91 protein-coding genes, 4 tRNA genes and 3 pseudogenes are annotated in these 108,056 nt (G+C 70.7%); 72 read left to right on the top strand and 26 right to left on the bottom strand.

Going from position 1 to position 108,056, the window contains the following annotated elements:
• Nucleotides 1-128 precede the first annotated feature (128 nt).
• Nucleotides 129-1,151: a 2-hydroxyacid dehydrogenase gene (locus ACIRVK_RS15285; protein ID WP_404247002.1), complete on the bottom strand. Its 1,023-nt coding sequence runs from the start codon at nt 1,149-1,151 to the stop codon at nt 129-131.
• The gene (locus ACIRVK_RS15280) at nt 1,151-1,972 is read right to left on the bottom strand and encodes a DeoR/GlpR family DNA-binding transcription regulator (protein ID WP_404247000.1); all 822 of its coding nucleotides are present in this window, start codon (nt 1,970-1,972) and stop codon (nt 1,151-1,153) included. The genes ACIRVK_RS15285 and ACIRVK_RS15280 overlap by 1 nt, the downstream gene beginning before the upstream one ends.
• A gap of 150 nt (nt 1,973-2,122) precedes the next feature.
• Here ACIRVK_RS15280 and ACIRVK_RS15275 point away from each other — a divergent pair, with 150 nt between their 5' ends.
• Both ACIRVK_RS15275 and ACIRVK_RS15270 read left to right on the top strand, forming a co-directional pair.
• Nucleotides 2,123-3,673 carry an FGGY-family carbohydrate kinase gene (locus tag ACIRVK_RS15275; protein WP_404246998.1) on the top strand — a complete coding sequence of 517 codons (1,551 nt, stop codon included), beginning with the start codon at nt 2,123-2,125 and terminating at the stop codon, nt 3,671-3,673.
• Nucleotides 3,670-4,293, top strand: coding sequence for a histidine phosphatase family protein (locus ACIRVK_RS15270; protein ID WP_404246996.1), 624 nt, complete (start codon nt 3,670-3,672; stop codon nt 4,291-4,293). The genes ACIRVK_RS15275 and ACIRVK_RS15270 overlap by 4 nt, the downstream gene beginning before the upstream one ends.
• Before the next feature lie 60 nt (nt 4,294-4,353).
• Here the strand turns inward: ACIRVK_RS15270 and ACIRVK_RS15265 are convergent, their stop codons facing one another.
• From ACIRVK_RS15265 to ACIRVK_RS15240, 6 genes are all read right to left on the bottom strand, one after another.
• Complete coding sequence (locus ACIRVK_RS15265; protein ID WP_404246994.1) at nt 4,354-5,247, bottom strand: TauD/TfdA dioxygenase family protein; 894 nt, start codon at nt 5,245-5,247, stop codon at nt 4,354-4,356.
• A gap of 12 nt (nt 5,248-5,259) precedes the next feature.
• A complete protein-coding gene (locus tag ACIRVK_RS15260; RefSeq protein ID WP_404246992.1) occupies nt 5,260-6,594 on the bottom strand; it encodes an LLM class flavin-dependent oxidoreductase in 1,335 nt (444 codons plus the stop codon).
• 31 nt (nt 6,595-6,625) lie between these two features.
• Complete coding sequence (locus tag ACIRVK_RS15255; RefSeq protein ID WP_404246990.1) at nt 6,626-7,360, bottom strand: ABC transporter ATP-binding protein; 735 nt, start codon at nt 7,358-7,360, stop codon at nt 6,626-6,628.
• Nucleotides 7,336-8,178 (bottom strand): ABC transporter permease, encoded by an 843-nt coding sequence (locus ACIRVK_RS15250; RefSeq protein WP_404246988.1) that lies wholly within the window; start codon nt 8,176-8,178, stop codon nt 7,336-7,338. The genes ACIRVK_RS15255 and ACIRVK_RS15250 overlap by 25 nt, the downstream gene beginning before the upstream one ends.
• 5 nt (nt 8,179-8,183) lie before the next feature.
• Complete coding sequence (locus ACIRVK_RS15245) at nt 8,184-9,254, bottom strand: ABC transporter substrate-binding protein (RefSeq protein WP_404246986.1); 1,071 nt, start codon at nt 9,252-9,254, stop codon at nt 8,184-8,186.
• A 226-nt stretch (nt 9,255-9,480) separates the two neighbouring features.
• Nucleotides 9,481-10,668 (bottom strand): ROK family protein, encoded by a 1,188-nt coding sequence (locus ACIRVK_RS15240; RefSeq protein ID WP_404246984.1) that lies wholly within the window; start codon nt 10,666-10,668, stop codon nt 9,481-9,483.
• Between the two features lie 438 nt (nt 10,669-11,106).
• Between ACIRVK_RS15240 and ACIRVK_RS15235 the strand changes: the two genes are divergently transcribed.
• Nucleotides 11,107-11,682, top strand: coding sequence for a biotin transporter BioY (locus ACIRVK_RS15235; protein WP_404246982.1), 576 nt, complete (start codon nt 11,107-11,109; stop codon nt 11,680-11,682).
• Here ACIRVK_RS15235 and ACIRVK_RS15230 read toward each other — a convergent pair.
• The gene (locus tag ACIRVK_RS15230) at nt 11,672-11,857 is read right to left on the bottom strand and encodes a BBE domain-containing protein (protein ID WP_404246980.1); all 186 of its coding nucleotides are present in this window, start codon (nt 11,855-11,857) and stop codon (nt 11,672-11,674) included. The genes ACIRVK_RS15235 and ACIRVK_RS15230 overlap by 11 nt on opposite strands.
• A 253-nt stretch (nt 11,858-12,110) precedes the next feature.
• Between ACIRVK_RS15230 and ACIRVK_RS15225 the strand changes: the two genes are divergently transcribed.
• Complete coding sequence (locus tag ACIRVK_RS15225) at nt 12,111-12,416, top strand: hypothetical protein (RefSeq protein WP_404246978.1); 306 nt, start codon at nt 12,111-12,113, stop codon at nt 12,414-12,416.
• Nucleotides 12,417-12,431: 15 nt separating this feature from the next.
• Here the strand turns inward: ACIRVK_RS15225 and ACIRVK_RS15220 are convergent, their stop codons facing one another.
• Together ACIRVK_RS15220 and ACIRVK_RS15215 are read right to left on the bottom strand one after the other, a co-directional pair.
• Nucleotides 12,432-12,815 carry an FAD-binding oxidoreductase gene (locus ACIRVK_RS15220; protein ID WP_404246976.1) on the bottom strand — a complete coding sequence of 128 codons (384 nt, stop codon included), beginning with the start codon at nt 12,813-12,815 and terminating at the stop codon, nt 12,432-12,434.
• A gap of 112 nt (nt 12,816-12,927) precedes the next feature.
• The gene (locus ACIRVK_RS15215) at nt 12,928-14,337 is read right to left on the bottom strand and encodes an amino acid permease (protein WP_404246974.1); all 1,410 of its coding nucleotides are present in this window, start codon (nt 14,335-14,337) and stop codon (nt 12,928-12,930) included.
• 215 nt (nt 14,338-14,552) lie between these two features.
• On the opposite strand from ACIRVK_RS15215, the gene ACIRVK_RS15210 reads away from it, so the two are divergent.
• A complete protein-coding gene (locus tag ACIRVK_RS15210; protein ID WP_404246972.1) occupies nt 14,553-15,041 on the top strand; it encodes a ribose-5-phosphate isomerase in 489 nt (162 codons plus the stop codon).
• A 34-nt stretch (nt 15,042-15,075) separates the two neighbouring features.
• Complete coding sequence (locus ACIRVK_RS15205; protein ID WP_404246970.1) at nt 15,076-15,885, top strand: Fpg/Nei family DNA glycosylase; 810 nt, start codon at nt 15,076-15,078, stop codon at nt 15,883-15,885.
• Nucleotides 15,886-15,901: 16 nt separating this feature from the next.
• Here the strand turns inward: ACIRVK_RS15205 and ACIRVK_RS15200 are convergent, their stop codons facing one another.
• The gene (locus ACIRVK_RS15200; protein WP_404246968.1) at nt 15,902-17,131 is read right to left on the bottom strand and encodes a GNAT family N-acetyltransferase; all 1,230 of its coding nucleotides are present in this window, start codon (nt 17,129-17,131) and stop codon (nt 15,902-15,904) included.
• Between the two features lie 188 nt (nt 17,132-17,319).
• Here ACIRVK_RS15200 and ACIRVK_RS15195 point away from each other — a divergent pair, with 188 nt between their 5' ends.
• The gene (locus tag ACIRVK_RS15195; RefSeq protein WP_404246966.1) at nt 17,320-18,501 is read left to right on the top strand and encodes a PP2C family protein-serine/threonine phosphatase; all 1,182 of its coding nucleotides are present in this window, start codon (nt 17,320-17,322) and stop codon (nt 18,499-18,501) included.
• A 20-nt stretch (nt 18,502-18,521) separates the two neighbouring features.
• Nucleotides 18,522-18,983 (top strand): HD domain-containing protein, encoded by a 462-nt coding sequence (locus tag ACIRVK_RS15190; RefSeq protein WP_404246964.1) that lies wholly within the window; start codon nt 18,522-18,524, stop codon nt 18,981-18,983.
• A gap of 10 nt (nt 18,984-18,993) precedes the next feature.
• On the opposite strand, the gene ACIRVK_RS15185 is transcribed toward ACIRVK_RS15190, so the two are convergent.
• On the bottom strand, nt 18,994-20,124 hold the full coding sequence (locus ACIRVK_RS15185) for an acyltransferase family protein (protein WP_404246962.1): 1,131 nt from the start codon (nt 20,122-20,124) through the stop codon (nt 18,994-18,996).
• 476 nt (nt 20,125-20,600) lie between these two features.
• Here ACIRVK_RS15185 and ACIRVK_RS15180 point away from each other — a divergent pair, with 476 nt between their 5' ends.
• Nucleotides 20,601-20,795: a hypothetical protein gene (locus tag ACIRVK_RS15180; protein ID WP_404246960.1), complete on the top strand. Its 195-nt coding sequence runs from the start codon at nt 20,601-20,603 to the stop codon at nt 20,793-20,795.
• 86 nt (nt 20,796-20,881) lie between these two features.
• Here the strand turns inward: ACIRVK_RS15180 and ACIRVK_RS15175 are convergent.
• Nucleotides 20,882-20,952: transfer RNA gene (locus tag ACIRVK_RS15175), tRNA-Gly, on the bottom strand.
• Nucleotides 20,953-21,116: 164 nt separating this feature from the next.
• On the opposite strand from ACIRVK_RS15175, the gene ACIRVK_RS15170 reads away from it, so the two are divergent.
• The 5 genes from ACIRVK_RS15170 (at nt 21,117) to clpX (ending at nt 25,889) form a co-directional block, all read left to right on the top strand.
• Nucleotides 21,117-21,193: transfer RNA gene (locus tag ACIRVK_RS15170), tRNA-Pro, on the top strand.
• A 210-nt stretch (nt 21,194-21,403) separates the two neighbouring features.
• A complete protein-coding gene (tig, locus tag ACIRVK_RS15165; protein WP_404246958.1) occupies nt 21,404-22,825 on the top strand; it encodes a trigger factor in 1,422 nt (473 codons plus the stop codon).
• Between the two features lie 253 nt (nt 22,826-23,078).
• Nucleotides 23,079-23,690: an ATP-dependent Clp protease proteolytic subunit gene (locus tag ACIRVK_RS15160; RefSeq protein ID WP_404247122.1), complete on the top strand. Its 612-nt coding sequence runs from the start codon at nt 23,079-23,081 to the stop codon at nt 23,688-23,690.
• A 50-nt stretch (nt 23,691-23,740) separates the two neighbouring features.
• On the top strand, nt 23,741-24,421 hold the full coding sequence (locus ACIRVK_RS15155; protein WP_133040990.1) for an ATP-dependent Clp protease proteolytic subunit: 681 nt from the start codon (nt 23,741-23,743) through the stop codon (nt 24,419-24,421).
• A 178-nt stretch (nt 24,422-24,599) separates the two neighbouring features.
• On the top strand, nt 24,600-25,889 hold the full coding sequence (clpX, locus tag ACIRVK_RS15150) for an ATP-dependent Clp protease ATP-binding subunit ClpX (protein WP_362989654.1): 1,290 nt from the start codon (nt 24,600-24,602) through the stop codon (nt 25,887-25,889).
• A gap of 541 nt (nt 25,890-26,430) precedes the next feature.
• Here clpX and ACIRVK_RS15145 read toward each other — a convergent pair.
• Nucleotides 26,431-27,399: a hypothetical protein gene (locus ACIRVK_RS15145; protein WP_404246955.1), complete on the bottom strand. Its 969-nt coding sequence runs from the start codon at nt 27,397-27,399 to the stop codon at nt 26,431-26,433.
• A gap of 136 nt (nt 27,400-27,535) precedes the next feature.
• On the opposite strand from ACIRVK_RS15145, the gene ACIRVK_RS15140 reads away from it, so the two are divergent.
• The 11 genes from ACIRVK_RS15140 (at nt 27,536) to ACIRVK_RS15090 (ending at nt 42,926) form a co-directional block, all read left to right on the top strand.
• Nucleotides 27,536-30,193, top strand: a complete 2,658-nt coding sequence (locus ACIRVK_RS15140; protein ID WP_404246953.1) for a valine--tRNA ligase — start codon at nt 27,536-27,538, stop codon at nt 30,191-30,193.
• Nucleotides 30,194-30,282: 89 nt separating this feature from the next.
• Nucleotides 30,283-31,770, top strand: coding sequence for a bifunctional folylpolyglutamate synthase/dihydrofolate synthase (locus ACIRVK_RS15135; RefSeq protein ID WP_404246951.1), 1,488 nt, complete (start codon nt 30,283-30,285; stop codon nt 31,768-31,770).
• A 4-nt stretch (nt 31,771-31,774) separates the two neighbouring features.
• The gene (locus ACIRVK_RS15130; RefSeq protein WP_404246949.1) at nt 31,775-32,131 is read left to right on the top strand and encodes a DUF4233 domain-containing protein; all 357 of its coding nucleotides are present in this window, start codon (nt 31,775-31,777) and stop codon (nt 32,129-32,131) included.
• 67 nt (nt 32,132-32,198) lie between these two features.
• Nucleotides 32,199-32,612 (top strand): nucleoside-diphosphate kinase, encoded by a 414-nt coding sequence (ndk, locus tag ACIRVK_RS15125; RefSeq protein WP_256781108.1) that lies wholly within the window; start codon nt 32,199-32,201, stop codon nt 32,610-32,612.
• Between the two features lie 260 nt (nt 32,613-32,872).
• Nucleotides 32,873-33,892, top strand: a complete 1,020-nt coding sequence (locus ACIRVK_RS15120) for a rod shape-determining protein (RefSeq protein ID WP_004001297.1) — start codon at nt 32,873-32,875, stop codon at nt 33,890-33,892.
• A 154-nt stretch (nt 33,893-34,046) separates the two neighbouring features.
• The gene (gene mreC / locus ACIRVK_RS15115) at nt 34,047-34,985 is read left to right on the top strand and encodes a rod shape-determining protein MreC (protein ID WP_404246947.1); all 939 of its coding nucleotides are present in this window, start codon (nt 34,047-34,049) and stop codon (nt 34,983-34,985) included.
• A gap of 19 nt (nt 34,986-35,004) precedes the next feature.
• Entirely contained in the window at nt 35,005-35,685 is a 681-nt protein-coding gene (gene mreD, locus ACIRVK_RS15110) for a rod shape-determining protein MreD (protein ID WP_404246945.1), read from the top strand.
• A 131-nt stretch (nt 35,686-35,816) separates the two neighbouring features.
• Nucleotides 35,817-38,069, top strand: coding sequence for a penicillin-binding protein 2 (gene mrdA, locus ACIRVK_RS15105; protein ID WP_404246943.1), 2,253 nt, complete (start codon nt 35,817-35,819; stop codon nt 38,067-38,069).
• Complete coding sequence (gene rodA, locus ACIRVK_RS15100; protein WP_404246941.1) at nt 38,066-39,265, top strand: rod shape-determining protein RodA; 1,200 nt, start codon at nt 38,066-38,068, stop codon at nt 39,263-39,265. The genes mrdA and rodA overlap by 4 nt, the downstream gene beginning before the upstream one ends.
• Nucleotides 39,266-39,338: 73 nt before the next feature.
• Nucleotides 39,339-40,865 (top strand): CHAD domain-containing protein, encoded by a 1,527-nt coding sequence (locus tag ACIRVK_RS15095; RefSeq protein WP_404246939.1) that lies wholly within the window; start codon nt 39,339-39,341, stop codon nt 40,863-40,865.
• A gap of 90 nt (nt 40,866-40,955) precedes the next feature.
• Nucleotides 40,956-42,926: a TIGR03960 family B12-binding radical SAM protein gene (locus ACIRVK_RS15090; RefSeq protein ID WP_404246937.1), complete on the top strand. Its 1,971-nt coding sequence runs from the start codon at nt 40,956-40,958 to the stop codon at nt 42,924-42,926.
• A 264-nt stretch (nt 42,927-43,190) separates the two neighbouring features.
• Here the strand turns inward: ACIRVK_RS15090 and arsM are convergent, their stop codons facing one another.
• Entirely contained in the window at nt 43,191-44,087 is an 897-nt protein-coding gene (gene arsM / locus ACIRVK_RS15085; RefSeq protein WP_404246935.1) for an arsenite methyltransferase, read from the bottom strand.
• A gap of 104 nt (nt 44,088-44,191) precedes the next feature.
• On the opposite strand from arsM, the gene ACIRVK_RS15080 reads away from it, so the two are divergent.
• Genes ACIRVK_RS15080 through ACIRVK_RS15070 form a run of 3 tightly spaced genes read left to right on the top strand, consistent with a single transcriptional unit; the run spans nt 44,192 to nt 45,748 of the window.
• Entirely contained in the window at nt 44,192-44,572 is a 381-nt protein-coding gene (locus ACIRVK_RS15080; RefSeq protein WP_404246933.1) for an ArsR/SmtB family transcription factor, read from the top strand.
• The gene (locus ACIRVK_RS15075) at nt 44,569-45,312 is read left to right on the top strand and encodes an aquaporin (protein WP_404246931.1); all 744 of its coding nucleotides are present in this window, start codon (nt 44,569-44,571) and stop codon (nt 45,310-45,312) included. The genes ACIRVK_RS15080 and ACIRVK_RS15075 overlap by 4 nt, the downstream gene beginning before the upstream one ends.
• A 25-nt stretch (nt 45,313-45,337) precedes the next feature.
• Nucleotides 45,338-45,748 (top strand): arsenate reductase ArsC, encoded by a 411-nt coding sequence (locus tag ACIRVK_RS15070; protein WP_404246929.1) that lies wholly within the window; start codon nt 45,338-45,340, stop codon nt 45,746-45,748.
• A gap of 157 nt (nt 45,749-45,905) precedes the next feature.
• Here ACIRVK_RS15070 and ACIRVK_RS15065 read toward each other — a convergent pair whose 3' ends face one another.
• Nucleotides 45,906-47,180: an ArgE/DapE family deacylase gene (locus ACIRVK_RS15065; protein ID WP_404246927.1), complete on the bottom strand. Its 1,275-nt coding sequence runs from the start codon at nt 47,178-47,180 to the stop codon at nt 45,906-45,908.
• Between the two features lie 174 nt (nt 47,181-47,354).
• On the opposite strand from ACIRVK_RS15065, the gene ACIRVK_RS15060 reads away from it, so the two are divergent.
• A complete protein-coding gene (locus ACIRVK_RS15060) occupies nt 47,355-47,792 on the top strand; it encodes an Lrp/AsnC family transcriptional regulator (protein WP_404246925.1) in 438 nt (145 codons plus the stop codon).
• Nucleotides 47,793-47,815: 23 nt separating this feature from the next.
• Here ACIRVK_RS15060 and ACIRVK_RS15055 read toward each other — a convergent pair.
• Nucleotides 47,816-48,611, bottom strand: a pseudogene (locus ACIRVK_RS15055) (class II glutamine amidotransferase).
• 89 nt (nt 48,612-48,700) lie between these two features.
• A pseudogene (locus tag ACIRVK_RS15050) lies at nt 48,701-48,928 on the bottom strand (DUF899 family protein); the annotation flags it as partial.
• A gap of 102 nt (nt 48,929-49,030) precedes the next feature.
• Here ACIRVK_RS15050 and ACIRVK_RS15045 point away from each other — a divergent pair.
• The 21 genes and pseudogenes from ACIRVK_RS15045 to ACIRVK_RS14945 all read left to right on the top strand — a co-directional run bounded on the left by ACIRVK_RS15045 (nt 49,031) and on the right by ACIRVK_RS14945 (nt 75,352).
• Nucleotides 49,031-49,897, top strand: a complete 867-nt coding sequence (locus tag ACIRVK_RS15045; protein WP_404247120.1) for a hypothetical protein — start codon at nt 49,031-49,033, stop codon at nt 49,895-49,897.
• 48 nt (nt 49,898-49,945) lie between these two features.
• Complete coding sequence (locus ACIRVK_RS15040; RefSeq protein ID WP_404246923.1) at nt 49,946-50,722, top strand: TIGR03936 family radical SAM-associated protein; 777 nt, start codon at nt 49,946-49,948, stop codon at nt 50,720-50,722.
• Nucleotides 50,723-50,993: 271 nt separating this feature from the next.
• Nucleotides 50,994-54,815: a ribonuclease E/G gene (locus tag ACIRVK_RS15035; protein ID WP_404246921.1), complete on the top strand. Its 3,822-nt coding sequence runs from the start codon at nt 50,994-50,996 to the stop codon at nt 54,813-54,815.
• 229 nt (nt 54,816-55,044) lie between these two features.
• Nucleotides 55,045-56,112 (top strand): glucose-1-phosphate thymidylyltransferase, encoded by a 1,068-nt coding sequence (locus ACIRVK_RS15030; protein WP_404246919.1) that lies wholly within the window; start codon nt 55,045-55,047, stop codon nt 56,110-56,112.
• Nucleotides 56,109-57,116 carry a dTDP-glucose 4,6-dehydratase gene (gene rfbB / locus ACIRVK_RS15025; protein WP_404246917.1) on the top strand — a complete coding sequence of 336 codons (1,008 nt, stop codon included), beginning with the start codon at nt 56,109-56,111 and terminating at the stop codon, nt 57,114-57,116. The genes ACIRVK_RS15030 and rfbB overlap by 4 nt, the downstream gene beginning before the upstream one ends.
• Complete coding sequence (rfbD, locus tag ACIRVK_RS15020) at nt 57,113-58,009, top strand: dTDP-4-dehydrorhamnose reductase (RefSeq protein ID WP_404246915.1); 897 nt, start codon at nt 57,113-57,115, stop codon at nt 58,007-58,009. The genes rfbB and rfbD overlap by 4 nt, the downstream gene beginning before the upstream one ends.
• Nucleotides 58,006-60,009 (top strand): glycosyltransferase family 2 protein, encoded by a 2,004-nt coding sequence (locus tag ACIRVK_RS15015; RefSeq protein WP_404246913.1) that lies wholly within the window; start codon nt 58,006-58,008, stop codon nt 60,007-60,009. The genes rfbD and ACIRVK_RS15015 overlap by 4 nt, the downstream gene beginning before the upstream one ends.
• A 10-nt stretch (nt 60,010-60,019) precedes the next feature.
• Complete coding sequence (gene rfbC, locus ACIRVK_RS15010) at nt 60,020-60,613, top strand: dTDP-4-dehydrorhamnose 3,5-epimerase (RefSeq protein WP_404246911.1); 594 nt, start codon at nt 60,020-60,022, stop codon at nt 60,611-60,613.
• 194 nt (nt 60,614-60,807) lie between these two features.
• Complete coding sequence (gene rplU / locus ACIRVK_RS15005) at nt 60,808-61,128, top strand: 50S ribosomal protein L21 (RefSeq protein WP_007381993.1); 321 nt, start codon at nt 60,808-60,810, stop codon at nt 61,126-61,128.
• A 14-nt stretch (nt 61,129-61,142) separates the two neighbouring features.
• Entirely contained in the window at nt 61,143-61,397 is a 255-nt protein-coding gene (gene rpmA, locus ACIRVK_RS15000) for a 50S ribosomal protein L27 (RefSeq protein WP_110628143.1), read from the top strand.
• A 122-nt stretch (nt 61,398-61,519) separates the two neighbouring features.
• Nucleotides 61,520-62,941 (top strand): GTPase ObgE, encoded by a 1,422-nt coding sequence (obgE, locus tag ACIRVK_RS14995; RefSeq protein WP_404246909.1) that lies wholly within the window; start codon nt 61,520-61,522, stop codon nt 62,939-62,941.
• 129 nt (nt 62,942-63,070) lie between these two features.
• Nucleotides 63,071-63,268 (top strand): annotated as a pseudogene (locus ACIRVK_RS14990) (FG-GAP repeat protein); the annotation flags it as partial.
• Complete coding sequence (locus tag ACIRVK_RS14985) at nt 63,269-64,597, top strand: FG-GAP and VCBS repeat-containing protein (protein WP_404246907.1); 1,329 nt, start codon at nt 63,269-63,271, stop codon at nt 64,595-64,597. It abuts the pseudogene before it with no gap.
• 502 nt (nt 64,598-65,099) lie between these two features.
• A complete protein-coding gene (locus ACIRVK_RS14980; protein WP_404246905.1) occupies nt 65,100-66,596 on the top strand; it encodes an SDR family NAD(P)-dependent oxidoreductase in 1,497 nt (498 codons plus the stop codon).
• A gap of 134 nt (nt 66,597-66,730) precedes the next feature.
• Complete coding sequence (locus ACIRVK_RS14975) at nt 66,731-68,839, top strand: hypothetical protein (RefSeq protein WP_404246903.1); 2,109 nt, start codon at nt 66,731-66,733, stop codon at nt 68,837-68,839.
• Nucleotides 68,840-68,989: 150 nt separating this feature from the next.
• The gene (locus ACIRVK_RS14970) at nt 68,990-70,237 is read left to right on the top strand and encodes a glycosyltransferase family 2 protein (RefSeq protein ID WP_404246901.1); all 1,248 of its coding nucleotides are present in this window, start codon (nt 68,990-68,992) and stop codon (nt 70,235-70,237) included.
• 107 nt (nt 70,238-70,344) lie between these two features.
• Nucleotides 70,345-71,472 (top strand): glutamate 5-kinase, encoded by a 1,128-nt coding sequence (gene proB / locus ACIRVK_RS14965; protein WP_404246899.1) that lies wholly within the window; start codon nt 70,345-70,347, stop codon nt 71,470-71,472.
• A 150-nt stretch (nt 71,473-71,622) separates the two neighbouring features.
• On the top strand, nt 71,623-72,099 hold the full coding sequence (locus ACIRVK_RS14960; protein WP_404246897.1) for a hypothetical protein: 477 nt from the start codon (nt 71,623-71,625) through the stop codon (nt 72,097-72,099).
• Nucleotides 72,100-72,172: 73 nt separating this feature from the next.
• A complete protein-coding gene (locus ACIRVK_RS14955) occupies nt 72,173-73,459 on the top strand; it encodes a glutamate-5-semialdehyde dehydrogenase (protein WP_404246895.1) in 1,287 nt (428 codons plus the stop codon).
• Between the two features lie 113 nt (nt 73,460-73,572).
• Complete coding sequence (locus ACIRVK_RS14950; RefSeq protein ID WP_404246893.1) at nt 73,573-74,169, top strand: hypothetical protein; 597 nt, start codon at nt 73,573-73,575, stop codon at nt 74,167-74,169.
• Nucleotides 74,170-74,281: 112 nt separating this feature from the next.
• Nucleotides 74,282-75,352: a hypothetical protein gene (locus ACIRVK_RS14945; protein ID WP_404246891.1), complete on the top strand. Its 1,071-nt coding sequence runs from the start codon at nt 74,282-74,284 to the stop codon at nt 75,350-75,352.
• 31 nt (nt 75,353-75,383) lie between these two features.
• On the opposite strand, the gene ACIRVK_RS14940 is transcribed toward ACIRVK_RS14945, so the two are convergent.
• Nucleotides 75,384-76,466: a M48 family metallopeptidase gene (locus tag ACIRVK_RS14940; protein WP_404246889.1), complete on the bottom strand. Its 1,083-nt coding sequence runs from the start codon at nt 76,464-76,466 to the stop codon at nt 75,384-75,386.
• Nucleotides 76,467-76,591: 125 nt separating this feature from the next.
• Between ACIRVK_RS14940 and ACIRVK_RS14935 the strand changes: the two genes are divergently transcribed.
• The 7 genes from ACIRVK_RS14935 to ACIRVK_RS14905 all read left to right on the top strand — a co-directional run bounded on the left by ACIRVK_RS14935 (nt 76,592) and on the right by ACIRVK_RS14905 (nt 80,894).
• Nucleotides 76,592-76,753, top strand: coding sequence for a hypothetical protein (locus ACIRVK_RS14935; protein ID WP_404246888.1), 162 nt, complete (start codon nt 76,592-76,594; stop codon nt 76,751-76,753).
• 108 nt (nt 76,754-76,861) lie between these two features.
• Nucleotides 76,862-77,023 (top strand): hypothetical protein, encoded by a 162-nt coding sequence (locus tag ACIRVK_RS14930; RefSeq protein WP_404246886.1) that lies wholly within the window; start codon nt 76,862-76,864, stop codon nt 77,021-77,023.
• Nucleotides 77,024-77,103: 80 nt separating this feature from the next.
• On the top strand, nt 77,104-77,790 hold the full coding sequence (gene nadD, locus ACIRVK_RS14925) for a nicotinate-nucleotide adenylyltransferase (protein ID WP_404246884.1): 687 nt from the start codon (nt 77,104-77,106) through the stop codon (nt 77,788-77,790).
• Nucleotides 77,791-77,806: 16 nt separating this feature from the next.
• Nucleotides 77,807-79,513, top strand: coding sequence for a LytR C-terminal domain-containing protein (locus ACIRVK_RS14920; protein ID WP_404246882.1), 1,707 nt, complete (start codon nt 77,807-77,809; stop codon nt 79,511-79,513).
• Nucleotides 79,514-79,628: 115 nt separating this feature from the next.
• The gene (gene rsfS / locus ACIRVK_RS14915) at nt 79,629-80,072 is read left to right on the top strand and encodes a ribosome silencing factor (RefSeq protein ID WP_404246881.1); all 444 of its coding nucleotides are present in this window, start codon (nt 79,629-79,631) and stop codon (nt 80,070-80,072) included.
• The gene (locus tag ACIRVK_RS14910; protein ID WP_404246880.1) at nt 80,066-80,743 is read left to right on the top strand and encodes a histidine phosphatase family protein; all 678 of its coding nucleotides are present in this window, start codon (nt 80,066-80,068) and stop codon (nt 80,741-80,743) included. Before rsfS ends, ACIRVK_RS14910 begins: the two co-directional genes overlap by 7 nt.
• Nucleotides 80,744-80,821: 78 nt before the next feature.
• Nucleotides 80,822-80,894, top strand: a tRNA-Ala gene (locus ACIRVK_RS14905).
• Nucleotides 80,895-80,963: 69 nt separating this feature from the next.
• On the opposite strand, the gene ACIRVK_RS14900 is transcribed toward ACIRVK_RS14905, so the two are convergent.
• Nucleotides 80,964-81,830: a helix-turn-helix transcriptional regulator gene (locus tag ACIRVK_RS14900; protein WP_404246878.1), complete on the bottom strand. Its 867-nt coding sequence runs from the start codon at nt 81,828-81,830 to the stop codon at nt 80,964-80,966.
• Nucleotides 81,831-81,961: 131 nt separating this feature from the next.
• On the opposite strand from ACIRVK_RS14900, the gene ACIRVK_RS14895 reads away from it, so the two are divergent.
• From ACIRVK_RS14895 to ACIRVK_RS14880, 4 genes are all read left to right on the top strand, one after another.
• Nucleotides 81,962-83,431 carry an MFS transporter gene (locus ACIRVK_RS14895; RefSeq protein WP_404246876.1) on the top strand — a complete coding sequence of 490 codons (1,470 nt, stop codon included), beginning with the start codon at nt 81,962-81,964 and terminating at the stop codon, nt 83,429-83,431.
• Nucleotides 83,432-83,500: 69 nt separating this feature from the next.
• Complete coding sequence (locus ACIRVK_RS14890; protein WP_133041029.1) at nt 83,501-83,674, top strand: hypothetical protein; 174 nt, start codon at nt 83,501-83,503, stop codon at nt 83,672-83,674.
• A 3-nt stretch (nt 83,675-83,677) separates the two neighbouring features.
• Nucleotides 83,678-83,911, top strand: a complete 234-nt coding sequence (locus ACIRVK_RS14885) for a hypothetical protein (protein WP_003976229.1) — start codon at nt 83,678-83,680, stop codon at nt 83,909-83,911.
• 102 nt (nt 83,912-84,013) lie between these two features.
• A tRNA-Ala gene (locus ACIRVK_RS14880) sits at nt 84,014-84,086 on the top strand.
• Nucleotides 84,087-84,204: 118 nt separating this feature from the next.
• Here ACIRVK_RS14880 and ACIRVK_RS14875 read toward each other — a convergent pair.
• Nucleotides 84,205-85,821, bottom strand: a complete 1,617-nt coding sequence (locus ACIRVK_RS14875) for an NADH-ubiquinone oxidoreductase-F iron-sulfur binding region domain-containing protein (protein WP_404246874.1) — start codon at nt 85,819-85,821, stop codon at nt 84,205-84,207.
• On the bottom strand, nt 85,818-87,143 hold the full coding sequence (locus ACIRVK_RS14870; protein ID WP_404246872.1) for a cytochrome b/b6 domain-containing protein: 1,326 nt from the start codon (nt 87,141-87,143) through the stop codon (nt 85,818-85,820). The genes ACIRVK_RS14875 and ACIRVK_RS14870 overlap by 4 nt, the downstream gene beginning before the upstream one ends.
• Nucleotides 87,144-87,562: 419 nt before the next feature.
• Here ACIRVK_RS14870 and leuS point away from each other — a divergent pair, with 419 nt between their 5' ends.
• The 9 genes from leuS (at nt 87,563) to holA (ending at nt 99,538) form a co-directional block, all read left to right on the top strand.
• Nucleotides 87,563-90,436: a leucine--tRNA ligase gene (leuS, locus tag ACIRVK_RS14865; protein WP_404246870.1), complete on the top strand. Its 2,874-nt coding sequence runs from the start codon at nt 87,563-87,565 to the stop codon at nt 90,434-90,436.
• 191 nt (nt 90,437-90,627) lie between these two features.
• A complete protein-coding gene (locus tag ACIRVK_RS14860; RefSeq protein WP_404246868.1) occupies nt 90,628-91,356 on the top strand; it encodes a hypothetical protein in 729 nt (242 codons plus the stop codon).
• A gap of 72 nt (nt 91,357-91,428) precedes the next feature.
• Nucleotides 91,429-92,274, top strand: coding sequence for a DegV family protein (locus ACIRVK_RS14855; protein ID WP_404246866.1), 846 nt, complete (start codon nt 91,429-91,431; stop codon nt 92,272-92,274).
• 117 nt (nt 92,275-92,391) lie between these two features.
• Nucleotides 92,392-93,534 carry a helix-hairpin-helix domain-containing protein gene (locus ACIRVK_RS14850; protein WP_404246864.1) on the top strand — a complete coding sequence of 381 codons (1,143 nt, stop codon included), beginning with the start codon at nt 92,392-92,394 and terminating at the stop codon, nt 93,532-93,534.
• Complete coding sequence (locus tag ACIRVK_RS14845; RefSeq protein ID WP_404246862.1) at nt 93,531-96,110, top strand: ComEC/Rec2 family competence protein; 2,580 nt, start codon at nt 93,531-93,533, stop codon at nt 96,108-96,110. Before ACIRVK_RS14850 ends, ACIRVK_RS14845 begins: the two co-directional genes overlap by 4 nt.
• 19 nt (nt 96,111-96,129) lie before the next feature.
• Nucleotides 96,130-96,933: an arylamine N-acetyltransferase gene (locus tag ACIRVK_RS14840; protein WP_404247118.1), complete on the top strand. Its 804-nt coding sequence runs from the start codon at nt 96,130-96,132 to the stop codon at nt 96,931-96,933.
• Between the two features lie 124 nt (nt 96,934-97,057).
• Complete coding sequence (locus tag ACIRVK_RS14835; RefSeq protein WP_404246860.1) at nt 97,058-97,939, top strand: YceI family protein; 882 nt, start codon at nt 97,058-97,060, stop codon at nt 97,937-97,939.
• A gap of 74 nt (nt 97,940-98,013) precedes the next feature.
• On the top strand, nt 98,014-98,259 hold the full coding sequence (locus tag ACIRVK_RS14830; RefSeq protein ID WP_404246858.1) for a hypothetical protein: 246 nt from the start codon (nt 98,014-98,016) through the stop codon (nt 98,257-98,259).
• Between the two features lie 289 nt (nt 98,260-98,548).
• Entirely contained in the window at nt 98,549-99,538 is a 990-nt protein-coding gene (holA, locus tag ACIRVK_RS14825; protein WP_404246856.1) for a DNA polymerase III subunit delta, read from the top strand.
• Between the two features lie 224 nt (nt 99,539-99,762).
• On the opposite strand, the gene rpsT is transcribed toward holA, so the two are convergent.
• Nucleotides 99,763-100,029, bottom strand: a complete 267-nt coding sequence (gene rpsT / locus ACIRVK_RS14820; RefSeq protein ID WP_015660447.1) for a 30S ribosomal protein S20 — start codon at nt 100,027-100,029, stop codon at nt 99,763-99,765.
• Between the two features lie 243 nt (nt 100,030-100,272).
• On the opposite strand from rpsT, the gene lepA reads away from it, so the two are divergent.
• Both lepA and ACIRVK_RS14810 read left to right on the top strand, forming a co-directional pair.
• Entirely contained in the window at nt 100,273-102,141 is a 1,869-nt protein-coding gene (lepA, locus tag ACIRVK_RS14815) for a translation elongation factor 4 (protein ID WP_404246854.1), read from the top strand.
• A gap of 250 nt (nt 102,142-102,391) precedes the next feature.
• Entirely contained in the window at nt 102,392-104,266 is a 1,875-nt protein-coding gene (locus ACIRVK_RS14810; protein ID WP_404246852.1) for an AMP-dependent synthetase/ligase, read from the top strand.
• A gap of 89 nt (nt 104,267-104,355) precedes the next feature.
• Here the strand turns inward: ACIRVK_RS14810 and ACIRVK_RS14805 are convergent, their stop codons facing one another.
• The gene (locus tag ACIRVK_RS14805; protein WP_404246851.1) at nt 104,356-104,910 is read right to left on the bottom strand and encodes a two-component system response regulator; all 555 of its coding nucleotides are present in this window, start codon (nt 104,908-104,910) and stop codon (nt 104,356-104,358) included.
• Nucleotides 104,907-108,056 (bottom strand): HAMP domain-containing protein (locus ACIRVK_RS14800; RefSeq protein ID WP_404246849.1); only part of this gene is annotated, 3,150 nt, incomplete at its 5' end. The genes ACIRVK_RS14805 and ACIRVK_RS14800, both read right to left, overlap by 4 nt.

The raw sequence follows: 108,056 nt of genomic DNA, 5'->3' as shown, positions 1-108,056 counted from the left end.
GCTTCGCGCCTCCGCACGATCGGCCTCTCGACACCGGCGCGCCCCCCACGGCTCTCTCCGCGGCCGGTGTCGTGGGGACAGTTGAAATTGGTGGGCTCTTGCCGTTGGTCGCGCCGGCGTACCGGCACTCAGGTAAGCGCGTGTGCCAGTGGCTCCCCGCGTGCCCAGCGCCCCACCTCCGCCGCTGCGATGCGGGCCGCCTTCTCCGCCACCGCGCGGGAGGCGCCGCCCAGGTGCGGGGTCAGCACGACCCGGTCGGCCAGTGCGCGCAGCCGGGAGTGGGGCGGCAGCGGTTCCCGGGCGTAGGTGTCGAGGGCCGCCGCCGAGAGCTGACCGCTCGCCAGCGCGTCGCACAGCGCGTCCTCGTCCAGCAGCGGCCCGCGCGCCACGTTCACCACCACCGCCCCCCTGGGCAGCAGCGCGAGTTCGCGGGCCCCGATCAGGCCCCGGGTCTCCGGTGTCAGACGGGCGTGCAGGGTGATCAGCCGGGAGCGGCGCAGGAGTTCGTCGAGCGAGGGGACGCGCAGGCCGTGGATCTCGCCGCGGACGTAGGGGTCGTACACCGTCACCCGCGCACCGAAGGCGCACAGCACCCGGGCCACCCGGCTGCCCACCGCGCCGTAGCCGACGAGACCGACCGGCAGGTCCTCCAGCTCCAGACCGCTGTGCTCGTAGGTGTAGTACGTCGCCCCCTCCCAACTTCCCTGTGACGCGAGCAGGTTGTGGGCCTGCGGGATGCGGCGCAGGGCAGCCAGGAGCAGGCCCACGGTGAACTCGGCGGTGGCGGCGGCGTTGCGGCCCGGGGCGTAGCAGACGCGGACGTCGTGGCGCCGCGCCGCGTCCAGGTTGACGTTCACCGGTCCGCCCCGGCAGACGACGACCAGCCGGAGGTCGGGGCAGGCGTCCAGGACCCGTTCCGTCACCGGGCCCATCTGGGTGACCAGCACCGGGACGCCGGCCAGCGCCTCGATCAGCTCGTCCTCGGCGTCACTGGCCTCCGTCACCTCGGCCACCGGACCGAAGGGCTCCAGCGGCCAGCCGAGTTTCAACTCGCCGACCTCGCAGGCGACTTGCTTGCCGAGCGCCTCTCTGATCAGCGGCGGCAGGACGAAGTGGTCGCCGGCCGCCAGCACCCGCAGGGGATCGCTCATCACGGGGAGCCCTTCGTCGCGCAGACCTGATAGGTGACCTTGTGCTCGTCCAGGTCCCGCAGCGCCTCGGCCGGCGCCCCGTCGTCCACGAGGAGCAGGTCGAAGCGGGAGAGCGGGGCGACCCGGTGCAGGGCGGTGCGGGCGAGCTTGGTGTGGTCGATCAGCAGGACGTTGCGGGCGGCCGAGTCGAGCATCGCCCGCTTCACCGACACGATGTGCTGCTCCTGGTGGTAGGCGTACCCGCCGTGCACCGCCGACGTCGACGCGAAGCAGACGTCCACGCGCAGCGACTGGACCGCCTCGACGCAGGACACGCCGAGGAACGAGGAGTGCAGGGGGTCGTAGTCGCCGCCCAGGGCCATCAGGTGGATGCCCCGCTGGTCGGAGAGGACGTTGATGGCCTCCAGGAAGTTGGTGACCACGGTCAGCGGGGTGATCCCGCCGAGCCGCAGGACGCGCGCTATCTCCAGGGCGGAGGTGGAGTCGTCCAGCAGGACCGCCATGCCGGGCTCGATCAGCCGCAGCGCGTGCTCGGCGAGGGCCGCCTTCTCGGCGCGCATCGTCTTCAGCCGGTACTGCACGTTGGACTCGAACACCCCGGACGGCTGCGCGGTCACCCCGCCCCTGAACTTCCTGACGACGCCCTGCCGTTCGAGCTCGTCGAGGTCCCGGTGGATGGTCATCAGGCTCACTCCGAAGTGTTCGGCGAGCTGTGCCGCGCTCGCCGAGCCCTCGGCCAGGACCCGCTCGGCCAGGGCGGCCCGGCGGGCGGCGGGCCGCTGCGGGTGGGCGCCGCCCCCGCTGCTGTCGCTGCTGATCATCGTGTCCCGATCACCGTCGAGTCGGCTCGTCAATCGAGGGTGTAACGGTGGAAGTTGCGCGTCAATCCCTCGCGCAGGCGAGAAACCCGGGTCACTATCGAAGACGGGTGTGAAGTTAACAGGCGCGACCGCGATACCAGGGAGGCTCGGATGGCGGACGGGCGTGAGGCCTGGCTGGGGATCGACCTGGGCACGCAGAGCGTCCGGGTGCTGCTGGTCACCGGGGGCGGCACGGCCCTCGGCGGCGGCTCGGCACCGCTCGGCGGACGGCGGACGGGGGAGCGGCACGAGCAGGATCCGGACGACTGGTGGCGGGCGGTGTGCGCCGCGTCCCGGCAGGCGCTCAGCGGCGTGCGGGACGTGCGGATCGGGGGGCTCGCGGTGTGCGGCACCTCCGGCACGGTCCTGCTGACGGACCCCGCGGGACGGCCGGTGAGCCCCGGGCTGATGTACGACGACGGGCGCGCGGCACGCGAGGCGGCGCGGGTCCGCGCGGCCGGGGTGGACGTTCAGGACACCTGGGCACTGCCGAAGGCACTGTGGCTGGCGGCGGAGTACGGCGGGGGCGCGGGTGGCGGCCCAGCGCTCCGTGACGGCTCGCCCCGCCGCCACCGGCCCCACCCCCACCTCCGCCTCGTCCACCCGCCCCGCTTCCGGCTCGCCCACCAGCCGGACGTGATCGTCGGCCACCTCCTCGGAACGCCCCCGCCCACCGACTCCAGCCACGCCCTCAAGACCGGCTACGACCTCGAACGCGACACCTGGCCGCAGCAGGCCTTCGCCGAACTCGGCCTGCCCGACGGGCTGTTCCCCGAGGCGGTGCGCCCCGGCACCCGGCTCGGCGAGGTCCGCGCCGACGCCGCCGAGGCGACCGGCATCCCGGCCGGCACGCCCGTCGTCGCGGGGATGACCGACGGCTGCGCGGCGCAGATCGCGTCGGGGACGCTCAGGCCCGGCTCCTGGAACTCGGTGCTCGGCACGACGCTCGTCCTCAAGGGCGTCTCCGCCACCCCCGTCCACGATCCCGCCGGCGTGGTCTACAACCACCGTGCCCCGGATGGGACCTGGCTGCCCGGCGGGGCCTCCGGCGTCGGCGCCGGCATCCTCACGGCCGCCTTCGCGGGAGCGGATCCGGCCACGATGGACGCGCGGGCGGCGGCCCACGAGCCCTCGGGCGCGGTGGCGTACCCGCTGGTGTCGCCCGGCGAGCGGTTCCCGTTCCGCGCGCCGGGCGCCTCCGCGCTGGTGCTGGGCGAGCCGCGCGGCGACGCCGACCTGTGGGCCGCGCTCCTCCAGGGCGTCGCCTTCACGGAACGGCTCTGCCTGGACTACCTGCACCACCTCGGCGCCCCGCTGGGCGGCCCGCTCACCTTCACCGGCGGCGGCGCCCGCAGCCCGTACTGGAACCAGTTGCGCGTCGACGTCCTGGGCCGTCCGGCCCGTGTGCCGACGCAGACCGAACCGGCCCTCGGCATGGCCGCGCTGGCCGCCTACGGCACGGGCGCGGGCACCGGGCTGGCGGACGTCGCCGAGCGCATGGTCCGGATCGGGACCGTCCTGGAACCCCGCCCGGGACGCACGGCCCTCTTCGCGCCGGTGTACGCCCGCCTGGTCGATGAACTCACGGCCCGCGGCTGGCTGCCACCCCCGGTCGCGGCCCACGCACACGCCCGCCTGACCAGGGATACTGCGCACTCATGAGCACCACCACCCTCCTGCTGGCCCGCCACGGCCAGACCGTCTGGCACACCGAGAACCGGTACGCGGGGATCAGCGACGTGCCCCTCACCGAGACCGGGTACGCGCAGGCCGAGGCGCTCGGGCGGTGGATCGCCGCGCACCCCGTCGACGCCGTGGTGACCTCGCCCCTCTCCCGCGCGGTCGCCACCGCCGAGCCCGCCTGCCGGGCCCTCGGGATCATCCCGGACCGCGAACACGACCTGCGCGAATGCGACTTCGGGGTGGTGGAGGGCCGAACGCTCGCCGAGTTCGCCGCCGAGAACCCTGAGGCGGTGGAGGCGTTCCGCGCCGACCCCGTCGCCCACCCCTTCCCCGGCGCCGAGGACCCGAAGGCCGCCGCCGAGCGCGGTGCCGCCGCCCTGCGCCGCGTCGCCGCCGCGCACGAGGGCGAGCGTGTCCTGGTCGTCGCCCACAACACCCTGCTGCGCCTGGTGCTGTGCCGCCTGCTGTCCATCCCGCTCGGCGACTACCGCCGCGTCTTCCCGCGGCTGCGGAACGCCGCCGTCACCGAACTCCGGTTGACTCTCGATCACGTTGGGCTGATCTCGCTGAACGTCCCCTGCGATCAGGATCGGACGTAGGAGGATGTCCGCTGACGGAGATCGACACCTCGGTGCCGCATTCGGCCCGGTCTGGAACTACTACGCGGCCACGGACGTGTAGTGCGAGGCGTCGCCCTCGATCGAGTAGCTCTCCTTGCCCTCGATGCCGACCGGGATGTCACCGGCGACGGTCACCCGGTGCAGCCGGCGCGGCAGACCGTCGTAGTTGTCGACCGCGTAGTGCTGGGTGATGCGGTTGTCGAACAGGACGAGCTGGTTCTCCGACCAGCGGTGGCGCAGGATGTTCTCCGGCCGGGTCACGTAGGCCTGGAGCAGGTCGAGGATCTTGCGGGACTCGCCCGGGGACAGGCCGACGATCCGCTGGGCGAACCCGCCGATGAACAGGCCGCGTTCACCGGTCAGCGGGTGGACGCGGACCACCGGGTGGACCGTGCGGTACTTGATGGACGTGAACTGGGCGCGCTGGGCCGCCTGCCGCTCGTCGAGCTCCTCCTCCGGTACGGCGTAGTCGTAGTCGTTGGTGTGCTCCGCCCACAGCGTGTCCGCCAACTGCCGCAGCGACTCCGGCAGTTGCCGGTAGGCGGCGGCGGAGCTGGCGATCAGGGTCTCGCCGCCGTACGGCGGGATCGTGATGGAGCGCAGGGTGCTGGCCTGCGGCGGGTTGAGGACGAAGGTGACGTCGGTGTGCCAGTGGTTGGCGGCCCGGCCGCGCTCGCTGTCGACCGGGAGGACGTTGGGGACGCCGTCGACGGACGAGACCGTCGGGTGGGCGGTGGTGACCTCGCCGAGGTGGCGGACGAAGGCCTGCTGGGTCTCGTCGTCGAGGTTCACGTCGTCGAAGACGAGCGCCTTGTGGGCGTTGAGCGCCTCGCGGATCGCGGTGGCGGTCTCCTCGTCGAGCGGCTTGGAGATGTCGACGCCCAAGACACGGGCGCCGATGTGGGCGGTGACCTTCTGGACTTCGATGGACATGGCCGGGTCCTTTCAGACGAGGGCGGGCTCGAGGTACTGGTTGGCGGGGCGGGGGAGGCCGTAGCGCTCCCGCAGGGTCTGGCGGGGGCCGTACTCCGTGCGGAGCAGGCCGCGGGCGCGGAGGATCGGGACGACGTGGTCGACGAAGGCGTCGAGGCCGGAGGGCAGGACGGCCGGCATGATGTTGAAGCCGTCGGCGGCGCCCCGCGCGAACCAGCTCTCGATCTGGTCGGCGACCTGCTCGGGCGTGCCGGCGAAGGTGAGGTGACCGCGTCCGCCGCCGAGCCGACCGATCAGCTGCCGGACGGTGAGCCGGTCGCGCCGGGCCAGTTCCACGACGAGCGTGTAGCGGCTCTTGGCACCCTCGATGTCGTCCTCGGACGGCAGCTCGGCCGGAAGCTGGGCGTCCAACTCCAGGGTCCCGGAGGGCAGTTGCAGCAGGCGTTCCAGGTTGGCCACGCCGTGCCGGTGCACGATGTGGTCCTCCAGCGACTGCTCGTTGGCCCGAGCCTCGGCCTCGGTGGACCCGATGACCGGCACGATCCCGGGCAGCACCTTGATGTGCTCGGGGTCCCGGCCGGCCGCCTTCGTACGGGACTTGAGGTCGGCGTAGAAGGCCTGCGCGTCCTCAAGGGTCTGCTGGGCGGTGAACACGGCCTCCGCGTACCGGGCCGCGAACGTCTTCCCGTCCTCGCTGGACCCCGCCTGCACGAGCAGCGGGTAGCCCTGCGGGGAGCGGGGGACGTTGAGCGCGCCCTCGACACGGAAGTACGTCCCCTTGTGCCGGGGCGGATGGATCTTGCTGTCGTCGCCCCAGATGCCGGCCGCCTTGTCGGCGACGATCGCGTCGTCCTCCCAGCTGTCCCAGAGCTTCAGCGCGACGTCGAGGAACTCGGCGGCGCGGGCGTACCGCTCGGCGTGCGCGGGCTCGTGCTCCAGACCGAAGTTCCGGGCCGCCTCCGCGCCGGCGGTGGTGACGATGTTCCAGCCGGCCCGGCCGCCGCTGATGATGTCCAGCGAGGCGAACTTGCGGGCCAGGTTGTAGGGGGAGTTGTAGGAGGTCGACGCGGTGGCGACGAGCCCGATGTGCTCGGTGGCCGTCGCGAGCGCGGTGAGCAGGGTGAGGGGTTCCAGGGCGCCGGCGGGGCGCTGGGCGAGGTTGCTCCACAGCTGTGGACCGTCGGCGAGGAAGAGCGAGTCGAAGGTGCCGCGCTCGGCGATCCGGGCCAGGCGTACGTAGTGGTCCAGCTCGACGTGCGCGAGCGGATCGCTCTCGGGCAACCGCCACGAGGCCTCGTGGTGCCCGGTGTTCATGAGGAAGGCGTTGAGGTGGAGCTGGCGGGTCATTGGTGGTCCTCCGGGAAACCCAGGGTGATGGTCATGCGTGGTCCTCGGTGACGCCCAGCGCCGCGAGCAGTCGCTCCCGGTACTCGCCCAGCAGGGGGTCGCGGTAGGAGCGCGGGTGGGGGCGGTCGATGGTCAGGTCGAGGCCGATGCGGCCCTTCTCCAGGACCAGGACCCGGTCGGCGAGGACGATCGCCTCGTCGACGTCGTGGGTGACGAGCAGCACGGACGGCCGGTGCCGCTTCCACAGCTCCCGCAGCAGCGCGTGCATCTTGATGCGGGTGAGCGCGTCGAGCGCGCCGAACGGCTCGTCGGCCAGCAGCAGTTCGGGCTCCCGCACCAGCGACCGCGCGAGCGCCGCCCGCTGGGCCTCGCCGCCGGACAGCTCGTTGGGCCACGCCCGCTCACGCCCCGCGAGCCCCACCTCGGCGAGCGCCTCGCGCCCCCGCTGCCCGGCGTCCTTGCCGTCGAGCCCGAGGAGTACGTTGTCCAGCACCCGCCGCCAGGGCAGCAGCCGCGAGTCCTGGAAGACCACGGAGACCCGTTCCGGAGCGGTGAGCCGGCCGCTCCCGACGACGTTGTGGTCCAGCCCGGCGATGGCCCGCAGCAGGGTGCTCTTGCCGGAGCCGCTGTGCCCCAGCAGGGCCGTGAACTGCCCGGCCGGCAGGTCGAGGTCGATGCCGTCGAGGACGGTTCGCCCGTCGAACGACCGGGTCAGGCCGCGGAGTTGGACGGCGGGCCGGGTCAGCTGCTCAGTGTGCGGCGCCATGACAGCACCCTCCGTTCGACGAGACGGACCGCGCTGTCGGAGACCAGGCCGAAGGCGCCGTACACGAGCAGGCCGACGAGGATCACGCCGGACTGGCCGTAGTTCTGGGCCTGGAACATCATGTAGCCGAGCCCGCTGGTGGCGTTGATCTGCTCCAGCACCACCAGACCCAGCCAGGAGCCGGTCACCCCGAGCCGGAGTCCCACGAAGAATCCGGGCAGGGCGCCGGGGATCACGATCTGCCGGATGAACTGGAGCTTCGACAGCCCCTGCACCTCGGCCAGTTCGACGAACCGGCTGTCGATGCCGGAGAGCGCGGCGTGCGTGTTCAGGTAGATCGGGACGTAGACGACGATGGCGATGATGGCGATCTTGAAGGTCTCGCCGATGCCCAGCCAGAGGATGAACAGCGGGATCAGCCCGAGGGTCGGGATCGCCCGGTTGAGGTTCACCGTCCCGTCGATCAGCGCCTCCCCGACCCGGCTCAGCCCGGAGGCCAGCGCGAGGACGACCCCGGCGACGAGACCGATCGCGAAGCCGTACGCGGCCCGCTCCACGGAGGTCGCGATGTCGGAGGGCAGGGTTCCGGCGGTCCAGAGGCGCCCGGCCGTCCGGAACACCGTCCAGGGGGCCGGGATCGCGCCGGGGTCCAGCCGCCCGGCGGCCGAGGCGACGGCCCACAGGGCGAGCAGCAGGGCGGGGCCGATCAGGCGGGTGGCCGGCAGGCGCCTGCCGGGGGAGAGGCCGCGCCTCCGGCGCCGTACCCGGGGGGTCTCCTCCCGGATCGGCACCGGGACGGCGGTGGTCGTGGTGGTCACTGCGGTCACCTCCGGTATTCCGCCGGTACGGCCTTGGCGGCGATGGGCTCGAAGCGGTGGTCGAAGAGCGAGGACACGTCGAACTTCTTCACGAAGCCGCCCTCCGCCAGCAGATCCGCGGTCTCCTGCTCCCACTTGACGGCCTCGTCCCAAGTCGGCGGGAACAGAGGCTTGTTGGCGAGGTCGGAGATGGACTTGGCCTGCGCGGCGGTCAGGTTCTGCGTTTTGACGTAGAACTCCTCGTTCCAGACGGCGGGGTTCTCGTACGTCCACACCTGGCCCTTGGCCCAGTACGGGATGTACGCGGCGACGGCGGCGGCCTTGGCGGGGTCGCTCAGCACGGAGGTCGGCGCCCAGAGCAGGTTGAGCAGGTCGACGACGTCGGTGGTGATGACGCGGGCGCCCTTGGACGCGTACTGCTGCAGATAGGCGGGCGCCTGGCTGTTGGCGAGCGGGGCGATGTCCACCTGGCCGGACTGCAGGGCGGTGAGGAACTGGTTGCTGGTCAGCGGGACCAGCTTCACGTCGCCGTACTCGAGGGCCGCCTGCTTCAACGCCCGCAGCAGGACCACACCTTGGGCCTGCCCCTGCGAGAAGGCGAGCTTCTTGCCCTTGAAGTCGGCGACCGAGTGGATGTCGCTGCCTGGCTTGGTGGCGAAGAGGTAGTTCGGCTTGCGGGTGATGTCGATCGCGACGATCTTCGCGTCGAAGCCCTGGTAATGGGCCTGGATCGGCGGAATGCCGGCGTTGTTGGCGACGTCGAGGGATTTCGCGCGGAAGGCGTTGATGACATCCGGCCCGGCGCCGATGTTCAGCCAGTTCGACACCGTGAACGGCAGCGCGCCGAACTTGGCCAGTTTGAACTGGAGTTGTTCGGTGTTCTGGTACGAGGCGATCTTCAGGCTGGTGCCCGCCGGGACCTTGTCGGCGAGCGGGGCGGACAGGGCGGCCTTGCCGGTGTCGGCGGACGCGCTGCCGTTCGCGCAGCCGCTGAGCCCGGCGACCCCGGCGGCGGCACCGAGCAGGGAGGTGAGGAAGAGCCGTCGGTCGACACCCGGGACAGGCGAGGAAGGCATGGCGAAACTCCGTGAGGTCGGAAAGGAAGGAAGGAAAGAGGACGCGCGGAATTCCGGCCGGAACACGGCCCGGGAAGGGGTTTCACACAGAATTCACGCAGGGGGGAATGAGCGCTTCACACGCGGCGACGTGTCAGCAACAAAGGGTGCGACAGCTCACGAACAGGCTCATGACCAGGATGTTCCCGGCCATGAACGCCCCCTGTCAACATTCGGAGTTTCTGAATTAAATAGGCCGAGGTGAGGCCGCCAGCGGATCCCGGTAGAGCACGTCGAGCGCCACCGAGCCGCCTGCCACCGCGAGCACGGAATCGGGGAAACTCGTCGGCAGCACGGACGCGGCGCGTTCGGCGCCGACCCCTTCCCGCAGCGCGTCGAGGCAGTCCTGCCGGTGGATGATCCCCACCTCGGTCACCACGACCGTCTCCGGGTTCAGCACGTCCAGCAGCAGCCGCGAGGCCCGCCCGACGGCCCGGGCCCGCTCCACCAGCAGTCGCACGGCCTCCCGGTCGCCCGCGGCCGCCGCCGTGACCACGTGCAGGGGGTTCACGCCCTCCACGACACCGGCCGCCCGCGCCCGCCGCACCATCGTCTGCTCGCTCAACTCCGCCTGCAGGCAGCCGATCCGCCCGCACGCGCAGTGCTCCGTGCCGCCCGGCACCGGCAAATGGGCGATCGCGCCCGCCTGCGAACGCGGCCCGTGGTGCACCTCGTCGTGGGTGGCGAACGCCGCGTCGACCACGTTGCCCACGAACAGGTGCAGCACGCTCCCGCTGTCCTTCGCGCGCCCGAACAGCCGCTCACCGTTGACCAGGGCCCGCGCGTGCCCGTCCACGTGGACCGGCAGCCCGGTTCGCTCGCCGAGCACCTCCCGCACCGCGACCTCGCGCCAGCCGAGCAGCGGATGCTCGACGACGGTCCCGGACTCCCGGTCCACCCAGCCGCCGACGGCCACACCCACGCCCAGCGGCCGGCAGCGCGGGGCCCCGGCCAGCAACGCGCCCAGCCCCTCGGCGGCCCGTGCCAGCACCCATCCCGGATCGGTCCGCTCGTGCTTCACCTCGCGCCGGGCCACCACCCGGCCGCGCAGATCGAGCAGCGCCACGGTGGTGTACCGCACGGCCACGTGCACCCCGCCGACCACGAAACGCGAGTCGTCCAGGTCGACGGGAACGTGCGGGCGCCCCACGCCGTTCGAGCGGCGGGGCGCGGACGCCTCGCGGATCAGGCCGAGTTCGGCGAACCGGGCGCAGTAGTCCGTCACTGACGCCGGTGACAGCCCGGTCAGCCGGGCGATGGTGGAGCGCGCCACCGGCCCGTGCTCCAGCACGGACCGCAGGACGACGCTCGCGCTCGTCCGGCGCCGGGAGGAGGGGGTGGGGGAGGCGAGAGGGGGTGAGGCGGTACGGGGCATGGGAAAACGTCCTCGGGAAGGGAGCCGACACGTCTCGGGGACCGAGGCGCGCCGCAACCCGCCTCAGCCGCTGCTGATGACTCGTGCGCGGCTACAGGTCGCGGTGCCCTGGCGTCGCAGGTCGACATAGCGACGCGACGTGAAGTACCGGGACTGGGCGACCATGTCCCGAAGGGTAGGGGAGAAAAGGTGAATCCGACCAGACCACTAGGGTTCGTTTGGCGGAACCGGACAGTCCGCGCTCCCGTCCGTCAGGTGAGCGAAACGTCCCGGCCTCAGTGACCGTTGTCACGTCGAACCGGGTGTAACCAGCACCCTTTGTCCGGAGCCCACCAAGCTCCCGCCGCCCCCTTTGTCGAGCGCTGACGGTGATCGCCGCCACCGGCCTGGGTTAACGTCACCGTGTCCCAGCATGTCCCCGTCACCCGCGGAGTCCCCATGAGCACCGCTGTCGCCACCGCCCGCCCCCGCGAGGTCCTCGCCGACCTCCTGCCCGCGTCCCGCGTGAGGGACGTGGCGCTGGTGCTCGGCGGCGCCGCGCTCACCGGCCTCGCGGCCCAGATCTCGGTCCCCGTCCCGCACTCCCCGGTGCCGGTCACCGGCCAGACCTTCGCCGCGCTGCTGGTCGGCACGACGCTCGGCGCGAGGCGCGGCCTGGCCGCGCTCGCCCTGTACGCGCTGGCCGGACTCGCCGGCGTGCCGTGGTTCGCCGGCGGCTCCTCCGGTGTCTCCGTCTCCTTCGGCTACGTCCTGGGCATGCTGCTCGCCGCCACCGTGGTGGGCGCCCTGGCCCGCCGCGGCGCCGACCGCTCGGTGGTGCGCATGGCGGGCACGATGCTGCTGGGCGAGGCGATCATCTACGCGATCGGCGTCCCGTACCTCGCCTACGCGGCCGACATGTCCCCCACGGCGGCGATCGCGGCCGGCCTCACCCCGTTCCTGATCGGCGACGCCCTGAAGGCGGCCCTGGCGATGGGCGTCATGCCGGCCGCCTGGAAGCTCGTCAGGCGCTGACGCCGTCGTTCCCGCGGAAGAGGTTCGCCGGGTCGTAGTGCGCCTTCAGCCCGGCGAGCCTCTTGCGCGTCCCCTCGTCGTACAACCCCTCCGTCCGGTCGCCGGCCCCGAAGGCGAAGTTGACCGCCCGGCCCAGAGTGTCCGGCGCGAGCAGCGCGAACGCCGGATCCAGCACTGCACGCGCCTCCTCCCGGTCCCCCGACGGCCAGCAGCCGTACCAGGAACCGCCCTTCGCGGAACGACACCGAGTTGGGCGCGGGCCGCGCGAGGGCACCGCCCAGATGGTTGACCTGCACGACACACATGGGCCCACCGGCGTCCGGCCCGGTCCGCGCGAGCACCTCACCGGCCCGATAGGCGTCCAGCTCGCTCAGCACCACGCTGTCCCCGTAGTAGGCGTCTGGGAAGTCGGGATCACTGTGGATGGTGTGGCTCTCGGCGTACGGCATCTGACGCAGCGAGTCGCCGATCACCGGCCCGAACTCCCTGAGCGGCGCGGTGATCCGCTCACCGCCGGCCCCCGTGTGGGCGACCCGCACGCCATCGACCTCGTGGGCGCCATCGGCCGGGCAGTCCTCAACAACCTCATGCCCGCCCGCCGACTGCGCCTCGGTCCCCGCGCCGTGAAGCGACCAATGTCCCGCTGTGCCTACAAGAGCCTGCGCGTCGACCGACACACCTACAAGGCCACCGTCAGCATCGACATCCTGTTGACACCGCCCATCAGCCCATAACTTCATGGCCTTGGCCTAAAGCGTGGGAGGTGCCCCCATCCGCGGCGCGAGCCCGTACGGTTCGGCGGCGGCGACGACCTGGCCCCGGCGGACGCCGGCCTGGACGCGTGCGGTGCGGGCCTCGGCGTCGACGGTCACCCGGTCCATCCGCTTCGTCGTGACCAGGACGCCTCCTTCGGAGGCGCCGGGCAGGCCGTGCCCGGTGGCCTGGACGCCGATCGGCAGGTTCCGCTCCGCCGCGTACCGCACGACGGCGATCACGTCTGCGGCGGACCGCGCGGCGAAGACCACGGCGGGGCGCCGGCCGAACCCGGTCTGGAATCCGGCGAGTTCCTCCTGGTAGCCGGGGTCGCCGGGGCGGCGGACGGTCAGGTCTGCGGTGTCGTGGACGAAGGTCATGGCACGCATCGTGCCCGCACAACCTGACAACCACCGTCAGCTTTTCCGTGGAAGCGAAGGGCCCCGTGGACACACCACGAGGCCCCTCGTCACGCGGACGGCACCGCTGGGATCATCCCGCCTCGACCTTGTCCGGCACCTGTGCCGAGGCGACGGCCGCCCGGCCGCCGCGCACCCGCTCCTTCACCACCGCGACCACCAGGACGACCGCCGCCACCAGCAGCGACAGCAGCACGGTCTCCCGGCCGTCGTGCTCGGTGTCCGTGAGCATGTAGCCGAGCACGAACACGATCAACGCGGCCGTGGCCCAGGTCAGATACGGGTACAGCCACATCTTCACGACGAGCTTCTCCGGCGCCTCCGCCTGGATGATCCGCCGCATCCTGAGCTGCGAGAAGCAGATCACCAGCCAGACGAACAGGGCGACGGCGCCACTGGAGTTGACCAGGAAGAGGAACACCGAGTCCGGGAAGCGGTAGTTGAAGAACACGGCGACGAAACCGAAGACGACCGACGCGACGATCGCGGCCATCGGCACACCACGGGACGTCGTCCGGGCGAAGGCCCTCGGTGCGTCACCCCGCTCGCCCAGCGAGAAGGCCATCCGGGAGGCCGTGTACAGGCCCGAGTTGAGACAGGACAGCACCGACGTCAGCACGATGAAGTTCATGATCTGACCGGCGTGCGCGATACCGAGGGAGTCCAGGGCGGCGACGTAGGAGCCCTTCTCCTTGATCGACGGGTCGTTCCAGGGGAGCAGGGCGACGACGACGAAGATCGAGCCCAGGTAGAAGACCGCGATGCGCCAGATGATGCTGTTCGTCGACTTCGTGACCGCCCGCTGCGGGTTCTCCGACTCGCCGGCCGCCAGCGTGGCGATCTCGCTGCCCATGAAGGAGAAGACGACCAGCAGGACGCCGGTGAGGATCGCGCCGGGTCCGTGCGGGAGGAAACCGCCGTGGCCGGTCAGGTTGCCCAGGCCGGCCTTGTCGCTGTGGACCCCCGGCAGCACGCCGAACACCGCGAGCGCGCCGACCACGATGAACGCGCCGATCGCGACGACCTTGATCCCCGCGAACCAGAACTCGAACTCGCCGTAGGAGCCGACCGAGACGAGGTTGGTGGCGGTCAGCACCACCATCACGATGAGCGCCCAGCCCCACTGCGGGACGGCCGGGATCCAGCCCTGAAGGATCTTCGCGCCGGCGGTGGCCTCCACCGCGAGCACCACGACCCAGAAGAACCAGTACAGCCAGCCGATGGAGAACCCGGCCCAGCGGCCGAGCGCCCGGTCGGCATGGGCCGAGAAGGAGCCGGAGGTCGGGTTGGCGGCGGACATCTCGCCGAGCATCCGCATGACGAGGACGACCAGCGTACCGACGAGGGCGTACGACAGCAGGATGCCGGGTCCGGCCGTCGCGATGCCGGAGCTGGAGCCGACGAACAGGCCCGCTCCGATGACACCGCCGATGGCGATCATCGACAGATGTCGGTTCTTGAGTCCGGCCTGGAGACCAGTCATGGGGGAGTTCCTTTGCGCCGGGTGTGGGGACTTCCGTACCGCGCCGGAGGAGCGACGTACGAATCGGTCCAGTGAATCGGAGGCAAAAGGATTGGTGAACCTCTGAATCCAGATTGTTACTTGAGGTTTCTTTGAGGTTCCATGGTCTGGCTGGTATTTCTCCAGTTCGCCACCCGGAGCTGCTGCCCGGAAACAGCCATGTCACACTCGAAGTCATGCGCGTGTATCTCGGCTCCGACCATGCCGGCTTCGAACTCAAGAACCACCTCGTCGAGTGGCTGGAGTCGGCCGGCCACGACCCCGTCGACTGCGGCCCGCACCTCTACGACGCCCAGGACGACTACCCGCCCTTCTGCCTCCGTGCCGCCGAGAAGGCCGCCGCGGACCCCGACGCCCTCGCCATCGTGATCGGCGGCTCCGGCAACGGCGAGCAGATCGCGGCGAACAAGGTGAAGGGCGTGCGCGCCGCGCTCGCCTGGAGCGAGGAGACCGCCTCGCTGGGCCGTCAGCACAACAACGCCAACGTGATGGCGGTGGGCGCGCGCATGCACACCCAGGAGGAGGCGACGAAGTTCGTCGAGACCTTCCTGAACACCCCGTTCTCCGGTGACGAGCGCCATCAGCGCCGCATCGACATGCTCACCGACTACGAGACCACGGGCGACCTGCCCCCGATCCCCGCGCACCACCCGCAGCAGGACTGAGCCCCGCCCCGGGGGCTGGAAAGGACCACGCACCGTGCCAGAGGGGCACACGATCCACCGGCTGGCGTCGGACTACGCCGCCCGTTTCGCCGGCACGGCACCGCGGGTGACCAGCCCCCAGGGGAAGTTCTCCGACGCCGCCGCGCTGCTCGACGGCGCCGAACTCACCCGGACCGAGGCCCACGGCAAGCACCTCTTCCTCGGCTTCCGCGACACCGACTGGGTCCACATCCACCTGGGCCTGTTCGGCAAGGTCGGCTTCGGGGACGCCCCCGCCCCGCCGCCCACCGACACGGTCCGGCTGCGCCTCGCGAACGACAGCGCCTACGTCGACCTGCGCGGCCCGACCACCTGCGCGCTCGTCACCGACGACGAGAAGCGGGCGGTCCACGCCCGCCTCGGCCCCGACCCGCTCCGGGCCGACGCCGACCCCGAGGCCGCGTACCGGCGGATCTCCCGCAGCCGCACGACGATCGCCGCGCTGCTCATGGACCAGAAGGTGATCGCCGGCGTCGGCAACGTCTACCGCGCCGAGGTCCTCTTCCGGCACGGCATCGACCCCTACCGCGCGGGCCGGGACATAACGGCCGGCGAGTGGGAGCTGATCTGGGCCGACCTGGTCGAGCTGATGCGTGAGGGCGTGCGCGAGAACCGCATCGACACCGTCCGCCCCGAGCACACCCCCGAGGCGATGGGCCGCCCCCCGCGCGTGGACGACCACGGCGGCGAGGTGTACGTCTACCGGCGCGCCCCCCTGCCCTGCCACATCTGCGGCGACGGGATCCGCACCGCCGACCTCGCCGCCCGCAACCTCTTCTGGTGCCCCACCTGCCAGCCGGCCTGACCCGCCGGCCCCGGTACTAGAACCCGTACGGCAGCCACGGGGCCGTCGTGGAGCCGAAGGCCAGGGACGCCTCCGCGAGCGCGCCCCGCCTCAGCTCCCGTACCCGGCCGGCCGCGGCGAGCGCGTCCAGGGTCACACCGCCGAGGTAGGCCGAGCCCAACTCCCGTACCGTCAGCGCGAGATCGGCGGGGTCCTCGGTGCGCGCGCAGGACGCGCCCTTGGGGTCGCCGGACAGCCGCCAACGGCCGCTGTTCCAGGGGCAGAAGGCGTCCTCGACCGCCAACACCACGTCCACCGGCGTCTGGTAGGTCCGCGCCTCCAGCGCCGCCCCCACGTCCACCAGCCGCACGTGCAGCGAGTCCCGCACGAGCAGCGAGCAGCGCCGGACGTCGGACACCAGGTGCTGCCACGGCTCGTCCAGCGGTCGGCCCCGGGCGTGGATCCGCGAGGTCAGGTCGATGTCGAACAGGAACCGCCACAGCGCGGCGTGCGCCGCCGGGTCCAGTGCGTCCACGTCCTGCGTGACCACCGTGCCCCTAGGGCCCGCGGGCTCCCAGTCCGCCCTGACCCGGAACCGCGCGTACCCGACGACCTGCCCGTCCCGCTCCGCGAGCACGCACTGCAACGGCGACGCGCCGTCCCGCCCGCTCTGTGGATCCAGCAACCGCTGCCGCTCCCAGCCCGGGTTCCGCGCCACCATCCCCGGCCGCCGGGCCACCAGTCGGGCGTAGACGTCCTCACAGGCGTCGAGCGCGTCGACGGGCTCGGCGTACCGCAGCCGTACGTCATCCGTGCCGGGCGGCACGGACAGCCGCACCCGGGTCGTGTCGATCTCGGCGTTGACGTGATACGTCCCGATCCCGTAGCCGAACCGCCCGTAGATCGCGGGTTCCGAGGCCGTCAGCACGGCCAGCGGCTCGCCCCAGGACCGTACGTCGTCCAACTGCCGCCGCATCATGGACGTCAGCACCCCGCGCCGCCGGTGCGTTGCGGCCACGCCGACCATGGTCACGCCGGCGGCGGGCACCGCGGCCCCGCCGGGCACGGTCAGCCGGAACCGGAACGCGCTCGCCGTGCCCACGCACACGTCACCGTCCCAGGCGCCGATCGAGCGCTCCACCTCCGTCAGCTCGCGCCACAGCGTCCGCTCCTCGGCCGACTCCGGAACCCCGCCGAAGGCGCGGAGCAGGTTGTCGTACCACTCGTCCCAGGCGTCCGGCACCAGCGCCCGCAAGTCAGTACCCATGCACCATGCCTATCAGGGCACCCCGGGAACGGGCGAGGGAGTTTCCGCGGCACTCAGATCCCGGTAAGGTCCCGTACAAAACGGGGCGTTCGCGGCCTCAACGGTACCTGTGAAGTTGAACCTCGGATGGGGGACAAGTCGTACCTCCTGTGCCAACTGACGGGTCCGACGGATAAGGTCCCGAACTAATGGCAGCAGGACGAGAGCGGCGCGCGGCGGCCGAGACGTTCCCGGCCCGGTGGAAGATGCAGTGGCACCGGGTCCGCACCGGCCTGCGCCGAAGCGCCGTGGACTACTTCCGCGGGGACGGCTCGGACTGGGTCGCGCTGGCCGGACTGCTGCTCACCGTCCCGGTGATCGCGAGCGTCACGCTCATGAACTCCGTGTGGTGCTCGCCCGCCGCCCTGGTCATCCCGATCGTCGCGGGCGGACTGCTGCTGCGCCCCGCCAGCCTGCTCGGCCTGTACGCGGCCGCGGCCACCGCGCTGATCGTGGAGTCGGTGCGGCTCGGCCCCTACACCGAGGGGCCGTCCCGGGTCACCCCGGGCGTGGTGCTCGTGGTCGCCGCCTGCGGGTTCTTCGGACTGCTCGTCGCCCAGTTCCGCAGCCGCGTCGGCGTGCCCTGGCGACGCGGCGGCACCATGCTGTTCGACCTGCGCGAGCGCATCCGCGTGCAGAGCAAGCTGCCGACGCTCCCGGACGGTTGGCACCGGGAGATGGCCCTGCGGCCGGCCGGCGGCCAGTCCTTCTCCGGCGACTTCGTGGTGGCGGCCCGCACCAACGGCGGCCGCACCCTGGAGGTCGTGCTGACGGACGTCTCCGGCAAGGGCATGGACGCCGGCTCGCGCGCCCTGCTGCTGTCGGGCGCGTTCGGCGGCCTGCTCGGCTCACTGCCCCCGCACGCCTTCCTTCCCGCCGCGAACGGCTACCTCCTGCGCCAGGACTGGGACGAGGGCTTCGCGACCTCCATCCACCTGGTCCTCGACCTCGACTCCGGCGACTACGAGCTCTACTCGGCCGGCCATCCGCCGGGCCTCCAGCTCAGCGCGGGCAGCGGCCGCTGGGAGGAGAAGGCCGCCGAGGGCCCGCTGCTCGGTGTGTACGACGGCGCCCAATTCGACCCCGTTAAGGGCTCGCTGCGCCCCGGCGACGTGTTGATGCTGTTCACAGACGGCCTCGTCGAGACCTCCGACCGCGACATAGTCGAGGGCATCGACCGCCTGACCGGGGAGGCCGACCGGTATGTGGCCGGCGGTTTCCACGGCGCCGCCTGGCACCTCATCGAGGCGGTGGCGAAGGACGTCAACGACGACCGCGCCCTGCTGCTGATCTGTCGCGAGGGCCCGACCGCGGCCGCGAGGCTCGTCTGACTCACGGGCACACTGGACGGGTGACCGAGACGACCGGAAGACTCACCCTGGCCGAGGTGGAGGCCGTCGCCCGTGCCGCCCACCAGGGGCAGACCGACAAGGCGGGACGGCCGTACGCCGAGCATCTGCGCGCCGTCGCCGAAGGGGTACGCGCGCGTGGCGGCGACGAGGAGCAGATCGCCGCCGCCTGGCTGCACGACGCCGTGGAGGACGACGCGCTGACCGAACGGTGGCTGGACGGGGCGCCGTTGAGCCGCCGCACGAAGGACATCGTGCTCGCGGTCACCAAGCGCGCGGGGGAGGGCCCCGAGGAGTACGCCGGGCGGATCCTCGCCACCGAGGGCGCGCTGCTGGTCAAGGAGGCGGACCTGGCGCACAACGCCGACCCGGCGCGACTGGCCCGCCTCGACGACGCGGCCACCCGCACCCGCCTGACCGAGAAGTACGCCCGAATGCGCGCCCTTCTGGGCCTCGCCGAGTAGCCGACCGCGCTTACGCGTCGGCCAGTTGGCGCTCCCCGGCCTTCTCGCGGTCCTGCCCCGACTCGGCGGACCCGGACGCCTCGGGCCTGAACGCCCACTTCATCTCCGGCTCCATCGCGAACCGGAAGACCCGCCGCACCGGACTGGTGCACAGCAGCGTGACGACGGCGCCCGCGACCAGCGTCACGAAGACCTCGCCGAGCGGCCCGTGCAGCCACCTGTGGTCGAACCAGCCGTAGAAGTCACCGGCCTTCACCACGAAGCCGTGCAGCAGGTAGCCGTACAGCGTGCCCGCGCCGAGCGCCGTGAACCACGTCCTGCGGCCCGGCACCCAGGAGAAGAAGCAGGCCGTCAGCAGCAGCGAACAACCCATCAGGGCGAGCACCATGAGCGGCCCTGACCACCAGGGCGCCCCCAGTTCCTGCGCGGAGTCGCGGTGGTAGAACCACGCGGTGTCCATGCGCGGCACCGCCCACCAGCCGACCAGCAGCGCGAGAGCGAACACGGGCACCGACAGCACCCGCACCGCGCGGGTGCGCACCCTGCGGAAGTGCTCCGGCCGCAGGCACAGGCCCAGCACGAAGTACGGCAGGAACTGCAGCACGCGCTGCAGGTCCAGGTCGTCGCCGATCTGAGGCGAGACGGTCGCCAGCATGGCGATCACGAGGGCGAGGGGCAGCGGCCAACGGACCGCCTTCCACAGCGGGGTGGTCAGCCGCCACACGAACAGCGCGACCAGGAACCAGGTCAGGTACCAGGGGTCCAGCAGACTGATCGGCATACCCGGGTCGTGGTCGCCGTAGCGCTTGAAGAGCGAGTAGGCCGTCTCGAAGAGGACGTACGGCACCGCCACCCCGGTGACCAGCCGGCGCAGCCGGTCGGGGCGCATGTCGAAGCTCCGGGAGAAGTAGCCGGAGATGATGATGAACGCCGGCATGTGGAAGGCGTACACGACGGTGTAAGCGGCCTCCAGGACGCGGCTGTCGCCCTTCAGTGGCTCCCAGGAGTGCCCCATGGCCACCAGCACGATCGCCAGGTACTTGGCGTTGTCGAAGAACGCGTCACGCCGGACGGATGCCGGCGGCCGGGCCGGGGGCGGCGGAGTTCTGAGGTGACCGGAGGGCGGGGCGGCGTCGAACATCTGCGGAACCCTAGCCGCGCCCGCGGGTATTCGTAAAACCGTCGACGGCATTCCCGCATAACGCCCGACATAGGGCCTTCAAATGCAGGTGAATTACGAAGTCGACATCACCGCCCGCTGCCCACATGCACCGGTTAGTCCCGATTGTTCACGACAAACCGGCCGAATACCTCCCCGCGTTGCCGTGCCGTGCCGCCCATTCCCGTCACCTGCGCACACGTTGTGTGGGCATGGAAACGACCTCGGGGAATCACGTCGGCGGGTGCACCCCCGAAATACCGTGCGGGAGGCCCGAGTCGGGTCCGCCCGGCCGGTCCGGAACCCATGGGCGGGGCAAAGCTCGCGCACAGTGTGACCGACGATGTCCCACCCGCCGCATACGCGGGCCCGGTTGGTGGCACGATGGTTCTGGCGGGGGTGTGCGGGCCGGGCACCCCCGGGCCGGGAGAGCGGACCGACCGAGGGTGTGATCAGTTGTGGCCATTTCACTGTCTGTGGTGCTGCTGTTGGCAATCATCCTGGTGGTGTTGATCCGGGGAGGCTCCATCAAGGCGGGGCCCGCCATCGTCGCGATCCTGTTCGGCTTCTTCCTCGCGTCGACCGGCATGGCCCCGTCGATCAACCGGTTCCTCAACTCGATCGCGGACACCATCAACCAGATCAAGTTCTGACCGCCGGCAGGCGGCCGGCGCGACCGGGCGGCGCAACGCGCCGGGGCCGGACCGGAGGATCTCCGGTCCGGCCCCGAGCCGTACAGAGCGGGCGACGGGAATCGAACCCGCGTAATCAGTTTGGAAGACTGAGGCTCTACCATTGAGCTACGCCCGCACAGCGCGCGCCGCTGGTCGGACGACCGCGGCACTGAAGGCATCGTAGCGGGTCGGCCCGCCTCGCTGCACACCCCGTCGCCACGCGGTGCCTTCCGGGCGCTCCGCTCGGCAAATGCGGCAGCCGCACTGTCTGCGGGCATGTACCCTACGTGTCGCACCAGACGGGGTGTGGCGCAGCTTGGTAGCGCGTCCGCTTTGGGAGCGGAAGGCCGTGGGTTCAAATCCCGCCACCCCGACCACCAGCCGGTCGACACCGGCCACCGGCACGATCACCCCCCGGTGGGCGTGTCCCGTGATCGCCTTTGGGGCGTGTCCTCGCTGCCGTTACTATGCAAGCTGCACGCCCGTGTGTCTCTCCTTAAACGAAGTAGTCCTCCGGGCGGCGAATCCGCCGGAGCCGCTCTGGCCCCGGCAGAATCCAAGAAGTCAGCCATCAAGGAGACCGAACCGTGAAGAGCGCCGTGGAGACCCTGAACCCGACCCGGGTTCGGCTCACTGTCGAGGTGCCCTTCGAGGAGCTCAAGGACAGCCTCGACGCGGCGTACAAGAAGATCAACCAGCAGGTCACGGTGAAGGGCTTCCGCAAGGGCAAGATCCCTGCCCGCGTCATCGACCAGCGGTTCGGCCGCGGTGCGGTCCTGGAGGAGGCGGTCAACGACGCGCTCCCGAAGTTCTACACCGAGGCGGTCAACGAGGCGGAGATCGACGTCCTCGGCCAGCCCGAGGTCGACATCACGGAGCTGAAGGACGGCGAGACGCTGAACTTCACCGCCGAGGTCGACGTCCGCCCGGCCCTGGAGATCCCGGACTACTCCGGCATCGAGGTCGAGGTCGACGCCGTCGAGGTCACCGACGAGGACATCGAGAAGTCGGTCGAGCAGCTCCGCGAGCGCTTCGCCTCCACCTCCCCGGTCGAGCGCGCCGCCGAGGACGGCGACGTGGTCACCATCGACCTGGAGGCCAAGGTCGACGGCGAGGTCCTCGAGGACGGCGTCGCCAGCGGCGTCTCCTACACCATCGGCTCCGGTGAGCTGCTCGACGGCATCGACGACGCCGTGAAGGGCCTTCAGGCCGGTGGTGAGGCCACCTTCACCTCCGAGCTCAAGGGCGGGTCCGCGGCCGGCAAGGAGGCCGAGGTCACCGTCAAGGTCACCCAGGTCGCCGCGCGCGAACTGCCCGAGCTGGACGACGAGTTCGCGCAGCTCGCCTCCGAGTTCGACACCCTCGAGGAGCTGAAGGCGGACAGCCGCAAGCGCCTGGAGAACATGAAGCAGTACGACCAGGCCACGCAGGCCCAGGAGCGCGTCCTGGAGAAGCTGCTCGAGCTCGTCGAGGTGCCCGTCCCCGAGAAGCTGCTCGAGGACGAGATCAACACCCGCAAGCACAACCTCGAGCACCACCAGCTCGGCCAGATGGGCCTCACCCTCGACAAGTACCTGGAGATCCAGGGCAAGACCGCCGAGGAGTTCGAGACCGAGACCCGTGAGGCCGCGGTCAAGGGCATCAAGACCCAGTTCGTCCTCGACGAGCTGGTCAAGCAGGAGAAGCTGAACGTCAACCAGGAGGAGCTCACCGAGCACCTCATGCGCCGCGCCGCCTCCTCCGGCATGTCCCCCGACCAGTTCGCCCAGGCCGTCGTCGAGGGCGGCCAGGTGCCCCTCCTCGTCGGCGAGGTCGCCCGCGGCAAGGCCCTCGCGGTCGTCGTCGAGGCCGCCACGGTCAAGGACACCAACGGTGAGATCGTCGACCTGGACGACGAGGAGGAGGACGAGACGGCCGAGACCGTCGAGGCCGCCGCCGAGGACGCGGACGCCGCCCCGGCCGAGGCCGCGGAGAAGGCCGCCGAGGCCGAGGAGAAGACCGAGGGCTGACCTGCCCACGGCACCTCGAGAACATCGCGCGGAAGGGTCCGGGGACGCGTTCCCCGGGCCCTTCCCCGTGTCCGGCGGGCAGCCGCCCGCCGCTACGCCCCCGGCGAACACCCCCGTTACCGGGATTCCCCGGAGGGACCAGCGCGTTAGGGTCCATGAGTACGAGGGCAGGGGAGTCCCGTTGCCCCCGGCAGTACACGTGAGACGGCCCGGCGCCGTCGTAAGACGAGCAGGTGGATACGTGACGAATCTGATGCCCTCCGCCGCCGGCGAGCCTTCCATCGGTGGTGGCCTCGGCGACCAGGTCTACAACCGGCTGCTCAACGAGCGGATCATCTTCCTCGGCCAGCCGGTCGACGACGACATCGCGAACAAGATCACCGCACAGTTGCTGCTCCTTGCCGCGGCCGACCCCGACAAGGACATCAACCTCTACATCAACAGCCCGGGCGGCTCGATCACGGCCGGCATGGCGATCTACGACACCATGCAGTTCATCAAGAACGACGTGATGACGATCGCCATGGGCCTCGCCGCCTCCATGGGCCAGTTCCTGCTCAGCGCGGGCACCCCGGGCAAGCGGTTCGCCCTCCCGAACGCCGAGATCCTGATCCACCAGCCCTCCGCCGGTCTGGCCGGTTCGGCCTCGGACATCAAGATCCACGCCGAGCGGCTGCTGCACACCAAGAGGCGCATGGCCGAGCTCACGGCCCAGCACACCGGCCAGACCGTCGAGCAGGTCACCCGCGACTCGGACCGCGACCGCTGGTTCGACCCGCAGGAGGCCAAGGAGTACGGCCTCATCGACGACGTCATCACCACGGCTGCCGGTATCCCGGGCGGCGGCGGCACCACCGGGGCCTGAGGCCCCAGGACAGCCCCCAGCCGACCGCCACAGCCCCTAGGAGACAGACAGTGAACGACTTCCCCGGCAGCGGCCTGTACGACCGCACACGCGCCGAGTACACGGGTCCCGCAGCCGAGTCCCGCTACGTCATCCCGCGCTTCGTCGAGCGCACCTCGCAGGGCATCCGCGAGTACGACCCGTACGCGAAGCTCTTCGAGGAGCGGGTGATCTTCCTCGGCGTGCAGATCGACGACGCCTCCGCCAACGACGTCATGGCGCAGCTGCTGTGCCTGGAGTCGATGGACCCCGACCGGGACATCTCGGTCTACATCAACAGCCCCGGCGGCTCCTTCACGGCGCTGACCGCGATCTACGACACGATGCAGTTCGTGAAGCCCGACATCCAGACGGTCTGCATGGGCCAGGCGGCCTCCGCCGCCGCCGTCCTGCTCGCCGCCGGTTCGCCGGGCAAGCGCATGGCACTGCCCAACGCGCGCGTGCTGATCCACCAGCCCTACAGCGAGACCGGCCGCGGTCAGGTCTCCGACCTGGAGATCGCCGCCAACGAGATCCTCCGGATGCGTTCGCAGCTGGAGGAGATGCTGGCCAAGCACTCGACCACGCCGATCGAGAAGATCCGCGAGGACATCGAGCGCGACAAGATCCTCACGGCCGAGGACGCCCTGTCGTACGGCCTGATCGACCAGATCATCTCCACCCGGAAGATGAACAACGCGGCCGTGCGGTAGCGAGAAGGCTGTAATGTCTGCCGCCCCTTGGCACGGTTGGTGTGCTTTGACACGCTGCACGTCACAGTGAACCGCGCCAAGGGGGGCCCGAACGGGGGGCCCGGCAAGGTACCGTCGGAATAGGCAGCACCAGGAGCCGCTGGATCTAGGCGTCTCCCAGGCGAAGGGGAAGCACACCGTGGCACGCATCGGTGACGGCGGCGATCTGCTGAAGTGCTCGTTCTGCGGCAAGAGCCAGAAGCAGGTCAAGAAGCTCATCGCAGGGCCTGGTGTGTACATCTGCGACGAGTGCATCGATCTCTGCAACGAGATCATCGAGGAAGAACTCGCGGAGACCAGCGAGGTGCGCTGGGAGGAGCTCCCGAAGCCCCGCGAGATCTACGAGTTCCTCGAGGGCTACGTGGTGGGCCAGGAGGCGGCCAAGAAGGCCCTGTCCGTCGCGGTCTACAACCACTACAAGCGCGTCCAGGCCGGCGAGAACGGCGGCGGCAACGGCCGTGACGACGCGATCGAGCTGGCGAAGTCCAACATCCTGCTGCTGGGCCCCACGGGCTCCGGCAAGACACTGCTCGCCCAGACCCTGGCCCGCATGCTCAACGTCCCGTTCGCGATCGCGGACGCGACGGCGCTGACGGAGGCCGGGTACGTCGGCGAGGACGTCGAGAACATCCTGCTCAAGCTGATCCAGGCGGCGGACTACGACGTCAAGAAGGCCGAGACCGGGATCATCTACATCGACGAGATCGACAAGGTCGCGAGGAAGAGTGAAAACCCCTCCATCACGCGCGACGTGTCGGGCGAGGGCGTCCAGCAGGCCCTCCTGAAGATCCTCGAGGGCACGACGGCCTCGGTCCCGCCCCAGGGCGGCCGCAAGCACCCGCACCAGGAGTTCATCCAGATCGACACGACGAACGTCCTGTTCATCGTGGGCGGTGCCTTCGCGGGCCTGGAGAAGATCATCGAGTCCCGGGCCGGCGCCAAGGGCATCGGCTTCGGCGCGACGATCCGCTCCAAGCGCGAACTCGAGGCCAAGGACCAGTTCGAGGACGTCATGCCCGAGGACCTGGTCAAGTTCGGCATGATCCCCGAGTTCATCGGCCGCCTCCCCGTCATCACCTCGGTCCACAACCTGGACCGCGAGGCCCTGCTCCAGATCCTGGTCGAGCCGCGCAACGCCCTGGTGAAGCAGTACCAACGGCTGTTCGAACTCGACGGCGTGGAACTGGACTTCGAGCGCGAGGCCCTGGAAGCCATCGCCGACCAGGCCATCCTCCGCCAGACCGGCGCCCGTGGCCTGCGCGCCATCATGGAGGAAGTCCTCATGTCCGTGATGTACGAGGTCCCGTCCCGCAAGGACGTGGCCCGCGTCGTCATCACGGCGGACGTCGTCCACTCCAACGTGAATCCGACGCTGATCCCGCGCGACGCGCGCAACGGGCGGGGGCCGGGAGAGCAGAAGACGGCGTAGAAGCGCAGTTCGGAAGTTGCGGGTGGTGCCCGGCACGTCACACGTGCCGGGCACCACCCGTTCACGCCGTTTGGAGCGACGATCACGCCAGGTTCACGTCATCAATTGAGGCTCGCATGGTTCGCTGATGGGATGAACCCGACCGCATCGGCCACACGTTCGAGTGGCTGTTGGCTGAGTAACGTGAGGGTTCCGAGTGAGGAAAGTGCAGCGGATTCTGGCGACGGTTGCGGTTGTTGTGGCGGCGGGGGGTGTCCCGCTGGTGACGGCTACGTCGGCGAGTGCCTCTCCGCGCGACTGCGAGGGCTACGTGGCCAGTGCGGGCTACATGGTGGGCCCGAAGGTGTGGGCGGCGTGTGGTTACAAACATCTCCTCGTCGGGGCGAACCCGCTGTGCATAACGAGGCTGGTAACCATCCACGTTGATGCCGCCACGGCACAGCGCGCGTGTGAGGTTGCCTGAAGCTGATTCACGAATGCGGCTGGTGCGCCCACGCAGTCAAGTGGGGCGCCCCAGCCGCTCGTTCGGATGCTTGTCCTGTCAGACCTTGACACGGACGTCGTCGCGGAGCTTGGCCGCGAGGGCCGCCGTGTCGTCGGTCGACGGGGCCGCGCCGGTGCTGAGCGAGGCGAGGCTGAAGGTCGTCACGTCGGCGACCGTGCTGTGGTCGCCCCAGATGCAGACCGGCATCTCGAAGGTCTTCGGGGCGCCCGCGCCCGTCGACGTGCTGCCGTTGTTCTCGAACTGGGCCACCTGGCACTTCATGACGCCGTTGGAGAAGCCCGCGGGGTGCACCACCTGCGGGCTGCCGAGCAGCTTGCCCTTGGTGGACTTGTCGGTGGCGGCCTCGGTCTTGATCTTCGCGAACATGGAGTCGACCACCGCCTCCGGATCGGCGATGGTGCCGTAGACGCCCTGGAAGGACAGGTTCGAGGCGGCCAGCCCGGTGCCCTTCGCGTAACCCGCGCTGACGTCCTGCGGGTTCTTCACGCCCCACTTCTCGAAGTCGGCCTTGTCCTTGCTGGTGAACGAGCCCGAACTGTCGGCGTTGCTCGACTTCTTGTACGTGCCGCTGATGACGGTCGCCGGCGCCGTCAGCTTGTGCGCACCGTCGTCCGCGATGCTGCTGCTGCCCTTGCCGCCGCCGATCACGAAGTACACGCCGACACCGATCGCCGCCACGACCGCCACCGCGCCGATGATCAGCCCCGTCTTCTTCTTGCCGCCGGCGGGCGCGGGCGGCTGCGGGACGGTGTTGTAGGGCTGCTGGCCGCCGTAAGGCGCCTGACCGTAGGGCGGCTGTTGCTGGCCGTACGGGTTCTGCTGCGGCGGCCCGCCCTGCGGGGGCTGCTGCGGGTAGCCATAGCCGGGCTGCGGGGCCTGCGGCTGCTGAGGGTAGCCATAGCCGGGCTGCGGGGCCTGCGGCTGCTGACCGTACGGCCCTGGCTGCCCGTACGGCCCGCCCTGCTGAGGCTGCCCGCCGTACGGGCCCGGCTGGTTGTAGCTCATTTCTGGGTTCCCCTCCAGATGCTTATGTGTTCCTGACATCCTGGACCAGGCGCAGCGGGCACATGGCGGCGGGGGCCCCACCGTTACAGAAGAAACGCGTTTCGGGACACCCCCGCGACACCCCTAAACTGACCCCGTGACCGAGAACGCTCAGCAGCAGCCAACAGCGACCGACCCCGAACTGCCGACCCAGTACGCGCCGGCCGATGTAGAGGGGCCGCTGTACGAGCGCTGGGTGGAGCGGGGCTACTTCGAGGCCGACGAGAAGAGCGACAGGCCGCCGTACACGATCGTCATCCCGCCGCCGAACGTCACGGGCAGCCTGCACCTCGGGCACGCCTTCGAGCACACCCTCATCGACGCGCTGACCCGCCGCAAGCGGATGCAGGGCTACGAGACGCTGTGGCAGCCCGGCATGGACCACGCCGGCATCGCCACGCAGAACGTCGTCGAGCGCGAGCTGGGCAAGGAGGGCAAGTCCCGGCACGACCTCGGCCGTGCGGCCTTCGTCGAGCGGGTGTGGCAGTGGAAGGCCGAGTCCGGCGGCCAGATCAGCGGCCAGATGCGACGCCTGGGAGACGGCGTCGCCTGGTCGCGTGAGCGGTTCACCATGGACGAGGGCCTCTCCCAGGCCGTCCAGACCATCTTCAAGCGGCTCTACGACGACGAGCTGATCTACCGCGCCGAGCGCATCATCAACTGGTGTCCCCGGTGTCTGACGGCGATCTCCGACATCGAGGTCGAGTACCAGGACGACGACGGCGAACTGGTCTCGCTGAAGTACGGCGAGGGCGATGAGACGGTCGTCGTCGCCACCACGCGCGCGGAGACGATGCTCGGCGACACCGCTGTCGCCGTCCACCCCGACGACGAGCGCTACAAGCACCTGGTCGGCAAGCAGATCAAGCTGCCGCTCACCGAGCGCACCATCCCCGTCGTCGCGGACGAGCACGTCGACCCGGAGTTCGGCACGGGCGCCGTCAAGGTCACCCCGGCCCACGACCCGAACGACTTCGAGATCGGCCAGCGGCACGACCTGCCGGCCATCACGGTCATGGACGAGCACGCCGTCATCATCGTCCACGGCCCCTTCCAGGGCCTGGACCGATTCGAGGCCCGCTCGGCGATCGTCGCCGCGCTGCGCGCAGAGGGCCGGATCGTCGCCGAGAAGCGGCCCTACGTCCACTCCGTCGGCCACTGCTCGCGCTGCAAGACCACCATCGAGCCGCGTCTGTCCATGCAGTGGTGGGTCAAGGTCGGCCCGCTCGCCAAGGCCGCCGGTGACGCGGTCCGCGAGGGCAAGGTCAAGATCCATCCGCAGGGGATGGAGAAGCGGTACTTCGACTGGGTCGACAACCTCCACGACTGGTGCATCTCACGGCAGTTGTGGTGGGGCCACCGCATCCCGGTCTGGTACGGCCCCGGCGGCGAGGTCGTCTGCGTCGGCCCCGACGAGGAGCCGCCCGGCACCGAGGCGGAGGGCTGGAAGCAGGACACCGACGTCCTCGACACCTGGTTCTCCTCGGGCCTGTGGCCGTTCTCCACGCTCGGCTGGCCCGAACAGACCGAGTCGCTCGCGAAGTTCTACCCGAACTCCGTCCTGGTCACCGGCTACGACATCCTCTTCTTCTGGGTCGCCCGGATGATGATGTTCGGCCTCTACGCGATGGACGGCACCCCGCCGTTCCACACCATCGCCCTGCACGGCATGGTCCGCGACCAGTTCGGCAAGAAGATGTCGAAGTCCTTCGGCAACGCGGTCAACCCGCTGGACTGGATGGACAAGTACGGCAGCGACGCGCTCAGGTTCACCCTGGCCCGTGGCGCGAACCCGGGCGTCGACGTCCCGATCGGCGAGGACTGGGTCCAGGGATCCCGCAACTTCGCCAACAAGATCTGGAACGCCACGCGCTTCGCCCTGATGAACGGCGCGACGGTGGACGGCCCCCTGCCGGACGCCTCCGCGCTGTCCTCGACGGACCGCTGGATCCTCTCCCGCCTCAACTCCGTGGTCGCCGAAGTCGACGCGTTCTACGAGGACTTCCAGTTCGCGAAGCTGTCGGACACGCTCTTCCACTTCGCCTGGGACGAGGTCTTCGACTGGTACGTCGAGCTGTCCAAGACGACGTTCCAGGCGGGCGGCGAAGCGGCCGAGGTCTCCAAGCGGGTCCTCGGCGAGGTCCTCGACGTCACGCTCAAGCTGCTGCACCCGGTCGTCCCGTTCGTCACGGAGACGCTCTGGACCACCCTCACGGGCGGTGAGTCGGTCGTCATCGCCGAGTGGCCGAAGGCTGTGTCCGTTCCTGGTGCTGACGCACCCGGCGGCTTCCGTGACGCGGCGGCGGAGAGGGAGATCGAGACCCTCCAGTCCGTCATCACCGAGGTCCGCCGCTTCCGCGGCGACCAGGGCCTGCAGCCGGGCCAGCGTGTCCCGGCCCGCCTGACCCTGGACGGCACGGCCCTGGCCCCCCACGAGGCCGCCATCCGTCAGCTCCTGCGCCTGCAGCCGGAGGGTGACTCCTTCGTGGCGACGGCCACCCTCCCGGTCGCCGGCGCCACGGTCGCCCTCGACCTGTCCGGCACGATCGACGTCGCCGCCGAGCGCAAGCGCCTCGCGAAGGACCTGGCGGCGGCCGAGAAGGAGAAGGCGCAGGCGAACGCCAAACTCGGCAACGAGGCGTTCCTGTCGAAGGCCCCGGACAACGTGGTGGAGAAGATCCGCACCCGCCTGGCCAAGGCGGAGGAGGACATCACCCGCATCCAGGCCCAGCTGGACAGGCTGCCGTCCGCCTGAGGACCCGGCCGTCGTCGAAGGCCCCCGGAAACGTCCAGTTCCGGGGGCCTTCGCCTACGTCTGTCAGTCCCGCTCCGTAGACTGGCCCCGTGAGTGAGAGCGACGACCCCTTCGACGAGATCATCGCGGCCGCGACCGACCGGGACCCGGATCTAGCGGTCATCGAGGCCGGCAGCCGGACCCTGCGCACCCAGGGCGGCCAGCCGCAGGCCGACGTGCCCGCCCGCCCCGAGGATCCCGAGGTCGACAAGGCCCTGCGCGAGGTCGAGGCGGAGCTGGCGACCCGGTGGGGCGAGACCAAGCTGGAGCCCTCGGTCACCCGTATCTCGGCGTTGATGGACGTCCTGGGCGAGCCCCAGCGCTCGTACCCCTCGATCCACATCACCGGCACCAACGGCAAGACGTCGACGGCCCGCATGATCGAGGCCCTGCTCGGCGCCTTCGAGCTGCGCACCGGCCGTTACACCTCGCCCCACGTCCAGTCGATCACCGAGCGGATCAGCCTGGACGGCGCGCCGATCTCCGCCGAGCGCTTCGTGGAGACGTACCAGGACATCAAGCCGTACATCGAGATGGTCGACGGACAGCAGGAGTACCGGCTGTCCTTCTTCGAGGTGCTCACCGGAATGGCGTACGCGGCCTTCGCGGACGCCCCCGTGGACGTCGCCGTCGTCGAGGTCGGCATGGGCGGCACCTGGGACGCCACGAACGTGATCGACGGTGACGTCGCCGTCGTCACCCCGATCGACCTCGACCACACCGACCGGCTCGGCGAGACGCCCGGCGCGATCGCCGGCGAGAAGTCCGGGATCATCAAGCAGGACGCGACGGTCATCCTCGCCCAGCAGCCGGTCGACGCGGCCCAGGTGCTGCTGAAGAAGGCCGTCGAGGTGGACGCGACCGTGGCCCGGGAGGGCCTCGAGTTCGGGGTCGTCGCCCGTCAGGTGGCGGTGGGCGGCCAGCTGCTCACCCTGCGCGGCCTCGGCGGCGAGTACGGCGAGGTCTACCTGCCCCTGCACGGCCCCTACCAGGCGCACAACGCCGCCGTCGCCCTCGCGGCCGTCGAGGCCTTCTTCGGCGTCGGTTCGCAGCGCCCCGAGCCGCTGGACCTGGAGACGGTCCGCAAGGCCTTCGCGTCCGTGTCCTCACCGGGCCGCCTGGAAGTCGTACGGCGCTCCCCGACCGTCGTCCTGGACGCGGCGCACAACCCGGCCGGCGCCCGCGCCACCGCCGAGGCCGTCGGCGAGGCCTTCGACTTCAGCCGGCTGATCGGCGTGGTCGGCGCGAGCGGCGACAAGAACGTCCGCGGGCTGCTCGAGGCCTTCGAGCCGATCTTCGCCGAGGTCGTCGTCACCCAGAACTCCAGCCATCGCGCGATGGACGCCGACGAGCTGGCCGGGATCGCCGTGGAGGTGTTCGGCGAGGACCGCGTCCAGGTCGAGCCACGGCTGCCGGACGCCCTGGAGGCGGCGATCACGCTGGCGGAGGAGGACGGCGAGTTCGCCGGCGGCGGTGTGCTCGTGACCGGCTCCGTCATCACCGTGGGCGAGGCCCGACTGCTGCTGGGGAGGGGCTGACCCGGTGCGTACGCTCTGTGCTTCCACGCTGATCGGCGAGTTCTTCGTGATCGGCTTCGCGGGTCTCGTCGCCATGAAGGACCCTTCGCTGTCCATGGCGACGGTGTGGACGGTCAGCGGTATCGCGATGTTCCTGTGCGTGGCGCTGTGCGGTGCGGTGACCCGCCCCGGCGGCGTGGCCTTCGGCTGGGCGCTGCAGGTCGCGCTGATCGCCTCCGGCTTCGTCGTGCCGACGATGTTCTTCCTCGGCGCGATCTTCGCGGCCCTGTGGTGGGCCTCGGTGCACTACGGCCGCAAGATCGACGAGGCGAAGGCGAGATTCGCGGCGGAGGCCGGCTCCTCTACACCTGACGCTGTGTGACAAAGGCCCCGACACGCCCTGTAATCTTCGGACACAGCGCATCGCCATTGATCCATAGGAGCCTGTCGTGACCCAGCGCACCCTCGTCCTGCTCAAGCCCGACGCAGTCCGCCGCGGCCTGACCGGCGAGATCATCAGCCGCATCGAGCGCAAGGCCGGCTGGCAGATCACCGCGCTGGAGCTGCGCACCCTCGACCAGGACACGCTCGAGCAGCACTACGGCGAGCACAAGGGCAAGCCCTTCTACGAGCCGCTGGTCGAGTTCATGGCCTCGGGTCCGGTCGTGGCGCTGATCGTCGAGGGCGAGCGGGTCATCGAGGGTGTGCGGGCGCTGGCCGGCCCGACCGACCCGATTGCCGCCGCGCCCGGCTCGATCCGTGGCGACTACGGCGTCATCGTCCGCGAGAACCTGATCCACGCCTCCGACTCCGAGGAGTCCGCCGAGCGCGAGGTGAAGATCTTCTTCCCCGGCCGCGCGTAGGGTTCTTCATCCGTCCGGACCATCCGGACTTCTTCCATACATGTGGCATATGCGCGGCGATCGAGGGAACGAGTGCCCCCGAACGCCCGTCTCCAGAAGCGGAGCCGCGCATCATCTGCTGACAATGGCGAAGACCCTCCCGCAGTGTTCGCGAAGGCGCGTCTACGATGGAAGCCTTCACGTCACAGCACCCACTTCGCCGACCTGACAAGCCCTCAAAAGCTCCCAGGAAGGCCAGACGAATCCTGATGGGGAACTCAATGTCGTTCATCGGCCGTGACATGGCTGTCGACCTCGGGACCGCCAACACGCTGGTGTACGTCAGGGGTCGCGGGATCGTACTCAACGAGCCGTCCGTCGTCGCGATCAACACGAACACCGGTGGAATCCTGGCGGTCGGCGCGGAGGCGAAGAAGATGATCGGGCGCACGCCCGGCAACATCGTCGCCGTGCGCCCGCTGAAGGACGGTGTGATCGCCGACTTCGAGATCACCGAGCGGATGCTGCGCTACTTCATTCTGAAGATCCACAAGCGGCGGTATCTCGCACGGCCGCGTGTCGTCGTGTGTGTTCCCTCGGGCATCACCGGCGTCGAGCGCCGCGCGGTGATCGAGGCGTCCTCCCAGGCGGGTGCGCGTCAGGTGCACATCATCGAGGAGCCCATGGCCGCGGCCATCGGCTCCGGCCTGCCGGTCCACGAGGCCACGGGCAACATGGTGGTGGACATCGGCGGCGGCACCACGGAGGTCGCGGTCATCTCGCTCGGCGGCATCGTCACCGCCCAGTCCATCCGCGTCGCGGGCGACGAACTGGACAACGCGATCATCCAGCACATCAAGAAGGAGTACTCCCTCCTCCTCGGTGAGCGGACGGCCGAGCAGATCAAGATCACGATCGGTTCGGCTTACGACCTGGACTCCGACGAGCACACCGAAATCCGCGGCCGGGACCTCGTCTCCGGCCTGCCCAAGACCGTCGTCATCTCGGCCGCCGAGGTGCGCAAGGCGATCGAGGAGCCGGTCAACGCGATCGTCGACGCCGTGAAGACGACCCTGGACAAGTGCCCGCCGGAGCTGTCCGGCGACATCATGGACCGGGGGATCGTCCTCACCGGTGGCGGTGCGCTGCTGCGCGGCCTCGACGAAAGGCTTCGGCGGGAGACCGGCATGCCGATCCACATCGCCGAGGACCCGCTGGACAGCGTGGCGCTCGGCTCCGGCAAGTGCGTCGAGGAGTTCGAGGCGCTCCAGCAGGTCCTGGACGCCCAGCCGCGCAGATGACGTAACTCTTCGATTCCGCCGTACGAGATGATCTCCTCTCGTGCGGCGGATCGTTGATATGGAGGCATAAGCTCCCCATGAGCCTCCGCAAGTCTCAGCGTCACGCATACCTGAACACCCGCACATTCCTATGAGGAAGGCACGGCCGCCGCACGTGAGGGACACGAGAGAGAGCCGGCTGCTCCTGGTGCTGCTGATCGCCGTCGCGTTCGCGCTGATCACGGTGGACATCCGCGGCGGGGAGAACTCGCCGGTCGACGGTGCCCGCCAGGCCGCGGCCACGGTCTTCGGCCCGATCGAGAACGGCGTGTCGCAGGCGGTCGACCCGGTCGGCAACGCCGTCTCCGCCATCCGCGACTCCGGCAGCAAGCACGACCGGCTCGCCCGACTGGAGCAGGAGAACGCGGCCCTCAAGGCGAAGCTCGGCAGCAACGACCGCAACTCCAGCCGCCTCAAGCAGCTCGACAAGATGATGCGGATCGCCGGCGAGGGCCAGTACGGCATCAAGGGCGCCGAGGTCATCGCCATAGGGGCGGCGCAGGGCTTCTCCTGGACGATCACCATCGACGCCGGCGCCAACGACGGCATCCAGCGGGACATGACCGTCCTCAACGGCGACGGACTCGTCGGGCGCGTGACCACCGTCGGCCCGAACACCTCGACCGTGCTCCTCGCCAACGACCCCGACTTCACCGTCGGCACCCGGATGGAGGGCAGCGACGAGCTCGGCTTCGCCTCCGGACAGGGTGACCGGCCGCTGCGCGTCGAACTCCTCAACGGCAAGGCCGAGGTGAAGAAGGGCGACCGTCTGGTCACCTTCGGCTCCCAGGCCGACAAGCCCTTCGTGCCCGGCGTCCCGGTCGGCGTCGTCTCCCGCGTCGAGCCCTCCGAGGGCGGCCTGACCCGCACCATCTACGTCACGCCCTACGTCGGCTTCACCAAGCTGGACATCGTCGGCGTGGTCGTCGAGGCCCCGAAGAAGGACCCGCGCGACACGGTGCTCCCGCCCAAGCCCCAGCCGACCCCGACGCCGACGGTCACCGTCACGGTCACCCCCTCGGCGACCGCGCCCACCAGTGGCCCGACCCCGTAGCTGTAGGAGCTGAATCCCCATGCGCGTCAACCGGATCCTGCTCTCCTCGGCGCTGGTCGTGGTCGCCCTGGTGATCCAGGTGAGCGTCCTCGCCCGGCTCCATCTGCCGGGCGCAGTACCGGACCTGCTGCTCCTGACCGTCCTGGGCCTGGCCATGGTGTACGGCCATGTCGGCGGCGCTCTCATCGGCTTCGGTGCCGGTCTGCTCGCCGACCTCGCGCCGCCGGCCGACCACGCCGCGGGCCGCTACGCCCTCGTCCTGTGCGTCATCGGCTACTTCGCCGGGCTGATCAAACCGGAGAACGGCAGACTCAAGTCGGCCACCGGCCCCATGGTGGTCGTGGTCGCCGCCGCGATCGGCTCGACCCTGCTGTACGCCGGCGTCGGCGCCCTGGTCGGGGACACCGCCGCCCGTCACGTCGGCATGGTCAGCCTGCTGATCACGGCCGCCCTCTACGACCTGCTGCTCGCCCCCTTCGTGGTCCCCGGGATCATGGCGCTGGCCCGGCGCGCGGACAACGACCCGCTCGCCGAGACCGGTTCCTCCACCAAGAAGGCCACCGACATCTCCTCCGGCTGGATCTCCACGGGCACCGGTCTCAGGATCGGCGGCCAGCGCGGCGGCCTCGGCGCCCTGAAGACCCGGGCCCGGACGCGGACCACGCGCGTGGGCCGCATCAAGGGGGTCAAGCGGCTGTGAGGGCGCGTCAGTTCACCGGAGCCGAGTTCACCCGAACGGCGCACTTTCCGCGGAACGACGCCTCACAGGTCCGTCGTTCATCATGCGTACGCGTTCACACATCCGCGCACTGAGAGGGGGAGGCAGCCGCAGTGACCAACATTCCCGAGACCGGTCGGACCCCACGCGTCCAGATCAGGCTCGTCGTGATCCAGATCCTCGTCCTCTCCCTGCTCGGCACGCTCGGCGGCCGCCTGTGGTACCTGCAGATCCGTGAGGGCGCCACCTACCAGAAAGAGGCGTCCGGCAACCACGTCCAGCAGGTCGTCCAGCCCGCCGTGCGCGGCTCGATCGTGGACGCGCGCGGAGTGCCGATCGCGGACAACGAGACCCGGCTGGTGGTCTCCGCCTCCCGCACCGACCTGCTCAAGATGAAGGACGACGGCAAGGCGGTCCTGACCAAGCTGGCCGGGGTGCTGGGCATGAAACCGGCGGACGTCCTGACGAAGGTCCGCCTGTGCGACGCCAAGACCCCCCAGCCCTGCTGGAACGGCTCGCCGTACCAGCCGATCCCGATCACCGACAAGGCCACCCCGCGCCAGGCCCTGCAGATCCGCGAGCGCTCCGAGGACTTCCCCGGCATCACCGCCGAACCCGAGGCCGTACGCCGCTACCCCTCACCCGGCCAGGCCAACACCGCCCAGGTCCTCGGCTACCTCTCCCCGGTCACCGACAACGAGATCCAGCAGGCCAAGAACACCAACTCGCCCTACCTGCGCTCCGACCAGGTCGGCCGCTCCGGCCTGGAGCGGCAGTACGACAAGGAACTGCGCGGCAAGGCAGGCGTCACCCGCTACGAGGTCGACAACCTCGGCCGGGTCATCGGCAAGGCCAAGTCCGACGCCGCCGAGCCCGGTTCGAACCTCGTCACCAGCATCGACTCCCGCGTCCAGCGCGTCGCCGAGTACGAGCTGGACACCGCGATGAAGGCCGCCCGCCAGCAGTACGACAAGATCACCGGCGAGAACTACAAGGCCGACTCCGGAGCCGTCGTGGTCATGGAGGCCAAGACCGGCCGCATCGTCGCCATGGCCTCCGCACCGACGTACGACCCGAACGTCTGGGTGGGCGGCATCTCCGCAAAGGACTACAAGCAGCTCACCGGCAAGGACTCCGACTACCCCCTGCTCAACCGGGCCATACAGGGTCAGTCCGCGCCCGGTTCGACGTTCAAGGTGGTCTCCACGGCCGCCGCGGTCGAGGCCGGCTACGTCTGGGACGGCGGCTACCCCTGCACCAGCTCCTACTCGGTGGGCGGCCAGGTCTTCAAGAACTTCGAGGGCGAGAACTTCGGCCCCATCTCCCTCGGCCGCGCCCTCGAGGTCTCCTGCGACACCGTCTTCTACGGCCTCGCCGACCAGGAGTGGAAGAAGGACGGCGGCATCAACCCGAAGAAGGGCCAGCCCAAGGACTACTTCTACAAGGCCGCCCACCAGTTCGGCCTCGGCAAGCAGACCGGCATCGACCTGCCCAACGAGGTCACCGGCCGCGTCCCCGACCGCCAGTGGAAGGAGGCCTACTGGAAGGCCAACAAGGACGCCTGGTGCAGGACCGGCAAGAAGGACGGGAGTTACGTCGAGCGGATCGCCTACGAGAACTGCCTCGAGGGCAACAAGATGCGCGAGGGTGACTCGATCAACTACTCCATCGGCCAGGGCGACACCCTCCTCACGCCGATCCAGGAGGCCATGATCTACGGCGCGCTCGCCAACGGCGGCACCGAGTACGTGCCCACCATCGGCAAGGCGATCGTCAGTGCCGACGGCAGGACCGTCCAGGAGATCAAGCCCAAGGTCAAGGCCAAGCTGCCGGTCAGCCAGTCCACCCTGCAGGGCATCGACAAGGCCCTCGCGGGCGTCATCACCAGCGGTACCGCCGCCTGGAAGTTCCAGGGCTGGCCGCAGGACAAGATCGAACTGCACGCCAAGACCGGTACCGCGGAGGTCTACGGCAAGCAGACCACCTCCTGGCTCGCCACCTACTCCAAGGACTACACGATCGTCATGACGATCGCCCAGGCCGGTACGGGCTCCGGCGCATCCGGTGAGGCGGTGCGCAACATCTACAGCGCGCTCTACGGCGTCCAGCCCGACGGCTCGATCGACAAGAGCAAGGCTCTGCTGCCCACGCCGCAGAAGGGCCTGCCCAAGATCAAGACGGACGGCACGATGGACTCGCCCAAGGTCGCGGGCGACCCGGTCCAGGACCTGCAGAAGGCCACCGACCAGAGCACGCCCTCCCCCGGCGGGACCCAGCCGGCAGGCACCACCCCCTCGCCGACGGCCACCAACCGCACCACCCGCAGGCGGCCGCGCAAGCGGGGAAGCCGGAGGATGCTGACATGACCGGAGCAAGCGGCTTCTCCGTCTCCGGGTACGGACCCAGGCCGGCCGGCTGGATGCGGCTGTTCGCCCGCGACTCCCTCACCCGCCGCCTCGACTGGCCGATGATGCTGTCGGCGCTCGCCCTGTCGGCGATCGGCTCGCTCCTCGTCTTCTCCGCGACCCGCAACCGCACCGAGATCAACCAGGGCGACCCGTACTACTTCCTGATCCGGCACGTCATGAACACCGGCATCGGGTTCGCCCTCATGGCCGCCACGATCTGGCTCGGCCACCGCGCCCTGCGCAACATCGTGCCGATCCTCTACGGCATCTCCCTGTTCGGTGTGCTGCTGGTCCTCACCCCGCTCGGCGCCACCATCAACGGCAGCCGCAACTGGATCGTCTTCGGCGGCGGCTTCTCCCTGCAGCCGGCCGAGTTCGTGAAGGTCTCGATCATCCTCGGCATGGCGATGCTCCTCGCCGCCCGGGTCGACGCGGGCGACCGGCCCCACCCCGACCACCGCACCGTCCTGCAGGCACTGGGACTCGCCGCCGTACCGATCATGATCGTGCTGCTCATGCCCGACCTGGGCACGGTCCTGGTTTTGGTGACCATCATCCTGGGTGTGCTGCTCGCCTCCGGCGCCTCCAACCGCTGGATCCTCGGCCTGATCGCCGCCGGCGTCGTCGGCTGCATCGCCATCTGGCAGCTGCACATCCTGGACACCTACCAGATCAACCGCTTCGCCGCCTTCGCCAACCCCAGCCTCGACCCCTCGGGCGTCGGCTACAACACCAACCAGGCCCGCATCGCCATCGGCTCGGGCGGGCTGACCGGCGCAGGCCTCTTCCACGGCTCGCAGACCACCGGCCAGTTCGTCCCCGAACAGCAGACGGACTTCGTCTTCACCGTGGCCGGCGAGGAACTGGGCTTCGCCGGCGCGGGACTGATCATCTTCCTGCTCGGCGTGGTCCTGTGGCGGGCCTGCCGCATAGCGCGCGACGCCACCGAGCTCTACGGCACGATCGTCGCCGCGGGGATCGTCGCCTGGTTCGCCTTCCAGTCCTTCGAGAACATCGGCATGACCCTGGGCATCATGCCGGTCACCGGCCTGCCCCTGCCGTTCGTCTCCTACGGCGGCTCATCCATGTTCGTGGTGTGGATGGCCGTCGGGCTCCTCCAGTCGATCAAGGTCCAGAGACCCATGTCGGCGTAGGAGACGGCGTCCGCCCGGCATTCGGGCCCGATGGCCCCTGCCACCGGAATCGGAATCCCACTAGATTCAGGTCATGGCGGACACAAAGCGTGAGATCGAGCGAAAGTACGAGTCCGACGACAGCGGTCTGCCGGACCTGACCGGCGTCGTCGGTGTCGCGTCCGTGATCGACAAGGGCGTCGTCCACCTGGACGCCACCTACTACGACACCCCGGACGAGCGACTCGCCGCCGCCTCGATCACCCTGCGCCGCCGCACCGGAGGCTCGGACGCCGGCTGGCACCTCAAGTTCCCGGTCGCCCCCGGCGTCCGCGACGAGATCCACGCCGCCCTCTCCGACACCGTCCCCCGCAGCCTCGCCGGCCTGGTCCGCTCCCGGGTCCGGGACGCCGAACTGCGGCCGGTGGTCCGCCTGCGCTCCGACCGCGACCTGCGCGACCTCCTCGACGCCGACGGCCGGCTGCTCGCCGAGGTGAGCGTGGACGCCGTACGGGCCGAACGGCTCACCGACGCCGGCGGCACCGCCCAGTGGACCGAACTGGAGGTCGAACTCGCCGACGACGGCGACCCCGCCTTCCTCGACAAGGTCGACAAACGGCTGCGCAAGGCGGGCGTACGTCCGTCCGGTTCGGCGTCCAAACTGGCCCGGGCACTCGCGGAGACGGCACCCCGCGGCAAGAAGGACAGGAGGGACAGGAAGCAGCGCAAGGCGGCGCCCGCCGGGCCGCTCGTGACCGCCGGCGACCACCTCCTCGCCTACCTGCGCGAGCAGCGGGACACGATCGTCGAACTCGATCCGGCGGTACGGCAGGACGCCTACGACTCCGTGCACCGTATGCGGGTCGCCACCCGGCGGATGCGCAGCGCCTTCCGCTCCTACGGAAAGCTCCTCGACCGCGGGATGACCGACCCGCTCGGCGAGGAACTGAAGTGGCTGGCCGGCGAACTCGGCGTCGACCGGGACCGCGAGGTGCTGACCGAACGCCTCACCGCCGCTCTGGCCGAGGTGGACCGCACCCTCGTCCACGGCCCGGTCCGCACCCGCCTGCGCCGATGGGCGGACGCCCGCCGCGGCGGATCGCGCCGCCGCCTGACCGGCGTGCTCGACTCCCCGCGCTACCTGGCCCTGCTCGACGGACTCGACGCGCTCGTCGACGCCCCGCCTTTCCTCCCCGCGGCCGCCGGGAAACCGGAGAAGGCGATCGCCAGGGTCGTGCGCAAGGACTTCGGGAGGCTGGCGGAGCTCGTGGAGCAGGCGGTGGGGCTGCCCCCCGGCCAGGACCGTGATCTCGCTCTGCACGAGGCACGCAAGAAGGCCAAGCGGACACGGTACTCGGCGGAGACCGCCGTACCGGCGCTCGGCGCACCCGCCACCTCCCTGGTCAAGTCCATGAAGACGCTGCAGACCCTGCTCGGCGATCACCAGGACAGCGTCATGACCCGCCAGACCCTGCGCGAGCTGTCCGCCGTGGCGCACGCGGCGGGGGAGAGCTCGTTCACGTACGGACTGCTCTACGGGCGCGAGGAGCGGCGGGCGGTGACCGCGGAGACGGAGCTGCCGGCAGCGTGGCAGGAGATCAGGGACGGGCCTCAGGTGTGATCGGGATCCGGTCGGTAGGGGAGGCCTCGCGGTCGCGTTAGGCTAGATGGTCATCCCTGTCAGTCCAGTACTCCAACGAAGGTTCGCGAGATGCCTGCCGAAGTCGCTGCGGCCGCCGAGTCTGTGTTTCCGCAGCTCGAAGCTCTGCTCCCGCATGTGCAGAAGCCGATCCAGTACGTCGGCGGAGAGCTCAACTCCACCCTCAAGCCGTGGGAGTCCTGTGACGTCCGCTGGGCGCTGATGTACCCGGACGCCTACGAGGTGGGCCTGCCCAACCAGGGCGTCATGATCCTCTACGAGGTGCTGAACGAGCGGGAGGGCGTCCTCGCCGAGCGCACCTACAGCGTCTGGCCGGACCTGGAGGCGTTGATGCGGGAGCACGGCGTCCCGCAGTTCACGGTGGACAGCCACCGCCCGGTGAAGGCCTTCGACGTGTTCGGCCTGTCCTTCTCCACGGAGCTGGGCTATACCAACATGCTCACCGCCCTGGACCTGGCGGGCATCCCGCTGGAGTCCAAGGACCGCGGGCTCGACGACCCGATCGTCCTGGCCGGCGGCCACGCCGCCTTCAACCCCGAGCCGATCGCGGACTTCATCGACGCGGCGATCATCGGCGACGGCGAGCAGGCCGTGCTGGACATGACGGAGATCATCCGCGGCTGGAAGGCGGAGGGCCGCCCCGGCGGCCGCGAGGAGGTCCTCCTCCGCCTCGCGAAGACCGGCGGCGTCTACATCCCGGCCTTCTACGACGTCGAGTACCTCCCCGACGGCCGTATCGCCCGCGTGGTCCCCAACCGCTCGGGCGTGCCCTGGCGTGTCTCCAAGCACACCGTCATGGACCTCGACGAATGGCCCTACCCCAAGCAGCCGCTCGTCCCCCTGGCCGAGACGGTCCACGAGCGCATGTCGGTCGAGATCTTCCGCGGCTGCACCCGCGGCTGCCGCTTCTGCCAGGCCGGCATGATCACCCGCCCGGTCCGCGAGCGCTCCATCACCGGTATCGGCGAGATGGTCGACAAGGGCCTGAAGGCCACGGGCTTCGAGGAGGTGGGCCTGCTCTCCCTCTCCTCCGCCGACCACTCGGAGATCGGCGACATCGCCAAGGGCCTCGCGGACCGCTACGAGGAGGACAAGATCGGCTTGTCCCTCCCCTCCACCCGCGTCGACGCCTTCAACGTCGACCTGGCGAACGAACTGACCCGCAACGGCCGCCGCTCCGGCCTGACGTTCGCACCGGAGGGCGGCTCGGAGCGCATGCGCAAGGTCATCAACAAGATGGTCTCGGAGGACGACCTCATCCGCACCGTGGCCACCGCCTACGGCAACGGCTGGCGCCAGGTGAAGCTCTACTTCATGTGCGGCCTGCCCACCGAGACCGACGAGGACGTCCTCCAGATCGCCGACATGGCGACCAAGGTGATCGCCAAGGGCCGCGAGGTCTCCGGCTCGAACGACATCCGCTGCACGGTCTCCATCGGCGGCTTCGTCCCCAAGCCCCACACCCCCTTCCAGTGGGCGCCCCAGCTCTCCGCCGAGGAGACGGACACCCGCCTGGAGAAGCTCCGCGACAAGATCCGCGGCGACAAGAGGTACGGCCGCTCGATCGGCTTCCGCTACCACGACGGCAAGCCCGGCATCGTGGAAGGCCTCCTGTCCCGCGGCGACCGCCGCATCGGCGCCGTCATCCGCGCCGTCTACGAGGACGGCGGCCGCTTCGACGGCTGGCGCGAGCACTTCTCCTACGACCGCTGGATGGCCTGCGCCGACAAGGCCCTGACGCCCCTCGGCGTCGACGTCGACTGGTACACCACCCGTGAACGCTCCTACGAGGAGGTCCTCCCCTGGGACCACCTGGACTCGGGCCTCGACAAGGACTGGCTCTGGGAGGACTGGCAGGACGCCCTCGACGAGACGGAGGTCGAGGACTGCCGGTGGACGCCGTGCTTCGATTGCGGCGTGTGTCCGCAGATGGACACTTGGCCGCAAGTAAGTAACAGCGGGAAGAAGCTGCTGCCGCTGACGGTCAAGAAGGACGCTCCGACCAGCGGACACAGCCACTGAGGTGAGCGAGGCTCTGGCACGGATCGCCGAAGCCCGGGCGGAGGCGAGTGAGGACGATGTGGCCGCCGCCCTGGCCGCTGCCGGCGTCTCGGTGCGGCAGCCGCCGGCGGCACGGCGCGCTCCACAGACGCCCTTGCCGGGGTCTGGAGGCGCTTCGGAAATCCACTCGGGGGTGGAGTGGGTCTGAGCCGCTGTCGGGCTTCTGCGGGACAGTGAAGGCTTCCGAGCTCCCTCCGAGATCTGGAGGGGGCTCGCGGCGTCTTGTCAGTTCTGGCATCCGCAGCCGGATGCCGACCTGGCCTCGGTCACGGTGAGGGCCGGGTCGGAAGACTCTTCGCCCGGTGTGCAGCACGCGGTGACGCCGCAGCACTCTTCAGCGCTCTCCGCGGTCGCGGAGGTGTGCGCGGGGGCGGATGCGGGCTTGGTGGCACGCACGATGGCTGAGTGCATGCCGTCGGCGACGGGGTGCGTGGGGGTGATCTCGATGTCGGTGAATCCGGCCGCTTCGAGACCCTCGCGGTACTCGGTGAAGGACAGGGCTCCTGCGATGCAGCCGACGTAGTCGCCGCGTTCCGCGCGCTGGGCCGGTGTCAGTGAGTCGTCGGCGACCACGTCTGAGACGCCGACACGGCCGCCGGGCCTCAGCACCCGGAAGGTCTCGGCGAAGACGCTGGGCTTGTCCGTCGACAGGTTGATCACGCAGTTCGAGATCACCACGTCGATGGTGTTCGCCGGGAGCGGGATCGCCTCGATCGTGCCCTTGAGGAACTCGACGTTGGTCGCCTTGGCCTTCGCCGCGTTGGCCAGGGCGAGTTCGAGCATCTCGTCCGTCATGTCGAGGCCGTACGCCTTGCCGGTGGGGCCGACGCGGCGGGCGGACAGGAGGACGTCGATGCCGCCGCCCGAACCGAGGTCGAGGACGCGTTCGCCCTCGTGGAGGTCGGCTACGGCGGTGGGGTTGCCGCAGCCGAGGGAGGCTGCCAGGGCTTCGGCGGGCAGGGCGTCGCGTTCGTCTGCGGCGTAGAGGGCGGAGCCGAAGTTCTCGTCGACCTCGACGGGCTGGGGTCCGCAACAGGCGGCGCCACCTTCGGTGACCTTCACGGCTGCGGCCGCGTAGCGCTGTCGGACGGTTTCGCGCAGGTCGGTGGACTGGTCGGACATGTCTCACTCCTGGATGACGGGGCATGGCGGTGCCCGGAACGGCTTGTATTGACGTTCATTGATGCAACCTTGCGCCTTGGATTGAAAAACGTCAACATAGAGCCATGCCGAAACAAGAGCTGAAGATCCTCGGCCTGGACGCCGAAGAGGGCTGCTGCCCGGGGCTTGCGTCTGCTCCGCTGGATGAGAACCAGGCCGCAGATCTGGCGAAGATCTTCAAGGCCCTGGGTGATCCGGTCCGCCTGCGGCTGATGTCGATGATCGCCTCCCGTGGGGAGGGTGGTGAGGTGTGCGTGTGCGAGCTGACACCCGCCTTCGAGCTGTCACAGCCGACCATCTCGCACCACCTCAAGCTGCTCCGGCAGGCAGGACTCATCGACTGCGAACGGCGCGGGACCTGGGTGTACTACTGGGTGCTGCCCGGGGTGCTGGAGCGTTTGGCCGCGTTCCTGACCACTGCCGAGCCTGCCGCGGTGACCGCGTGAGCCCCTCACTGACGCGGCGTTCACTGGCCGAAGGGGTCGGAACGGCCGCTCTCGTCACCGTAGTGGTCGGCTCCGGCATCCAGGCGGCTGAACTGTCGCACGACGTGGGCGTGCAGTTGCTCGCCAACTCGCTGGCCACCGTCTTCGGCCTGGGCGTGCTCATCGCGCTCCTCGGGCCGGTCTCCGGCGCTCACTTCAACCCGGTCGTGACTCTCGCGGCCTGGCTCTCCGGGCGCACCAGTGGAGAACCAATAGCCCCACGGGAGCTGGCCGCGTACGTCTCCGCTCAGACTGTGGGTGCGGTCGGCGGGTCTGTCCTCGCTGATGCCATGTTCGCCGAACCGCTCATGAAGTGGTCCACGCACGACCGTTCCGCCGGTCACCTGTGGCTGGGCGAGACAATCGCGACCGCTGGCCTCGTGTTCCTGATCTTCGGCTTGATCCGTACGGGGCGTGTCTACCTAGCCCCGGCGACGGTGGCGCTCTACATCGGGGCGGCGTACTGGTTCACCTCGTCCACCTCCTTTGCCAATCCGGCTGTGACCATCGGGCGGGCCTTCACGGACACGTTTGCCGGGATCGCGCCGGCCTCCGTTCCCGCCTTCGTCGTCGCCCAACTGATCGGAGGTGTACTCGGCCTGGGCCTGGTGGCGGCGTTGTTCGGGCGTCCCGACCCTGCTACGGCGAACACCCCTGTCCCGCATGACGCCACCGAAGCCGTTGCTCCCGTCACCCATTGATCCACGCTCCGCAGAAAGGCACGCCATGAGTGCTCCCAGCCACCGCCCGTCGGTCCTGTTCGTCTGCGTCCACAACGCGGGGCGTTCCCAGATGGCTGCGGCCTTCCTCGCTCACCTCGCGGGGGACCGCGTCGCGGTCCGCTCTGCCGGCTCCACACCTGCCGACACCGTCAACCCGGCCGTGGTGGAGGCGATGAAGGAAGTCGGCATCGACATCTCCGCCGAGACACCGAAGGTGCTCACGGCGGATGCCGTACGGGCGTCGGACGTCGTGATCACGATGGGCTGCGGTGACACCTGCCCGGTCTTCCCGGGCAAGCGGTACCTGGACTGGCAGCTCGATGACCCGGCCGGGCAGGGCGTTGATGCGGTGCGTCCGATCCGGGACGAGATCGAGCGGCGCATTCGCGAGCTGGTGAACGAGTTGGCGGCCTGACCGCACCGCACCCTTGGCAGTAGACCTCTGCCCTCAAATGGACACTTCAATTCAAATCGGACCAACCGGAAAGAAGCTCCTGCCTCTCACGGTCAAGAACGGCGCTCCGGCCGGCGGGCACAGCCACTGAGTGTCCGTGCGGCGGCCCTCGGCGGTACTACTTGGTGCCGACCGCGCGCAGTGTGGCGAGTACGAGTGCCCGGGTGACGGTGACGATTTCGCTGACGTGGACCTGTTCCTGCGGGCCGTGCGCGAGGCGTACGTCGCCGGGACCGTACTGCAGGGTGGGGATGCCCGTCGCTGAGTACAACCGCAGGTCACTGCCGTAGGGGGCGCCTCGCTCGGACGGTCGCGGGCCGCCGGTGACGTCGGCGTGCGCGTCGCCGACCACGGTCGCGATCGGGTGCCCGGCGGACAGCCGTCCGCTGGCGAACTGGCCTCCGGGCCAGGTCACCGTGGCGGGGTGGGAGCGCAGCCACGGGTCGTCCGCGCAGGCTTCGGCCACGCACGCCTCCAGTTCGGTCCGCGCCTGGGCCGGAGCCTCGCCGAGCCGGACACCCAGTCTTCCCTCGGCCACCAGCAGGTCGGGCACGCTGCTGGCCCAGTCGCCGGCCCGGACGGTGCCGACGGACAGCGGATAGGGAATGGGGTATTCGGCCATCAGGGGGTCGACGCCGGTGTTGCGGCGGGCTTCCAGACGGGCGAGCGCGTGGTGGATGGGCAGGTAGGCGTCGATGGCGCTCACGCCCGCGTACCGGGTGCTGCCGTGGGTGGCGCGGCCGGGTACGTCGATGCGGAACGTCAGGGCTCCGGCGTTCGCGGTCATGAGGGTGCCGCTGGTCGGTTCCGTGATGATGCAGGCGTCACCGGTGTAGCCGCGTTCGAGGGTGCCGAAGGCTCCGAGTCCTCCGTCCTCCTCGCTGACGACGAAGTGCGCGGACACCGGGCCGCGCAGTTTCGCGCCCGCTTTCCGTAGGGCGGCCAGGGCGACGAGGATCGCCACGACGCCGGCCTTCATGTCGCACGCTCCCCGTCCGTGCACGACGTCCGTGCCGACTCGAGGGCGGAAGGGATCCCCCTCCCATCGCGCCAGGTCCCCGGGAGGGACGACGTCGACGTGGCCCTGGAGGACCAGGGTCGGCCCGTCACCGAGTCGCGGCGTGCTGCCCACCAGGCCCCACGCCTCCGTGCGCGGGGCCTCGCTGCCCGGGAAGCGGGGGTGCGCACGGAGTTCGGGCAGGTTCATGGACCACAGGTCGACATCGAGATCCATCCGCTCCAGGTGCCGGGCCAGGATGTGCTGAAGCTCGGACTCCGCGGCACTCCCCGTCACGCTGGGAACGGCGAGAAGTTCCTGCAGAAGCCGCGCGCAGGCCGCCTCGTCCACTGCGGCCAGCGCGGACGCCTCCACATCGCTCACGTTCGCTGTCATCGAGACGCTCTCCCGGCATGGCATGTGACATCAGGACAAGCCGGAGGCTACGGTTGCGGCCGCGACGCAAACAATCTCCATTTGCTGCGATGCACCATTGATTTCTTGCAATGTTGACGGCGACATAGTTCTTTGTTGCGTCTTTGCGCACCTGCCGACGTCTGGAGTGAAGTCGTGGACACCATCGACGAAGCGATCATCCGCTGCGTACTGCGCGACGCCCGTTCCACGTACGCCCAGATCGGCAAGGCGGCCGGCCTGTCCGCTCCCGCCGCGAAGCGGCGTCTCGACCGCCTGGTGGCCACGGGCGCGATCCGCGGTTTCACCGCTCTCGTCGACCCCCAGGTGCTGGCCTGGCGCACGGAGGCGTTCGTCGAGGTCTACTGCACCGGCAACCCCACGCCCGCCCAGCTGCGCCAAGCCCTGGAGGACATCCCCGAAGTCGTCGAGGCCTGCACCGTCTCCGGAGCCGCCGACGCCGTCCTCCACATGCTGGCCAGGGACATCTCCCACCTGGAACTGGCCATCCAACGGGTACGCGCGACCGCCCCCGTCGACCGGACCGAGAGCGTCATCGTCCTCTCCCGGCTGCTCAACCGGCCCCAGTTGTGACCCTAGGTCCAGGTGAGGCGACGTCAACCGAGGGGCTGGAAGGGGTGGAGCACGTCCTCGCCCGGCTGGACCACTCCGTAGCTGTTCTCGGGGACTTCGTGCCAGGCGCCGGGGAGGTCGCCCAGGGGCTCGGAGACGATGAGGCGGGTTTCCTCCCCCACCTCCCGTAGGAACGCGGTGTCCGGGTGGAGGGCGCGCAGGGAGTCCACCCGGGTGCTGTAGTAGAGGGATCGTGAGGAGCCCTCGCTGGAGTAGCGGAAGGCCCAGAGGCGCTCGCCGTCGGCCACGGCGAGGGTCATCTGGAGCGGGTGGGGGACGCCGTGTCCGTATCCTGTGTGTTCGATCAGGCCCGCCATGCGCGCCACGGCGCCCGGCGGGTCCTCGGTGAGGCCGGAGGTCAGTGCCAGGTAGAACATCAGCTCAGAGTCGGTGGAGCCCTCGATGTCGGCGTAGAGGGCGGGGTCCACGGCCAGGGCGAGGTCACGTCTGAGCAGGTGGAAGCCGTTGATCAGGCCGTTGTGCCATCCACGGCCAGCGATCCCTGCGGAAGGGATGGCAGTTGGTCTGCTGCACGGCCGTCCCGGTCGTCGCCCTGATGTGGGCGAAGAACAGACCGGAACGGACGTGCTGCGCGACCTCCTGCAGGTTCCGGTTGTTCCAGGCCGGGCCCACGTCCCGCAGCACCGCCGGCGTGGGGAGTTCCTGGGTGTACCAGCCGACGCCGAAGCCGTCGCTGTTGGCGGTCTCCACTCCCAGGCGGGAGTGCAGGACGTGGCTGAGAAGGACCGGCGTGCCCGAGTAGGCGATCCAGCGGCACATGCGCAAACCCACCTTCCCCTGGCGGAGGATGGCGGCATTTCTGCCGTACCGACAAGTATGGGCTGCCCGTGCGGCCGCGTCGACGCGGGTCAGTCCGCGCCGGAGCCCGGGCCGTGGAGCGCCACGATGCTCTGGGAGGTGGCCCAGCGGCTGTACGTCGGCGACTGGGGCCGGCCCTCGGGCGAGTCCTGCCACTCCATCCTGGCGGCCGAACGGCAGGAGGTCGATCAGGGCGAAGTGTGGCTGAGCTGTTCGGTGCCGCGGCCGTCGGTGTGCCAGGTGCGGTAGACGGTGTCGCCGTCGCGCAGGAACACGTTCGGCAGTCGCCGGCGCTCGGCCGCGAGGGCGTCGAGCTCCCTCGTCGCGGTCTGCCGGCCGGTTCCCGCATCCGTGGCGTGTCCGGACGCGTCTACGCAGGTATGGATCTGGAGAAACAGCCGGCGCGGGGGCGGGAGCCCGAGGGGTGTCTGGTGGTGGCGCTTCGGCTTCCGGTGCGGATCGTCGTGTTCGTGCTGGTCGTTCCCGTGCGGATGGTGTGGGACGCGCTCGTCGTCGCGGGAAGGTTCCTTCGGGACGCCGTGCTGCGGCCGCTCGGGCGGGTGCTCGCGTGGCCGGTCGTGGCGCTCGGGAGGTATGTCCTCGTACCGCTCGGCAGGGCGCTCGCGTGGCTCGGGAACGCGCTGGTCGTCGTACCTCTCGTGTGGCTGTACCGGTACGTGCTGACCCCGCTGGGGAAGGCGGTCGCCGTCGCGCTCGCCTGGCTGTACGCGCGCGTGCTGACTCCCTTCGGGCACGCCGTCATGTGGGTGCTGGTGCCTCTCGGGCGGGTCCTGCTCGTGTTGCCGGCGCTCGCGGTGTGGCGGTGGGTGCTCGTTCCCGTCGGGCGGGCGCTCGTGGTCGTGGCGCGGGAGGTGGGGGACGCGCTGGGGCACGCCTGGCGGGTGGCGGGGCGGATCTCGCTCGCCGTGGGGCAGGCCCTCGGGACCCTCTTCCGGTGGATCCTCGTGGAGCCCGTGCGCTGGTTGTGGCGGACCGTGCTCACCCCGGTCGGGCACGTCGTACGGGACGTGGTGCTGCGGCCCGTCGCCGCTGTCGCGCGCGGGGTGGGACGGGCGGCGCGGGAGGCGCTGGCCGGCGCCCGTGAGTCGGTACGGCAGGCCCGCGCCGATTTCCGGCGGATGCTGTTCGGGGAGCCCGAGCGGGTCGAGCCGGCGGCCCGGCGGGAACCTCCGGGCCGCGAGACACGTACTCTAGGTAGCAGTACGACCGCTCTCACGAAGGACTGAACGACACTGGGCAAGCGACAGCCCGAAGGCCCGCCGCCCGCACCCGCGGTGCAGCGCATCCGACTGCGCTACACCAAGCGCGGCCGCCTCCGGTTCACCAGCCACCGTGACTTCCAGCGCGCCTTCGAGCGTGCGTTGCGCCGTGCCGAGGTGCCGATGGCGTACTCGGCGGGGTTCACACCGCACCCGAAGGTGTCGTACGCCAATGCCGCACCCACCGGCACGGGCAGTGAGGCGGAGTTCCTGGAGATCGCCCTCATCGAGGCGCGGGATCCGGAGCAGCTCAGGGTTCTGCTCGACGAGTCGCTGCCCGCCGGGCTCGACGTCGTCGACGCCGTCGAGGCGCGGACCAGCGGGCTCGCCGACCGGCTGACGGCTTCCGTGTGGGAGCTCCGGCTGGACGGTGTGTCGCCCGAGGAGGCCGAGCGGGCCGTCACCGCCTTCAACGCCGCCGGGGCCGTCGAGGTCCAGCGGATGACGAAGAACGGTGTGCGGACCTTCGACGCCCGCCCTGCGGTCGTGAACCTCGAAACGCGCGATCTTGAAAGGCACAGTGATCCGGCTGATAGGCCGACCGACCAGCCCTGTGCGATACTGCGGCTGGTTGTTCGGCACGTGACGCCTGCCGTACGACCCGACGACGTCCTGTCCGGTCTCCGCGCCGTGGCCGACCTGGCGCCGCCGGTCCCCGCAGCGGTGACCAGGCTGGCGCAGGGGCTGCTCGATGAAGAGACCGGCACGGTGACCGACCCGCTCGCGCCCGACCGCGAGGCGGCGACGGCCCTGGTGGCCGGTTCCGCTGCCGCCGCGAAGGCGTCGGCGTAAGGAAGGTCCCGCGAAGGACGGACGTCGTAGCGCCGCCCTCGTACTCGGGAGCCACCTGGGTCGGGCAGCGCACCGACCAGAAGACTTTCGCCAGGCCGTACCCAACAGGGTGTACGGAACCGGCGAGACAGGACACAGAGAGCTCCCGTGCGGCGCCCGCGCCCCGGACGGCGGCACCGCGCACAGCGCGAGCCGCGGACGTCAACGGTGGTCGAGCGATCGACACCGGACCAGGCGCGGCGCCCGGGAGCCTGACGGGAGACAAGCCCGCATGCTCGAACCGACCGAACCCGCCGAGGGTTCCGAAGAACTGAACACCCCGAGCGACACCCTGCCGCCGCGTCGTCGGCGCCGTGCCGCCTCACGCCCCGCGGGACCGCCCGCCGGGGCCGCCTCCGAGACGCCGGAGGAGATCACCGCGCCGGCCATACCGGCCGACGAGGACCTGGTCGCCAAGGCCGACGAGAGCCTCACCGAGGCCGAAGAGGCCCCCGAGGCCGCGCCTGCTCCGCGGACGCGTCGTCGGGCGACCCGCCGCGTGTCCGCGCCGGCCGCGGCTCCGGCGTCCGCCGAGGTGGCCGAGACCGTGGTGCCCGCCGCAGCCCCCGCGGCCGAGACGCCCGCTGCCGCCGAGCCGGCCGAGGCCGTCGCGCCGGACGAGGAGGCCGCCCCGCCGCGCGCCCGTCGTCGTGCCACCCGCCGCGTGTCCGCGCCGACCGTGGCCGCGACGCCCGAGGAGGCCGCCGAGACCGTGGTTCCCGCCGCTTCCGGCGGGGAGGCCCCGGCAGCCGAGGCGCCTGCCGCCGACGAGGCCGAGGACGCCGCTCCGCGCGGTACCCGCCGTCGGGCCACGCGCCGTGTCTCCGCCCCCGCCGCCGCTACCACAGCGACGGCCCCCGACACCGTGGCCGACGAGCCGGAGGCACAGGAGCCCGCCGCCGAGACCGCCCCGCAGGCGGAGGACGACGGCTCGTCGCGGCGTGGTCGCCGCCGGGTCGTCCGCCGGGCCGCTGTCGGGTTCTCCGAGCCCGCTCCCGCCGTCGGCGGGGCCGCCGGTGAGGAAGGCGAGGACGAGGGGCGGCGCCGACCGGCCCGGCCCGCCGTCGCCGTGTTCCAGGCGCCCGTGTTCGCCGAGCCGCAGTTCCAGACGCCGCAGCGGGCCGCCGCCCAGGCGGCCGCCGAGGCGGCCGAGGCCGAAGAGGTCGCGGAAAGCGCGGAGGAGGAGGCGCTCGCTCAGGAGCAGCCCGCCGCGCCGCGGCGCCGGCGTCGTGGCCGGGGCGAGCCCGTCGAGGCCGAGACCACGGCCGCCGTCGTCGAGGAGGACGAGCCGGAGGAGGCCGAGGAGTCGGTCGAGGACGCCGGTGACGGTGACGACGCCGAGGAGACCGGGTCCCGTCGGCGCCGCCGTCGCGGTGGCCGTCGTCGCCGTCGCGGCGAACTGGCCGACTCCGGTGGCGAGGACGAGTCGGACGAGTCCGAGGACTTCGTCGGCGAGCAGGCCGCGCAGGACGCCGAGGACACCGCCGAGCAGGAGGAAGAGGACGCCGAGGAGGGCCACGAGCCCGGCGGGTCCAGCTCCAGCCGCCGCCGTCGCCGCAGGCGTCGTCGGGCAGGTGACACCTCCGTGGACATCGAGCCCGGCGAGGGCGACCCCGAGCGCACCGTCGTCAAGGTGCGCGAGCCCCGCCCGAAGGCCGAGCCCTCCGACGAGGTGCAGTCCATCAAGGGCTCCACGCGCCTCGAGGCGAAGAAGCAGCGGCGCCGGGAAGGCCGTGAGCAGGGCCGCCGGCGCGTTCCGATCATCACCGAGGCCGAGTTCCTCGCCCGCCGCGAGGCCGTCGAGCGGGTGATGGTGGTCCGGCAGAGCGGTGAGCGCACGCAGATCGGCGTGCTCGAGGACGGCGTGCTGGTCGAGCACTACGTCAACAAGGAGCAGGCGACCTCGTACGTCGGCAACGTGTACCTGGGCAAGGTGCAGAACGTGCTGCCGTCGATGGAGGCCGCGTTCATCGACATCGGCAAGGGCCGCAACGCCGTCCTGTACGCCGGTGAGGTCAACTTCGAGGCGCTGGGCATGGCCAACGGGCCGCGGCGCATCGAGAGCGCGCTGAAGTCCGGGCAGTCCGTGCTCGTCCAGGTGACGAAGGACCCCATCGGGCACAAGGGCGCACGGCTGACCAGCCAGGTCTCCCTCCCCGGGCGCTACCTCGTGTACGTCCCCGAGGGTTCGATGACCGGTATCAGCCGCAAGCTGCCCGACACCGAGCGGGCCCGGCTGAAGACCATCCTCAAGAAGATCGTCCCCGAGGACGCGGGCGTGATCGTGCGCACCGCCGCCGAGGGCGCGAGCGAGGACGAGCTGCGCCGGGACGTCGAGCGGCTGCAGGCGCAGTGGGAGGACATCCAGAAGAAGTCGAAGAACGGCAACGCGCCCACGCTGCTGTACGGCGAGCCGGACATGACGGTCCGGGTCGTGCGCGACATCTTCAACGAGGACTTCTCCAAGGTCATCGTCAGCGGCGAGGAGGCCTGGCAGACCGTTCACGGGTACGTGTCCCACGTGGCGCCGGACCTGGCCGAGCGGCTGCAGAAGTGGACCTCCGAGGTCGACGTCTTCGCCACCTACCGGATCGACGAGCAGCTCGCCAAGGCGCTGGACCGCAAGGTCTGGCTGCCCAGCGGCGGTTCGCTGGTGATCGACCGGACCGAGGCGATGGTCGTCATCGACGTCAACACCGGCAAGTTCACCGGTCAGGGCGGCAACCTCGAGGAGACGGTCACCAGGAACAACCTGGAGGCGGCCGAGGAGATCGTGCGCCAGCTGCGGCTGCGCGACCTCGGCGGCATCATCGTCATCGACTTCATCGACATGGTGCTGGAGTCCAACCGGGACCTGGTGCTGCGGCGCCTGCTGGAGTGCCTGGGCCGGGACCGTACCAAGCACCAGGTGGCCGAGGTCACGTCGCTGGGTCTGGTGCAGATGACCCGCAAGCGGGTCGGGCAGGGTCTGCTGGAGTCGTTCTCCGAGACGTGCGTCCACTGCAACGGGCGCGGTGTCATCGTCCACATGGAGCAGCCGAGCTCCGTCGGTGGCGGCGGCAAGCGCAAGAAGCGCGGGCGCGGCGGCGACGTGCAGGAGCACGTGCACGAGAGTGCCGCGGTGGCCGTGGAGAGCGGCGAGGCCGTCGAGCCGGAGATCGAGACCGCGGTCGAGGTCGCGGCCGAACTCGCCGAGCCGGTGGCGCTGGCGGCGCCCGACTTCGGTCTTGACGAGGAGCTCTACAGCAGCGTCGCCGAGGCGGAGGCCGCGGCCACCCGGGGCGGCCGCAGCCGGCGCCGGGCGAGCCGACGGGCCTCGGCTCCTGCGGGCGCCCCGAGGGGCCGAACCCGGCCGGGGGCGGAGCGCACCGACTCCGACGGGGCCGACGCCGACCGGGCCGCGGCCGACAGCGAGGTCGCCGAGGTGCCGACCGCCCAGGTCGTGCCGGCCGCCGTGGCGGCGGAGCGTTCCGTGCAGCCGGAGACGGCCGCCGAGGCGCAGGCCGAGCCGATGGCCGCCGAGGACCCGGTGGTCGCCGCCGAGGCCCCCGAAGCCGCCGCGGAGGCCGCTCCCCAGGGCCGTACGCGCCGTCGTGCCACCCGCAAGGTGTCGGCGCCCGCCGGTTCGCCGGCCGGGGCCGAGGCGGCCGTGGTGACCGTCAGCGAGGCCGCGCCCGCGCCGGTGGCCGAGCCGGCGGCGGAAGCCGCCGAGGCGCCGGCACAGAGCGCCGCCCCGACCCGTCCGCGGCGTCGGGCGGTGCGCAAGGAGACCGCGCCCACCGCGCCCGAGGAGGCGGCCGTCGTGGTCGTCCCGTCGGCGACGGAGGCCCCGGCCGCCGAGGAGGAGGCCGGCGACCCGGCTCCGGCGAAGAAGACGGCCCGTAAGACGGCCAAGAAGGCGACCGCGAAGAAGGCGGCCACCAAGAAGACCGCGGCGAAGAAGACCGTGGCGAAGAAAACCACGGCCAAAAAGGCGGCAAAAACCGTCAAGACCGCGGCGGCCAAGACAGCGGCGAAGAAGACCTCGGTCTCGGCCGCCGCTGACGAGGACTGACACCCCTTCGCAGCCGTGAACATCAGGCGCCCCCGGTACCCGAACCGGGGGCGCCTGGCGTTTACTCGGACTTGCGCACTCTCACGCGCAGATCGATTGTGTGAATGGCAGGTGAACCTGCGATCGGCCCATCAGGTTATGATGTCAGCCAAGATTCACTCTTAAACCAGACAAGCGTAGACAAACGGGGATTTCTCTCCCGCGTGTGCACAGTATTGGGGCGCTATACGTGAAGGCTCTCGTGCTCTCCGGGGGAGCGGGTACCCGCCTCCGCCCGATCACCCACACCTCGGCCAAGCAGCTCGTACCGGTCGCCAACAAGCCCGTTCTCTTCTACGGCCTCGAGGCGATCGCCGAAGCGGGCATCAGCGAGGTCGGGATCATCGTCGGCGACACCGCCGAGGAGATCCGCGAGGCGGTGGGTGACGGCTCCCAGTTCGGGATCAAGGTCACCTACATCCCGCAGGAGGCACCGCTGGGGCTCGCCCACGCCGTCCTCATCGCCAAGGACTTCCTCGCCGACGACGACTTCGTCATGTACCTCGGTGACAACTTCATCGTCGGTGGCATCACCGGCCTGGTGGAGGAGTTCCGCACCGAGCGGCCCGACGCGCAGATCCTGCTGACCCGGGTCCCCAACCCGACCTCCTTCGGTGTCGCCGAACTCGACGGCGACGGCCGGGTGGTGGGTCTGGAGGAGAAGCCGAAGGAGCCGAAGAGCGATCTCGCGCTGGTGGGCGTGTACCTGTTCACCCCGGCGATCCACGAGGCCGTCCGCTCCATCAAGCCCTCCTGGCGCGGCGAGCTGGAGATCACGCACGCCATCCAGTGGCTGATAGACGACAAGCGCGACGTCCGCTCCACCACCATCTCGGGCTACTGGAAGGACACCGGCAACGTCACCGACATGCTGGAGGTCAACCGCTCGGTCCTGGAGACCGTGGAGCCGGTGACCGAGGGCACGGTGTCGGACGACAGCGAGATCATCGGCCGCGTGCGCATCGAGGCCGGTGCCCGCGTGAGCGGCAGCCGGATCGTGGGACCCGTCATCGTCGGCGCCGGTACGGTGGTCGAGAACGCGTACATCGGCCCCTTCACGTCCGTGTCCGAGGACTGCAGGATCGAGGACAGCGAAATCGAGTACTCGATCGTGCTGCGCGGCTCGTCCGTGACCGGCGTGCGCCGGGTGGAGGCCTCGCTCATCGGGCGTGACGTCGAGGTGACGCCCGCTCCCCGTAACCCTTCGGCCCACCGGCTCGTGCTCGGTGATCACAGCAAGGTGCAGATCTCTTCATGACCTCCCCTTCGACAACCCGCCCGACCAGGATCCTGGTGACCGGCGGTGCCGGCTTCATCGGCTCGCACTACGTCCGTACCGTGCTCGGCCCCGAGGGCCCCGGTGACGTCGCGGTCACCGTGCTGGACAAGCTGACGTACGCGGGCAACCCGGCCAACCTCGACGAGGTGCGCGAGCACCCCGGGTTCGCCTTCGTGCAGGGCGACATCTGCGATGTGGAGCTGGTCGGCAAGCTGATGGCGGAGCACGACCAGGTGGTGCACTTCGCCGCCGAGTCGCACGTGGACCGCTCGATCGACGGCGGCGCGGAGTTCGTCCGCACCAACGTGGTGGGCACGCACACGCTGATCGACGCGGCGCACCGGGCGGGCATCAAGACCTTCGTGCACATCTCCACCGACGAGGTCTACGGGTCCATCGACGAGGGTTCCTGGCCCGAGACGCACCCGCTGCAGCCCAACTCGCCCTATTCCTCGGCGAAGGCCTCCAGCGACCTGATCGCGCTGTCGTACCACCGCACCCACGGCCTGGACGTGCGGGTGACCCGCTGCTCCAACAACTACGGGCACCACCACTTCCCGGAGAAGGTCATCCCGCTGTTCGTGACCAACCTGCTGGACGGCAAGAAGGTCCCGCTGTACGGCGACGGCGGCAACGTCCGCGACTGGCTGCACATCGACGACCACGTGCAGGGCATCGAGCTGGTGCGCACCAAGGGACGGGCCGGCGAGGTCTACAACATCGGCGGCGGCACCGAGCTGTCGAACAAGGAACTGACCGGGCTGCTGCTGAAGGCGTGCGGCGCGGACTGGGACACCAGCGTCGAGTACGTCGAGGACCGCAAGGGCCACGACCGCCGCTACTCCGTCGACTGCACCAAGATCCGCGAGGAGCTCGGCTACGAGCCCCGCAAGAGCTTCGAGCAGGGCCTCGCCGAGACCGTGCAGTGGTACCGCGACAACCGCGCGTGGTGGGAGCCCCTGAAGGAGCGGGCCGCGCTGTGAGCGACAACCGCACCTGGCTGGTCACGGGCGCGGGCGGCATGCTGGGCCAGGACGTCCTGGCCCGGCTGGCCGAGGCGGGGGAGCGGTGCGTCGCCCTCGACCGCGCCGCCCTCGACCTCACCGACGCCGAGGCCGTGGACCGGGCGATCGAGGAGCACCGGCCCGCCGTGGTCGTCAACTGCGCGGCCTGGACCGCCGTCGACGACGCCGAGACCCGCGAGGACGAGGCGCTGCGCATCAACGGCGACGGCCCGGCCCACCTGGCCGCCGCCTGCGCCCGCACCGGCGCCGTCCTGCTGCACGTCTCCACCGACTACGTCTTCGCCGGCGACGCGGACACCCCGTACGCCGAGGACGCCCCCACCGCCCCGCGCAGCGCCTATGGACGCACCAAGCTGGCCGGCGAGCAGGCGGTGCTGTCGACGGAACGCGGCTATGTGGTCCGCACCGCCTGGCTGTACGGCACCGGCGGCCCCAACTTCGTCCGCACGATGATCAAGCTGGAGGGCGTCAAGGACACCCTCGACGTCGTCGACGACCAGCGCGGCCAGCCCACCTGGAGCGCCGACCTCGCCGGGCTGCTGTACGAGCTGGGCCTAGGTGCCCTGGCCGGCACCGCACCGGCCGGCGTCTACCACGGCACCAGCTCCGGCGAGACCACCTGGTACGGCTTCACCCGCGAGATCTTCCGGCTGCTCGGCACCGACCCGGACCGGGTCCGCCCCACCACCAGCGACGCGTTCGTCCGTCCCGCCCCCCGCCCCGCCTACAGCGTCCTCGGTCACGACCGGTTCGCCGAGGCCGGCATCCAGCCGCTGCGCGACTGGCGCACGGCCCTCACCGAGGCCTTCCCGGAGATCCACCGGGTCCACCTGAAGGAGACAACGGCGTGACGGTCAAGGTCAGCGTCGTCATCGCGGTCTACAACCCCGGCAAGTACGTCGAGGACTGCGTCACGGGCCTGCTGCGGCAGAGCCTGACCCCCGACGAGTTCGAGGTGTTCTTCGTCGACGACGGCTCCACCGACGAGACCCCGGCCCGGCTGGACCAGCTGGCCGCCGAGCACCCGCACTTCCACGTCATCCACCAGGAGTCCTCCGGCTGGTCCGGCCGCCCCCGCAACACCGGCATCGACGCAGCCCGGGGCGAGTACGTCATGTTCGTCGACCACGACGACTGGCTCGGCGACGAGGCGCTGGAGCGGATGTACGACTACGGCAAGGCCAACGAGGCCGACGTGGTCGTGGGCAAGATGGCCGGCATCGGCCGTCCGGTCCCGCAGGAGCTGTTCCGCGTCAACCGGCCGCGCGCCACGGTCTCCAACGCGCCGCTGATCGACAGCCTCACCCCGCACAAGATGTTCCGGCGGGAGTTCCTCAACGAGCACGGCATGCGCTTCAAGGAGGGCCGCCGCCGCCTCGAGGACCACGTCTTCGTCGTCGAGGCCTACCTGCGGGCCAAGAGCGTCGCCGTGCTCAGCGACTACCTGTGCTACTACCACATCACCCGTGACGACGGCTCCAACGCGGGCTTCCAGCGCTTCGACCCGGTCGGCTACTTCGGCAACCTGCGCGAGGCCCTCGACGTGGTCGAGGAGCTGACCGAGCCCGGCAAGCTGCGCGACAAGCTGTTCAGCCGCTGGCTGCGCAACGAGATGGTCGAGCGGCTGCGCGGCCAGCGCCTGCTCAAGCTCCCCGAGGACTACGCCGAGGAGCTGTACCGCGAGATCCACAAGGTCGTCACCGAGCGTTTCGGACCGGGTGTCGTCGCCAACCTCGCCCTCACCCAGCGGGTGGTCGCCGGCCTGATCTTCGCCGACCGCTACGACGAGATCCGCGACCTCGCCGCCTGGGAGGCCGGGATCAGGCCCACCGGCAGGCTCACCTCGCTGGCCTGGCAGGACGGCCGGCTGCACGTCGGCTTCGACGCCGAGTACCAGATCGACGGCGAGCCGATGGCCTTCCGCCGGGACGGCGAGCGCGAGCTGCTCGGACTGCCGCTGTCCGGGGAGGCGCTGGGCGAGCTGACCCGGCAGGGCATCAAGCTGGACGCCCCGCTCGGCAAGAGCGACGTCGACCTGGTGGTCCGGCACCGCGAGGACGCCCGGCAGTTCTACCTGCCCGTCACCAGCGAGCGGCACCAACTGCCCGCCGGGGACGACGCCTTCCGCCAGCGGATCTCCGCCCGCTCCGAGCTGGACCCGCTGACCGCGGCCGGCGGCGCCCCCCTGGACAAGGGCATCTGGGACCTGCACCTGCGCATCAAGTCCTGCGGCTGGAGCAAGGAGACCAGGCTCGGCGCGGTCCGCGGCGAGGACGTGGAGGCCGCCCGTACGGCCGCGCTCCTCGGCGACCCCGCCCGCCTCGTCCTGCCGTACTGGACCGACGGGCCCGGCAACCTCTCCCTCGACGTCGACCAGCACACGGGCAAGCTGGAGGGCGAGGCGGTGGCCCGCATGGACCCCGCCGCCGCACGCGTCGACGGGGCCACGGTATGGCTGCCGCTGCCCCTGCACCTCGCGGCCCAGGGCGGCGAGAGCCTGCAGCTGCGCTTCGAGCGCAAGAACGTCGGCAAGTACCCCGCCGACGCCGTGTCCGACGGCACTGCCCTCACCGCGACCCTGCCGCTGGAGCAGCTCACCGGCATGCGCTGGGCTGTCCGGATCGGCGTGCCGTCCGTCTCCCGCGGCGAGCGCAAGTGGACCCGCCTCCCCGTCGACGTGGTCGTGGACGCCGACGGCGCCGCCAAGGTGATCGACCGGCACACCACCCCCGCGGCGAAGAAGGCCGCCGCGAAGAAGGCCGCGGCCCAGGCGCCCCGGAAGCGGCCGCTGTGGCGGCGCGCCGCCGGGCGGGTCAAGCGCGCCCTGACCACCAAGCAGAAGAAGAGCTGAGGACCCAGCGATGCGACCCCTTTCCATCTCCGGCGCCTGGGTGCACGAGCCGAAGGTCTTCCCCGACGACCGGGGCAGCTTCCACGAGTGGTTCAAGGCCCCCGTCTTCACCGAGGCGACCGGCCACCCGCTCACCCTGGCCCAGGCCAACATGTCCGTCTCCAGCCGGGGCACCCTGCGCGGCATCCACTTCGCGGACGTGCCGCCGAGCCAGGCCAAGTACGTCAAGTGCGTGCGCGGAGCGGTCCTCGACGTGATCGTGGACATCCGCACCGGCTCGCCCACCTTCGGCCAGTGGGAGGCGGTCCGCCTCGACGACCGGGACCACCACGCCGTCTACCTCTCCGAGGGCCTCGGGCACGCCTTCATGGCGCTCACCGACGACGCCACCGTGGTCTACCTGTGCTCCGAGGGGTACGCCCCCCAGCGCGAGCACGGCATCCACCCGCTCGACCCCGAGCTCGGCATCGAGTGGCCGCAGGGCCTCACCCCGCTGCTGTCCCCGAAGGACGAGCAGGCGCCCACCCTGGCCGAGGCCCGCGAGCAGGGCCTGCTGCCCTCGTACGAGGCCTGCGTGGCCTACCGGGAGAGCCTGCGCGGCTGACACCGGACGGGGCCCGGTTTGACCCGTTCGGCCGTGGCCCCGTACCCTTGACCGTCGGCGTGTCCTTGGATATGGGCGCGCCACATCCCCGTAAACCTCTTCCTCCGGAGCACTGGGTGCTGCGGAGAGGCCGTCCGTGTGCCGGGCGGCTGGACTGCGGGGGTGCCGTTCCCGAGCGAGAGAGTGAGATCCGCGTGTACGCCATCGTGCGCAGCGGTGGTCGCCAGCACAAGGTTGCTGTCGGCGACATCGTTGAGGTTGACAAGATTTCCACCGCCAAGGTTGGCGACACGGTCGAGCTCTCGACCCTGCTCGTTGTCGACGGCGACGCTGTGACCAGCGACCCGTGGGTGCTGGCCGGCATCAAGGTCCAGGCCGAGGTCGTGGACCACCACAAGGGCGTCAAGATCGACATCCTTCGCTACAAGAACAAGACCGGCTACCGCCGTCGTCAGGGCCACCGCCAGCAGTACACGGCGATCAAGGTCACTGAGATCCCCGCGGCTGCGAAGTAAGGGACTGAGGAGAGATGGCACACAAGAAGGGCGCATCGTCCACCCGGAACGGTCGCGACTCGAACGCCCAGCGGCTCGGCGTGAAGCGCTTCGGCGGTCAGGTCGTCAACGCGGGTGAGATCCTGGTCCGCCAGCGCGGCACCCACTTCCACCCCGGCGCGGGCGTCGGCCGTGGCGGCGACGACACGCTGTTCGCGCTGCAGGCCGGTGCGGTGCAGTTCGGCACCCACCGTGGCCGCAAGGTCGTGAACATCGTTCCGGTCGCCTGAGCATCAGGCAGCTGATCGGAAGTTCTTCGCGAGGCGGACCTCACTTCCCTGCTGGGAAGGCGGGTCCGCCTTTCGCGTGTTAGTACCGAAGTCAGTCCCGCATCTTTCTGGAGGCACATCCCATGACCACCTTCGTGGACCGCGTCGAGCTGCACGTCGCCGCGGGTAACGGAGGCCACGGCTGTGCCTCCGTCCACCGGGAGAAGTTCAAGCCGCTCGGCGGCCCGGACGGCGGCAACGGCGGGCGCGGCGGGGACGTGATCCTCACCGTCGACCAGTCGGTCACCACGCTGCTCGAGTACCACCACTCCCCGCACCGCAAGGCCACCAACGGCAAGCCCGGCGAGGGCGGCAACCGCTCCGGCAAGGACGGCCAGGACCTGGTCCTGCCGGTCCCGGACGGCACCGTCGTCCTCGACAAGGCGGGCAACGTGCTCGCCGACCTCGTCGGCCACGGCACCTCCTATGTCGCCGCGCAGGGCGGCCGCGGCGGGCTCGGCAACGCGGCGCTGGCCTCGGCCCGGCGCAAGGCGCCCGGCTTCGCGCTGCTCGGCGAGCCCGGCGACCTGCACGACATCGTCCTGGAGCTGAAGACGGTCGCGGACGTGGCGCTGGTGGGTTACCCCAGCGCCGGCAAGTCCTCGCTGATCTCGGTGCTGAGCGCGGCCAAGCCGAAGATCGCCGACTACCCGTTCACGACACTCGTCCCCAACCTCGGTGTGGTGACGGCCGGTTCGACCGTCTACACCATCGCGGACGTGCCGGGCCTCATCCCCGGCGCAAGCCAGGGCAAGGGTCTGGGCCTGGAGTTCCTGCGGCACGTGGAGCGGTGCAGTGTGCTCGTGCACGTGCTGGACACGGCGACCCTGGAGTCCGACCGCGACCCCGTCTCCGACCTCGACGTGATCGAGGAGGAGCTGAAGCAGTACGGCGGGCTCGACCGCCGGCCGCGGATCGTCGTCCTCAACAAGACCGACGTACCGGACGGCAAGGACCTCGCGGAGATGGTGCGACCGGAACTGGAGGCCCGGGGCTACCGTGTCTTCGAGGTGTCCGCGGTCGCCCACCTCGGGCTGCGGGAGCTGTCCTTCGCGCTGGCCGACCTGGTCGCGAAGGCGCGCGCCGCGAAGCCGAAGGAGGAGGCGACGCGGATCGTCATCCGCCCCAAGGCCGTCGACGACGCGGGCTTCACCGTGACGCGCGAGGACGAGGGACTGTTCCGGGTGCGCGGCGAGAAGCCCGAACGCTGGGTGCGGCAGACCGACTTCGCCAACGACGAGGCCGTGGGATATCTCGCGGACCGGCTCAACCGCCTCGGCGTGGAAGAGGAGTTGATGAAGGCGGGGGCCCGCGCCGGGGACGGTGTGGCCATCGGCCCCGAGGACAACGCGGTCGTCTTCGACTGGGAGCCGTCGATGACGGCCGGCGCGGAGATGCTCGGCCGCCGCGGCGAGGACCACCGCTTCGAGGCCCCCCGCCCCGCGGCCCAGCGCCGCCGGGACAAGGAAGCAGAGCGCGAGTACGACGACTTCGAGCCGTTCTGAGCGGCGGGCGCTGTCGACGGCGGGTGAACGCGCGGTCCACCGCTGGGCAACCAACCGGTGAGCCGGTGAGCCGTACGGGGCGGAACGGATGGGGCTCATGCGGCTCCTGAGCTCTCAACCGCCCTACAGATTCCCGGAGTCGCACGTGCCCAAGTCCGTTGTGATGCCCAGATCCCGGCGTGCCCTGGTGGTCGCCCTCGCGCTGCTCGCCGGGACGGCCGCCGTCTCACCGGCGGCCCACGCCCGGTCGGCCCTCCCAGGACCGTACGGCAGGACTTCAACGGGGACGGGTACGAGGACCTGGCCACCGGGGCCCCCGGCGCGACCGTGGGCGGCAAGAAGGGCGCCGGTTATGTGGCCGTCGTCCACGGGTCGGCCCACGGGTTGAACCTCGCGAGCAGGAAGGTGTTCACGCAGGCCACCGCCTCAGTGCCGGGCACCCTCGCGGCGGGCCACGCCTTCGGCGCCCACCTGGCCGCCGCCGACCTGGACGGCGACGGCTACACCGACCTGGTCGTGCCCGCCGCGGGGGAGGGCAGCGTCACCGTGCTGTGGGGCGGGGCCCGGGGACTGGGCGGGGAAACCGTCCTGCCCGGCAAGGTCGCCGACTCCTTCGCCCGCGTCGCCGTCGCCGTCGGCGACTTCGACGCTGACGGACAAGCCGATCTGGCGGGTCCCTCGGCGCTTCAGTCGGGGCCGTTCACCCGGGCCGGCGTGCCCGCCCGCACCCGGGCCGTCTCCTTCACCGACGCCGACGTGCAGATCCTGGACGTGGCGAGCGGGGACGTCGACGGCGACGGCATCGACGACGTCGTGGTGCTGACCGGCCCGTCCGACTGGGACGACCCGGACGACCAGAACGTCGGCCACAGCCTCCTCTACCTGCACGGCACCCGGAACGGCCTCGCGCCCCTCACCCATCTGAAGGACGGCGAGGGCCGCGACATCGAGGGCGGCGAGAGCATCGCGCTCGGCGACGTGAACGGCGACGGGCGGGACGACATCGTCTTCGGGCGCCCCAGGGGCGCCCACAGCGGTGACGGCGCGGCCGATCCCAGCGAGTACGGCGAGCGGGTCGGAGTCGTCCTCGGCACGGCGCGGGGGCCGCGGGTCGCGGATCCGCGCACCCTCAGCCAGAACACGCCCGGGACGACCGAGACGGGCGACCTGTTCGGTGCCGATGTCGCGGTCGGCGACGTGAACGGGGACGGGTACGCCGACATCGTCGCGGGCGCTCCCGGCGAGGACTTCTCCGGCGTGCAGGACGCCGGGACGGTCACCGTCACCCCCGGCGGCGCGGCGGGACCGACCGGTGCCGGTTCCCGGGTGTTCAGCCAGAACACGCCGGGCGTCCCCGGCACCGCCGAGAAGGGCGACCGCTTCGGCTCCGGCGTCACCCTCCTCGACCTGGACCACGACCGCCGCGCCGATCTCGTCGCCGGGGCCCCGGGCGAGAACGCCAACGCCGGTTCGGTGTGGGCCTTCCGCTCCATCGCGGGTGGGCGTCACCGCCGCGGGATCCGTCTCCTTCGGTTCCCGGACGCTCGGTACGGATCCGCAGTTCGCCCGACCGGGCGTCGAGTCCACCCACTGACCCTCTCGGACCGTCTTCTCCACACGTACGCTGACGTGACATCAGGCCCGATTGCGCCATGATCATGGGTGCCCTGTTGCTCCCGTGGCGAGCACATGCCGGTGCGGGCGAGCGCCGTCCCGAACGGCCCGCACATCTGCAGTTCCGCAGCGACCAGGTCACCGGCCAGGCCGCCGCCGAGGGGGGAGAACGGCGGTCCCGGGGGCGAACTCGGCTGAGCCGGGTACCGCGGAACAATGGCAGGGAATTCCGCGGTAATGGTCTTCGGGGAGAACCGCATTTCGGGCCTCGCCGTAACGGCGCGGTGCCGCATATGAAGAATGCGTGCAGCCCGGTACCGCGAGACGTGAAGATACGCGACGCGGGCCGGATCGCCCGGATGGGCGTACGCGACCTCGGCGATCGGGGAACTCGCGGCGCCGCCGGGCGTCTGTGCCCTTACTCACAGTGCAAGGTGAATGCCAGGTGGCGCGTACATATGCGGTGAAGGACGCTCACCTTGCACAGCGGTAACCGCAAGTGGGACCATTTCACCGTCCCCTGTCGCCCCAAGGTAGGTCCTCTGTGTCCCAGCACATAGCCAAGCCCCGTACCACCGCAGTGATCCTGGCCGGTGGTACCGGCCAGCGCGTGGGTCTTTCGATCCCCAAGCAGCTGCTGAAGATCGCCGGCAAGGCAGTCATCGAGCACACCCTGACCACCTTCGAGCGGGCGGACTCGATCGACGACATCATCGTGCTGATGGCGCCGGGATACGTGCCCGACGTGGAGAAGATCGTCGCCAAGGCCGGGTTCACCAAGGTCGGGAAGATCATCGAGGGCGGCTCCACGCGGAACGAGACCACCGAGCGCGCCATCGAGGCCCTCGGCGAGGGCCTCGCGGACGGCGAGGACCTCAACGTCCTCTTCCACGACGCCGTGCGCCCCCTCCTGTCGCAGCGCGTCATCGACGACTGCGTGGCGGCACTGGGGCGTTACCAGGCCGTCGACGTGGCCATCCCGTCCGCCGACACCATCATCGTGACCCGGACCCACGGCCAGGACGGCGAGTTCATCACCGAGATCCCGGACCGCTCCCGGCTGCGCCGCGGCCAGACCCCGCAGGCCTTCAGGCTGTCCACGATCCGCCGCGCCTACGAGGTCGCCGCCGGCGACCCCAACTTCCAGGCCACGGACGACTGCACGGTCGTCCTCAAGTACCTGCCGGACGTGCCGATCCACGTCGTCGCGGGTGACGAGTACAACATGAAGGTCACCCAGCCCGTCGACGTCTTCATCGCCGACAAGCTGTTCCAGCTCGCCTCGACCGCCGCGCCCGAGCAGGTCGGCGAGGACGCCTACCGCGAGCTGCTGACCGGGAAGACGGCCGTCATCTTCGGCGGCTCGTACGGCATCGGCAAGGACATCGCCGAACTCGCCGAGTCCTACGGCGCCACGGTGTACGCGCTGGGCCGCTCCACCACCGGCACGCACGTCGAGAACCCCGAGGAGGTCGACGACGCGCTGTCCAAGGCGTACGCGGAGACCGGGCGGATCGACTACGTCGTCAACACCGCGGGCGTGCTGCGCATCGGCAAGCTCGCCGAGACCGACAACGCCACCATCGAGGAGGCGCTGAAGGTCAACTACCTGGCGCCGGTCCAGATCGCCCGTTCCGCGTACAAGTACCTCGCGGAGACCAAGGGCCAGCTGTTGCTGTACACCTCCAGCAGCTACACCCGCGGCCGCGCCGAGTACAGCCTCTACTCCTCGACCAAGGCCGCCATGGTCAACCTCACCCAGGCACTGTCCGACGAGTGGGCCGGCGACGGTGTCCGCGTCAACTGCATCAACCCTGAGCGCACCGCCACCCCGATGCGCACCAAGGCCTTCGGCCAGGAGCCCGCGGGCTCCCTGCTGTCCTCCGAGGCGGTGGCCCGTACCTCCCTCGACGTGCTGCTGTCGGAGCTAACCGGGCACGTCATCGACGTCCGCCAGCAGGACCCGACGGCGGGCGCGGCGCAGGCCACCGGGTTCGAGCAGGCACTGGCCTCGGTGCTCGACCGTCAGGACGGCGTGTAATAATCGACCACTATTAGCCTTCCGTTATTCAGGCCTCTGCTTTCCGGTGTCAATGCGCGCATTGACCGGCGTTCGCAGAGGCCTGAATCCGTAGAGAACAAAACCGGCACTTTCCCTCCCAGAGCAGGTTTTACGTGATATCCACCGCTATTCGCGTCGCCCGGGTGGGCAGCGCGGCCGAGCTGGCCGCGGCGGTCCTCATGATGCTGGGCTTCCCGGCCATCATGGTGGCCGCGTTCGTCCCGAGCGTCCCCGCCTTCGCGGCGGCGGCCGCCGTGACGTACCTGGCCGACCACTATCTGCACCGCAAGGGCAGCTACCTGGTCAACCGGCTGAGCAAGGTCAGAGCAGGCCTGTCGATCCGCTTCCTGATCCGGGAGCTGCTGCTGATCCTGCTGCTGGCCCGGCTGGACCTCGCGAACAACCTGATCTACTACGGCGCGATCGGCTGCTTCATCGCGTTCTACGGCCTCCAGGCCCCGCACGGCGCCGTCGTCACGCTGATCCGCAACCGCCGCCGGATGCCGGTCGCCACCCGCAACGTCGACCTGAAGTCGCGCATCAACATCCCGGACGCGCCGCCGTTCGGCCTGCTGGACCGCTCCGCCGAGAAGATGCTCCACCTCGACCTCGCGGCCGTCGTCGGCATCCTGATCTCGGCCGAGGCGGGCTCCTCCGTGGCCGGCTTCGTCGGCATCGGCATCACGCTGGGCCTCGGCAGCCTGTACGTCCTCGCACTCGTGCCGTACGTCCGCGGCCACAAGATGCCGCCGAACGCGGACAAGGTCCTGGCCGCCGTCGACGACTGGCTGCGCGACTACAAGCCGCAGACGCTGCTGTACTTCTCCGGCTCCAAGGACTCCACGTACCAGGTCAACATGTGGCTGGAGACGATGGAGCAGCTGGAGACCCGGCCGCTGATCCTGCTGCGCGAGCGGGTCATCCTGCAGAACCTGGCGCCCACCACGGTCCCCGTCATCTGCGTGCCCGGAGGGGTGCACCTGATGAACATGGACCTGTCCACCGTGCGCGTCGCGCTGTACGCCGCGAACGTCGGCAAGAACATCCACCTGCTGCGCGTGCCCACCATGAAGCACGTCTTCATCGGCCACGGCGACAGCGACAAGCTGGCCAGCGTCAACCCGTTCAGCAAGGGCTACGACGAGGTGTGGGTCGCCGGCCGCGCGGGCCGCGACCGCTACGCCATCGCCGACGTCGGCGTCCGCGACGAGGACATCGTGGAGGTCGGCCGCCCGCAGCTGGCGCCGATCCGGGGCTGGGAAGGTGGGCCGGAGGGCCCCCGCGGCGGAGCCGCTGATGAACGCTGTCCGACGGTGCTGTACGCGCCGACCTGGGAGGGCTGGGACGGCGACCCGGGCAACACCTCGATCATGCTGGCCGGCGAGAACATCGTGAAGACGCTGGTCAAGGCCGACCCGCCGGTACGCGTCCTGTACAAGCCGCACCCCTTCACCGGCACGGTCCTGCCCAAGGCCGCCGCCGCCCACCAGCGCATCGTCGCCCTGGTCGAGAAGGCCGCCGCCGAGCGCGCCGCCGACTCCCGCTTCACCGCCGACACGGCCGCACAGGAGAAGGCGAAGGCCGAGCTCGCCCGGATCGAGGCCCGGATCGCCGAGCTGGTGGGCCTGGGCGGCGAGAAGGCCGACGAGGCCGAGGCCACCCGTGACGGCGTGGTCGACGTCGCCCGGTACGAGGAGGTCGCGCGGCTGCGCGGGGAGTGGAACGAGGCGTACTGGCGCTCCTTCCCGACCTGGGAGCACCGCGTCGTCGAGGGCGCTGAGCCGCGCCTGTTCGACTGCTTCAACGTCTCCGACGCGATGGTCTCCGACATCTCCTCCGTGGTCTCCGACTTCCTCGCGAGCGGCAAGCCGTACGCGGTCACGGACTCCGCCGAGCTGGGCGTGGAGGAGTTCAAGCGGCAGAACACCGCCGTGCGCGCCGCGGTGATCCTCTCCAACAAGGCCTCGGAACTCGGCGAGCTGCTGGCCGCCGTGCGCGACCCGGAGGCCGACCCGCTGGCAGAGGACCGCAAGGAGCTGAAGACGTACCTGCTCGGCCCGGACGAGCCGCCCTCCATCGAGCAGTTCAACACCGCGGTGAGGGAACTGGCGCTCAAGGCCGAGACCCGCAACCTCGGCCAGGAGTCCCGCGCCGCCGCGGCCGGCACCCCCGGGGCGGACGAACTCTCGGACGCGCTCTCCGCGAAGCCGCCCACCGTGTGAAACAGGTGAGAAGGGCCCGGTTCTCGAGCAAAGATCCTCGAAAACCGGGCCCTTCTTACGTATGTCCAGGCAACCGCCCTCCGGGGGCGTCCGTCTTGCAGGTGGCCAGAAGGACGACCGGGGGGAAACTGCCTGTGACGAGGGGTGAACGTGAGCGTGGCGCAACCTGATGTGAGCGTCGTCATCGGAGCCTACGAGGCGATGCCGTACCTGGTGGAATGCCTCGCGTCCGTCGAGGCGCAGAGCCTCGCCCCCGAGCGCATCGAGGTGATCGCGGTCGACGACGGCTCGAGCGACGGCACGGGGGAGTGCCTGGAGGAGTTCGCGGCCCGGGTCGCCCTGCCGGTCACGGTGATCCGGCAGGACAACTCCGGCGGCCCCAGCGGCCCGCGCAACGTCGGCCTCGGCAAGGCCTGCGGGCGCTACGTGTTCTTCCTCGACGCCGACGACCGGCTCGGCCCCGAGGCCCTGGAGCGGATGGTCGCCATGGCCGACCGCAACGGCACGGACGTGGTGCTCGGCCGCGTCGAGGGCATCAACCGCGTCCCGCCGCGGACGATGTGGGGGCAGACGCTGGAACGTACCGACGTCTTCTCCTCCAACATCAAGTTCACGCTCAGTGCCCAGAAGCTGTTCCGCCGCGAGTTCCTGGAGCGGCACGGCATGCGCTTCGACGAGTCCCTGTGGACCGGCGAGGACGCGCTGTTCACGATGGAGGCGTACCTGCGCGCCGACGGCGTCTCCGTGCTCGCCGACTACACCTGCTACTACCTCGTGGGCCGCGAGGACGGCAAACACGTGACGAAGACCGGGAGTTACACCCTGCGCTTCGACTCCGCGCGCGCCCTGATGAACCTGATAGCCGAGCACGTCCCCGCCGGCCCGCGGCGCGACCTGCTCATGGTGCGGCCCTTCCTGGTCACGCTGCTGCCCCAGTTCGGGCCCAAGTACCTCAAGGACAGCGAGGAGGTCCGGCGGCACAAGTTCGAACTGGCCCGGCCGCTGATGGAGGAGTTCTGGACCGCGGGGGTCGGCGAACGCCTCAAGGTCGACGAGCGGCTGCGGCTGCACCTGGTGGCCGAGGAGCGCCCCGAACTCCTCGTCGGCGTCCTGGAGTTCCTCAGGTCGAAGCGGCGCCCCACGCCCGTCCTGGAACACAAGGGCCACCGCGTCTACTTCGCCTACCCCTACTTCCGGGACGCGTCGGTCGGCCTGCCCGACTCCCTCTACCTCGCCGCCCCCCGCGAGGCCCGCGGCATCCCCGGCTACCGCGAGCACACCGCCCGCACGGTCCTGCGCCGCGCGGTCCGCAAGGCCCGCCGGGTGATGAAGACCCGCACGACCGCGGCCGCCAGGCCCGGCACCCGCACCTCCGGGGAGTCGGCCGCAGCGGCCTGACCTCACCTGTCGTGTGTCCGGGGACTGGACCGGCGCGCGGTCGGGGTGCCTCGTCGCGTAGATTGCGTGGCGGGGAGACCCGAGCGCGCGAGGGGACGGACGAGCAGGTGGCAGGGGCAAGGCAGGGCGTTACCGAGGCCCGCAGGATCGTCGTCAAGGTGGGCTCCTCGTCGCTGACCACCGCCTCCGGCGGCCTGGACGCCGACCGGGTGGACGCGCTCGTCGACGTCCTCGCCAAGAGCCGCAGCGGCGGCGAGAAGGAGATCGTCCTGGTCTCCTCCGGTGCCATCGCCGCCGGCCTCGCCCCCCTGGGACTGCGCCGCCGCCCCCGCGACCTCGCCCGCCAGCAGGCCGCCGCCAGCGTCGGCCAGGGACTGCTGGTGGCCCGCTACACCGCCTCCTTCGCCCGCTACGGCGTCCGTGTCGGCCAGGTCCTGCTGACCAGCGACGACATGAGCCGTCGCGCCCACCACCGCAACGCCTCCCGCACCCTCGACAAGCTGCTCGCGATGGGCGCCTTCCCGATCGTCAACGAGAACGACACCGTCGCCACCGACGAGATCCGTTTCGGCGACAACGACCGCCTGGCCGCCCTGGTCGCCCACCTCGTCCACGCCGACCTGCTGGTCCTCCTCTCCGACGTCGACGGCGTCTACGACGGCGACCCCAGCAGGCCGGACACCTCGCGGATCGCGGAGGTACGGGGAGCGCGGGACCTCGCGCACGTGGAGATCGGCAGCGCGGGCAAGGCCGGCGTCGGCACCGGCGGCATGGTCACCAAGATCGAGGCGGCCCGGATCGCCGCCGCGGCCGGCATCCCGGTGGTCCTCACCAGCGCCGTGCACGTGGCGGAGGCCCTGGCCGGCGGCGACACCGGGACCTACTTCCACATCACCGGCAAACGGTCCGCCGATCGCCTGCTGTGGCTGCAGCACGCCTCCACCCCGCAGGGTCACCTGACCCTGGACGACGGGGCGGTACGGGCGGTCGTCGAGCGGCGCACCTCGCTGCTGCCGGCCGGGATCGCCGCCGTGGCGGGCGAGTTCGTCGCCGGGGACCCGGTCGAACTGCGGGACGCCGAGGGGCGCGCGGTGGCCCGCGGGCTCGTCAACTTCGACGCCAGGGAGATCCCCCAGCTGCTCGGCCGCTCCACCCGCGAGCTCGCCCGGGAACTGGGCCCGGCGTACGAGCGTGAGGTCGTACACAGGGACGATCTGGTGATCCTGCACCCGTAAATGGACCGAAACGTCCGCCCCCCGGCGGTGGACGTTCCGCAAAAGCGTCACGTGACGGCCCCCGGCCTGCTCAACTTTGTCCCAGGGACACATTCCGCACGAGCACCGCTCGACCCTGGCGAAGCTCGACCCTGCGAAAAGGAGGCCGTCGTGAGACGAGTGCGCCCTGGGACGGCGTCCTGCGGTGGCGCCGGCGGCGCCGGGGGCCCCTCCTCCCGCGCGGTGGGCGAGGAACGCGCCCTGACCAGCGTGGCGGCCGGCGACCGCTACGAGGAACCGGCGGACCTGCCCCGCCTGTGGCACATCACCCTCAGCGTCTCTGGCGCCGAGGCCCCGCTCGCCGAGGTGCGGCGCGGCCTCGAGCAGCTCGCCCACGACCACCCCTTCCTGCTGACCAGCAGGTACGCGGGCGACCACGCGGAGATCCGCTACTGGGAGGAGGCCCGCGACCTGCATGACGCGGCCGCCGTCGCCCTGCGCCTGTGGGGCGAGCACCGCCAGACCGCCAAACTGCCGCCGTGGGAGATCGTCGGTCTGGAGGTCATCGACCGCGAGACCTACCACCAGCGCGTCGCCGAGGGCTACGGCCCGCCGCCCGCGAGCCCGGTCGGCGTCCACCCCTTCTGAGCCCCTCTCGCCAGGTGTCTCGGGCTTTGGGATGCGCGGTGGACGCGCCCTCCCGGCGCACTACCCTTCACTCATGACCACGCTTTCGCCGTACGACTCCCTCTCCCCGGTCCAGCAGGCCGCCTACCGCGCCAAGGCCGCCGCCGCCGACCTCGCCCCGCTGCCGCGCGCGGAGAAGGACGACGCGCTGGCCGCCGTCGCGGACGCGCTGGAGGTCCGTACGAGCGAGATCGTCGAGGCCAACGCGAAGGACATCGCCAAGGCCCGCGAGGCCGGCACCAGCGAGGCCATCATCGACCGCCTCACGCTCACCCCGGAGCGGGTGCGCGCCATCGCCTCGGACGTGCGCGACGTCGTCGCCCTGCCCGACCCGGTCGGCGAGGTCGTCCGCGGCTCCACCCTCCCCAACGGCATCGACCTGCGCCAGGTCCGCGTCCCGCTTGGTGTCGTCGGCATCATCTACGAGGCCCGTCCGAACGTCACCGTGGACGCCGCCGCCCTGTGCCTGAAGTCCGGCAACGCGGTCCTGCTGCGCGGCTCGGCCTCCGCCTACGAGTCCAACACGGCGCTGGTGCGTGTGCTGCGCGACGCCGTGGGCGGGGCGGGGCTGCCCGCCGACGCCGTCCAGCTCGTGCCCGGCGAGAGCCGCGAGAGCGTCCGCGAGCTGATGCGGGCCCGGGGCCTGGTCGACGTCCTCATCCCGCGCGGCGGCGCCTCCCTCATCCAGACGGTCGTCTCCGAGTCCACCGTCCCCGTCATCGAGACCGGCACCGGCAACTGCCACGTCTACGTCGACGCCCAGGCGGACCTCGACATGGCGGTCGACATCCTGATCAACTCCAAGGCCCAGCGGCCCAGCGTGTGCAACGCCGCCGAGACCCTCCTGGTCCACCAGGACATCGCCCCCGAGTTCCTGCCCCGGGCCCTGGACGCCCTCGCGGAGGCCGGCGTGACCGTCCACGCCGACCCGCGGGTGCAGGCGTACGCGAAGGACACCAAGGCGATCGTCGTCGAGGCCACCCCGGACGACTGGGACACCGAGTACCTCTCCTACGACATCGCCGCCGCCGTCGTGGACTCGCTGGACAAGGCCGTCGAGCACATCCGGCTGTGGTCCTCCGGCCACACCGAGGCGATCGTGACGACCTCGCAGCAGGCCGCCCGCCGCTTCACCCAACTGGTCGACTCCACCACGGTCGCCGTGAACGCCTCCACCCGCTTCACCGACGGCGGCCAGTTCGGCTTCGGCGCGGAGATCGGCATCTCCACGCAGAAGCTGCACGCGCGCGGTCCGATGGGCCTGCCGGAGCTGACCAGCACCAAGTACATCGTCACCGGCGACGGCCACATCCGCCGCTGAGCCGGTCCTGCCCGGCCGGGCGCATATGCGCCCGGCATGCGCTCTCCGCACGCTCCCATGCCGCAGGGGAGCCGTCTCACCCAGCGGATGAATTTCCCTACCGTCTGCCCAAATTGACCCCCCAGGTCTACTCTGGATCCGTGCCGGAGGACGTGGGGGGCACGCCGTTCCCTGACGGCTGGGAGCCCGACGACGACCACGACCGCGGGGTGTCGGACGAAGAGTTCGCCTCCGTGGTCTTCGACGAGGCCTTCGTACGGGCGGCCGTGGTGCACGAGCCCACCGCCGTCGAACGTCTCCTGGCCGCCGCCCAGGCCAGAGCCGAGGCCTCCGAGGCGGAGGCCCGCCGGGCCCACGCCCGGGGCGAGCGCTACGAGGACGGCTACGACCCCACCGGTTTCGGCCACGATCCCGAGTTCGACGACCTGGACGACACCGACGTCCTGGAAGGCCGCTACGGCGCCCCAGGGACGTACGGCAAGAAGGTCAACTGGCACCGCCCCGTCGCCTGGATGCTCGCCCTGGTCATGGGCATCGGCATGGTCGCCCTGGCCTTCACGGCGGTCTACCGGGGCGCCTCCTCCAGCAGCCGGGACCAGGTACCGCCGCCGCCCGCCTCGACGGGCCTGGAACAGGGCAGCGCCGCGCCGCCCTCCGCCTCCGCCGAGTACTCCCACCCGGCGGTCTCGGTGATCCCGCGCAGCCCCTGAGCGGCGCCGCGAGCGGCCCCTTCCTACTCCGGCCGGGTTCTGGTGAGAACCTGTCAGAACTTGTCGTGTACCAGGGCGTTTACCGGGCCTTCCGGAGACCTACCCTGAAGGTATGGGAGGGCCTGGAGACCCACCGGAGGGGACACCCGAGGGCGCCCCCGGAGGTGGAGAGGACGAATACCGATCCGTCGTCTTCGACGAGTCGTTCGTCCGCGCTGCCCGCCTCCAGGAGTTCTCCGCCCAGGAGCGCATGGCCGACCACGCGCCCGCCGTCCGCCGCCGCCCGCCCCTTCACCGGGGCCTGTCACGGCAGGCCCTCATCCTGGTTCTCCTCATCGCCGTCGCCTTCGGGACGGCGATCTACATGGGCGTACGGCACCCCTACCAGGCGCCCGCCGCCCAGCAGCCGGTCGAGCCGCTGCGGATGACCGTCATCCCGCTGTCCCCGCTGGGCACGGTACCCGGGGCGGCCGACCCCGAGTACCTGTATGCGCACAGCCCCGCCGCACAGTTCCGCGTCGGTGCCGAGGGGATACCGCTGCCCGCCACGCGGCGCACCGCGCACTTCTCGGACAGCCAGGTGGTGGCCGCCCTGACCACCGCCAAGGACTACCTCGTCCGCTCCTCGCTCTACCCCGAGGTGATCGGCAGCCAGGACGTCCGTGCCGTGCGGGTCATGCTGGACGGCAACCAGCTCGACCAGTTCGACCAGAGCTTCGCCCGCCCGGCCGCCGACGGGCGCCACCAGCCGACCGGCTGGCTGGTCCGCTTCGACCAGACCCGGGCCGAGCTCGCCGACCCCAGGATCCGTGTCGAGGGCACGCTGCAGGCCGCCGAGACCGACTCCGCGACCCTCGAGGTCACCGCCGACCACACCTTCGTGTACGCGCTGAAGCCGACCGGGTCCGCCGCGACCGCCCAGGCCTCCCTGTTCACCGTCCGGCGCGAGCTGCACTTCCGCTTCGACCGCGACGACCTGCGCCTCCACCAGGCCCAGCTGATCGTCTCCTACGTCCAGGCCGGGCCGCTGTCCTGCGCCGAGGACTCCACGAACCACTTCCACCCCCTCCTGGCCGGCCAGACCGCGAAGGCGGGCGGTCCGGCCGGCACCGACCCGTACGCGACGGGCGGGGCCACGGCCCTGTGCGGGACGTTGGCCACGGGGGCTGAGCCGACGGTGTGAGTGGGGCGGCGTTGAAGCCGCCCGGCGATGGTCAGTGATCGTCGGTCGGTGGCTCGTCCTGACCCGGCGCCGGGCTGGTGAAGCCGTCGAAGCCTCGGCGTACTCGGCCGCCCAGGCTTCCCGCTCCGCCGGTGATGTCGCTGACCAGCTTCATCAGCGGGTCCTTGGAGGTCTTCACGTTGTCGGCGTAGCTCGCCGCCGACTCGCGGAAGGAGCCGGAGACCGAGGCGTCCTTGTCCTCGTCGCGCCGCGGGTAGTGGCCGTCCATGATCCGCTGGTAGTCCCGGGTCTCGGACCACTTCTTCAGCTCGGCCGCGCGGATGGTGGTGAACGGGTGCGAGCGGGGCAGCAGGTTCAGGATCTTCAGCACCGAGTCACGCAGATCACCGCCCGCCTCGTACTCCTCGGCCTGCTTGAGGAACGCGTCCACGTTCATCTCGTGCAGGTGGTTGCCACCCGCGATCTTCATCAGGCCGCGCATCGAGGCCGTCAGGTCCTGCCCGACCAGCAGCCCCGCCCGGTCCGCGGACAGCTCCGACTTGCGGAACCACTCGCGCAGCGCCGTCACGATCGCCATGATCGCGAGGTTGCCCAGCGGGATCCAGGCGACCCGGACCGCCAGGGTGGTCAGGAACAGCAGGATCGTGCGGTACACCGCGTGCCCGGACAGGGCGTGCCCCACCTCGTGGCCGACGACCGCCCGCATCTCCTCCTCGTCGAGCAGTTCGACGAGCCCGGTGGTGACGACGATGATCGGCTCGTCCAGGCCGATGCACATCGCGTTGGGCTGCGGGTCCTGGTGGACGTACATCGGCGGGACCTTCTCCAGGTCCAGGATGTAGCAGGCGTCCCTCAGCATGTCGTTGAGGTGCGCGAACTGCTGGTCGGAGACCCGAACCGAGTCGGACAGGAACAGCAGCCGCAGACTGCGCTCCGGCAGCAGACCGCTCAGCGCCTTGAAGACCGTGTCGAAGCCGCTGAGCTTGCGCAGCGCCACCAGCGCGCTGCGGTCCGCCGGGTGCTCGTACGCACGCGAGGAGATCCCCGGGAAGCGTCGGCGCTGCCTGCTCGGTACGTGCTCGTGTCCGTTGTGCTCGTGGCCGTCGTCGGACATGTCTTCCCCCATGTGCGTGTAGTGGCCCTTTGCGGACCCTTGTGCGGCCCTTTGCGCCCCCGAAGCAAGGCCCAGCGTAGGCGGAGTTACGGTGGACGGGCACTACACCGAAGGAGTCCCGCACCATGGATCACACCCCCGCAGCCGCCTGGCTCGCCGCAGCCACGAGCGCCGCCCAGCACCAGGGGTCGGGATATCTGCTCCGGGTCGTGCTGGTGGTGATGATCCTGGGGTGCGCGTTCACCGGGTGGTTCCTGCTGCGGGGCTACAAGCGGAAGGACGACTGAGGGCCGCGCGGGGTTCCCCGACGGTGGAGTCGGCGTGATCGCCGCCACGGCTCCCGCATACGATGGGCCGACGCCCTTGCCCGCCCTCACCGGATTGGTCTGCCGAAGATGTTCCTGCACAGCACCGCTGCCCAGTTGGCCACCCTCGCCGCCGAGAGCGAGCACGGCGGAAACCACGAAAGCCTGCAGCCCGCCGTCACCGGCGGCGGCGCGCTCGTCGTCCTGCTGCTCCTGCTGTGGATCACCACCCGCTTCAACCGCGACCGCTGAACCCGAAGGCGCCCGGTACCGGGACAACCCGGGCATCCGTCGAACGGAGCGCCCAGGCCGGGCCGGTAGGGTCTGCACGCATGGGAGAGCAGGACATGCCTACCGGTCCGGCGAAAGACACGGCGAGCGACACCGGGACCCGTCGGGTCAGCGGACCGGGCAACGGCCCGTCGAACCCCGGCAAACGCCGTCTCGGCGTCATGGGCGGAACGTTTGACCCGATCCACCACGGGCACCTCGTGGCGGCCAGCGAGGTCGCGGCGCAGTTCCACCTGGACGAGGTGGTGTTCGTCCCGACCGGCCAGCCGTGGCAGAAGACCCACCGCCAGGTCTCCCCGGCCGAGGACCGCTACCTGATGACGGTCATCGCCACCGCCGAGAACCCGCAGTTCTCGGTGAGCCGCATCGACATCGACCGCGGCGGCCCCACCTACACCGTGGACACCCTGCGCGACCTGCGCGCGCTCAACCCGGACACGGACCTCTTCTTCATCACCGGCGCCGACGCCCTCGGCCAGATCCTCACCTGGCGCGACTCGGAGGAACTGTTCTCCCTCGCGCACTTCATCGGCTGCACCCGCCCCGGGCACCCGCTGACCGACCACGGCCTCCCGGAGGGCGGCGTCTCGCTGGTGGAGGTTCCCGCGCTCGCCATCTCCTCCACAGACTGCCGTGCGAGAGTCGCCAAGGGGGACCCCATCTGGTACATGGTGCCGGACGGAGTCGTGCGCTACATCGACAAGCGCGAGCTGTACCGCGGCGAGTGAACCGAGAGGGGCACCGGTGAACGACCGATACGACGCGGGCTACGGCGGCGAGAACGAAAACCAGTACGAGCTGGTCGGCTACGACGAGTACGGCCGCCCCGTGTACCGGCAGGCCGCCCCCCAGCAGGCGCCCCGGCAGCCGTACGACCCGTACGCCCAGCAGCCGGGCTACGGCTACGACCCCTACGCGACCGGCGGGCAGCAGCCCGCCCCGCCCTACGCCCCGTACGGCACCGGCCCGCAGCAGTCAGCGCCCTCCTACGACCCGTACGGCACCGGCACCCACCAGACGGGAGCGCCCGCCGGCCCGTACGACGCCTACGGGCAGGCCGCTCCCGGCGGGCAGCAGCCCCGCGTCGCCGAGCAGACCGCCCACATCCCGCAGCAGGCCGGCCCGGCGGAGCCCGAGCGGAGCGACCCCGAGGCGCCCGCCCGGCCCGAACGCGACTACCGCACCGAGCAGTTCGCCTTCGTGGAGGAGCCCGACGGCGACTCCGAGGACGTCATCGACTGGCTGAACTTCACCGAGAACCGCACCGAGCGCCGTGAGGAGGCCAAGCGCCGCGCCCGCAGCCGGCTCGTCGCCCTCGTCGTGGTCCTGGCCCTGCTCGCGGTCGGTGGCGTCGGCTACCTCTGGTACGCCGGGAAGCTGCCCGGCCTGTCGAAGCCGGGCGGCAAGTCCGGTACGGCGACCACCGCTGCCGCCCAGAACCGCGACGTGATCGTCGTCCACCTGCACAACACCGGCAAGGGCGGTACCTCCACGGTGCTGCTCGTCGACAACACCACCACCAAGCAGGGCACCACCGTGCTGCTGCCCAACTCCCTCTCCCTGACGGACGACAACGGCAACGCGGTCACCCTCGCCAAGTCCGTCGAGGACGACGGCTCCGCCGGCACCCGCGACGCCCTCGGCACGGTCCTCGGCACCAGCATCGAGGGCACCTGGCGGCTGGACACGCCCTACCTGCAGAACCTCGTCGACCTCGTCGGCAACATCGACATCGACACCAACGCGGACGTGCCCGACCCGACTGCGAAGAAGAAGGGCACCGCACCCCTCGTCCACCAGGGCAAGGACCAGACCCTCAGCGGCAAGATGGCCGTCGCCTACGCCACCTACCGGGCCTCCGGAGAGGGCCAGAACGCCCAGCTGGAGCGGTTCGGCCAGGTCATGCAGGGCGTGCTGCGCAAGATGTCCTCCGACCCGGCGGGCGCCACGACGACCGTGCAGACACTCGCGCAGATCCTCGACCCGTCGCTGACCGACAAGGATCTCGGCACCTTCCTCGCCAAGCTCGCCGACCTCGCCAAGTCGGGCGCCTACAAAACCGCGCTGCTGCCCGTCCAGAACGACGGCACCATCAGCGCCCAGGCCGGCGCGAGTGTCGTCAAGGAGGTGCTGGGCGGTACCGCCAAGAGCCCCGACCAGGGCTCCGCGGTCCGGGTCTCCGTGCAGAACGCCAGCGGGGTCAAGGACAACACCGAGAAGACCCGCGTGGCGCTCCTCAACGGCGGCTTCACCTTCCTCGACGGCGGCACCGCCACCGGCACCTCGGCCACCTCCAAGGTCGTCTACGCCGACGCCGCCGACAAGGACAACGCCACCGAGGTCGCCAAGACCCTGGGCCTGCCCACCAGCGCCGTCACCAAGGGCACCACCACCGCCAACGCGAACGTCTCGGTGGTCCTCGGCAAGGACTACAAGCCCTCGTCCGTCTAGCCGGCGCTCACGGTCAGGGCCGGGGGCGCCCCAGGTGATCCCTTAATCACGTGGGGTGCCCCCGGCTGTCCGTGAGACCCTTGGTGTCAAGTGACCGCCGACCGAAAGCCACGTAGTGACCGCCACCGACCGTTCCATCGAGCTCGTCACCACCGCCGCCCAGGCGGCCGCCGACAAGCTCGCGCACGACATCATCGCCTACGACGTCAGTGACGTGCTCTCGATCACGGACGCCTTCCTGCTGGCCTCCGCGCCCAACGACCGCCAGGTCAAGTCGATCGTCGACGAGATCGAGGAGCGGCTGCAGAAGGAGCTCGGCGCCAAGCCGGTGCGCCGCGAGGGCGACCGCGAGGCCCGCTGGGTGCTGCTCGACTACGTCGACATCGTCGTCCACGTCCAGCACAGCGAGGAGCGCGTCTTCTACGCGCTGGAGCGGCTGTGGAAGGACTGCCCCGAGCTGGAGCTGCCCGCCGACGCCAAGGCCACCCGCGGCAAGGCCGAGGAGCACGCCAAGCTCCAGGCCGCCGAGGAGGCGGCCGACCTCGGCGGTGAGTGGTGACGAACGCCACAGGTGAGGTCTCCGCGGGCCGCTCCGGCCGCGGCCGCCGCGTCATCCTGTGGCGGCACGGCCAGACCCCCTGGAACGTGGAGCGCCGCTTCCAGGGCAGCACGGACGTCCCCCTGACGGAGACCGGCGTCGCCCAGGCCCGCCGCGCCGCCCGCCTGCTCGTCTCCCTCAAGCCCGACGCGATCGTCGCCTCGGACCTCCAGCGCGCCGCGAACACGGCGGCAGAGCTCGCCGCGCTCACCGGTCTTGAGGTCACCCACGACGAGGGCCTGCGCGAGACCTACGCGGGCGCCTGGCAGGGGCTGACGCACGAGGAGATCATCGAGCGGTACGGCGAGCAGTACGCGGCGTGGAAGCGCGGGGAAGCCGTCCGCCGTGGCGGCGGCGAACTGGAGACCGAGGTGGCCGAGCGCGCCGCCCCCGTGGTGCTGCGGCACGCCGAGAAGCTCCCCGACGACGGCACGCTCGTCGTCGTCAGCCACGGCGGGACGATCCGCACCACCATCGGGCGCCTCCTGGGGCTGGAGGCCCGCCACTGGGAGAGTCTCGGCGGTCTCTCCAACTGCTGCTGGTCCGTCCTCGGCGAGGGGGCCCGCGGCTGGCGCCTGCTCGAGCACAACGCCGGCACGCTGCCGGAGCCGGTGCTCGGCGACGACGACTGAGCGGATTTCACTTTCCGGCAGGTCGCAGGCTAGAGTTCTTCTTGTTCGCCCCGCCGAGCGGGGAGAACAGAGGAACACGGGGCTATAGCTCAGTTGGTAGAGCGCCTGCATGGCATGCAGGAGGTCAGGAGTTCAATTCTCCTTAGCTCCACAGATCGACACTCTGTTGAGTTGTCAAAGATCGATTGACGAAGATCGATGGATGAGGATCCCGTCTCCTTCAGGAGGCGGGATTTTCTGTCGGCCAGATGTGCTCCCTTCTCTCCCTGAGCAGTGCGAGCTTCGCGCCCACCGTCTCGTCCTCCGGCGTGTAGACCACGATGCGGCACTCCGGCATCCCGTCGATCTGGAGCGACTGCGAGGTCATCCGCAGCTCGCCCACCGCCTCATGACGGAACGTCTTCACCCGCGGCCCCGGCGGTATCACCTCCCCGCTCGCCCACAGCCGGGCGAAGTAGGGGCTGGCCGCGGACAGGTCGCGGATGAACCCCTCCCAGGCCGGCTCGCCCACATGCCTCCCGTACCACGACCGCAGCGTCGCCACCATCAACGGCAACTCGCACTCGCGGTGCACCACCGGGCAGGCCTCGTCGGGGAGCGTGAACAACGTCCACAGCACGTTCGGCACGCCGACCGCGAGGGTCTGCGGCACCAGGAACAGGTCCCGGTAGGCGGCGTTGGTCGCCAGGATGTCGTAGCGCGAGTTGTAGACCACCGCCATGATCGGGTCGAGGGCGTCGATGACGCTCTGCACCTCCGGTCCCACGGACTGCCCGAGCCGCTCCGGGGCCGGCTCGAAGGGCACCTCCGCGAGCCGGTACAGATGCTCCCGCTCCGGTGGATCCAGCCGCAGGGTGCGCGCCACGGCGTCCAGGACCTGCGCGGAGGCGTTGATCGGGCGTCCCTGCTCCAGCCAGGTGTACCAGGTCACCCCCACGCCCGAGAGTTGGGCGACCTCCTCGCGGCGCAGGCCCGGTGTGCGGCGCCGAAAACCCGGCGGCATGCCCACGTCCGCCGGTGTCACCCGGGCCCGCCTGGTGCGCAGGAAAGCGGCCAGCTCGAGCCGCCTGCGGTGTGTCGTCGTCATCGTTGTGTCCCCCCGTCGGTCCCCGTCGTACGACCATGCTCAATGCCCGACTTGTCCTCTGCCAGGTGCTGTCAGTACCAGCATCGGCGGGCTCTCGGCACCCGTATGGAGGCTTCGTCAGGCTCGACGGCATGACGACCACACCCAAGACGGGGCCGGATTCCGCACCGGCCGCAAGTCCTGAGACCAGTAAAGCCCCCACCACTGACAATCGGTCCCGGCCGCTGCTCGCGCTGGTCCTCGCCGCCCAGTTCATGGCACTGCTCGACGTGTTCATCGTGAACGTCGCCGCCCCCACCATCGGCTCCGAACTCCACGCCTCCGACGGGGACTTGCAGCTGGTGGTCGCCGGCTACGCCATCACGTACTCGGTGTTGCTGATCACCGGTGCCCGGCTCGGCGACCGGCTCGGCCACGGCCGGGTCCACCTCGCCGGGCTCGCCCTGTTCACCGTGGCCTCGCTCGCCTGCGGACTGGCCGGCGGCGCCACCGAACTCATCGTGTTCCGGCTGGTGCAGGGCGCCGGCTCGGCCGTGATGATCCCGCAGGTGCTCAGCCTGATCCAGCGCACCTTCACCGGCGAGGCCCGGGCGCGGGCGCTCGGCGCGTACTCGGCGGTCATCGCGGTCGGCGCCGCGGCCGGTCAGGTCGTCGGCGGAGTCCTGGTCAGCGCCGACCTGTTCGGCACCAGCTGGCGGCCGGTGTTCCTCGTGAACGTGCCGGTCGGCCTCGTACTGCTGGCCGTGGGCGCCCGGGTGCTGCCGGCCCGGGACCCGGGGGCGCCGGAGCGGACGCGCGGCCTCGACCTGCCCGGCCTGGTGCTGCTCGGCGCCGCCGTGTCGCTGTTCACGGTGCCGCTCGTGCTCGGGCAGCAGGAGGGCTGGCCGCTGTGGTCCTGGCTCTCGCTGGCCTGCGCCGCGGTCGTGTTCACGCTGTTCTGCCGGTACGAGGCCCGGCTGGCCCGGCGGGGCGGCGCCCCGCTCGTGGCGCCGCGGGTGCTGCGCCACCCGGGCATGGGTCTGGCCGTGTTCCGCATCCTCGCCGTGATGGCCGTCAACGGCGGCTTCCTGTTCGCGCTGACCCTGCACGTGCAGGGCGGTCTCGGCTACAGCGCCCTGCGGGCGGGCCTCAGCTTCGCGCCGACCGCGGTGGTCTTCGGCGCCGTCGGGCTGACCTGGCGACACTGGCCCGCCTCCTGGCAGCGGCTGCTGACCCCCGTCGGCTTCGTGCTGACCGCGCTCTCCATGATCGGCGTGGGCCTGGCGCTGAAGGGCGGCGGCGACGGCGGGGTGCCTCTGTACGTCGCGTACGCCGGCGTCGGCGTGGGCATCGCCCTGGGTTTCAGCCCCACCCTGACCCGGGCACTGGCCACCGTCCGACCCGAGGACGCGGCGGACGCCAGCGGGCTGCTCGCGACCGTCGCGCAGCTCGGGCAGCTTACCGGGGTCGCCGCGTTCGGCACACTGTTCCTGAACCGGCTTGAGTCACTTGGGGCCCCGGAGGCGTATACCTCTGCGGAGGCGCTTTGGGCCTGCGTGTTCGCGCTGGCAGGGACGGCCGCGGTGGGTGCCGTGTCCGGACTGGTACTGAGGCGTCGCTGACCGTATTGGTCCGGCCGTGGCAGAATCAAACGGCCGGAAGGGGGCGCGGCCCGACGGGAGGGAGCAGTGATGCCTGCGAGCATCCTCGAGGAGGACGGCCACCTCCTCGAAGCGGCGTCGACACGGGACACGGTCACCCGCCTGAGCTGCCCTTCCTGTGGTTCCGCCCATGTCGCCCAGGTCCTCGGCGACAACGGTGGGATCTCCTACGTGTGCACGGCCTGCGGCCACAGCTGGAGCTGATCGATGGGTGCACACAGGCGGAAGTGCGACTGGTGCGGCAGCGGTACGCCCATCGTCCGCGACATGGAACCGGTCAATCCCGACTACCAGTACTGGTGCGAGGAATGCGCGCGGGCGCTGATCATAAAAGGCGACCCGATCGAGACGTACCGCGAACTGGAGGGCGAGCCGATCTACGGGCGGCTTCTGGAGGAGCACTGCACCCTCAAGAGGTTCTACTCGTTCGTGACGGCCTGACCTCCGTCCCGCGCGCGGGCACCGGGTAAACGATTTGGTGTTCCACCCGGTCGACCGTGTAATGTTGGCGTCGCCGCCAGGGAAACCAGGGGGCCGCCGCAAGGGGCTATAGCTCAGTTGGTAGAGCGCCTGCATGGCATGCAGGAGGTCAGGAGTTCAATTCTCCTTAGCTCCACAGCAGATCCCGCCGGATCACTTCGATCCGGCGGGATCTTTCTTGTGTTCAGGGTGAGTTGACACCCGCAGAGAAGGGCCGCCCGGCCTCCGGGCGGCCCTGTCCGTGCGCGGTCGGCTCAGCGGCCCAGGGCGCGCCGTCCACGGCCCTGGGAGAGGACCGGCAGGTTGCGGGAGGGGGCGCGGTCCCGGGGCGTCTCCTCCTCGATGCGCAGGGCGAGCGCCGGGCAGCGGCGCACCGCGCGCAGCGCCTTGGCCTCCGCGTAGCGCGGCACCTGGGCCTGGGCGACCGTCGGGAAGCCGTCGGCGCCGAGTTCGAAGACCTCCGGGAGGATGTCCGCGCACAGGCCGTGGCCCCGGCACAGGGTCCAGTCGACGTAGATCTTCTGGCGGCTGGCTCCGTTGTCCTCTGGCGCCTCCGCGCCACCGGGGATGCCCGCAGGCATCTTGCCGCCCTCGAAGAGCGGCAGAACGCCCTCCACGGGCCGTCCGCAGCCGTTTCCGAGGACGTGGGCGGCGAGGTCGTCGGTGAACGCCTTGATGGTCGACTCCAGGAACATCGCGGAGCCGTCCGGGTGCGAGCACGCGCCGCGCCGCTTCACGTTCTTGGCGACCTGCTTGAGCGCCTCCAGGGCGGCCGGGCCGCCCCCGTTGAGGATGTCGGCCATCCCGCGCGCGGCGGCCGGCAGACCGAGGTAGCAGGGGCCGCACTGGCCCGCGCTCTCCTCGGCGAGCCACTGCGCCACCCGCAGCGACTCACCCAGCGGGCACGTCTCCTGAGTGATCGGCAGGATCGCGCCGGCGCCCAGCGCTCCGCCCACCGCGTCCAGGGAGTTGCGGGAGACGATCGCCTCGTTGACCGTCGCCGCGTCGATCCACTTGCCGTGGTAGCCGCCGGTCAGCACGCCCTGCGGCACCGGCGGGGCGCCGGCGAGCTGCAGGACGTAACGCAGCGGCACGCCCGTGGGGACCTCGATCACCATGGGGCGGGCGACCGCGCCGGAGACGGTCAGCATGACGGTGCCCGGCTCGTCGTACAGGCCGGTGTTGCCGTAGCGCTCCGGGCCGATGCGGGCGGCGATCGCCAGCTGGGCGAAGGTCTCGGCGTTCGACAGCAGGGTGGGCGCGCCGCCGACGCCGTTCTGCGAGGCGCTGACCTTGCGGCCGGGCGGGATCGCCGGGCCGCCGTCGATCGAGCGGATCAGCGAGGCGGCCGCCCCGGTGACCATGCGGACCGGGTTGCGCTGGACGAACGCCTTCAGCGCCGAGCGGCGGCTGTTGCTGAGGCCGCGTTCGGCGAGCGCCGCCTCCATGGAGCGCTGCGTGGACTCCCGGGTGACTCCGATCACGAGCGTGCGGGCACCCAGGGCCTCGGCGCACAGCAGGGCGCCGTCCAGGATGAGGTGCGGGGCCCGGTTGATCAGCACCGTGTCCTTGCGGCAGGCGGGCTCGTCCTCGCTGCCGTTGACGACGACGACCGGCCGTATGCCGCGCTTGATCGCCGATTCGGCGACCGAGCGCAGCTTCTTGTGGAAGGGGAAGCCCGCGCCGCCGCGGCCCTTCAGGTTGATGTTCTCGGCGAGCTTGGCGAGGGCCTCGCCGCCGAGCGGGTCGAGCGGCCCGTGCACCTTCAGGTGCATGGGCAGGTCGAGTCGTTCCACAAGGTCGAAGCCCGACGTGAGCTGCGGAAGGCCGACCACGCGGACTTCTGGGACGTCGGGCAGGGCCTCGTTCACCTATAGCCTCCGGAAGGCGTGTTCCAAGGTTCGCCCGAACCCGATGCGTCGAAGGACTCACCGGGCCTTGGTTCGTTGGCGGGACCGCTGTTGTACGTGTCGTTGGCGTTGTACGTCCCATAGAGCGTGTTTGTCTCACCGGTGTCGTACACGTCACTGTTCCGGTAGGCAGCGGTGCCCGAATTGCCATAGGCCGGGATGTTGTATCCGGTGTCCTGCATAGGGTCGTACGCCGACGGGGGCGCCTCGCCGACCGGCGGGGGAGAGGGGACCGGCCAGGTGCCCGAGGTGCTGCCGTCCACGCGCGGGACGCCTTCGGTCGCCTGCATGTCGAAGGGCAGGTCCATGCGGGCCGTCTGGTCGGCCGCGTAGGGCTGCTGGGCGCGCTGCTGGGGCGTGACGGCCCGGTAGGCGGCCGCGAAGCCCCCCGAGGGCTCCGGGGTCATGCTGCGCGAGGCCGGGGCGTCGTAGGAGGCGGGGGCGTCGTAGAAGGCCGCCGCCGGGTTCGTCATGGTGGCCGTGGCGTCGGCGGGGGCCGCCCGCTGCGCCCGCATGCTGCCGTAGCCGGGGAGCGAGGCGGACTCGGCCACGCGCGCGCGGCTCTCCTCGAGCTCGTCGCGGGCCGCTCCGGGATCGTTGCCGAGGAACACGGCGAGCCGGTCGGCGACCTTGCGCTTGAAGGGGCGGGGTGCCGAGCGCAGGGCGAGCATCGCGATGACCGCGAGCAGGGACAGCTCGTACAGGTAGGTGAACAGGGGGCTCTTCACCGGGCGGCCCGAGTAGAGGCCGTGCAGCAGGGCGAAGCACCAGGCCGGGTAGGCCAGCATGTGCATGGCGCGCCAGCGCGCGGCGACGGGTGCCGGGGCGGCGAACTGGTTGCGCAGCGCGCCGGTGACGCCCACGAAGATCATCAGCAGGCCGGCCAGGGTGCCCATGCCGATGAGGCCGCCGCTGCCGCTGAAGCCGAGCCCGAAGGGGACCACCGCGGCGATCCAGCTGGTGTGGCCGATCGCCAGCTTGATCCCGACGTGGACGACGAGGAACGCGATCGAGGCGACGGCGGTCACCCGGTGGACGGCCTGCGCCACGATCCGCTGGCGGATGTTGAGCAGGAGCCGGTCCTGGGCCACCAGGCCCCAGATCACCGAGCAGCTGAGGGCGACGAGCGTGAGGACGCCCGCACCGAAGTTGAGGAAGTCCTGGAGCCAGTTGCCGCCGTACAGCACGACCAGGGGTATCAGCAGCAGGACGACAGCCGACGCCACCCCGGAGGCCGACCGGCCGGGTTTGGGGAGCGAGCTGTTACTACGACGAGGGTTCATGGGGGCAACTCCGAGCAGTTTCGGGAAAGCGGTCCCGCTGCCGAACTCTAAGTGGCGCCATACCGATCGGTACGAGGTTTGAGTTATTGCGTCGTTACCTAAGGGCGACGTGGTCGTTGTGTTGTCCGGTTGTCGGGCGTTACGCGAAGTAACTTTTGACCTTGGTTCAGTTGTGGGCCGGGCGGTGATCCGGTGCCAAGGACCCATACGCAAGCGCGTCGCATCGTGCTCAAGCGCTGCGGTACCCTAACGCCATGCGTGCCGTACGCCTTCTGCTTAGCGGGCCGCGCTGATCAATCCCGACCACCGGGCGAATCGGATGGTCGGAATCGGCGCGGCGTCCCCTCCTGTGCGAGGGGCTTTTTCGTTTCCGGAACGACGCAGCCGCTGGCAGAGACGACCGATGGAGCTTGAGGATCATGAGCGAGACGAACCCCGCTGCCGCCGCCGAGGTGGTCGCGCCGCACCGCTACACGGCCGCCATGGCGGCCGAGATCGAGGCACGCTGGCAGGACTTCTGGGACGCCGAGGGCACGTACGCGGCGCCGAACCCCAAGGGTGACCTGGCCGGCGACCCCGAGGTCGCCGCCCGGCCCAAGAAGTTCATCATGGACATGTTCCCGTACCCCTCCGGTGCTGGCCTGCACGTCGGCCACCCCCTGGGGTACATCGCGACCGACGTCTACGCCCGCTTCCAGCGCATGACGGGCCACAACGTCCTGCACACCCTGGGCTTCGACGCCTTCGGCCTGCCCGCCGAGCAGTACGCGGTGCAGACCGGCACGCACCCGCGCGTGTCCACCGAGGCCAACATCGAGAACATGAAGATCCAGCTGCGCCGGCTGGGCCTGGGCCACGACAAGCGCCGGTCGTTCGCCACGATCGACCCGGACTACTACAAGTGGACCCAGTGGATCTTCCTGCAGATCTTCAACTCCTGGTACGACCAGGAGGCGGACCGGGCCCGCCCGATCTCCGAGCTGATCGCCCAGTTCGAGTCCGGTGAGCGCGCCGTACCGGGCCACACGCGCGCGTGGCACGAGCTGAGCGCCCCGGAGCGCGCCGACGTCCTGGGCGAGTTCCGCCTGGCCTACGCCTCCGACGCGCCGGTCAACTGGTGCCCCGGGCTGGGCACCGTGCTGGCCAACGAGGAGGTCACCGCCGACGGCCGCTCCGAGCGCGGCAACTTCCCCGTATTCAAGGCCAAGCTGCGCCAGTGGAACATGCGGATCACCGCCTACGCCGACCGGCTGCTGGCGGACCTGGAGGCGCTGGACTGGCCCGAGGCGATCAAGCTGCAGCAGCGCAACTGGATCGGCCGCTCCGAGGGCGCCCGCGTCGACTTCCCGATCGACGGCGAGCACATCACCGTCTTCACCACCCGCCCGGACACCCTGTTCGGCGCGTCCTACATGGTGCTGGCCCCGGAGCACCCGCTGGTCGAGAAGTTCACCCCGGCCGCCTGGCCGGAGGGCACCCACGAGGTGTGGACCGGCGGTCACGCCACGCCCGCCGAGGCCGTCGCCGCCTACCGCGCGCAGGCCGCCTCCAAGTCCGACGTGGAGCGGCAGGCCGAGGCCAAGGACAAGACCGGTGTCTTCATCGGCGCCCACGCGACCAACCCGGTCAACGGCGCGCGGGTCCCGGTCTTCATCGCCGACTACGTGCTGATGGGCTACGGCACCGGCGCGATCATGGCCGTCCCGGCGGGCGACCAGCGCGACTTCGAGTTCGCGCGCGCCTTCGAGCTGCCGATCGTCTGCATCGTCGAGCCGACCGACGGGCGCGGCACCGACACCTCCACCTGGGAGGACGCCTTCGCGTCCTACGACGCGAAGATCATCAACTCCGCGAACGACGAGATCTCCCTGGACGGCCTGCCCGTCGCCGAGGCCAAGGCGCGCATCACCGAGTGGCTGGAGCGCAAGGGCATCGGCGAGGGCACCGTCAACTTCCGGCTGCGTGACTGGCTGTTCAGCCGCCAGCGCTACTGGGGCGAGCCCTTCCCGATCGTCTACGACGAGGACGGCACCGCGCACGCGCTGCCGGAGTCGATGCTGCCGCTGGAGCTGCCCGAGGTCGAGGACTACAGCCCGCGCACCTTCGACCCGGACGACGCCGACACCCAGCCCGAGACCCCGCTGTCGCGCAACGAGGACTGGGTCGACGTCACCCTGGACCTGGGCGACGGACCGAAGAAGTACCGCCGCGAGACCAACACCATGCCCAACTGGGCCGGTTCCTGCTGGTACGAGCTGCGCTACCTGGACCCGCACAACGAACACCAGCTGGTCGATCCCGAGATCGAGCGGTACTGGATGGGCCCCCGCGAGGGCATGCCGCACGGCGGCGTCGACCTGTACGTGGGCGGCGCCGAGCACGCCGTGCTGCACCTGCTGTACGCCCGCTTCTGGTCCAAGGTGCTGTACGACCTGGGACACGTCTCCTCAGCGGAGCCGTTCCACAAGCTGTTCAACCAGGGCATGATCCAGGCCTACGTCTACCGCGACAGCCGGGGCATCGCCGTGCCGGCCGCCGAGGTGGAGGAGCGCGACGGCGCCTACTACCACCAGGGCGAGAAGGTCTCCCGGCTGCTGGGCAAGATGGGCAAGTCCCTGAAGAACGCCGTCACTCCGGACGAGATCGCCGCCGAGTACGGCGCCGACACCCTGCGCCTGTACGAGATGGCCATGGGCCCGCTGGACGTGTCCCGGCCGTGGGACACGCGCGCGGTCGTCGGCCAGTTCCGGCTGCTGCAGCGGCTGTGGCGCAACATCGTCGACGAGGCGAGCGGCGAGGTCACCGTCACCGACGCCGAGCCCGACGAGGACACGCTGCGGGCCCTGCACAAGGCGATCGACGGCGTGCGCCAGGACCTGGAGGGCCTGCGCTTCAACACCGCCATCGCCAAGGTCACGGAGCTGAACAACCACCTGACCAAGGCGGGCGGCACCCTGTCGCGCTCGGTCGCCGAGCCGCTGGTGCTGCTGGTGGCGCCGCTGGCCCCGCACATCGCCGAGGAGCTGTGGCGCCGGCTGGGCCACACCGACTCGGTCGTCCATCAGGACTTCCCCGTCGCCGACCCGCGCTACGTGGTCGACGAGGCCGTGACCTGCGTCGTGCAGATCAAGGGCAAGGTCAAGGCGCGCCTGGAGGTGCCGCCGTCCATCTCCGCCGAGGAACTGGAGAAGGTCGCGCTGGCCGACGAGAAGGTCGTCGCCGCGCTGGAGGGCGCCGGGATCCGCAAGGTGATCGTGCGCGCGCCGAAGCTGGTGAACATCGTTCCCGCGTAGGCATAGGCGTAGGCCTAGGCGCACGACGGTCCCGGGCGGGAATCCGGGCGCCGTCTCGGGGTCGTCCCCTACGGGGACACCAGGGTCTTCTACGGGCAGGTTCGGGGTTCTTCCGGAACTCCGGGCCTGCCCGCCTCGTTTACCGTGGAAGAGCGGCGCGACATGTCGCGACAGCCCGGAGGAGGAGCGCAGTGGAAGCAGTGATCGCAGTGTTCGCCCTGCTCTTCGTCCTCTTCGTGGTGCTCGGCGCCTACGCCACGGTGAAGGTGCTCGGCGCCGCCAAGCGCGGTGTGGACCGCACCATCGACCAGGCCCGGCGCACGGTCGAGGACCACACCCTGCGCGCCAAGTCCTACGTCCAGCCGGGCCCGGCGGGCGAGGTCGCCCAGCTGCGACTAAGGCTGCGCACGTCGATGCGCGCCACCCAGGACGCCTTGCACGCGGGCGTACGCGAGGACGCGTCCCTGAAGGAGTCCCTGGACCTCTTCCGGCGACTGAGCGCGCACGGTCACGAACTGGACGCGGAGCTCAAGCGCCTCGAAGGCGAACCCGACCGCGCCACCCTCGCCGAGCGGCTGCCCGAACTGCGCGCCCGCACCGAGCGCATCACACAGTCCGCCGACTCCCTGCGCTGGGCAGCTCGCGACCGCGCCCACCGGTTCGCGGCCGACGACCTGGACACGCTGAGCGCGCAGATAGACGTGGAGGCCGGCGCCCTGCGTCACTGGACGAAGGACGAACCGCCCGCGGCCCCGCCGCCGTGGCCGAACGCCCCGGCCACCGACAACCCGACGGTCCAGCAGACCTGGCCCGAGACACCACGCGCGAGCGAGGAGCCGAAGCGGGCCGCCATCACCCCGCCGGGACAGCGCCCGAGCTACCCCTGGCAGAAGAAACCCCGTCCCGAGAGCACTACTTGATCCGGTCAAGGGCAGACCAGGTCACAGGGGCCGGGCTGCCGTCCGGGCGCTACGCCAGGTAACCTCCAGCTCATGTCCCGCCATGTCGCGATCGTCACCGATTCAACGGCCTACCTGCCGCCGCGGACGATGGAGCGCCACGGCATCACAGCGGTGCCCCTGACCGTGGTCCTCGGCGACCAGGCGCTGGACGAGGGCACCGAGATCTCCACCCGCTCGCTGGCCCAGGCGCTGCAGAAGCGCCGGCCGGTGACCACCTCACGGCCCAGCCCCCGGCTCTTCGCCGAGACCTACCGGAAGGTCGCCGAGACCGGCGCCACCGGCATCGTCTCCCTCCATCTCTCCGCCGAACTGTCGGGCACCCACGACGCGGCGGTGCTCGCGGCGCGCGAGGCGCCGGTGCCGGTGCGGGTGGTGGACACCGGGACCGTCGCCATGGCGCTCGGCTTCTGCGCGCTCGCCGCGGCTCAGGCCGCGGAGGCGGGCGGCACGGTGGACGAGGCGGTGACGGCCGCGGAGAAGCGGGCCGCGGGCACCTCGGCCTACTTCTACGTCGACACCCTCGAATACCTTCGCCGGGGTGGGCGGATCGGTGCGGCGCAGGCGCTGCTGGGGTCGGCGCTCGCGGTCAAGCCGTTGCTCCAGTTGGACGGCGGGCGCATCGAACTCCTCGAGAAGGTCCGCACGGCGTCCAGGGCGATCGCCCGTCTGGAGGAGATCGCGGCCGACCGGGCCGGCAGCGCGCCGGTGGACATCGCTGTCCATCACCTCGCCGCGCCCGAGCGGGCCGCGGCGCTGGCGGACCGGCTGCGGGCGCGTGTGCCCGGCATGGCGGACCTCCACGTGAGCGAGATCGGGGCGGTGATCGGGGCGCACACCGGACCCGGGCTGCTGGGAGTCGTGGTCTCCGCGCGGTGATGGATCGGCCCGGTCGACTCACCCGTGCGGGTGATGACGTTATCCACAACTGGTGGGTATTCCCCGGGAATTGACCAAGATCATCGCGACAGTGGCGGGGTCCGGGATCCTCGCCGCATGGCACTTCGATCACGTTCACGCACAGCGACCGTCTCGAGCGGCCCGGGGCGCGGCCCCGCCTCCGACGGCCGGATCCGCGATGGCCGCCCGCCGGTACGCGGCCGGACGCGGGCCCGGCACCGGCACGAGTCGGCGGAGGAACTCCGTCGCCGCGCCGAGGTGCTGTTCCCCGAGCGACCCGAAAGCCCTGGACGCGCTGCACTCCCCGAACTCCCCGAACGCCTTGACGCTCGGCAGGGATGGGGGACGGGACCGCCGGACCCTCCTGAGGAGGAGGACGAACGGGCTCCTGCTCCGGTAGGACAGGACTCTGCTCCGGTAGGAGGGACGGCCGAGGACGCGGAGCGCCGTCTCGCCGGTGAGAGCTGGCGTATGCGGACCGGGCTGGCCCTGTGGGAGCGGATGCCGGTGTGGTTGCAGACGCGCTGCGGGCTGGAGCGGCGGAGCGTCGTCGCGCTCGGCGTGCTGCTCGTGGTCGCCGCCGTGTTCGCCGTCCAGCACTTCTGGACCGGTCGGACGCAGTCCGTGCAGGCGCCGGAGGCGGTCCGGGCGGTGGCTCCGTTCGGCGAAGGGAAGCCGGGCGAGGGGGAGTTCGGGGCAGGGAAGCTCGGGGGGAGGCACAGCGGACGGACCGGGGTGGCCGGGTCGGCGGCGTCGGCCGGTCCGAGCGGGGCGCCCCGGGCCGCGAACAGCGCCGGGGCCGAGATCGTCGTGGACGTCAGCGGCAAGGTCCGCCAACCCGGGATCCAACGTCTGCCGGCCGGTTCACGGGTCATCGACGCGCTGCGCGCCGCCGGTGGCGTGAAGCCCGGCACGAACACCGACGGGCTCAACCGGGCCCGCTTCCTGGTGGACGGCGAGCAGGTGGTCGTCGGCGGCCCCGCCGTCGCCCAGGCGCCGGGTCCGGCCGGTGCGACGGCAGGAGGCCGGGCGGGCGCGGTTCCGGCGGCACCCGTCGCCCTCAACACGGCCACCGCGGACCAGCTCGAAAGCCTGCCCGGCGTCGGCCCCGTACTCGCCCAGCACATCGTCGACTACCGCACCCAGCACGGCGGTTTCCGCTCGGTGGACGAGCTGCGCCAGGTCAACGGCATCGGCGACCGCCGCTTCGCCGATCTGCGCAAGCTCGTACGGCCATGAGGCGCGACCGCATCCGCCCGGACGCGCGCACCGCCGCCGACGACGCGTGCGCCTCGGTCCACGCCGCCTCCGGGACGCGGCTCGGAGCGGCCCACCCGCGGCAGGAAGGACCGACGGACCTGCGACTCGTACCGCCCGCGCTGGTGACCTGGGCGACGGCGGCGCTGACGCTGGACGCACCGCCCGGGTGGGTCACGGGCATCGTCGTGGTGTGTCTCGGCGCGGCGGGTGTCCTGCTCCTCGCGCGCACAGGTGCCGCAGGCAGCGCAGAGGTCGGCGGGCGAAGGCTCCAGGTGCCGACATGGCCGCGTGTCTCCGTCGCCGCCGTGCTGCTGTGTGTCGCCGCGGCCGCCGTCTCCGCCGGTCTGCATGGAGCCGATGTGCGGCGCGGGCCGGTGCCCGACCTGGCACGGCGGTACGCCGGCGTGACAGCCGAGGTCGAGGTCACCGCCGACCCGCGGCTCACCCGGCCGCGGGTCAAGGGGGACCACGCCGCTCCCTCTTCGGTGGTGATCGAGGGAGTGGTGCGACAGGTCGAGGAGCCGCAGGGGAGAGCCCTGACCACGCGGGCGCCCGTGCTGCTGATCGTGAACGCGGGCCCCCGAGGGGCCGGGGCCGAGCCCTCCGCCGACGGCCCGTCCCGGTCGCCCTGGCTCGAGTTGCTGCCGTCCACGCGGGTGCGTGTCGAGGCGCGGGCGGTGCCCGCCATGGTCGGCGGGGACCGGATCGCAGGGGTGTTGCGGGTACAGGGCCAGCGGGCGCCGGAGGTGGTCGGCGGGCCCTCTGCGGCGCAACGCTTCGCGAGGCGGCTGCGGGCCGGGCTGCGGGAGGCGACCGACGGGCTGCCGGAGGACGCCCGGGCGCTGCTGCCGGGGCTGGTCGTCGGGGACACCTCGCGGATCTCCCCGGAACTGGACGAGGCCTTCGCGGAGACCGACCTCGCGCACACCCTCGCCGTGTCCGGGAGCAACCTCACGATCATCCTCGCCCTGCTGATCGGGCCGCCCGGCATGGCGCAACTGGTGGAGCGGCGAGGCCTCGCGCCCCGGCTCGGCATCCCGCTGCGGACGACCGCCCTGCTCGGCGCGGTCCTCACCCTGGGGTTCGTGATCGTGTGCCGGCCGGACCCGAGCGTGCTGCGGGCCGCGGCCTGCGGCGCCGTCGTCCTGCTGGCCCTGGCCACCGGGCGCCGCAGATCACTGATGCCGGCGCTGGCGACGGCCGTCCTGCTGCTGGTGCTCTACGACCCCTGGCTGTCCCGGAGTTACGGCTTCCTGCTCTCCGTGCTGGCCACCGGCGCCCTGCTCACCCTCGCCCCGCGCTGGACCGAGGCGCTGCGCCGGCACGGCGTTCCGCACCGGTTGGCCGAGGGGCTGGGCGCGGCGGCCGCGGCGCAGGCCCTGTGCGCGCCCGTCGTCGCCGTACTGTCGGCGAGGGTGAGCCTGGTGGCGGTGCCGTGCAACCTGCTCGCCGAGGTCGCCGTGGCGCCGGCCACGGTACTGGGCTTCGCGGCGCTGGTGACGGCCCCGGTGGTGATGCCGGTGGCCAAGGCGCTGGCGTGGTGCGCGAGTTGGCCCACACGATGGATCGCGGGTGTCGCCCGTGCCGGGGCCTCGCTGCCGGGCGCGGGAGTGGACTGGCCCGGCGGCTGGTACGGCGCGCTGCTGCTCGCCCTGGTCACGGTTGCCGTCGTGGTGGCCGGGCGGCGGCTGCTGAGACACCCGTGGCTGTGCGCGGTCTGCGGGCTGCTGCTGGCGCTCGTCGTGGTGCGGCCGCCGCCGTTGACCAGGGTGATCACGGGGTGGCCGCCGCCGGGGTGGCGGTTCGCCATGTGCGACGTGGGGCAGGGGGACGCGACGGTGCTCGCGGCGGGCGACGGCAGCGGTGTGGTGGTGGACGCCGGGCCCGATCCGCGACTGGTCGACAACTGTCTGCGCACACTCGGCATCACCCGCGTTCCCCTCGTCGTGCTCACGCACTTCCACGCGGACCATGTGGCCGGCCTTCCCGGAGTGCTGCAGGGGCGTTCCGTCGGCGCGATCGAGACGACCGGCTTCGAGGAACCCGCTGACCAGGTCGGGTTCGTGCGGCGGGAGGCGGCGGCGCGGCACATCCCGCTCACCCGTGCCGTGGCCGGGGAGGAGCGGCGTACGGGATCGCTGTCCTGGCAGGTGCTGTGGCCGCCGCCGTACCCGGCGCCGGACCCGGACGGACCGAACGACGCCAGCGTGGCGATGCTGGTCCATTCGGCGGGACTGCGGCTCCTGCTGCTCGGGGATCTCGAACCCCCGGCCCAGCAAGCCCTGTTGAACTCGCCGGAGGGCGCGCTGCTGGCCGGGGTGGACGTGCTCAAGGTCGCCCACCACGGCTCCGCCTACCAGGACCCGGAGCTGATACGCAGGGTCGCGCCGCGGATCGCGCTGATCAGTTGCGGCCAGGGCAACCCGTACGGACATCCCGCCCCCAGTACGGTCGCGGCGCTGCGGGCCGAGGGTGCGGTGGTGCTGCGGACGGACCGGGACGGGGCGCTCGCCGTCACGGAGACGGGCGGCCGGCTGGAGGTGGCGCGAGACTGAGGGCATGCACAACGCACAGATCGACGACGCGCAGGTCGATGCCTACCTCAGCCGGCTGGGGGTCGAGTCCGGGCAGCGGCCCACCGCGCCCACCGCCGACGTCCTGCGCGACCTGCATCTGCGCCACCTGGAGCGGGTGCCGTTCGAGAACCTGTCCGTGCATCTCGGAGAGGAGATCGTGCTGGAGGAGGAGCGACTGCTGGAGAAGGTGGTGGGGGCACGGCGGGGCGGGTTCTGCTACGAACTCAACGGTGCCTTCGGGGCGTTGCTCGGCGCGCTGGGGTTCGGGGTCACTCGGCTCGCGGCCCGGGTGCATGGCGGCGAGGGGCGGCTGGGGATCCCCTACGACCATCTCGCGCTGCGGGTGCGGGCCGTGGACGGGAGCGAGTGGCTGGCGGACGTCGGGTTCGGGACGCACAGCCACCATCCGCTGGCGTTCGGGGAGCGGGGCGAGCAGGAGGATCCGGCGGGGGCCTTCCGGATCGTCGAGGTGGGGCCGGATCTGGACGTCCTCATGGACGGCACGCCGCAGTACCGCCTGGAGATGCGGCCTCGGGAACTCGGCGACTTCGTGGCCGGGGCGTGGTGGCACAGCACCTCGCCGGCCTCGCACTTCGTGCGGTCGCTGGTGTGCTCGCGGGTGACCGAGGACGGCGGGAGGATCACGCTCGGCGGACGCACGTTCAAGGTGACGGCGCCCGACGGGACGAGGGAGGAAAGGGAGTTGGGATCGGACGAGGAGGTGCTCGGGGTGTACCGGGACGTGTTCGGGATCGAGCTCGCGTCCGTGCCGGTGGTGCGGAATCCAGCCGGAGGCGACTGACCGGGACGTCTTCGGTCGAGTCGTTGCTACTCGTGCGTATAAAGTCCGTGTTGCCTCGAAAGCCTCATCGGTGATCGAATGTCTCTTCGGCAACATGATGTCGAGGCGCACAGGGGTGGCGTGGATGTTCGGGCGCTGGCGGGGAAACAGTACAAGTCGAGTGCAACGGACGAGTCCCCTCGCGGCGGTGCCGACCCCGCCGAGTGCCGGGGTGCTGAGCTGCAGGGTGCTGGATCCGGTCCACGAGCCGGTGCCCCACGCGGAGTTCGCGGTGAGCGACACCATGGGGCGCAAGGTGGTCGGCGGTGAGACGGACCCCTACGGCTCGTTCGTCACCACGGTGCCGGCGGGTGAGTACCGGCTCGCGGTGCAGGCCGAGGGGTACACGCCGTACCGGGTGAGCGCCACCGTCGGGGAGAACGCGCTCGCCTCGCTGGGCGACGTGACCCTGCAGGTCGCGCAGCCGCCGGAGCTGCCGGCGGCGGGCGACTGGGAGATCGAGGCGACGCACTCCTCGATCGGCTTCACCGCGCGGCACATCGGGCTGGCGCGGATCCACGGCCGGTTCAACTCCTTCGCGGGCGCGGTACGGATCGCGGAGCAGGTGGAGCGGTCGGCGATGCACGTGGTGATCGACGCGGCGTCCATCGACACGAACGTGCGCATGCGCGACGACCATCTGCGCTCGGCGGACTTCCTGGACGTGGCGCGCTTTCCCACGCTGGAGTTCTACAGCGAGCGGTTCGTGCACAAGGGCGGCAACCGGTGGACGGTCACCGGTGCGCTGTCGCTGCACGGCGTGACGCGGACGGTCCAGCTCGACACCGAGTACCTCGGCCTCGGCAACGGCATGGAGGGCGAGGTGCGGGCGGCCTGCCGGGCCCGGACCGAACTGCACCGCGACGACTTCACGGTGAGCTGGCAGACCATGCTGGCGCGGGGCATCGCGGTGGTGGGCCCGAGCATCCGCGTCGATCTCGACGTGCAGATCGTGCGCAAGGCCTGACCCCGCGGCACGCACCAGGACCCCGCGGGCAGGGGAGACACGGCCCCGCTCTCGCGCATCGGAGAATGGGCCCCGTGAGCGATGTGAGACATGTGCTGGTGCTGCCCGACCGTGACGCCGCCGAGGAGGCGGCCGAGGCGCTCGGGGAGCGCTTCGGGGTCGTCGAGGAGCCGCGGCTCCTCCGGGACGCTCTGGCCGGGGAGGACGACGCCGAGGACGCCCAGTGGCTGGTCGTGCTGCGGGACGAGGACGGGCGGCTGGATCCGGCGGAGCTGAACGCGTTCGCGGAGGAGTGGGACGGCTGGCGAGAGGAGCCCTAAGGGCCCTTCTGGCGGATCTCCGCGGCGTCGCGACGCCCGGCACGCACTCCCCCATTCTCGGCTGCGCTCGAGCGGGGGGACCCCCATGCCGCACGGCGCGAAGGGACAGGTGGCTCCGCCACACGACCCTTCACACCGCACGCCGATCGCACGCTCCCCCACTCTCGACTTCGCTCGAGCGGGTGGGGCCCCCACGACGCCGCTCCATCCTCCGCGGAGATCCGTCAGAAGGGCCCTGGCGCCCCCAGACCTGGGCCCGTTGTCAGTGGGCCGTGCCATGCTGTACGCGATGGCCAGGAAGACTGCTGATGACGACCCTCTCGCCCCGGTGACCCTTGCCGTGGGCCAGGAGGACCTCCTGCTCGATCGTGCCGTGCGGGAGGTGGTGGCCGCCGCCCGGGCCGCCGACGCCGACATGGACGTACGCGACCTCACCCCGGACCAGTTGCAGCCCGGCACCCTCGCCGAGCTGACGAGTCCGTCGCTCTTCGCGGAGCGCAAAGTCGTGGTCGTACGCAACGCGCAGGATCTGTCCGCGGACACGGTCAAGGACGTGAAGGCGTATCTCGGGGCCCCCGCCGAGGAGATCACCCTGGTGCTGCTGCACGCCGGGGGAGCGAAGGGGAAGGCGCTGCTCGACGCCGTCCGCAAGGCGGGGGCGCGGGAGGTGGCCTGTCCGAAGATGACCAAGCCGGCGGACCGGCTGGCGTTCGTGCGGGGGGAGTTCCGGGCGGCGGGGAGGTCCGCCACGCCGGAGGCATGCCAGGCGCTCGTCGACGCCATCGGCAGCGAGCTGCGGGAACTGGCGTCCGCGGTCTCGCAGTTGGTCGCCGACGTGGAGGGCACCATCGACGAGGCGGTCGTCGGGCGGTACTACACCGGGCGGGCCGAGGCGACGAGCTTCGAGGTCGCCGACCGGGCCGTGGAGGGCCGGGCGGCGGAGGCGCTGGAGGCCCTGCGCTGGGCGCTGTCGACCGGTGTCGCGCCCGTGCTGATCACCAGCGCGCTGGCACAGGGCGTACGGGCGATCGGCAAGCTGTCGTCGGCCCGGGGCGGGCGGCCGGCGGATCTCGCCCGGGAGCTCGGGATGCCGCCGTGGAAGATCGACCGGGTACGGCAGCAGATGCGGGGGTGGACACCGGACGGGGTCGCGGTGGCGCTGCGGGCGGTGGCCGAGGCGGACGCGGGGGTGAAGGGCGGCGGGGACGATCCGGACTACGCCCTGGAGAAGGCCGTGGTGACCATCGCGCGCGCGGCACGGTCGCGAGGCCGGGGCTAGGGACTTCGGTCGTACCCCCAGGGCCCGGGAACGCCGAAGGCCCCGTCCCGCCCTGGGGAAGGGCGGATGGCGGGGCCGTCGGTTCAGGCTGTCGAGCCCGTACCCGCGTGGCGAACGCAGGCCGCGTACGGGCTCTGGGGGCCGGTCGGGAGCGGATGAGAGAGGGCCCGCTCGGTTCCTTCCGGCTGCTGGGTCCTCGCGGACCCGGTCAGATCAGAAAGGTGTCAGCCCTTGAGGGACGCGACCTTCGAAGCAAGCGCCGACTTCTTGTTGGCGGCCTGGTTCTTGTGGATGACGCCCTTGGAGACGGCCTTGTCGAGCTGACGCGCGGCAGCGCGCTGGTACTCGGTGGCCTTCTCGACGTCACCCGCGGCAGCGGCCTCGCGGGCCTTGCGGATCGCGGTCTTCAGGGAGGACTTGACGGCCTTGTTGCGCAGCCGGGCCTTCTCGTTGGTCTTGATCCGCTTGATCTGGGACTTGATGTTCGCCACGAATGAGCCTCTACAGGTTCAGGCACGGGCCAGGAGCACTCCGGGCAAGGAGGGGGCCGGGTCCGTACCAGGTGATTTCTTGATGAAGTGCCTCGCACCGAGAGGGCATGAGACACAGCCACTCAGACTACCAGTGGGCGGGCCGACGGCCCAAAACGGTCCCCGGTCGCCGCCCGTGGGACCATGGAGCCTACGTATCGATCCGACCCGAGGCATAAGGCGCCTCAAGAGACAGGACCCTGCGTGCCCGCGACCCCTAACAATGTGCCCGAGCCGAGCCGTACCGACCCGGCTCTGATCCGCAACTTCTGCATCATCGCGCACATCGACCACGGCAAGTCCACGCTCGCCGACCGGATGCTCCAGCTGACCGGCGTCGTCGAGCAGCGGCAGATGCGTGCTCAGTACCTCGACCGGATGGACATCGAGCGCGAGCGCGGCATCACGATCAAGTCCCAGGCGGTGCGGCTGCCGTGGGCTCCCACCCACGACAAGAGCAACACGCACATCCTGAACATGATCGACACCCCGGGGCACGTCGACTTCACGTACGAGGTCTCGCGGTCGCTCGCCGCCTGCGAGGGGACCATTCTCCTCGTCGACGCCGCCCAGGGCATCGAGGCCCAGACCCTCGCCAACCTGTACCTGGCGATGGAGAACGACCTCACGATCATCCCGGTGCTCAACAAGATCGACCTGCCGGCCGCCCAGCCGGAGAAGTTCGCCGAGGAGCTCGCCAACCTGGTCGGCTGCGACCCCGACGACGTGCTGCGGGTCTCCGCGAAGACGGGGGTGGGCGTCGACGCGCTGCTGGACAAGGTGGTGGCGGAGATCCCGGCTCCGGTCGGCGTCGCCGACGCGCCCGCCCGCGCGATGATCTTCGACTCCGTCTACGACTCCTACCGCGGTGTCGTGACGTACGTCCGGGTCATCGACGGCCAGCTGAACAAGCGTGAGCGGATCCGGATGATGTCCACCGACGCCACGCACGAGCTGCTGGAGATCGGGACCAACTCGCCCGAGATGCTGGCCGCCGACGGCCTCGGCGTCGGCGAGGTGGGCTACCTGATCACCGGCGTGAAGGACGTCCGCCAGTCCAAGGTCGGCGACACCGTCACCAGCCAGCAGAAGGGCGCCACGGAGGCGCTCGGCGGCTACAAGGACCCGAAGCCCATGGTCTTCTCCGGGCTGTATCCGCTGGACGGCTCCGACTACCCCGAGCTGCGCGAGGCCCTCGACAAGCTCCAGCTCAACGACGCCGCGCTGGTCTACGAGCCGGAGACCTCCGCCGCCCTCGGCTTCGGCTTCCGCGTCGGCTTCCTCGGCCTGCTCCACCTCGACGTGATCCGCGAGCGGCTGGAGCGGGAGTTCGGGCTCGACCTGATCGCCACCGCGCCCAACGTGGTCTACCGCGTGGTCATGGAGGACGGCACCGAGCACACCGTCACCAACCCCAGCGAGTTCCCCGAGGGCAAGATCAACGAGGTGTACGAGCCGGTCGTGCGCGCCACGATCCTCGCGCCGTCGGAGTTCATCGGCTCGATCATGGAGCTGTGCCAGACCCGGCGCGGCACCCTCCTCGGCATGGACTACCTCTCCGAGGACCGGGTCGAGATCCGCTACACGCTCCCGCTCGCGGAGATCGTCTTCGACTTCTTCGACCAGCTGAAGTCCAAGACGCGCGGGTACGCCTCGCTCGACTACGAGCCCACCGGCGAGCAGACGTCCAACCTCGTGAAGGTCGACATCCTGCTGCACGGCGACAAGGTGGACGCCTTCTCCGCGATCACCCACCGTGACCAGGCGTACGCCTACGGGGTGCGGCTGGTCGCCAAGTTGCGCGAGCTCATCCCGCGGCAGGCCTTCGAGGTGCCCATCCAGGCCGCCATCGGCTCCCGGGTGATCGCCCGCGAGACCATCCGCGCCATCCGCAAGGACGTCCTCGCCAAGTGCTACGGCGGTGACATCTCGCGTAAGCGCAAGCTGCTGGAGAAGCAGAAGGAGGGCAAGAAGCGGATGAAGATGGTGGGTTCCGTGGAGGTTCCCCAGGAGGCCTTCATCGCGGTGCTCTCCAGCGATGACAGCGCGGGGTCGGGCAAGGGCAAGAAGTAACCGCGGGTTACAGCCGGTTACCCGCCAAACCGGGCAGAAGGGGGGCTCGTCGTGCGAAAGCGTGGCGGGCCCCTACGCGTGCGTAACGTCGCGCTCTGTAGGAAGTGACAGGCCGCGGGCCCTTACGAACCGGCCGGTCGGGCTCTACTCTGATCTCTGCTCGATAGTTACTCGCGAGTTAAACAAACGCTACTGCGTGAAGTCAGCCGCACTTGAGCCAGCCGCGTTGGCGCGGGCCCCGGAGGATGTCGTGAGCGACACACAGACCCTGATCCAGAACCGTCCGCCGAGCGTGGCGAACCTCTTCCTGGAGCGCGTGGCGGCCACCCCGGACGCCGAGGCGTACCGCTTCCCGGTGCCCCCGGCCTCGGGCCAGGGCCCCGACGACTGGAAGTCACTGAGCTGGGCGCAGGCCGCCGAGCGGGTCTACGCCGTCGCGGCCGGTCTGATCGAGCTCGGGGTGCAGCCGGAGCAGCGGGTCGCGCTCGCCTCCTCCACCCGGGTGGAGTGGCTGCTCGCCGACCTCGGCATCATGTGCGCCGGGGCCGCCACGACCACGATCTACCCGCAGACCAACGCCGAGGAGTCGGCGTACATCCTCTCCGACTCCGGGAGCCGGGTTCTGGTCGCGGAGAACGCGGAGCAACTGGCCAAGGCGGTCGAGAAGCGCGCCGAGCTGCCCGAGCTCACCCATGTCGTCGTCATCGACCCGGCCGGTGTCGAGACCGGTGACTGGGTGCTCACCCTCGCCGAGCTGGAGGCCCGGGGCGCCGCCCGCCTGGAGAAGGACCCCGAGCTGATCAGGGAGCGGGTCGGCGCGATCACGCGGGACCAGCTCGCGACACTGATCTACACCTCGGGGACGACCGGCCGGCCCAAGGGCGTGCGCCTTCCGCACGACAACTGGGCGTACATGGCGAAGGCGATCGCCGCGACCGGCCTGATCAGCGCGTCGGACGTGCAGTACCTGTGGCTGCCGCTCGCGCACGTCTTCGGCAAGGTGCTCACCTCCGGGCAGATCGAGGTCGGGCACGTCACCGCCGTCGACGGCCGCGTGGACAAGATCATCGAGAACCTGCCGGTCGTGCAGCCGACGTACATGGCGGCCGTGCCGCGCATCTTCGAGAAGGTCTACAACGGGGTCGCCGCGAAGGCCCGGGCGGGCGGCGGGGCCAAGTACAAGATCTTCCAGTGGGCCTCGGAGGTCGCCCGCGAGTACGCCAAGGCGTCGCAGGACAACTTCCGGCGCACGGGCACGGCGGCCGTGCCGTTCGCGCTCGGCGCCAAGCACAAGGTGGCGGACGCGCTGGTGTTCGCCAAGATCCGCGAGGCGTTCGGTGGGAACCTGCGCGCGTGCGTGTCCGGTTCCGCCGCGCTCGCCCCCGAGATCGGCTACTTCTTCGCCGGCGCCGGCATCCACATCCTGGAGGGTTACGGCCTCACGGAGTCCTCGGCCGCCTCCTTCGTGAACCCGGGCGAGGCCTACCGCACCGGAACGGTCGGCAAGCCGCTGCCCGGCACGGAGGTGCGGATCGCCGACGACGGGGAGATCCTGCTGCGCGGGCCCGGCATCATGGAGGGCTACCACGGGCTGCCCGAGAAGACGGCCGAGGTGCTGGAGGCCGACGGCTGGTTCCACACCGGGGACATCGGCGAACTGTCGCCCGACGGGTACCTGCGGATCACCGACCGCAAGAAGGACCTCATCAAGACGTCCGGCGGCAAGTACATCGCGCCCGCCGAGGTCGAGGGCCAGTTCAAGGCCGTGTGCCCGTACGTGTCCAACATCCTGGTGCACGGCGCCGACCGGAACTTCTGCACCGCACTGATCGCGCTGGACGAGCCGTCCATCCTCGAGTGGGCCAAGGAGAACGGCCTGGAGGGCAAGTCGTACGCCCAGGTCGTCGCCGAGCCCGCGACGGTCGCACTCATCGAGGGGTACGTCAAGGAACTCAACGGCGGCCTGCAGCGGTGGCAGACCATCAAGAAGTTCCGCCTCCTGCCCCGCGACCTCGACGTCGAGCACGGCGAGATCACCCCGAGCCTGAAACTCAAGCGACCGGTGGTGGAACGGGAGTACAAGCACCTCATCGACGAGATGTACGCCGGGGCACGCGAGGCGTAGGTCTGCGGGCGTGTGGCGTGGGAGTGGGCGGTGCCTGTGCCTCTGCTGGGGGTGCGGGGGTCGCCCCCCCCGTGGTGATGCAGCGCCGATCACGGGGTGTGTCTGCGGGGCACCAGTTGGCGTAGTTGCCGGACCTGGGTGCGCAGGCGGTCCAGGTCCGGGGAGGCGGAGCCGGTGAACTGCGCCTCCAGTTCCGCCAGCCGGGAGCCCAGTTCGCCGTGCAGTCGCTCCAGTTGCTGGTTCTTGCGGTACAGGTCGAGGAAGACGGTGACCTTCGCCCGGAGCACCCAGGGGTCGAAGGGCTTGGTCAGGTAGTCCGCCGCGCCCGTCGCGTAGCCGCGGAAGGCGTAGCCGGAGTCGTCCTCCGCGCCGGTCAGGAAGATGATCGGGACGTCCTTGGTCTGGTCGAGCCGTTTGATGTTGGCGGCCGTCTCGAAGCCGTCCATGCCCGGCATGCGGACGTCGAGCAGGACGAGGGCGAACGGCCGGCGCAGCAGCGCCTTCATCGCCTCCTCGCCCGAACGTGCGCGGACCAGAGGTTCGTTGAGGGACCCCAGGACGGCCTCCAGCGCGATCAGGTTGTCCTCCATGTCGTCCACGAGGAGGATGCTGGCGCGCTCGTCGGTCTTAGCCTCAGCGCTCATGGTGACTGTGCCTCATTCGGTTCCGGCGCCGGCCCGGCCGCCGCCTCCTCGACGTCCGCCGCCTCCTGCCGTCCCGCGTCCTCCGGGTCCAGCAGCGCGCAGACGACCGTCAGCAACCGGTCGACGTCCACCGGCTTGGGTACGTAGTCGTTCGCGCCCCGCGCGATGGACTTCTCCCGGTCGCCGGGCATCGCCTTCGCGGTGAGCGCGACGATCGGCAGGCCCGCCCAGCGGGGGGTGCGGCGGATGGCGGCGATGGTCTCGTAGCCGTCCATCTCCGGCATCATGATGTCCATCAGGACGAGTTCGACGTCCGGGTTGCGCTCCAGCGTCTCGATGCCCTCGCGGCCGTTCTCCGCGTACAGCACCGGCATGCCGACGCGGCCGAGGACATGGGTGAGCGCGAAGACGTTGCGGATGTCGTCGTCGACGATGAGCACCCGCCGCCCCGGCAGCACCTGACCGGCCCGCCCGGCCCGCCACGCCTCCAGCTTGGTCGGCGCGGGCCAGGAGTCGTCCACCTCGTGCGCGGCCGTGAGCGGTTCGGCCGACCGCAGGTCCGCCACCGGGGGCGTACGGTCTTCGGAGGTCGGCCCCGTCGCCGCGTGACCGGGGCTGACGACGGGCACGTACAGCGTGAACGTGGAGCCCACGCCCGGCTCGCTCTCGGCGACGATACGGCCGCCCAGCAGGCCCGCGATCTCGCGGCTGATGGACAGGCCCAGTCCGGTGCCGCCGTACTTGCGGTTGGTCGTGCCGTCCGCCTGCTGGAACGCCTCGAAGATCACCGGGAGTTTCTCGGCCGCGATGCCGATGCCGGTGTCGGTGACGGCGAACGCGATGACGTCCTCGCTGCCCTGGACGAAGCGGTGCTCGGGGTCCTTGACCCGGTCCACCCGCAGTTCGACGCGGCCGCTCGCGGTGAACTTGATCGCGTTGGACAGCAGGTTGCGCAGGATCTGCTGCAGCCGCTGCTCGTCCGAGTACATCTCGCGCGGCACGTCCTCGCCGACCGCGACCTCGAAGGCGAGCCCCCGGTCGAGGGTGAGCGGGCGGAAGGTGGCGTGGACGTAGTCGAGCAGCTTGATCAGTGGCAGCTTCTTGGGGCGTACGTCCATCCGGCCGGCCTCGATCTTCGACAGGTCCAGGATGTCGTTGATCAGTTGGAGGAGGTCCGAGCCGGAGCGGTGGATCGTCGTCGCGAACTGGACCTCCTGGTCGGAGAGGTGGCCGTCCGGGTTGTCGGAGAGCAGCCGCGCCAGGATCAGCAGGGAGTTCAGCGGGGTGCGCAGCTCGTGGGACATGTTGGCCAGGAACTCCGACTTGTACTGGGAGCTGGTCGCCAACAGCGCTGCCTTCTCCTCCAGTTCGGCGTTGGAGCGCTGCAACTCCGCCTGTTGCTTCTGTAGTTCGTCCGAGCGTTCTTGCAGTTGCATCGCCAGCCGCTGGGACTCGCCGAGCAGGGACTCCGTGCGGGAGTTGGCGATGATGGTGTTGATGGCGACGCCGATGGTGTTCACGAACTGGTCGAAGAACGCCAGGTGGACGTCGGAGAAGCGGGAGAAGGAGGCCAGCTCGATCACCCCGAGGAGCTTGTCCTCGAAGAGGATCGGGATGATGACCACGCTGGTGGGGGCCGCCTCCCCGAGCCCGCTGTTGATCTTGATGTAGTCCGGCGGGGCCCCCTCGACCAGGATCCGCTTCTTCTCCCGGGCCGCCTGCCGCACCAGGCCGTGCACCGGGAGGCCGCCGGTCTCGACGGTGGCGCCCTGCGCGGAGCCGTAGCCCGCGATGAACGCCAGCCCCTTCGCCGGCACGGTGGTGCGGATGGACGAGCCGTCCTCGTCCGGGTCGGCCAGGAAGAACGCGCCGTACTGGGCGTTCACCAGCGGTGTCAGCTCGCGCAGGATCAGGTCGGCGACCTCCATCAGGTCCCGGTGGCCCTGCATGAGGGCCGCGAGCCGGGCGAGGTTCGACTCCAGCCAGTCCTTGGCGCGGGTCGTCTCCCGCAGGTTGGCCACCATCAGGTTGATGTTGTCCTTGAGCTCGGCGACCTCGCCCTGCGTCTCCACGGTGATCGAGCGGGACATGTCGCCCTGCGCCACGGCGGAGGCGACCTCGGCGATCGCGCGGACCTGCGTGGTCAGGTTCGACGCCAGTTCGTTCACGTTCGTCGTCAGGCGCTTCCAGGTGCCGTACACGCCCTCGACCCGTGCCTGCCCGCCGAGTTGGCCCTCCGAGCCGACCTCGCGGGCCACGCGGGTGACCTCGGAGGAGAAGGAGGACAGGGTGTCGACCATGGTGTTGATGGCGGTCTTCAACTCCAGGATCTCGCCGCGCGCGTCCACGTCGATCTTCTTGGAGAGGTCGCCGTTGGCGACGGCCGTGGTCACCTGGGCGATGTTCCTGACCTGTGAGGTCAGGTTGTCGGCCATGTAGTTGACGTTGTCGGTCAGATCCCGCCACACTCCGGAGACGCCCAGCACCTGGGCGCGTCCGCCGAGCCGGCCGTCGGTGCCGACCTCACGGGCGACCCTCGTCACCTCGTCGGCGAAGGCCCGCAGCTGCTCCACCATCGTGTTCACGGTGTCCTTGAGCTCCAGGATCTCGCCGCGCGCGTCCACGGTGATCTTCTTGGAGAGGTCGCCATTGGCGACGGCCGTCGTCACCTGCGCGATGTTGCGCACCTGCGACGTCAGGTTCAGCGCCATGAAGTTGACGTTGTCGGTGAGGTCCTTCCACACCCCGGAGACGCCCCGCACCTGCGCCTGACCCCCCAGGTTGCCTTCGGTGCCGACCTCGCGCGCGACCCTCGTCACCTCGTCGGCGAAGGCGGAGAGCTGGTCCACCATCGTGTTGATGGTCGACTTGAGCTCCAGGATCTCGCCCTTCGCCTCGACCGTGATCTTCTTTCCCAGGTCGCCCTGGGCGACGGCGGTCGAGACGAGGGCGATGTTGCGGACCTGCGAGGTCAGGTTGTCCGCCATGAAGTTGACGTTGTCGGTGAGGTCCTTCCACACCCCCGACACGCCCCGCACCTGCGCCCGGCCGCCCAGGTTGCCTTCGGTGCCGACCTCGCGCGCGACCCTCGTCACCTCGTCGGCGAAGGCGGAGAGCTGGTCCACCATCGTGTTGATGGTCGACTT

Origin of the sequence: Streptomyces sp. NPDC101152 (assembly GCF_044768275.1) — a bacterium.
In the GTDB taxonomy this organism is placed as follows: Bacteria; Actinomycetota; Actinomycetes; order Streptomycetales; family Streptomycetaceae; genus Streptomyces.
This window is presented reverse-complemented; position numbering and strand designations above follow the sequence as displayed.

Excerpts from the sequence above, each read along its gene's own strand:
- ACIRVK_RS15200 (WP_404246968.1), bottom strand. The coding sequence starts at position 17,131 with ATGGGTACTGACTTGCGGGCGCTGGTGCCGGACGCCTGGGACGAGTGG.
- ACIRVK_RS15220 (WP_404246976.1), bottom strand. The coding sequence starts at position 12,815 with ATGACCTTCGTCCACGACACCGCAGACCTGACCGTCCGCCGCCCCGGC.
- ACIRVK_RS15160 (WP_404247122.1), top strand. The coding sequence starts at position 23,079 with ATGCCCTCCGCCGCCGGCGAGCCTTCCATCGGTGGTGGCCTCGGCGAC.
- ACIRVK_RS14895 (WP_404246876.1), top strand. The coding sequence starts at position 81,962 with ATGACGACCACACCCAAGACGGGGCCGGATTCCGCACCGGCCGCAAGT.
- nadD (WP_404246884.1), top strand. The coding sequence starts at position 77,104 with ATGGGAGAGCAGGACATGCCTACCGGTCCGGCGAAAGACACGGCGAGC.
- ACIRVK_RS14870 (WP_404246872.1), bottom strand. The coding sequence starts at position 87,143 with ATGAACCCTCGTCGTAGTAACAGCTCGCTCCCCAAACCCGGCCGGTCG.
- leuS (WP_404246870.1), top strand. The coding sequence starts at position 87,563 with ATGAGCGAGACGAACCCCGCTGCCGCCGCCGAGGTGGTCGCGCCGCAC.
- ACIRVK_RS14935 (WP_404246888.1), top strand. The coding sequence starts at position 76,592 with ATGGATCACACCCCCGCAGCCGCCTGGCTCGCCGCAGCCACGAGCGCC.
- ACIRVK_RS14940 (WP_404246889.1), bottom strand. The coding sequence starts at position 76,466 with ATGTCCGACGACGGCCACGAGCACAACGGACACGAGCACGTACCGAGC.
- ACIRVK_RS14805 (WP_404246851.1), bottom strand. The coding sequence starts at position 104,910 with ATGAGCGCTGAGGCTAAGACCGACGAGCGCGCCAGCATCCTCCTCGTG.
- ACIRVK_RS15185 (WP_404246962.1), bottom strand. The coding sequence starts at position 20,124 with ATGTTCGACGCCGCCCCGCCCTCCGGTCACCTCAGAACTCCGCCGCCC.
- mreD (WP_404246945.1), top strand. The coding sequence starts at position 35,005 with ATGCGCGTCAACCGGATCCTGCTCTCCTCGGCGCTGGTCGTGGTCGCC.
- ACIRVK_RS15210 (WP_404246972.1), top strand. The coding sequence starts at position 14,553 with ATGCGCGTGTATCTCGGCTCCGACCATGCCGGCTTCGAACTCAAGAAC.
- rfbB (WP_404246917.1), top strand. The coding sequence starts at position 56,109 with ATGACCTCCCCTTCGACAACCCGCCCGACCAGGATCCTGGTGACCGGC.
- rodA (WP_404246941.1), top strand. The coding sequence starts at position 38,066 with ATGACCGGAGCAAGCGGCTTCTCCGTCTCCGGGTACGGACCCAGGCCG.
- ACIRVK_RS14955 (WP_404246895.1), top strand. The coding sequence starts at position 72,173 with ATGACCACGCTTTCGCCGTACGACTCCCTCTCCCCGGTCCAGCAGGCC.
- ACIRVK_RS15240 (WP_404246984.1), bottom strand. The coding sequence starts at position 10,668 with ATGCCCCGTACCGCCTCACCCCCTCTCGCCTCCCCCACCCCCTCCTCC.
- ACIRVK_RS15120 (WP_004001297.1), top strand. The coding sequence starts at position 32,873 with ATGTCGTTCATCGGCCGTGACATGGCTGTCGACCTCGGGACCGCCAAC.
- rfbC (WP_404246911.1), top strand. The coding sequence starts at position 60,020 with ATGCGACCCCTTTCCATCTCCGGCGCCTGGGTGCACGAGCCGAAGGTC.
- ACIRVK_RS14900 (WP_404246878.1), bottom strand. The coding sequence starts at position 81,830 with ATGACGACGACACACCGCAGGCGGCTCGAGCTGGCCGCTTTCCTGCGC.
- ACIRVK_RS14890 (WP_133041029.1), top strand. The coding sequence starts at position 83,501 with ATGCCTGCGAGCATCCTCGAGGAGGACGGCCACCTCCTCGAAGCGGCG.
- ACIRVK_RS15215 (WP_404246974.1), bottom strand. The coding sequence starts at position 14,337 with ATGACTGGTCTCCAGGCCGGACTCAAGAACCGACATCTGTCGATGATC.
- ACIRVK_RS15090 (WP_404246937.1), top strand. The coding sequence starts at position 40,956 with ATGCCTGCCGAAGTCGCTGCGGCCGCCGAGTCTGTGTTTCCGCAGCTC.
- obgE (WP_404246909.1), top strand. The coding sequence starts at position 61,520 with ATGACCACCTTCGTGGACCGCGTCGAGCTGCACGTCGCCGCGGGTAAC.
- ACIRVK_RS14885 (WP_003976229.1), top strand. The coding sequence starts at position 83,678 with ATGGGTGCACACAGGCGGAAGTGCGACTGGTGCGGCAGCGGTACGCCC.
- ACIRVK_RS15265 (WP_404246994.1), bottom strand. The coding sequence starts at position 5,247 with ATGTCCATCGAAGTCCAGAAGGTCACCGCCCACATCGGCGCCCGTGTC.
- ACIRVK_RS15280 (WP_404247000.1), bottom strand. The coding sequence starts at position 1,972 with ATGATCAGCAGCGACAGCAGCGGGGGCGGCGCCCACCCGCAGCGGCCC.
- ACIRVK_RS15260 (WP_404246992.1), bottom strand. The coding sequence starts at position 6,594 with ATGACCCGCCAGCTCCACCTCAACGCCTTCCTCATGAACACCGGGCAC.
- ACIRVK_RS15245 (WP_404246986.1), bottom strand. The coding sequence starts at position 9,254 with ATGCCTTCCTCGCCTGTCCCGGGTGTCGACCGACGGCTCTTCCTCACC.
- ACIRVK_RS15270 (WP_404246996.1), top strand. The coding sequence starts at position 3,670 with ATGAGCACCACCACCCTCCTGCTGGCCCGCCACGGCCAGACCGTCTGG.
- ACIRVK_RS15065 (WP_404246927.1), bottom strand. The coding sequence starts at position 47,180 with ATGACAGCGAACGTGAGCGATGTGGAGGCGTCCGCGCTGGCCGCAGTG.
- ACIRVK_RS14930 (WP_404246886.1), top strand. The coding sequence starts at position 76,862 with ATGTTCCTGCACAGCACCGCTGCCCAGTTGGCCACCCTCGCCGCCGAG.
- ACIRVK_RS15080 (WP_404246933.1), top strand. The coding sequence starts at position 44,192 with ATGCCGAAACAAGAGCTGAAGATCCTCGGCCTGGACGCCGAAGAGGGC.
- ACIRVK_RS14945 (WP_404246891.1), top strand. The coding sequence starts at position 74,282 with ATGGGAGGGCCTGGAGACCCACCGGAGGGGACACCCGAGGGCGCCCCC.
- holA (WP_404246856.1), top strand. The coding sequence starts at position 98,549 with ATGGCCAGGAAGACTGCTGATGACGACCCTCTCGCCCCGGTGACCCTT.
- ACIRVK_RS14855 (WP_404246866.1), top strand. The coding sequence starts at position 91,429 with ATGTCCCGCCATGTCGCGATCGTCACCGATTCAACGGCCTACCTGCCG.
- ACIRVK_RS15070 (WP_404246929.1), top strand. The coding sequence starts at position 45,338 with ATGAGTGCTCCCAGCCACCGCCCGTCGGTCCTGTTCGTCTGCGTCCAC.
- ACIRVK_RS15095 (WP_404246939.1), top strand. The coding sequence starts at position 39,339 with ATGGCGGACACAAAGCGTGAGATCGAGCGAAAGTACGAGTCCGACGAC.
- ACIRVK_RS15035 (WP_404246921.1), top strand. The coding sequence starts at position 50,994 with ATGCTCGAACCGACCGAACCCGCCGAGGGTTCCGAAGAACTGAACACC.
- ACIRVK_RS15285 (WP_404247002.1), bottom strand. The coding sequence starts at position 1,151 with ATGAGCGATCCCCTGCGGGTGCTGGCGGCCGGCGACCACTTCGTCCTG.
- ACIRVK_RS14835 (WP_404246860.1), top strand. The coding sequence starts at position 97,058 with ATGTTCGGGCGCTGGCGGGGAAACAGTACAAGTCGAGTGCAACGGACG.
- arsM (WP_404246935.1), bottom strand. The coding sequence starts at position 44,087 with ATGTCCGACCAGTCCACCGACCTGCGCGAAACCGTCCGACAGCGCTAC.
- rpmA (WP_110628143.1), top strand. The coding sequence starts at position 61,143 with ATGGCACACAAGAAGGGCGCATCGTCCACCCGGAACGGTCGCGACTCG.
- ACIRVK_RS15235 (WP_404246982.1), top strand. The coding sequence starts at position 11,107 with ATGAGCACCGCTGTCGCCACCGCCCGCCCCCGCGAGGTCCTCGCCGAC.
- ACIRVK_RS15275 (WP_404246998.1), top strand. The coding sequence starts at position 2,123 with ATGGCGGACGGGCGTGAGGCCTGGCTGGGGATCGACCTGGGCACGCAG.
- ACIRVK_RS15195 (WP_404246966.1), top strand. The coding sequence starts at position 17,320 with ATGGCAGCAGGACGAGAGCGGCGCGCGGCGGCCGAGACGTTCCCGGCC.
- ACIRVK_RS15255 (WP_404246990.1), bottom strand. The coding sequence starts at position 7,360 with ATGGCGCCGCACACTGAGCAGCTGACCCGGCCCGCCGTCCAACTCCGC.
- ACIRVK_RS15145 (WP_404246955.1), bottom strand. The coding sequence starts at position 27,399 with ATGAGCTACAACCAGCCGGGCCCGTACGGCGGGCAGCCTCAGCAGGGC.
- ACIRVK_RS14850 (WP_404246864.1), top strand. The coding sequence starts at position 92,392 with ATGGCACTTCGATCACGTTCACGCACAGCGACCGTCTCGAGCGGCCCG.
- ACIRVK_RS14845 (WP_404246862.1), top strand. The coding sequence starts at position 93,531 with ATGAGGCGCGACCGCATCCGCCCGGACGCGCGCACCGCCGCCGACGAC.
- ACIRVK_RS15045 (WP_404247120.1), top strand. The coding sequence starts at position 49,031 with ATGGATCTGGAGAAACAGCCGGCGCGGGGGCGGGAGCCCGAGGGGTGT.